The 93,490-nt window shown below is 48.0% G+C and carries 72 protein-coding genes and 1 pseudogene (1 of these 73 only partly in view); 37 read left to right on the forward strand and 36 right to left on the reverse strand.

The window, feature by feature from the left end; genetic code table 11:
- The 5 genes from NG792_RS04235 to NG792_RS04255 all read left to right on the forward strand — a co-directional run.
- Nucleotides 1–1,516, forward strand: the 3' portion of a protein-coding gene (locus NG792_RS04235; RefSeq protein ID WP_261234653.1) for a proline--tRNA ligase. The gene continues 302 nt to the left of window position 1, outside the view; only the last 1,516 of its 1,818 coding nucleotides appear in the window; its start codon lies beyond the left edge, outside the window; its stop codon occupies nt 1,514–1,516.
- A gap of 253 nt (nt 1,517–1,769) precedes the next feature.
- Nucleotides 1,770–2,561 carry an LmeA family phospholipid-binding protein gene (locus tag NG792_RS04240; protein WP_261234654.1) on the forward strand — a complete coding sequence of 264 codons (792 nt, stop codon included), beginning with the start codon at nt 1,770–1,772 and terminating at the stop codon, nt 2,559–2,561.
- A 200-nt stretch (nt 2,562–2,761) separates the two neighbouring features.
- Nucleotides 2,762–5,086 carry a HEAT repeat domain-containing protein gene (locus NG792_RS04245; RefSeq protein WP_261234655.1) on the forward strand — a complete coding sequence of 775 codons (2,325 nt, stop codon included), beginning with the start codon at nt 2,762–2,764 and terminating at the stop codon, nt 5,084–5,086.
- Nucleotides 5,087–5,382: 296 nt separating this feature from the next.
- A complete protein-coding gene (locus NG792_RS04250; RefSeq protein ID WP_261234656.1) occupies nt 5,383–6,213 on the forward strand; it encodes an LmeA family phospholipid-binding protein in 831 nt (276 codons plus the stop codon).
- A 280-nt stretch (nt 6,214–6,493) separates the two neighbouring features.
- Entirely contained in the window at nt 6,494–7,147 is a 654-nt protein-coding gene (locus NG792_RS04255; protein WP_261199484.1) for a GerMN domain-containing protein, read from the forward strand.
- Between the two features lie 161 nt (nt 7,148–7,308).
- Here NG792_RS04255 and NG792_RS04260 read toward each other — a convergent pair whose 3' ends face one another.
- The 4 genes from NG792_RS04260 to efp form a co-directional block, all read right to left on the reverse strand.
- On the reverse strand, nt 7,309–7,662 hold the full coding sequence (locus NG792_RS04260; protein ID WP_261199522.1) for an ArsR/SmtB family transcription factor: 354 nt from the start codon (nt 7,660–7,662) through the stop codon (nt 7,309–7,311).
- A 150-nt stretch (nt 7,663–7,812) separates the two neighbouring features.
- Nucleotides 7,813–8,373 carry an acetyl-CoA carboxylase biotin carboxyl carrier protein gene (accB, locus tag NG792_RS04265; RefSeq protein ID WP_261199485.1) on the reverse strand — a complete coding sequence of 187 codons (561 nt, stop codon included), beginning with the start codon at nt 8,371–8,373 and terminating at the stop codon, nt 7,813–7,815.
- Nucleotides 8,358–8,531, reverse strand: a complete 174-nt coding sequence (locus tag NG792_RS04270; RefSeq protein WP_261199486.1) for a hypothetical protein — start codon at nt 8,529–8,531, stop codon at nt 8,358–8,360. The genes accB and NG792_RS04270 overlap by 16 nt, the downstream gene beginning before the upstream one ends.
- A gap of 40 nt (nt 8,532–8,571) precedes the next feature.
- Nucleotides 8,572–9,132 carry an elongation factor P gene (efp, locus tag NG792_RS04275; RefSeq protein WP_261199487.1) on the reverse strand — a complete coding sequence of 187 codons (561 nt, stop codon included), beginning with the start codon at nt 9,130–9,132 and terminating at the stop codon, nt 8,572–8,574.
- Nucleotides 9,133–9,326: 194 nt separating this feature from the next.
- On the opposite strand from efp, the gene NG792_RS04280 reads away from it, so the two are divergent.
- A complete protein-coding gene (locus NG792_RS04280) occupies nt 9,327–10,472 on the forward strand; it encodes a peptidylprolyl isomerase (RefSeq protein WP_261199488.1) in 1,146 nt (381 codons plus the stop codon).
- Between the two features lie 103 nt (nt 10,473–10,575).
- Entirely contained in the window at nt 10,576–11,595 is a 1,020-nt protein-coding gene (gene thiL, locus NG792_RS04285) for a thiamine-phosphate kinase (protein WP_261234657.1), read from the forward strand.
- 74 nt (nt 11,596–11,669) lie between these two features.
- On the opposite strand, the gene NG792_RS04290 is transcribed toward thiL, so the two are convergent.
- On the reverse strand, nt 11,670–12,680 hold the full coding sequence (locus tag NG792_RS04290; RefSeq protein ID WP_261199490.1) for a type I glyceraldehyde-3-phosphate dehydrogenase: 1,011 nt from the start codon (nt 12,678–12,680) through the stop codon (nt 11,670–11,672).
- Between the two features lie 87 nt (nt 12,681–12,767).
- Complete coding sequence (nadD, locus tag NG792_RS04295) at nt 12,768–13,577, reverse strand: nicotinate (nicotinamide) nucleotide adenylyltransferase (RefSeq protein ID WP_261234658.1); 810 nt, start codon at nt 13,575–13,577, stop codon at nt 12,768–12,770.
- Nucleotides 13,578–14,079: 502 nt separating this feature from the next.
- Here nadD and murC point away from each other — a divergent pair.
- From murC to NG792_RS04315, 4 genes are all read left to right on the forward strand, one after another.
- The gene (gene murC, locus NG792_RS04300) at nt 14,080–15,636 is read left to right on the forward strand and encodes a UDP-N-acetylmuramate--L-alanine ligase (protein ID WP_261199492.1); all 1,557 of its coding nucleotides are present in this window, start codon (nt 14,080–14,082) and stop codon (nt 15,634–15,636) included.
- 106 nt (nt 15,637–15,742) lie between these two features.
- Complete coding sequence (gene murB, locus NG792_RS04305) at nt 15,743–16,759, forward strand: UDP-N-acetylmuramate dehydrogenase (protein ID WP_261234659.1); 1,017 nt, start codon at nt 15,743–15,745, stop codon at nt 16,757–16,759.
- 467 nt (nt 16,760–17,226) lie between these two features.
- Nucleotides 17,227–17,577 (forward strand): YbaB/EbfC family nucleoid-associated protein, encoded by a 351-nt coding sequence (locus NG792_RS04310; RefSeq protein ID WP_261199494.1) that lies wholly within the window; start codon nt 17,227–17,229, stop codon nt 17,575–17,577.
- Between the two features lie 225 nt (nt 17,578–17,802).
- Entirely contained in the window at nt 17,803–18,294 is a 492-nt protein-coding gene (locus NG792_RS04315) for a low molecular weight protein-tyrosine-phosphatase (protein ID WP_261199495.1), read from the forward strand.
- Between the two features lie 118 nt (nt 18,295–18,412).
- On the opposite strand, the gene modB is transcribed toward NG792_RS04315, so the two are convergent.
- On the reverse strand, nt 18,413–19,063 hold the full coding sequence (modB, locus tag NG792_RS04320; RefSeq protein ID WP_261199496.1) for a molybdate ABC transporter permease subunit: 651 nt from the start codon (nt 19,061–19,063) through the stop codon (nt 18,413–18,415).
- Nucleotides 19,060–19,872, reverse strand: a complete 813-nt coding sequence (modA, locus tag NG792_RS04325; RefSeq protein ID WP_261234660.1) for a molybdate ABC transporter substrate-binding protein — start codon at nt 19,870–19,872, stop codon at nt 19,060–19,062. The genes modB and modA overlap by 4 nt, the downstream gene beginning before the upstream one ends.
- A 211-nt stretch (nt 19,873–20,083) precedes the next feature.
- Between modA and NG792_RS04330 the strand changes: the two genes are divergently transcribed.
- Together NG792_RS04330 and fghA are read left to right on the forward strand one after the other, a co-directional pair.
- Nucleotides 20,084–21,199 (forward strand): S-(hydroxymethyl)glutathione dehydrogenase/class III alcohol dehydrogenase, encoded by a 1,116-nt coding sequence (locus tag NG792_RS04330; protein WP_261234661.1) that lies wholly within the window; start codon nt 20,084–20,086, stop codon nt 21,197–21,199.
- Complete coding sequence (gene fghA / locus NG792_RS04335; RefSeq protein ID WP_261234662.1) at nt 21,196–22,044, forward strand: S-formylglutathione hydrolase; 849 nt, start codon at nt 21,196–21,198, stop codon at nt 22,042–22,044. The genes NG792_RS04330 and fghA overlap by 4 nt, the downstream gene beginning before the upstream one ends.
- 491 nt (nt 22,045–22,535) lie before the next feature.
- Here fghA and NG792_RS04340 read toward each other — a convergent pair whose 3' ends face one another.
- From NG792_RS04340 to glpX, 7 genes are all read right to left on the reverse strand, one after another.
- Nucleotides 22,536–23,282: a response regulator transcription factor gene (locus NG792_RS04340; RefSeq protein WP_261199500.1), complete on the reverse strand. Its 747-nt coding sequence runs from the start codon at nt 23,280–23,282 to the stop codon at nt 22,536–22,538.
- A gap of 93 nt (nt 23,283–23,375) precedes the next feature.
- Entirely contained in the window at nt 23,376–24,962 is a 1,587-nt protein-coding gene (locus NG792_RS04345) for a glucose-6-phosphate isomerase (protein WP_261234663.1), read from the reverse strand.
- A 149-nt stretch (nt 24,963–25,111) separates the two neighbouring features.
- Nucleotides 25,112–25,378, reverse strand: coding sequence for a cytotoxic translational repressor of toxin-antitoxin stability system (locus NG792_RS04350; RefSeq protein WP_261199502.1), 267 nt, complete (start codon nt 25,376–25,378; stop codon nt 25,112–25,114).
- 60 nt (nt 25,379–25,438) lie between these two features.
- A complete protein-coding gene (locus NG792_RS04355; protein ID WP_261199503.1) occupies nt 25,439–25,657 on the reverse strand; it encodes a hypothetical protein in 219 nt (72 codons plus the stop codon).
- 79 nt (nt 25,658–25,736) lie between these two features.
- Entirely contained in the window at nt 25,737–28,766 is a 3,030-nt protein-coding gene (locus NG792_RS04360; RefSeq protein ID WP_261234664.1) for a UPF0182 family protein, read from the reverse strand.
- Nucleotides 28,767–29,372: 606 nt separating this feature from the next.
- Nucleotides 29,373–30,671, reverse strand: coding sequence for a glutamyl-tRNA reductase (locus NG792_RS04365; protein WP_261234665.1), 1,299 nt, complete (start codon nt 30,669–30,671; stop codon nt 29,373–29,375).
- A 396-nt stretch (nt 30,672–31,067) separates the two neighbouring features.
- Nucleotides 31,068–32,105, reverse strand: a complete 1,038-nt coding sequence (glpX, locus tag NG792_RS04370; RefSeq protein WP_261199506.1) for a class II fructose-bisphosphatase — start codon at nt 32,103–32,105, stop codon at nt 31,068–31,070.
- 419 nt (nt 32,106–32,524) lie between these two features.
- On the opposite strand from glpX, the gene NG792_RS04375 reads away from it, so the two are divergent.
- From NG792_RS04375 to NG792_RS04400, 6 genes are all read left to right on the forward strand, one after another.
- Nucleotides 32,525–35,731, forward strand: a complete 3,207-nt coding sequence (locus NG792_RS04375; protein ID WP_261199507.1) for a DUF7948 domain-containing protein — start codon at nt 32,525–32,527, stop codon at nt 35,729–35,731.
- A 248-nt stretch (nt 35,732–35,979) separates the two neighbouring features.
- Nucleotides 35,980–36,261 carry an ATP-dependent Clp protease adapter ClpS gene (clpS, locus tag NG792_RS04380; RefSeq protein ID WP_015146967.1) on the forward strand — a complete coding sequence of 94 codons (282 nt, stop codon included), beginning with the start codon at nt 35,980–35,982 and terminating at the stop codon, nt 36,259–36,261.
- Nucleotides 36,262–36,276: 15 nt separating this feature from the next.
- Nucleotides 36,277–37,119: a CPBP family intramembrane glutamic endopeptidase gene (locus NG792_RS04385; RefSeq protein ID WP_261234666.1), complete on the forward strand. Its 843-nt coding sequence runs from the start codon at nt 36,277–36,279 to the stop codon at nt 37,117–37,119.
- A 67-nt stretch (nt 37,120–37,186) separates the two neighbouring features.
- A complete protein-coding gene (locus NG792_RS04390) occupies nt 37,187–37,510 on the forward strand; it encodes an S-layer protein (protein WP_261234698.1) in 324 nt (107 codons plus the stop codon).
- 79 nt (nt 37,511–37,589) lie between these two features.
- A complete protein-coding gene (locus NG792_RS04395; RefSeq protein ID WP_261234667.1) occupies nt 37,590–38,762 on the forward strand; it encodes a metallophosphoesterase family protein in 1,173 nt (390 codons plus the stop codon).
- 169 nt (nt 38,763–38,931) lie between these two features.
- Nucleotides 38,932–41,985, forward strand: coding sequence for an AAA family ATPase (locus NG792_RS04400; RefSeq protein WP_261234668.1), 3,054 nt, complete (start codon nt 38,932–38,934; stop codon nt 41,983–41,985).
- 286 nt (nt 41,986–42,271) lie between these two features.
- Here NG792_RS04400 and NG792_RS04405 read toward each other — a convergent pair whose 3' ends face one another.
- Together NG792_RS04405 and NG792_RS04410 are read right to left on the reverse strand one after the other, a co-directional pair.
- Entirely contained in the window at nt 42,272–42,700 is a 429-nt protein-coding gene (locus NG792_RS04405; protein ID WP_261234669.1) for an acyl-CoA thioesterase, read from the reverse strand.
- A 71-nt stretch (nt 42,701–42,771) separates the two neighbouring features.
- Nucleotides 42,772–43,860 (reverse strand): acyl-CoA dehydrogenase family protein, encoded by a 1,089-nt coding sequence (locus NG792_RS04410; RefSeq protein ID WP_261234670.1) that lies wholly within the window; start codon nt 43,858–43,860, stop codon nt 42,772–42,774.
- A 136-nt stretch (nt 43,861–43,996) separates the two neighbouring features.
- Between NG792_RS04410 and NG792_RS04415 the strand changes: the two genes are divergently transcribed.
- From NG792_RS04415 to NG792_RS04425, 3 genes are all read left to right on the forward strand, one after another.
- Nucleotides 43,997–44,371 carry a hypothetical protein gene (locus NG792_RS04415; protein WP_261234671.1) on the forward strand — a complete coding sequence of 125 codons (375 nt, stop codon included), beginning with the start codon at nt 43,997–43,999 and terminating at the stop codon, nt 44,369–44,371.
- A gap of 134 nt (nt 44,372–44,505) precedes the next feature.
- Nucleotides 44,506–44,913, forward strand: coding sequence for an MAPEG family protein (locus tag NG792_RS04420; RefSeq protein WP_261199515.1), 408 nt, complete (start codon nt 44,506–44,508; stop codon nt 44,911–44,913).
- Nucleotides 44,914–45,063: 150 nt separating this feature from the next.
- Nucleotides 45,064–45,987 (forward strand): GUN4 domain-containing protein, encoded by a 924-nt coding sequence (locus tag NG792_RS04425; protein ID WP_261199516.1) that lies wholly within the window; start codon nt 45,064–45,066, stop codon nt 45,985–45,987.
- A gap of 201 nt (nt 45,988–46,188) precedes the next feature.
- Here the strand turns inward: NG792_RS04425 and NG792_RS04430 are convergent, their stop codons facing one another.
- Entirely contained in the window at nt 46,189–47,034 is an 846-nt protein-coding gene (locus NG792_RS04430; RefSeq protein ID WP_261199517.1) for a prohibitin family protein, read from the reverse strand.
- A gap of 194 nt (nt 47,035–47,228) precedes the next feature.
- On the opposite strand from NG792_RS04430, the gene NG792_RS04435 reads away from it, so the two are divergent.
- Together NG792_RS04435 and NG792_RS04440 are read left to right on the forward strand one after the other, a co-directional pair.
- A complete protein-coding gene (locus tag NG792_RS04435; protein WP_261234672.1) occupies nt 47,229–49,550 on the forward strand; it encodes a fused MFS/spermidine synthase in 2,322 nt (773 codons plus the stop codon).
- Between the two features lie 248 nt (nt 49,551–49,798).
- On the forward strand, nt 49,799–50,566 hold the full coding sequence (locus tag NG792_RS04440) for a DUF5131 family protein (protein ID WP_261234673.1): 768 nt from the start codon (nt 49,799–49,801) through the stop codon (nt 50,564–50,566).
- A 7-nt stretch (nt 50,567–50,573) separates the two neighbouring features.
- Here NG792_RS04440 and NG792_RS04445 read toward each other — a convergent pair whose 3' ends face one another.
- The 3 genes from NG792_RS04445 to NG792_RS04455 all read right to left on the reverse strand — a co-directional run bounded on the left by NG792_RS04445 (nt 50,574) and on the right by NG792_RS04455 (nt 56,309).
- Nucleotides 50,574–51,707, reverse strand: a complete 1,134-nt coding sequence (locus tag NG792_RS04445) for a three-Cys-motif partner protein TcmP (RefSeq protein ID WP_261234674.1) — start codon at nt 51,705–51,707, stop codon at nt 50,574–50,576.
- A gap of 128 nt (nt 51,708–51,835) precedes the next feature.
- Entirely contained in the window at nt 51,836–55,492 is a 3,657-nt protein-coding gene (locus NG792_RS04450; protein WP_261234675.1) for a hydantoinase B/oxoprolinase family protein, read from the reverse strand.
- A gap of 76 nt (nt 55,493–55,568) precedes the next feature.
- Entirely contained in the window at nt 55,569–56,309 is a 741-nt protein-coding gene (locus NG792_RS04455; RefSeq protein WP_261201580.1) for a glycerophosphodiester phosphodiesterase, read from the reverse strand.
- Nucleotides 56,310–56,366: 57 nt separating this feature from the next.
- Between NG792_RS04455 and NG792_RS04460 the strand changes: the two genes are divergently transcribed.
- Nucleotides 56,367–57,833 (forward strand): RecQ family ATP-dependent DNA helicase, encoded by a 1,467-nt coding sequence (locus tag NG792_RS04460; RefSeq protein WP_261234676.1) that lies wholly within the window; start codon nt 56,367–56,369, stop codon nt 57,831–57,833.
- Nucleotides 57,834–58,036: 203 nt separating this feature from the next.
- Here the strand turns inward: NG792_RS04460 and NG792_RS04465 are convergent, their stop codons facing one another.
- The 3 genes from NG792_RS04465 to NG792_RS04475 all read right to left on the reverse strand — a co-directional run bounded on the left by NG792_RS04465 (nt 58,037) and on the right by NG792_RS04475 (nt 59,961).
- The gene (locus NG792_RS04465) at nt 58,037–58,744 is read right to left on the reverse strand and encodes a DUF1269 domain-containing protein (protein ID WP_261201578.1); all 708 of its coding nucleotides are present in this window, start codon (nt 58,742–58,744) and stop codon (nt 58,037–58,039) included.
- Between the two features lie 109 nt (nt 58,745–58,853).
- Nucleotides 58,854–59,432 (reverse strand): hypothetical protein, encoded by a 579-nt coding sequence (locus NG792_RS04470; protein WP_261234677.1) that lies wholly within the window; start codon nt 59,430–59,432, stop codon nt 58,854–58,856.
- Between the two features lie 238 nt (nt 59,433–59,670).
- The gene (locus NG792_RS04475) at nt 59,671–59,961 is read right to left on the reverse strand and encodes a hypothetical protein (protein WP_261234678.1); all 291 of its coding nucleotides are present in this window, start codon (nt 59,959–59,961) and stop codon (nt 59,671–59,673) included.
- 244 nt (nt 59,962–60,205) lie between these two features.
- Here NG792_RS04475 and NG792_RS04480 point away from each other — a divergent pair, with 244 nt between their 5' ends.
- From NG792_RS04480 to NG792_RS04490, 3 genes are all read left to right on the forward strand, one after another.
- Nucleotides 60,206–61,798 (forward strand): hypothetical protein, encoded by a 1,593-nt coding sequence (locus tag NG792_RS04480; protein WP_261234679.1) that lies wholly within the window; start codon nt 60,206–60,208, stop codon nt 61,796–61,798.
- 215 nt (nt 61,799–62,013) lie between these two features.
- On the forward strand, nt 62,014–62,787 hold the full coding sequence (locus NG792_RS04485) for an SH3 domain-containing protein (protein ID WP_261234680.1): 774 nt from the start codon (nt 62,014–62,016) through the stop codon (nt 62,785–62,787).
- Nucleotides 62,788–62,955: 168 nt separating this feature from the next.
- Nucleotides 62,956–63,801, forward strand: a complete 846-nt coding sequence (locus NG792_RS04490; RefSeq protein ID WP_261201573.1) for a M48 family metallopeptidase — start codon at nt 62,956–62,958, stop codon at nt 63,799–63,801.
- A 66-nt stretch (nt 63,802–63,867) separates the two neighbouring features.
- Here NG792_RS04490 and NG792_RS04495 read toward each other — a convergent pair whose 3' ends face one another.
- On the reverse strand, nt 63,868–65,703 hold the full coding sequence (locus tag NG792_RS04495; protein ID WP_261201572.1) for an ABC transporter ATP-binding protein: 1,836 nt from the start codon (nt 65,701–65,703) through the stop codon (nt 63,868–63,870).
- Nucleotides 65,704–65,734: 31 nt separating this feature from the next.
- On the reverse strand, nt 65,735–69,433 hold the full coding sequence (locus tag NG792_RS04500) for a two-partner secretion domain-containing protein (RefSeq protein ID WP_261234681.1): 3,699 nt from the start codon (nt 69,431–69,433) through the stop codon (nt 65,735–65,737).
- Between the two features lie 176 nt (nt 69,434–69,609).
- On the opposite strand from NG792_RS04500, the gene NG792_RS04505 reads away from it, so the two are divergent.
- The 5 genes from NG792_RS04505 (at nt 69,610) to patX (ending at nt 72,893) form a co-directional block, all read left to right on the forward strand.
- The gene (locus NG792_RS04505) at nt 69,610–70,272 is read left to right on the forward strand and encodes an alpha/beta hydrolase (RefSeq protein ID WP_261234682.1); all 663 of its coding nucleotides are present in this window, start codon (nt 69,610–69,612) and stop codon (nt 70,270–70,272) included.
- Between the two features lie 98 nt (nt 70,273–70,370).
- Nucleotides 70,371–70,583, forward strand: a complete 213-nt coding sequence (gene isiD / locus NG792_RS04510; RefSeq protein ID WP_261201569.1) for a protein IsiD — start codon at nt 70,371–70,373, stop codon at nt 70,581–70,583.
- 22 nt (nt 70,584–70,605) lie between these two features.
- Nucleotides 70,606–71,880, forward strand: a complete 1,275-nt coding sequence (coaBC, locus tag NG792_RS04515) for a bifunctional phosphopantothenoylcysteine decarboxylase/phosphopantothenate--cysteine ligase CoaBC (RefSeq protein ID WP_261234683.1) — start codon at nt 70,606–70,608, stop codon at nt 71,878–71,880.
- Between the two features lie 71 nt (nt 71,881–71,951).
- Nucleotides 71,952–72,257, forward strand: coding sequence for a small RNA NsiR4-regulated ssr1528 family protein (locus tag NG792_RS04520; RefSeq protein WP_261234684.1), 306 nt, complete (start codon nt 71,952–71,954; stop codon nt 72,255–72,257).
- A gap of 456 nt (nt 72,258–72,713) precedes the next feature.
- Nucleotides 72,714–72,893: a heterocyst-inhibiting protein PatX gene (patX, locus tag NG792_RS29130; protein WP_435387560.1), complete on the forward strand. Its 180-nt coding sequence runs from the start codon at nt 72,714–72,716 to the stop codon at nt 72,891–72,893.
- Here patX and NG792_RS04525 read toward each other — a convergent pair.
- Together NG792_RS04525 and NG792_RS04530 are read right to left on the reverse strand one after the other, a co-directional pair.
- Entirely contained in the window at nt 72,820–73,119 is a 300-nt protein-coding gene (locus NG792_RS04525) for a hypothetical protein (RefSeq protein ID WP_261201566.1), read from the reverse strand. The genes patX and NG792_RS04525 overlap by 74 nt on opposite strands.
- The gene (locus NG792_RS04530; RefSeq protein ID WP_261201565.1) at nt 73,119–73,925 is read right to left on the reverse strand and encodes a pentapeptide repeat-containing protein; all 807 of its coding nucleotides are present in this window, start codon (nt 73,923–73,925) and stop codon (nt 73,119–73,121) included. The genes NG792_RS04525 and NG792_RS04530 overlap by 1 nt, the downstream gene beginning before the upstream one ends.
- A 2,272-nt stretch (nt 73,926–76,197) precedes the next feature.
- On the opposite strand from NG792_RS04530, the gene argZ reads away from it, so the two are divergent.
- Nucleotides 76,198–78,303: a bifunctional arginine dihydrolase/ornithine cyclodeaminase gene (gene argZ, locus NG792_RS04535; protein ID WP_261234685.1), complete on the forward strand. Its 2,106-nt coding sequence runs from the start codon at nt 76,198–76,200 to the stop codon at nt 78,301–78,303.
- 136 nt (nt 78,304–78,439) lie between these two features.
- Here argZ and NG792_RS04540 read toward each other — a convergent pair whose 3' ends face one another.
- Entirely contained in the window at nt 78,440–78,607 is a 168-nt protein-coding gene (locus NG792_RS04540; RefSeq protein ID WP_261234686.1) for a hypothetical protein, read from the reverse strand.
- Nucleotides 78,608–79,149: 542 nt separating this feature from the next.
- On the opposite strand from NG792_RS04540, the gene NG792_RS04545 reads away from it, so the two are divergent.
- Nucleotides 79,150–79,518 carry a DUF4258 domain-containing protein gene (locus tag NG792_RS04545; RefSeq protein WP_261201562.1) on the forward strand — a complete coding sequence of 123 codons (369 nt, stop codon included), beginning with the start codon at nt 79,150–79,152 and terminating at the stop codon, nt 79,516–79,518.
- An 87-nt stretch (nt 79,519–79,605) separates the two neighbouring features.
- Here the strand turns inward: NG792_RS04545 and NG792_RS04550 are convergent, their stop codons facing one another.
- Nucleotides 79,606–80,256 carry an HAD-IB family phosphatase gene (locus NG792_RS04550; protein ID WP_261234687.1) on the reverse strand — a complete coding sequence of 217 codons (651 nt, stop codon included), beginning with the start codon at nt 80,254–80,256 and terminating at the stop codon, nt 79,606–79,608.
- 232 nt (nt 80,257–80,488) lie between these two features.
- On the opposite strand from NG792_RS04550, the gene NG792_RS04555 reads away from it, so the two are divergent.
- Entirely contained in the window at nt 80,489–85,063 is a 4,575-nt protein-coding gene (locus NG792_RS04555) for a PAS domain S-box protein (RefSeq protein WP_261234688.1), read from the forward strand.
- Between the two features lie 273 nt (nt 85,064–85,336).
- Nucleotides 85,337–87,955 (forward strand): putative Ig domain-containing protein, encoded by a 2,619-nt coding sequence (locus NG792_RS04560; RefSeq protein WP_261234689.1) that lies wholly within the window; start codon nt 85,337–85,339, stop codon nt 87,953–87,955.
- A gap of 202 nt (nt 87,956–88,157) precedes the next feature.
- On the opposite strand, the gene NG792_RS04565 is transcribed toward NG792_RS04560, so the two are convergent.
- From NG792_RS04565 to NG792_RS04595, 6 genes and pseudogenes are all read right to left on the reverse strand, one after another.
- Nucleotides 88,158–89,651 (reverse strand): bifunctional metallophosphatase/5'-nucleotidase, encoded by a 1,494-nt coding sequence (locus NG792_RS04565; RefSeq protein WP_261234690.1) that lies wholly within the window; start codon nt 89,649–89,651, stop codon nt 88,158–88,160.
- Nucleotides 89,652–89,801: 150 nt separating this feature from the next.
- Nucleotides 89,802–90,374: a Uma2 family endonuclease gene (locus NG792_RS04570; RefSeq protein ID WP_261234691.1), complete on the reverse strand. Its 573-nt coding sequence runs from the start codon at nt 90,372–90,374 to the stop codon at nt 89,802–89,804.
- 51 nt (nt 90,375–90,425) lie between these two features.
- Nucleotides 90,426–90,998 carry a Uma2 family endonuclease gene (locus NG792_RS04575; RefSeq protein WP_261234692.1) on the reverse strand — a complete coding sequence of 191 codons (573 nt, stop codon included), beginning with the start codon at nt 90,996–90,998 and terminating at the stop codon, nt 90,426–90,428.
- Between the two features lie 76 nt (nt 90,999–91,074).
- Nucleotides 91,075–91,302, reverse strand: a complete 228-nt coding sequence (gene ssb / locus NG792_RS04580; RefSeq protein WP_435387562.1) for a single-stranded DNA-binding protein — start codon at nt 91,300–91,302, stop codon at nt 91,075–91,077.
- Between the two features lie 613 nt (nt 91,303–91,915).
- A pseudogene (locus tag NG792_RS29135) lies at nt 91,916–92,101 on the reverse strand (reverse transcriptase N-terminal domain-containing protein); the annotation flags it as partial.
- Nucleotides 92,102–92,884: 783 nt separating this feature from the next.
- Nucleotides 92,885–93,490 (reverse strand): group II intron maturase-specific domain-containing protein (locus NG792_RS04595; protein WP_261234693.1); only part of this gene is annotated, 606 nt, incomplete at its 5' end.

Consider the following 93,490-nt stretch of genomic DNA (forward strand, 5'->3'; position numbering starts at 1 on the left):
TCGCCAGGAACGAGAAATGGGACTAGGACCGACTCACGAAGAAGTCATCACCGCGATCGCCCGGGAAACAATTCGGTCTTATCGTCAACTTCCCCTCCATTTGTATCAAATTCAAAACAAATTTCGCGATGAAATTCGCCCCCGCTTTGGATTAATGCGCGGACGAGAATTCATTATGAAAGATGGCTATTCCTTCCATGCGGACGAAGCCAGTTTACAGAAAACTTATGCCGATATGGACTGGGCTTATAGCAATATGTTTCGCCGTTGTGGCTTAGAATTTCGCGCCGTTCAAGCCGATTCCGGGGCCATTGGTGGGGCAGCATCCCAGGAATTTATGATCTTGGCAGAAGCGGGAGAGGATGAAGTTCTTTATACCGAAGATGGCAAATATGCGGCCAACGTGGAAAAAGCCACCTCCTTACCTCCCGATGCCCAACCCAGTGCTTTTAGCCTCTATGAAAAACGAGAAACTCCCAATACCAACACCATTGATACACTCTGTCGATTTCTCAAATGTTCCCCCACGGAAGTGGTCAAAAATATCATTTATCGGGTTGTCTATGACAATGGTAAAATGGTCTTGGTCTTGGTGAGTATTCGCGGTGATTTAGAAGTTAATGAAGTGAAACTCTATAATGAGTTAGCAAAACTAGCACCTAATTATGGGGGGAATGCCATCATTGCCCTGGATATTCCCTCGGAACAGGTACAACAACAATTAACCCTCACACCTTTACCATTAGGATATATTGGTCCAGATTTAGCGGATAATTATATCACCAAATCCGAACATTTGCACCGGGAATTTGTCCGATTTGCCGATCGCACTGTAGTTGAGTTAAAGAATTTTGTGACCGGGGCCAATGAAACCGGGTATCATGTGGTCGGTGCGAATTGGGGGGAACAGTTTCCTTTAAGCGATCGCATCGTCGATTTACGCAAATCCCAAGCAGGCGATCGGGCGGTTCATGACCCCAGTCAAGTCCTAAAAAGTGCACGAGGCATCGAAGTCGGTCACATCTTCCAACTCGGGACTAAATATTCCCAAGCTTTGGGCGCAACCTATACCAATGAACAAGGGGAAAGTGTCCCGTTAGTGATGGGATGCTATGGCGTAGGAGTCTCTCGATTAGCCCAGGCAGCGGTAGAGCAATCTTATGATAAAGATGGCATCATTTGGCCGGTGGCGATCGCTCCCTATCATGCCATTATTTGCATTCCCAATATTTCCGATACTGAACAGGTAGAAGTCGCAGAAAAACTCTACACCGAACTCACTTTAGCCGGAGTCGAAACCCTATTAGATGACCGAGAAGAACGGGCTGGAGTCAAATTTAAAGATGCAGATTTGGTGGGAATTCCCTATCGAATTGTTACGGGTCGCTCCCTGAAATCTGGTAAAGTAGAAGTAGTCGAACGGGCTACTAAAACCTCCCATGAAATTGCCATCTCTGACGTTGCCGTCACCCTAAAACAATGGATTGATGAGGCTTTATCTTCATCGGTTAGGTAACATCAGGAATGCGGAGTTTAAAAAGGTACGTTACTTACCCTAGTAAACAGCTTAAAAGCCGTTTCTGAGATTAGCTAACCAACCCTACTGCCCTGTCCAAATAGGGAGAATCCACCCCAGGAGTGGGAGCATCTTGCTCCCTACCCCTTTGGACGAAGCAAGATGCTCCCACTCCTGAATTTTCTGGATATCATGATTCATACACCCTATCAAAACCCCAATCACCGATGCTCTCTTCTCTCATCAAACCCGAATGGAATTTTTCACCCTTCTGCTAACCAGTCTGTTTACTTTAGTCTCTCCTGCGGGGATTGCCTTAGATACTTTGGCTGAACAGAATATTCGCGATCGCCTCTTAGCAGCGGAAGAACTCGAAGTCCGCATGGATAACACCCCCAGCTATCAATTACTCGCCGGAAAAGTCGATCGCCTGCGAATTGCGGGCCGGGGATTGTCCTTAATCCCGGGGTTAAGACTGGATATTTTAGAAATAGAAACCGACGCCATTGATATCAATCCTAGAGAGTTAGGACGGGGTTCCGGGAATAGCCCAGTCCGGGGATTACAAAAACCGTTACAGGCGGCAGTTCGGATTGCTGTAACCGAGGCTGATATCAATACCGCCTTGCAGTCCCCTGAACTTTATAATCAAATGCAAACTCTAGCCTTGAGCTTATTTAATTCTCCCTTAATTCAACAAATTGCTGCCCGTTATACCCTGGTTAATCGGCAAGTCACTTTTTTACCTAATAACCGAGTTCGGTTCCAATCTCAAGTTCAAGAACGGGGATATAATGACTTCCTAACCTTAACCGTAGAAACAGGCATCAATGTAATCGAAGGTCAACAATTACAACTCCTTTCCCCCTCCGTCTGGGTGAACGATCGCCCAGCACCCCGACGATTAGTCACCGGACTCTTAGATTTAACCCGCCGGTTTAATTTACAGCGGCTAGAAAATCGCGGAGTGCGATCGCAAGTCTTGCACTTTAACCTCACCCCATCCGGTGCAGAAATTGCCCTATTCTTGGCAGTCAACCCTTAGACTAGAGAGAATCACCCCCTACCGACGTCCCCTTTCTCAATTTCCTAGAGCCTCCTCCGGTTTGTGTGACAATAGCACCCCGGTGTGAGTTACCGCCCTAGCTGAGGAATCCTATGGGTGTGGCTCCACAGACAAGGGGCAAATATTCGGATAGACTGAGCTAGAGGATTATTGAAAATACTATGGATGTGGGGAACAGTATGAACGCCGAAGGGTTTGCTTTTAAGCGGATTGTGGAAGAAACTGAAAAATGGGGACAAGATACCGTAACCCTACCGGAAAATCTACCTCGTTCTGAGGCTGGGGAAAAAGCCCTGAGCGAATTTTTGCACGTAATGCAGCTTGAGCTAGAGGATGCTCGCTTGGAGGAGTCGCAGGTGCAGGAGTACCGGGAACCCCTGGCGCAATTTGTCTCGCAACCGTTGGTCCAGGAAACCCTACTCGGAGTTTTTGACAAAGACTGCAAAACTATCTCTACAGATACTTTAGCAGAAACCTGGACTCAGCTCAATTTAACTCCCCTCCCAGACGGGTTTAATTGGGAAGCAGTAGCGCGAATTTATTTCAAACAAATTAAAGCCTTTGTTCACGCCAGAGAATTGGTCGATCGCCTCCTGAACTCCCAAGGAGAAGATGCACTCACCTTGGATGACATCAAACAGGATGTATTTCTGCAACATCTGTTTGATGAACCTTGGCATGAAGTGATGCGGCAAATCGTGAGGATGATTGCACCGGAATTGGCGGGAGAGTTACTCAATTCTCTCATAGAAAACCAAGTCGAACCCTCTAACTTTACTCACTTATTTGTAGCGGCAGAATGTCTGGCGGTTTTGCCCGATCGCACCGCCTTGACGGGAATCGCCAATCAACTGCGCGATCGCCTCCAATCCTTAACCCAACATCCGGAAGTTGATGAACTCATCCTCACCCGCCTGCGCGCCATTTCCACCCTGGCGCGAGTCTGGAAAACCGACCCGGATACCCTCCCCTGGTTGCAATCCCTGGTAGAATCCCCCGTTGCCGAAACCATCCGCATGAGTGCCGTGGATGAAATCGCCCTCTGCTGGAAAGAACGCCCAGAGATTCTCTCTTGGCTCAAAACCTTAGCACAATCCTCCGTTGCTGAAATTACCCGGGTGAGTGCAGTGCGATCGCTGGCAACTCACTACCACCAGGACCCGGAGATTCTTCCCCTAATCAAAACCTTAGCCCAAAGCGATCGCTATTGGCTGGTTCGGGAGGCGGCATTGGAAGAATTAGCCCAAGGATGGCACGATGATCCCCAAACCTTTTCCCTGATTGCAGCGATCGCCCAATCCGACTCCGAGGCAGATGTGAGAGAGGCTGCCGTAGAAGAACTCGCCAAAGGTTGGAGTCAAGATAAAGAGACTTCTGCCTTGATTGGAACCTTAGCCGAGTCTGATCCAGATTGGCACGTCAGAATTGCTGCCATGCAACAGTTTGCTATCTCCTGGTATGACAATCCAGCTACCTTGGTTTGGTTACGAACTCGCGCCTTGTCTGATCCCGATTGGCACGTCAGAATTGCCGCCATGCAGCAGATTGCTACCGGCTGGTTTGAGGACCCGGAAACCGTCGCTTGGTTACGCGATCGCATCGTTTCTGATGATGCATGGCAAGTGCGCATCGCTGCCTTACAACTCGCTGCTGCTTGGTTTGAAGACCCGAAAACCTTACCGATTTTGAAAACAATTGCCACCTCGGACCGCGATCGCCGGGTCCGGGAAGCAGCAGTGCACGAGTTTACTCGCACTTGGAAGGATGACCCGGAACTGTTACCCATTCTCAAATCCCGGGTGACTCAAGACGAACATTGGCAGGTGCGTGTCGCTGCCTTACAGCAACTGGCTACGGGATGGTATGACGACCCGGACACCCTACCCATTCTCAAGGTTCAGGCGATCAATGATGCATCATCAGATGTGAGAATGACCACCTTGCGAGAACTGGCTTCCGGTTGGTTTGATGACCCAGAAACCTTGCCCCTTTTAAAGAGTCGGGCCACATCGGATCCAGGCTGGGATGTGAGAATTGTCGCCCTGCGAGAATTGGCAACGGGTTGGAAAGAACACTCGGAAACATGGACCATTGTCAAAAGCCGCGCTCAAGCGGATGAGAATTGGGCCGTGCGTCTTGCCGGGGCGATCGAGTTGGTGACCCACTGGCCCCAAAATCCGGAAACTTTCGAGATTGTCAAAACCCGGGCTTGTACCGATGAGGATTCGTTTGTGAGACTCTCGGCCCTGCAACAGTTGGTCAAAGGGGGATGGGATGAGGCGGCGGTATTTGCCTTTTTGTGCGATCGCGCCATCAATGATCCCTTTGTGCCATTACAAGATGGGGCACTCAATCCGCGAATCACGGCCCTGGAGGCCATCGTCCAGTATTATGGGGATCACCCAGAAACCCTCCCCTTACTCCGCGATCGCGCCCAATCTGACCCCGATGAAAAAGTGCGGGCCTTTGCTCAAGCCTTCTTATCCACTCCGGGCAAAAACTAGACCCGGTATTTCTGGTTTACCCCTTGACAAAACTCCTCTTTTACCCATTAGGCTCACCCTGATCGGTCCCAGCCTCGTCAGGGGGGACTCACCAGACTGCTCCCACCCCCACCTAGAAACCCGGTTTAAAACAGAAGTTCTGAGCCTCCTGTGTCATAACACCCACAACCTAAACACTGTAAGCAGGCCAGATTTGCCCCGGGGCAATTGGGACCAATTGGAGAAACCTGGAAACTGCCTTTTATCCTCCTTACAGCTTGCCCCCGCGACTTAGCCTAATTCATTAAAAAGAAATTATGGAATTATTTACCCTGGTTTTAACCGGAATTCTCACCTTAGTATCCCCCGTGGGGGTGACATTCGATAATATCGCTGAGAGAGATATCCGCGAGGCCCTCCATAATGCCGAACAGTTGGAAGTCCGCCTGGATAATGCCCCAAACTACGCCCTACTGAGGGGAAATATCCAACGCTTACGCTTTGCGGGGCGGGGATTGTACGTCACGCCGGACCTCCGTATCGATACCGTGGAAATGGAAAGCGACCCGATCGCGGTGGATATTAACCGTCTCAACCAAGAAGACCGCACCTCGATCCCGCGCTTTCTGCGGGAACCCTTACAAGGGGCGATGCGCGTAGTTATCACCGAAGCGGACCTCAACCGCGCCTTGCGATCGCCCGCTGCGGCTGATCCCCTCCGGGAACTCGGCATCGGGCTCACCCGGACCAATGAACCCGAGGCCCAAACCGACTCCCAACGCTTTCAAATTGTCAACCCCGAGGTGGAATTCTTAGCCAATAATCGCGTGCGCTTCCAGTTAGAAATTGAGGATCGCCGGGATAATGAATCCGCGCAAATCGTTGTAGAGACAGGGTTAACCTCAATTAACGGGGCAAGAATTCAGGCAGTCAACCCGACCATCTGGATTAATAATGAAGAGGCCCCCCCTCAGTTGCTGACGATTTTTTCCCGAATCCTCGATCGCGCCCTAGATCTCAGAAAATATGAAGAGCGGGGATTATTTGCCCGGGTTTTAAAATTTGACCTGGGTCCCGATCGCCTAGAAGTTGCCGCATTTATTCGCATCGATCAGCCCGATGCCTTGTCGGGATTGACTCCAGAGTAAGTTTTCGGGAACGTTAGCCGCTTCCCTTGTAGTTTCTTGCCAAGGTCTACCGGCATCTTGAATTAAAGATGTAGCTATTTGTTCTTAAGGCATTGGCGATCGTCAATTAACCCCATGAGCGGATCACAACTGGGAAGAATTCACGGATTACAACAGGGGATCCTCCGTACTGAATACGAAGGGAACCCTTAGAGGACTGAAACATCCGCTCAGTTCAAAACCACCAAATCCGCATTTCTTATTACTGAATATTGTTTAACTGTTGAGGAGAACTTTTGATATGCAAAATGAACAAACTCGCCGCATTCCCCTAGGTGTTATTGCCACCCTCTCCGCTGTCGTTGTCGCCGCCGGAGGTGGAACCGCTTGGTGGGCGGTGAATTCTCAAAAGGACCTCACCCTCAATGGCATGAATCCCGTTCCCACCCAACCCCAGGACCCTGGGGTAAACATCGAGGTGACCCAGGACCCGACGGTAACGCCTCCAACGGCGCTCAATCCCGTGGAGCAATCGGTACAAATTTATTTGGTTCAAGATACCGGGACCCAATTTGAACTCGCCTCTGTCCCCGTGTCCGTCCAGGCAACGGAACAACCCGAAGCCGTGTTAAAAGCTGCCTTCGATCGCTTAGTCACCCAACCACCCAATAGCGGTGGCTTTAGCGCCATTCCTCCGGGCACCCAAGTGCTGAATGTCGAGGTCAAGCAGAATGGCATCTATGTCAACCTCTCCCCCGAGTTTACCTCCGGGGGTGGCAGTAGCTCAATGACCGCAAGATTAGGGCAGGTGGTTTATACCGCGACCACCTTGGATCCGAATGCCTCAGTCTGGATTTCCGTAGGCGGTGAACCCTTGGAAGTATTGGGGGGTGAAGGGTTAGAGATTCCTGTGCCGATTACCCGCACTATTTTTGAGTCCGAGTTTCCCCTGTAATTTATTGCCGTTGCTCAAAGCATTGACCCCCCAAGTCGCCCCGATTCACAGGAGCTTGGGGGGTCAATTTGTATTTGATAAAAGGCAGAAAAAACCAGGTTTCATGGGGATTCCGGTTTTTAAAAGTAAAAACCCCTACCCTGAAGAATGGGGGTTTTGGCTCACCGTTTTCCATGCAAGCTCAAGGCTCTAAATTGACGAGCTTGTTGTTCAATCCGCTCTGCAAGGCGATCGCACACCAGGTTACACAGCTCAAAAATTAGTGGATCTTCAACGCGATAATAAGCCGAAGTCCCTTCCGTGCGACGACTGAGGATTCCTGCTTGCAACATAACTTTCAGATGTTTAGAAACATTGGCCTGACTCGTTGAAGTCGCATCAACTAACTCTTGCACGCATTTTTCGCCATCTTTGAGTAAGTTTAAAAGCTTCAAGCGCATGGGCTCACTCAAAATACTGAAGTATTCCCCCACTTGTTGCAATACCTCGTGGGGTAAGGGTTGCGCTCGGTTCATGGCTAAGGGTCCTAAAGAATTACCCATTTTTCTATTTTCCCATTGTAACAGTAAACAGATTTATGACAATTAAGTAATTAAAAGGGTGTGACTGTTGAGCCGACTGCCTTGGGTTCAAGACAATCGACTCACCCCAACCGACCAAAAACATTACTCGGGGCTAATCCGCATCAAAGGTTGACCGTATTCTACCGGAGTGCCATTTTCGACCAAAATTTCCACCACTTGACCGGAAACCTCGGCCTCTATTTCATTCATCAACTTCATCGCCTCAATGATGCAGACGGTTTGGCCGAGTTTGATGCGATCGCCGATCGCCACAAAAGGCGGTTCATCAGGAGAGGGAGATCGATAGAACGTCCCCACCATTGGGGAAATGACCTCCAAAAACTTGCGATCGTTCGTCACCGGAGCCGGAGCAGTGGCACCGGGACCCCCCGGAGCATTCCCCCCCGGAGGCGCAGGGGTCCCCGACGAGGGAGAGGGTGTCGGAATAGTCGGTTCAATCGGGGGGCGCGAAGGCGCGATCGCCCCAGTTCCTTCAGCCATCGGAGTCAACCCCGGGTCAACCGGGATCCCCACCCGTTCGGCAATCAACCTGTCCTTGCGTAGGGTCAGCTCAAAATCGCCACTTTTTAAAATCAGCTCAGAAATATCCGTTCCATTGAAAGCCCCAAGCAGTTCACTCAGTTGGCTTAAATCCAGTTGCACAGTTTCTTTGACCCCGTAAAATCAACGTTTTCTTCTCTAGTTTTTCCCCATCCAGCCGAACGGAGGGCGATCGCCTCGGTTTCCCCGGGATAGACCAACCGCGATCGCCCTCCGGAGCAACCCAGGAGAGCGCCTAAATACCGCTCTCCTGAGCGCAAAGACCCAGGAAGACTGACCGCTAGTCGGTGAAGCGAAACTTTATGATTCTCGGCCCAGATAGGAATCGTTGCGGGTATCGATTTTAATCCGTTCACCGATCGTAATGAACAACGGAACCATCACTTCAGCCCCAGTTTCCACCGTTGCGGGTTTAGTTCCACCCGTTGCCGTATCCCCTTTGATACCCGGATCGGTTTGGGTCACTTGCAAAACTACCGAGTTTGGCAGTTCAACTTCCAGCACTTGTTCGCCCCAACGGACGACGTTCACTTCCATCCCTTCTTTAAGGTACTTGACGCGATCGCCAATCTGCGCCTCAGTTAAACGGGCCTCATCATAGGTTCCCATATCCATAAACACTAACTGTTCACCTTCTCTATAGGTGTACTGCATCGTGTTTTTTTCTAACGTCGCTTGTGGCACCGTCTCTCCCGCACGAAACGTGCGCTCGATCACACTGCCATTCTGAGCATTTTTCAATTTCGTGCGAACAAAGGCCGAGCCTTTACCGGGTTTGACATGGAGGAATTCAACCACCCGCCACACAACCCCATCTAATTCAATTGTGACGCCGGTGCGAAAATCGTTACTGGAGATCATGAATCTTTATTCGTGGAGAAGAATTGGGATTTTATTTTACCGCGAATTCTCCCCTTCAATGGTATTGGATCAAATTGCCACTTTCCGATCCCGTCCCATCCTAACCAAGAATTCCCAAGGGATGCCCCGGTGCAACTTCCCTCCGTATGGGAAGATTGATCCATGCCGATTAAAAAGGATTCAGAGATATATTGATGCTGGCTTCAACTAAAAAAATTACAAATTTATGGCAACGCGGCCTCAAAGCCGCTTTCATGGTCCTGCTGATGACCAGTCTCTCCCTCGGATTGAGCGCCGCTTGGTGGGATGGCGGCGAGAGTTCCACGCCGAATCGTACCAGTGTACTGCCCCAAGGGAATGCCATCACCGATGGTAAAGCCCTGTTACGATATGCCTTACCCATTGAAAATCGCGCCATCCGCGAGGCCCAGAGCAGTTTAGAAGACATTTCCCAACAACTACGCGGGAAACGCTGGAGTCCCATCACCAGCGATATCACCAAAGCTGCGGGGATTTTTACCAATCGCGAGGCGGATATCTTGAAGGATATTCCCGAATCTCAACAAGCGAATGGTAATGCTATCCTCGCCCAACTGAAAGAGGGAATTGACACCCTGCGATCGTCCGTGGAGGCTCAGGATAAACCCGCCACTCAGGAGGGACGCGATCGCCTCCTGGATTTACTCGGCCAACTCGAAGAAATGATGGTCGCTAAATTCCCTTATGAAGTCCCCACCGAATACAGCCATCTGCCTCAACTTCTGGGTCGCGCCACTGTAGCTGTCGAAACCAACAAAGGCAATCTCACCGTGGTCCTCGATGGATATAGCGCCCCGGTAACCTCCGGTAACTTCGTCGATCTCGTTCAGCGTGGATTTTACAATGGCCTAGAATTTATTCGTTCCGAAGATTTCTATGTCCTCCAAACTGGGGATCCCGTAGGACCCGACCAAGGCTTTATTGACCCTGATACCGGAGAATATCGCAATATTCCCCTAGAAATCCTCGTCCGTGGGGATACTCAGCCGACTTATGGAATTACCTTGGAAGAGGCTGGACGCTTTCGAGAACAGCCGGTACTCCCCTTTTCCTCCTTTGGCACAGTGGCGATGGCGCGCCCAGAAGATGACCCCGATGGTGCTTCTTCTCAGTTTTTCTTCTTCCTATTTGAACCCGAATTAACCCCGGCTGGGCTCAATTTGCTCGATGGTCGGTATTCCGTCTTTGGCTATGTGGTTGAAGGAAAGGAAATTTTAGAAAAGCTCAAACAGGGGGATCAGATTCTTTCGATGAAAGTGGTCCAAGGGAGCGAAAATTTCGTTCCCGCCCAAACGAGCTAAGGGTTTAAGGTTGAGAGGAACTGCGGGTTTGCAGCAGTTTCAAAGCACAAGTCTAGTGGAAACATCCACTAGACTTTACTATTTTTTGGAGGTTAAAAGGCGGGTGAAGAAGGAGCCAAAAAATTTCCTTTCGGTTCGAGAGTTGGGGGAACAAGGACTGTTAAAACGATTGCAGCGATTTTGTCCACCGGAGTGGGTGGGGGATGATGCAGCAGCGATCGCCATGACACCGGAACCGAATCGCTCATTGGTGGTGACCACTGATATGTTAGTGGATGGGGTGCATTTTAGCGATCGCACTACCTCGGCTGAAGATGTGGGATGGAGGGCGGCAGCGGCGAATTTATCGGATTTAGCCGCAATGGGTGCAGCCCCGTTAGCCATCACGGTCAGTTTAGGATTACAGGGGGATACCCCCGTGTCTTGGGTGGAGGGGGTTTATACCGGGATGGTGAGTTGTCTGGACCGTTATCAGACGGCGATCGCCGGTGGGGATGTTTGTAAAGCGCCAGTGAATGTCATTTCAATTACGGCGATCGGTTGGGTGCCCACGGACCGCACAATTCGCCGACAGAATGGAAAACCGGGGGATGCGATCGTGGTGACAGGGGTGCATGGAGCTTCCCGTGCGGGATTAGAATTATTGCTGCATCCGGAAATAGGAAAGGGTTGGTCAGAAGAGGAGACTCAGGAATTAATTACTGCCCATCAGCGTCCGAACCCGCGCCTGGATGTGTTACCGATTCTGTGGGAGGTGATGGGGGAGGGGGGAGAGATTGCGGGAATGGATAGTTCCGATGGGTTAGCCGATGCGATCGTGCAAATTGCCCGAGCAAGTGGGGTGGGGGCGACCCTAGACCGCCCTTTGATTCCCCTGCCACCGAGTTTGAGCCAAAGGGTCGGGGAAGAACGGGCCCTGGAGTGGGCCTTGTACGGGGGAGAAGATTTTGAACTCGTGCTGTGTCTGGCTCCGGAGGTTGCGCGTCAGTTCGTAGAACGACTGGGAAATAGAGCCGCGATCGTCGGGACCCTAACAAAAAGCACCAGGGTTTGTCTAACTGACTCCACTGGTGCTTATGCTGACGAAGTGATCACCCAAAGTTTGAGTTTTCAGCATTTTTAAGCGGAAGGTGATGAGTTTTGAAAGGTGAACAAATCAGTCCTGTTTCAAAACTCATTGCCCGCTTAGTTTGATGCTTACCATTTTTGAGCGACGAGTTCGGCTAAATCAACCACACGCTGAGAGTAACCCCACTCATTATCGTACCAGCCGATGATTTTCACCATGTTTCCATCCATGACCATCGTCAAGCTGGCATCGACAATAGAAGATGCATCATGACCTTTATAGTCAGAGGAAACTAAAGGTTCGTCACTGTATTCCAAAATGCCTTTCATCGAACCTTTAGCGGCTGCTTCTAAGGCTTCATTGACTTGTTCGGCAAAGGTATTTTTCTCAACTTGAGCCACAAAATCTACGACCGACACGTTCGGTGTGGGCACACGCATCGCGATCCCGTTCAACTTACCGGACATCTCTGGAATGACTAAAGCCACGGCTTTAGCTGCACCAGTGGAAGTCGGGACGATATTGAGTGCAGCAGCACGAGCACGACGCACATCCCGGTGACTGGCATCAAGCAACCGTTGGTCGCCGGTGTAGCTGTGGGTTGTGGTCATCATGCCTTTGATGATGCCAAAGTTGTCGTTGATGACCTTAACGATGGGAGCCAAACAGTTCGTTGTACAACTGGCATTACTGATGATGTCGTACTCGTTGGGGTCGTACTTATCATGGTTAACTCCCATGACAAAAGTGCCAACTTTGCTGCCTTTTCCAGGAGCAGTAATCAACACCTTTTTTGCACCTGCTTGAATATGCTTTGAGGCACCTTCTTCGGTTACGAAGACCCCGGTGGATTCAATAACCAAATCAACTCCCCAAGCAGCCCAGGGCAAGTTTAAGGGATTGCGATCGGAGACACATTTAATGGTCTTGCCGTTGACGGTAATGGAGTTTTCATCGGCACTAATGTCAGCATTCAACGTTCCCAACATGGAATCATATTTGAGTAGATGGGCGTTGGTGCTTGGGTCGGAGGTATCGTTTACACCGACCAGTTCGAGTTGGCTGTTGGATCTGGTTAACCAGCAGCGCAGGAAGTTGCGTCCGATACGTCCAAAACCGTTAATCGCTACTCTAATCACTGCGTCTTGCCCCTTTCTTTAATCTAAAACTGCCTAACGTAATGAACCCAATCATATCGCAACGGGTGTAAATTTCGATCAGTTTTTTTAAAGACTGGGGATCGAGCTAGAGTGCGGTGGTAGCGGGTGCTGTGGGTTCTGATAAAGGTGGTGAGTTTGGATATAAATTTGGACGGGTTCGGGAACCCAGGTGCGGATTTTGGGCCAGTCGCACCAATGATGACGCAGTAAGGTTGAAGCCATCGGCAGGGTTTGGGATTGTAAGATTTGCCAGCGTAGGTGAATCTGTCGGGTCTTGAAGGCGATCGCGACTTGTTGGCAAATCTCCTCAGTTTTGATCAGGGCGGTATGGTCTAGGGGATGCGAGGGATTTGTACCTAGAGTGGAGTTTAATTTAGGTCGTCCTTTCTGAAGGTTTAGGGGGGAGATTTCCATTAATAATGGAGTTTCTTCGGGGTAATTGACTGGGGGTGAGGATGGCGATCGCGGTGCAACCAACCACTCACAAGCCTCAACCAGTTCAGAAGCGCGATACCATTTGGGCAGGGTAGAAAAGGCGTCGGCCCCGATAATCCAATACCACTGGCTATTAGGGTAGCGCTGTTGGAGGCTTTGCCAGGTGACGATCGCATACCCGGCTTCGGGGTCCTCTGGGGAGGCGGGACCGAGGCAAAAGGCTGGTTCTGGGGCGATCGCCAAGCTCACCATTTCCTGGCGATGCTCAAACTCTACCCGGGATTGCTGACGGGGATCGCGCTTGTGGCGATCGGTAACCCATATAATCTGGTTTAATCCCGCCTGCTCTAAGGCGGCATAAGCGATTCCCAAATGCCCACAATGAATCGGGTCAAAGGTTCCGCCCAAAATCGCTCTTTTTTTGATCCGCTGAGGCTGCATTCTTTCGCGTAAACTTTGTTTGAGAGTGGCTATTCAAACAGAGCAGTCATTTTCAATTGGATTGGAGGGTCCGACACTCACCCATCATCGCAATCATAACCCGCCCTGATTTCCCGAAAGTGCTTTTTACGGGTATTTTTTCCGGAAATAGCCTAGCCACCGATGGAGGCACTTGTGCGATAGTAAGACTGCTTTCCCCTTTGTTCTGCTACGTTTCAGGAGCGTACTTTGACCTAACTTAGGTGAGATTAGCAACTCACTTGATGGGGTCACGAGTTATTTTCCGTTTTTCTTGACCATCGGTTATGGTAAACACACCCAAAACGTTTAACCCTAGAAAAATCTCGGGAAAAGACGAAGGATGGGGTGTATTCGACACTAGAATCGAAAAATGCTTCTTCAGGGAGAGCGCTCAATTTCTGTTATGACTGTATCGTACAAAAACAATTCTTGATATGATATCGCGTGTTATTGGCGTGGTGTGGTGTGTAAGGAGCTTACAATGCACAATTCTATCGATCTAAGTGGCAAACCCTTTCATTTCATCGGAATCGGTGGAATCGGAATGTCAGCGCTTGCCTACATTTTAGCGAAGCGGCAGGTCCCGGTATTTGGCTCCGATATTCGGTCGAGCCATATCACTCAGCGCTTACAAGAAAATGGAGCGCAAATTTTTTGGCGTCAAGATGCCAGCAACCTGGATTTTTACCGACAAAAGAGCGCCGCCACCGAAGAAGGGGCAGTGTTGAGTTCAGCAAATGGGGAGGGGTCCGGCGGTTTACCGGCGATCGCACCGAAACCAGTAAGATTAGCCGCCAACGGAAGCCCCGCCCCAGTTGAGTTGCCGCAAGTGATTTGCTCAACGGCGATCGATGGAGCCAATAGCGAATATCAAGCCGCCTTAGACCTCGGCTGTCCCATCTTTCACCGCTCCGACCTACTGGCTGCTTTAATATCCGAATATCAAAGCATTGCCGTAGCCGGAACCCACGGGAAGACCACAACGAGCTCAATGATGGCTTATGTGTTATTAAAGGCCGGTTTGGACCCCACGATTGTTGTCGGGGGAGAAGTCAAAGCCTGGGAAGGGAACGCTCGTCTGGGAGAAGGACCCTATCTAGTGGCAGAAGCGGACGAATCCGATGGGTCCCTCGCCAAACTCTCGGCAAAAATTGGCGTCGTGACCAACATTGAACTAGACCATCCGGACCACTACCAGAGCTTGGATCAAGTCATCGAGATTTTTGAAACCTTTAAAGAGCGCTGCACCCATTTAGTCGGATGCATTGACTGCGAAACCGTGCGCGATCGCCTTCAACCGGGCATCTCCTACAGCCTCAACCTCGATTCCGGTGCCGACTACACCGTAGACTGTATCGCTTATAGATCCGACGGCACCACAGCCCGGGTTTGGGAGCGAGGTCAAATCCTCGGTCAACTGTCCATTTCCCTACTGGGCGCACACAATCTGAGTAACGCTCTAGCGGTTGTTGCAGTTGGACGCTTGGTCGGTTTAGACTTCGCCACCATTGCCCGGGAAATTGCTACATTTGAGGGGGCTTGCCGCCGGTTTGAGACCCGAGGCAAATATAATGACATCCACTTTGTAGATGACTACGCCCATCACCCGAGTGAAATTCGCGCCACCCTCCATGCAGCCAGTCTGCAAACCCAAGGATTGCGTTCTCGTGCCAGTCGCGTTGTCGCCGTATTTCAACCCCATCGGTACAGCCGAACTCGGGCCTTTTTAGCCGAGTTTGCGGAATCATTTAGCGATGCTGATTTAGTGCTGGTAACCGACATTTACAGTGCCGGGGAAGCCAATGAATTTGACCTGAGCGGACAACAAGTCGCCGACGAGATCGCCGCTCATCATCCTCGGGTGCATTACAGTCCTTCTATGTCTGAAGTGAGTGAGTTTCTCGGCGAAGCCTTACTCCCTGGAGACCTCGCCATATTTCTGGGGGCTGGTAATTTGAATCAGATCATTCCGGAAGTCATGGCATTTCATCAACAGGTCGAGCAAACGGCTCTGGCAGAAGCACGCCATCGAGCCTGAGCGCCAGTAAGTTTCTAGGGAACCCTGGGCGATCGCTCCTCGAAATACCCTGGATGATTTACGTTCAAAAACAGTGGTCTATAGGGATTTAAGCACCTGGATTATCATGACTCTTTCCTCCGATACTGTACGCATCCTCAGCCCCTCCGTGGTCAAGCAACCGGCCAAGAATCCACATCTGACTCCCGTAAACGGCGATCGCGATCGATCCCAGTCTATTTATTTAGCAGGAACCGCTTGTCAGATTAAGTCCAATGTTTCCTTATCAACATTTACCTCCTTCCGAGTTGGGGGTCCTGCTGAATGGTACGTTGCGCCTAAACAGATAGAAGAGGTCCAAGCCTGTTTAGAATGGGCCAGGGCGGAAGGATTACCCGTCACCTTCTTGGGTGCGGGTTCTAATCTTTTAGTTAGCGATCGCGGCATTCCTGGTTTGGCGATTTCTACACGCCATCTGCGCTATAGCCGCTTTAATCCCGAAACAGGTCAAGTGACCGTTGCCGCAGGTCAGTCCCTGCCTCGTTTAGCTTGGCAAGCGGCTCAATTGGGATGGGAAGGACTAGAGTGGGCTGTCGGAATTCCCGGGACCGTCGGGGGAGCCGTCGTGATGAATGCTGGTGCTCATGGGAGTTGTGCCGCAGAGATTTTAGTGAATACTCAGGTAGTGTCCCACCGGGGAACAATTTCTGTCCTGACTCCGGAAGAGTTGGGGTATAGCTATCGCACCTCGGTCCTCCAAGGGGGCGATCGCCTGGTCACAGAGGCCACTTTTCAACTCAAACCAGGGGCAGACCCGGCGCGGGTCCAAGCGACTACCTCCGAACAACTCGAACATCGCAAATCCACCCAACCCTACCACCTGCCCAGTTGTGGCAGTGTGTTCCGCAATCCTGACGGCTCACGAGGGGCGGGATGGTTAATTGAGCAAACTGGATTGAAAGGCTACCAAATCGGCAGCGCTCAGGTGGCTGAACGTCACGCTAACTTTATTGTGAATTGTGGCGGCGCGAAAGCCAGTGATATTTTCCAGCTTATTCGGTATGTTCAAGCGCAAGTTGAGCAGAACTGGGCCGTGCTTTTAGAACCAGAAGTTCGCACGATCGGCGAGTTTCAAGGTTTGTAACCTCCCGGATTGAGAGGCGATCGCCCCCCATCTGTTCCCCGGAAAACTCGGTGATCCCCCGGGATGGGTCAATGGCATAGTGCAATTATGGCGTGGTAGTATTGCTAAGGGTAATGCCCGCGAGGGTCTGATTCTGAGCGCGACCTACTCCAGACCTTCCGTCGGATCAGGTCAAGCGGTAGGAGACAACGGTTAACCCGATTGACTTCTAAGCTCTCCCTTCCCTTTGAGATGGCTTGAGAGAATATCCGTTAGAGCGCCAGAGCTTCAGACCTTGACAGTACGGTGAGGCACACCGGAACTGGCTCTTACATTAAGGGCAAAACGCTTGGAGAAAGCGGTACTTGTCTCCTAAAATAGTCTCCTATTTTAGGGTCAGTCCTCTTGAGGAACCAAGAATCCACAGCAGCGATCGCGCCGCTCAATCATGCCAACATCGATTTGAACCCATACAGAGTTAACCCGTTATGGCAGGAAAAGGACAGGGAGGATTTGGCTTCGGTCTCGGCAAAATGAAAGAGCTGACTGAAGCCTTCAAAAAAGCTCAACAAGTACAAGAAGGTGCTAAAAGGCTTCAAGAAGAATTAGATGAACTCGAAGTCATCGGCGAAGCCGGTGGTGGTTTGGTTAAAGTGGTTTTAAGCGGCAACCAAGAACCCCGTCGGGTCGAAATTTCCCCCGATGCTCTCGGCGAAGGAGCGGAAGTGGTTTCCGAACTGGTTGCCGTTGCGATGACAGATGCATATAATAAATCCACCGCAACCATGCGCGAACGGATGGAAGAATTAACAGGTGGGCTAAATCTGCCCGGTCTGTAACTGCTATAGCTTAGGCAGTCGTCTTTGTATCGAGTCTAATCCATATCAACTACTTTTCATCAAGATCTAGCTGGCTTTCTGCTGTGTCAAGTAAGCCAGCTAATTTTATTTTAGGCTTTGATTTCGGTCTGTCTGAGCGTGATCCAGTTTAAAATCTCGGTAAGATAGAAGGCGATCGCCTGTTCCATCTATTATCCTCAGTCTCTAACTGCGAATAACTCACCCATGCCCTATAAACTCTTATTTGTCTGCCTCGGGAATATCTGCCGCTCACCCGCTGCCGAAAATATTATGAACCACCAAATCGCAGGCAGAAATCTCCAGGATCAAATTATCTGTGACTCTGCTGGGACTTCAGCTTATCATGTGGGGAGTGCCCCCGATCGCCGCATGGTAGCCGCAGCCAAACAACAGGGACTCTCCTTTATTGGCGAAGCGCGCCGCTTTCATCCCGCAGACTTTCAGAACTTTGACCTGATTTTAGCAATGGATCGGGAAAACTACGCCGATATCATCTCCCTTGATCCCCAAGGTCAGTATCGCCAAAAAGTCCGCATGATGTGTGATTTCTGTCGCCATCGTTCCGAGAAAGAAGTGCCCGACCCCTATTATGGCGGTCCCGATGGATTTAACAATGTTATCAATCTGCTCACTGATGCCTGTGAAGGACTTCTGGATTATGTCGTTGAGCAGCAGAATGTTAAGGTGAGTTCCTAAGCCGTCCAGAACGTGGATTCGGACAGCCTATCATAAACCGGAAACCCAGTAGTAGGTTTGCCCGGTTTTTTTGTAAAGACCCTAATTTAATCAGATTAGCGGGACGGTGCATCTGGTTTCATTGATTTTCCTGAGCATTTTCCAACAGTCTCACCCCCCACAACAAGGTAAAGGCGATGACAGTCATCATTAGCACCATTTGGTTGGCACGTTGATAATTCTGCATTTGGACCGCATCATAAATAGCCAGGGGTAACGTTTGGGTCCGCCCGGGAATACTGCCTGCTACCATCAGAGTTGCCCCGAATTCACCTAATCCTCGGGCGATACTTAAACCAAAACCTGCCAATACTCCACGATAGGCTAAGGGTAAACTAATCAGCCATAAAACTTCCAGTTCCGATGCGCCTAAAGTGCGGGCGGCGTCTTCCAGTTCAGGATTGACAGTGGCGATCGCCACCCTGGTGGATTCCACCATTAATGGAAGTGCTACTACCGTCGAGGCGATCGCCGCAGCTTGCCAAGTAAATAATAACTGAATTCCCAAAACTTCCTGAATCGGACTGCCTCGCCCTAATATCAGCAATAGTCCATAACCCACCACACTCGGAGGCAGGACTAAGGGTAAATTTAACACGGTCGAAACCAGCAGTTGTCCCGGGAAACGGGTTCTTGCCAAAAAAATGCCTAGCCCTAACCCTAAAGTTAAGATGGCTAGGCTGGCAACTCCTATCACTTGTAATGACAAAAATAAGGGCTGCCAAATCATTTTACCGGCTCTTCTCCCGGCAGAATAAAGCCATGTTTGTGCATCAAAGGTCTACTTTTATAGCTATTAATAAACCTAGCAAATTGCTGGGCATTATCTGGATTATGTGCAGTCTTGGGGACAACTAACATTTTCTCAATCGGTTGATGTAAATTATCAGGGATTAAGCTCCATTGACCTGGACGATTCAGGCTGAGCGACAAGGCAACGATCGCCACATCTACATTGCCTGATTCTGCATATTGCTGAGTTTGTCTAATGTTTTCCCCTAATACTAACTTTGGCTGAAGTTCTTCCCAAATTCCTATAGATTCCAAGGCTTGTTTGGCCGCAATTCCGTAGGGGGCGTGGTCTGGATTGGCAATGGCAACTCGTTCAATTTCTGCCCGGGTTAAATCCTGAAGTTCTTTGATCTGAAGGGAGCTATCTTCCCGATGCCACAGCGTAATTCGTCCCACCCCGTATAATGCCTTTGTTTCAGAAAAAACTAGCTGCTTTTTGTCTAAATCTTCAATAGATTTTGTATCGGCTGCCACAAATAAATCAACAGGCGCACCTCGCTCAATTTGCTGTGCAAGTTGCCCTGTAGAACCCAAGTTAATGATCACCTTATTTCCCGTTTCCTGTTCCCACAGCTTGGCGATCGGGGGTAAGACTTGATTCAAACTTGCCGCTGCCGAAACGGTTAGGGTCACAGAGGCAGAGGATGAGCTAGGCGGCTGGGTCCCCGGAGATCTCCCACAAGCTACCAGCAGCAGGAGTAGGGCATACACCACATACCTGAGAGGTTTTCGCCCATGTTGTCCCATAGTTGTTGCGTTTGACCTGATTTTGCATCCTGCTATTATACTGGCATTCTGCTAAAATACTTGCACAATCAGGGGTCTGGGACGACTTGACCCTTCCTTGCCTAGCTGCAATCTCCACCCTGGTAAATGCGATGCCCCCCTATAGGGCAGATTCTCCGCTAAAATCAACAGGACTGCTTCTTCTCACAAAAAAACAAAAACAAGGTAATTTATGGACATACAAGCCGCCGTTGCTTGGCAAGCCGGTGGACCTCTAAGTTTAGAAACCGTACAACTTGAGGGTCCCAAAGCCGGAGAAGTTATGGTGGAAATCAAAGCGACCGGCGTTTGTCATACCGATGCCTATACTCTATCTGGAGCAGACCCAGAGGGACTGTTTCCGGCTATCCTGGGTCATGAAGGGGCTGGAGTTGTGGTGGAAGTCGGCGATGAAGTCAAAAGTCTGAAAGTAGGCGATCGCGTCATTCCCCTCTATACCCCGGAATGTCGTCAATGCAAATACTGTCTCAGCAATAAAACCAACCTCTGTCAAGCCATCCGAGCCACCCAAGGCAAAGGAGTCATGCCTGATGGCACCAGTCGCTTCTCCCTCAACGGCGAAAAAATCCATCACTACATGGGAACCTCCACCTTTGCTAACTTCACCGTTCTGCCAGAAATCGCCGTCGCCAAAATCCGGGATGATGCCCCCTTCGAGAAAGTCTGTCTGATTGGTTGTGGAGTCACAACCGGCATCGGCGCAGTCATCAACACCGCCAAAGTCGAACCGGGGTCAAATGTCGTCGTTTTTGGATTAGGCGGAATTGGACTGAACGTGATTCAAGCAGCGCGTTTAGTGGGAGCCAACCAAATTATCGGCATTGACCTCAATCCGGCCAAACGGCCCCTCGCTGAAAAATTTGGCATGACTCATTTTATCAATCCCAACGATGTAGAAGACGTTGTTGCAGCCATCATCGACCTCACCGATGGCGGTGCCGACTATAGCTTTGAATGTATCGGCAACGTCAACGTGATGCGTCAGGCCCTCGAATGCTGTCATAAAGGCTGGGGCGAATCTGTAATCATTGGCGTCGCAGGGGCGGGCCAAGAAATTAGGACCCGTCCCTTCCAACTCGTCACCGGACGGGTTTGGCGAGGAACCGCCTTTGGTGGAGCCAAAGGTCGCCGGGATGTACCTAAAATCGTCGATTGGTACATGGATGGTAAAATCGACATCGATAGTCTGGTCTCCCATATCATCCCCGTCAATCGTATCAACGAGGCTTTTGACCTGATGCATACCGGGGAAGCCATTCGCACCGTTGTCACCTTCCCCGAATCATGACCCTTACCCTAAATCAGCAGAGTCGTTCCTTTGGTGGAACTACCCAGTTTTATCAGCATTCCTCCCAATGCTGCAACGCTCCAATGCGGTTCTCAGTTTATATTCCGCCCCAAGCAGCCCAGCAGCCGGTTCCCATTCTGTATTGGCTATCGGGGTTAACTTGTACGGAAGAGAACTTTATTACTAAGGCTGGGGCGCAACGTCTAGCCGCCCAATATGGCTTGCTGTTAGTCGCCCCGGATACCAGCCCCCGCAATCTGGGACTTCCGGGAGAACAGGACCGCTGGGATTTTGGGAGTGGGGCCAGCTTCTATGTCGATGCGACGGAATTTCCCTGGGCTAAACATTATCAGATGTACCGCTATGTCACAGAGGAACTTCCCCTCCTGATTGAGGAGAATTTTCCAGTGGATCCGACTCGGCAGAGTATTTTCGGTCATTCGATGGGGGGACATGGGGCGCTGATCTGTGCCTTACGCCATCCCTCCCGTTATCAGTCGGTCTCCGCCTTCGCCCCCATTACCGCCCCCATGTCTTGTCCTTGGGGGGAAACGGCATTTCGGGGCTATTTGGGGGAAAATCGTCAAACTTGGTCTGCCTATGATGCAAGTGAGTTAGTGAAGACTTCGGCTTGGCGGCGTCCGATTTTGGTTGACCAAGGGGACGCAGATTCGTTTTTGGCCCAAGGTCAGTTATTACCGGAACGGTTTGAGACAGCTTGTCAGCAGGCTGGGATTGACCTTCGGTTACGGATGCAGCCCGGGTACGATCATAGTTACTACTTTATTGCCAGTTTCATCGATGACCATCTCCGCCATCATGGGGAGGCGTTAGGTTGTGTTTAGGGTAGTTATAAATATGTAATAGACCTCTTGCAAAAATCCGGATTGATCCCCCCAAATCTCCCTTCTTAACGCCACTCGGCTTAAGATAATTTTGCAAGAGGTCTAATGATGCGGCAAGATTACTGATAGAAACTTAGTGCTAAAGACTTAGGCGCGTCTGCGGCTTCGGTGAAGGGTAGCCTGCCTCAGCGCCAGAGTGAACGTTTTAATAATACCTTAAGACAGGGAATTTATAGAGGGGTTAGAAAAACTTTATAATTTTCTAAAAAATTAGACATTCATATTCGGGCTTTATTGTATTTTATTCAGGATTATAACCAATCCTTAACTATTTAGGACTACGCCGAAGTTTTGTCTGACATTCAAGAGGGACGATTTCCACCCCAGGAAGCGATTGCCCTGGGGGATTTTGTTTGTTTTTGTATTGACTGAATTTTATCTTTATACCCCCAAGCTGATGTGTCTGAAATTAAGTTAGAACAAAGAACCCTTTAAACTAAGTGATGCTCGATCGCAAACCGCAAAAGTCCAGCGCGATTACTGGTTTCGGTTTTTCGCAACAGCGCGCTCACATATTTTTCCACCGTGCGCGGACTCAAGTGGAGGCGATCGCCAATTTGAGCATTAGAAAGACCTTCCGCCAGTAAATCTAAAACATCTCGTTCTCGGGGCGTTAAAGGAATCGTAAACGCTGACTCTTGTGCCGTTAATGCCGTTGCTTTATCTGCCGGGGATACAGGCTTATTCCCCTCCCTTGGAGGGGTGGCCCGAAGGGACGGGGTGGTCTCAACGGGCGATTTGAGGTTGGCTTCTCCAGCGGGAGAGAGGGAGTCATCAGAATTAAATCGCCACTGGGACTGGATAAGCTGCGATCGCTCCAACAGATTGCGAATGACAGCACCGAGTTCATCCAAATCAAACGGCTTCGGTAAATACAAATCGCAGCCGAGTTTATACCCTAAAATCCGTTCCGGGGTACTGGTACGTGCGGTTAAAAAAATCACAGGTAACAACCGTAAAGCCGGTTTTTTGCGGACGCGCTTCACCAGTTCATACCCATCCATCTCGGGCATGATGATATCCGTTACCAGTAAATGAGGTTGAAATTCATCTACTTTTAATAGACCCTCTTGACCATTCTGAGCGGCGATCGCAGAGTAACCGCACTGCTCCAAATAATGGCAGATAGACAGACGAATAGCGGGATCGTCATCAACAATCAGAATCGTCAAGGGCATGGGGTCTAAAGGGGGAACAGAACAAGTATAGACGCCACCGAGTAGCGTCTATACTTCTAGCGTAGGTCAAATCCAGAGTCAGGCCAACTCGATTTAACGAGCCGAGACACTTAAGCTGGCAGGTTGGGCCAAATTACCCGATAGAGTCACTTGCCGTCCATTGGCATGGAGATGGCGCAGGATTTTATAAATCATTTCAATGCGATCGCTCGCATCCGCTTTCTGGGCCAACTCCTCTAGGGATAACGGTTTCCCTTCCGCTGCAATCACCTCCATAATTCGGGTTTGAAGGTCGAGAATCTCAGAAGCTGCCTTTTTACCCGCTTCCACACCCGGTTGGTGATAGGCATTGACGTTAATCAACGAGGCATATAAACCCACCGCGCGATCGTACAGCGCAATCAAAGCCCCAACGGTGCGGGGATTAACCTGGGGAATCGTCACCGAAATGGAATCGCGCTGATTGTCATAAATCGCCTCCCGAGTTCCATACAAAAACCCTAACAAATAATCTCCCGTGGTGATTCCCGGGCCTACATCTGGGGAATGGCCCTGCCGGTCTTCTAAAACCTCAATAAACGTTAGGAAGAAATTCGGCACCCCCTCGCGCAGTTGTTGAACGTAAGCGTGCTGATCCGTAGACCCCTTATTTCCGTAAACCGCAATCCCCTGATAAACCGTATTCCCGGCTAAATCTTTCTCCTTACCCAGGGATTCCATGACCAACTGTTGCAGATAGCGGCTAAACAGCAACAGGCTGTCTTTGTAAGGCAGCACCACCATATCTTTTTCCCCCCGTCCATTGCCTGCAAAGTACCAGGAGAGGGCCAGCAATGCAGCGGGATTGCCCTTGAGGTCCGGTTGGCGAGTGGCTTCATCCATTTCTTTGGCCCCAGCCAGCATCCCTTGAATATCAATCCCCTGCAAAGCAGCCGGAACTAACCCCACCCCAGAGAGTTCCGAGGTGCGTCCTCCAACCCAGTCATGCATGGGGAAAGTATCAATCCAGCCTTCCTGATGGGCTTGTTTTTCCAGGGCGCTATCATGGCCGGTAATGGCAACAGCATGACGGGGAAAGTTAAGATTCATGCTCTCAAAGGCTTTTTGCACCTCAATCATGCCGTTGCGGGTATCTGGGGTCGTACCGGATTTAGAGATCACCAGGACCAGAGTGGTGGGCAGATGGTCTTTGATGTGATTTAACAAGGCATCGATCCCTGCGGGGTCGGTGTTGTCAATGAAGTGAATCCCCAGGGGTGCAGATTCGGGGGCCAGGGCTGTGGAGACAAATTGCGGACCGAGGGCCGATCCCCCAATGCCGATGGAGAGAATGTCTGTAAATTTGGAAGCGTTGGGAGGGTGGACTGTCCCGTTATGAACTTTTTGGGCAAAGTCCTCGATATGGCTGAGGTTTTCGAGGATTTCTTGTTTGAGTTCGGGGGTGGGTGCAATGTCAGGATTTCGTAACCAATAGTGACCGACCATCCGGCCTTCATCGGGATTGGCGACTGCCCCGGCTTCTAGGGCCTTCATCTCCTCGAAGGCTTGAGCAAACTTCGGTTTCATCGATTCGACAAAGGTCTCATCGAATCTCATTCGACTGATATCCAGGTACAGTCCTAGCCCTTCATGATAATAGAGCCAGTCCTGATATCGTTTCCAGAGTGAGCGAGCATCCATAACAACTCTCTACTTATCTTTGTTTCACCACACACAAGTGTACCGATATCAGTGGAAGCAGACTCAGGATGCGGATACAATTAGAGCCTTTCAGTGGTTAACCTGAACTAGGATATACCGCCACTCCCTGGATGACTTCCCTGGAAAGCTTAGGGTTCGTTCAAGTCTGGCAGAGGGAGAATCCGTAAAAACTTGACAAAATGACCAATAACTTGTATAGCCACCAAATAGTTATCCAGCCTAAACCGATAAAAAATAGGATGAGACCCGAGTTGGTGTAACTCCGGCAACTCGTGAATGCGTTCAATCTGCATAAATTTGAAAAAGACAAAATCGTACACCCGCTCGAAACTAGCTCGGTCTAACTGCCGAAGATCGAGAAGGAAAGACCGACTATAACGTGCTTCAAGAATCACAGGCCCAATCTATTCCCCCTGAATCTAAATGTTCACTTAAAGATAGGTCGCTCATCACCATCATAGCGATCGCAAATATCGTAAGGCTTCCTCACGAGTGAAGCTATCCCCAGGCTTCAGGCTGCGGTTCGCTTGCTGAATGAAGCGAAGCACATACAGATCATAATAAAGACTTTCTACCACAGCACCGACCTGTTGCAAATCATCATCTGGAAGCAACTCTACCTCTTCATAGAGTTGCACGAGCAAACTTCTAACTCTTTTTTTGAGCAGTTTCATGAATCCCTCCAAGGTTTGAGTCAGCGATTTTTGTCAGTGTAGCGGACTGGGCTAAATTTCCCACAAACCCTTAATCCCCTTAATTCACCGCAGGTAACGTCATGTCTTCCACCGGACGAATAATGGGGTCCGTGGGTTGTTCTTCTCCCTGGAAAACAGCCTTGAGGGCGAGTTCCAGGGTTTCTGCCATAACGATGCGGTTCTCATAGGCGACAATCACCCGGGCTAAAATAGGCAAACTATTTTCTTCTGCCTCAATATAAAGCGGTTCGACATACAGCAGCGATCGCTCAATGGGAATCACCAACAAATTCCCCTGAAGGGCCTGAGACCCCTGGCGGTTCCACAGGGAAATCTGTTGAGAAATCACCGGATCTTGGTTAATTCTGGCTTCAATTTGCTCGGGACCATAAACCAACTGTTGTTTCGGGAACTGGTACAGCAGTAAATTCCCATAATTAATGCCATCTGCTCGCCCCCCCATCCAGCCTATTAAATTGTTGCGACTCATGGGCGTAAACAGGTTCAACAAAATAAATTCTTCTGAGACTTCCGTGGGCAATTTCATAATCAAATAATAAGGCTCAACCACTTGCTGCTTGCTGCCATAAATCTCATTCGGCACCCGCCATTGGTCTTCCCGGTTATAAAAGACTTTCGGATCGGTCATGTGGTACGTCAGTAGTCGTTCTGATTGCACCTCAAAAAAGTCCTGGGGATAGCGAATATGGCTGCGGAGGGCCACGGGCATGGCATCTAAGGGTTGGAGCAAATTGGGGAAAATCTCTTGCCAACTCTGAACCAGGGGGTCCGAGGGGTCAGCTATGTACAATTTGACCTTGCCATTATAGGCATCTACCACGACCTTAACCGAGTTGCGGATGTAGTTAAATTCCTGAGAAGTCGGTTCAGAATAAGGATAGCGATCGCTGATAGTATAGGCGTCAATAATCCAGTAGAGATAATTATCACTTTCTGGAAACTGTTGTTCCGCAGGCGTGATTCCCGACTCATATAAGCGCGTATTAGCCACTACCAGATAGGGATCACTATCAAACTCCAAAAACGGGGCGATCGCCCGAATCCGGTCCTTAATATTGCGCCGAAATAAAACTTTCGTCTCGGGGGTAAAATTGTCCGTGAACAACATCTGCCAGTTGTTCAGGTATTTGGCAAAGATTAACCGCCGCCACCAAGAGCCAATCCCCACCCCCCCGGCCCCTTCATAACTATTATAAACATTCTCATCCCCCTGGGGATAATCTAACTCCGGCACCTTACTTGGTGCCATCACTGCGGTATCAGTGAGTTCCCCATAGTAAATCCGGGGATGTCCGATGGGAATGCTGGTGCGAATCAGCTCATTTGCTATCCCTAATGTGCCATCGTTGGCCGTTTCCTGCACCGTTTGGCGTTCCATGCCAATATCGCGAACGAAGTAGTCCGGCAATCCCCCGGGACCCACCGTATTCACGGGACTCAAGGTAAACCCATAACCGTGGGTATAAACTAAGTGTTTGTTAACCCAGGTTTGAGCTTCTGTAGGAACGCCGCTATAGTCCAGTTCCCGGGCTGAGATCAGGACCTGTTGCCGTTCGGTGACAGATTTCTGCGATTCTGGGTCGGTTTTTCGCAGGGTGTAACGATCGATATCTGCATCCGGAAATTTGTAATAGAGCCGAATTTGTTGGAGTTGGCGATTAGTTTGCAGCAGAGGGCGCGTATCCCAGAGGCGGATATTATTAATGGTGAGGTCATTGGCGAGGAGATCCTCAAAGGTTAGGGCATTTTCAGGGTTGAAAAGTTGGACATCAATGCGATCGAGGCCGAACCCCTGGCGGGTGAAGGCGATACTGCGCTCGATGTAAGGACGCTCCCGTTCGATTTCGTTGGGTTGGACGATCAAGCGTTGCACAGCGAAAGGCAGCAGGGCTCCGGCGATCGCCACCAGTGCCACATAGAGTCCCAAGGACTGTTTGAGCCGTTTAAAGTGATGTGGTTCTAGTTTACGAAAGGTCAGATAGAGCAAGAAAATGGCCAGTGCCCCGGATAAGAGGGCTAAGCCCCCATAGCTCCAGACCTCTACATTGGCCTGGGTATAGCCTGCACCATAAATCACAGCATTGCTGGTATAGAGCAATTCATAGCGTAATAGTGCATACCGCAAGGCGATCGCCCCCATCAGTGCCGCACCCAATCCATAAAGGTGACGCAATTGCCCCTCGGAAAAGCCGGGAAACTTCCCTTCGCTGATACTATTTCCCGAGACTAAATAGAGGATGGTGACTGCGGCGAAGAGGAAAAAAAGCACTCCCATTAGCCAAAATTGTAGGAGTTCCCAAATGGGCAAGTTAAAGATATAAAAGCTTATATCCCGATTAAAAACAGGTTCGGTAATATTAAAGGCGATCGGGTGGAAAAACAGCAGCACTTTTGCCCACTGACCCGAGAAGACTAGACCGAAGAAAAGGCTTAAGACAGCGGCGATCGCATAGAGTAAGCGAGGTTCCACAACGATCGCCAAGGTAAACAGCAACAACAGGGCAATTTGCCACCAGTCTGTGGTCATTTGCTGTAAGATTTCCTGGCTGGATTGGAGTCCAAATCCCAGGGGCACTGAGGGTGAGTTCAAGAGTAACCAGGAACCGGGATGCCAATAATCCACCACAACCTGAGCGTAGTAAACCAAAAGAGTGGAGATTCCCAGGGATAGGAGGATGACGAGGGCCAGCAGGGATTCTAAGTTGAGGGCAGTATAGGAATTGGGACTCGGGAGGTTAGGTTGGGCAAAGGGATGGCTAATATTCCGTTTCCAGCGATCGCGCCCTCCCAGGGGTTCCGTCAGTCCCCGACTGAGGATATCTAATTTGCCGTATTTAAGATGGTTCGCCAGAAATAGATTCCCAAAAGTTAAACCTCCAGTGATTCCCAGTCCTAACACCAGCAATACTAAGCGGGTAAGTAGGCGGACCCAAAAGACTCGTTCGTAGTCCAGTTCCTCAAACCACAGACTTTCGGCACTCAAAAAAGTAAAGAGTTCTATCCCCATCCATACGCCTAATCCGGCTACGATCCATTGAAAGGCGCGTTTTCCTAACCCTTTAAGCATGAATTTTAGAGTTTAGAGTTTAGATATAGCTGTCATTGTAGAATTATCAGTCAGGGAATGGCGATCGCTCCTCTTCCTCATACCCTTAATTTGCATAATTTTTAAACTCCTAGTATCCTCCCTCTGCCCTGATCTGCACTCTTAAATCCCCCCTTGGAAAGGGGGGTTGGGGGGAACTCCCCAATTCGATTTTATTTTGGGGAGTTCCCTTAGAGGTTTAAGCGCCTAATTTAGTATAAAACCCCAACAGGACTGAGGCCATCTTTAAAGTTAAACCCTAAGCATCCAAGGGAATCGCCTCTCCATTTAGGTTTCGATGTTCTTAGATTTTATAGATGGCGTCAGTCTTGCTCCGAATAATTCTAACAAAATCCCTATGCAAATTAAATGAATTAGCCGACTCTGACCGAGAAAACGACTGCTCATGCTCCTGATACGCCCCTAACCGGGCAGGGCAAATGAGAAGAAACCCGTGCCCTAACCTAGAGCATCGCTACAGAATAAGATTCCAGGGACAAGAAACCGGGGTTTTGTCCCTTCCTTTGGTGCAGAGCAAGCAGAAATTTGGGCCAAAACCCCGGTTTCTTCCCTTAACTGGACTCCCGACTAACTGTACTGTTCGCCCGATCGCGTTTCTGTCTCCAAGTTAAACAGCAAGCGGAGGGTTTCCATCGCTTGACGGCGAGCCTCAATATCTTGCTGTGCCCGCAGTTGAACCATTGGATCATGCAGGATTTTATTAACAATTCCTCGGGTGAGTGCCTCAATCACTTCTTGATGTTTTTCGGCAAATTCCGACCCTAAACGAGACAGCGCTTTTTCCAATTCCTGCTCGCGAATCGTTTCAATTTTATCGCGTAAACAGCTAATCGTGGGTACAGTTTCCAAACTGCGCCACCAGACGTCAAATGCTTCAACTTCTTCTTCCAGTAATCCCTCAGCTTCCATTGCCATTTGCCGACGGCTTTCTTGGTTTTGAGCGACAACTGCTTTCAAGTCATCCACATTAAACGAATGGACATTCGTGAGCGTATTGACATCAGAATCCACATTACGCGGCACTGAAATATCAATTAGCATGATCGAGCTATTGGGTTTTAAAATCGGTTCTAGTTTAGACCGATTTAAGATAGGTTCAGTAGAAGAGGTACTCGTAAAAACAATATCTGTTTCAGAAATTACGCTCATCATATCTGATATCAAATGCAGCTTTAATTCTGCATCCGGGAAGTGCCCAGCCAGTTCTTCCGCGCGACGTAACGTGCGATTGAGAATGGTGATTTGGGTAGCACCTTTTGAGAGTAAATGTTGAACCAAGAGTTTCGACATTTTACCAGCGCCCAGAATCGCAATGCGGTAGGGAGCGAGGTTTTGGACTTTAATTTGAGCGAGTTCCACCGCTGCGGAACTGATAGAAACCGCGCCGGTGCCGATGCTGGTTTCGGTGCGAACCCGTTTGCCTGCGGTAATGGCTTGTTTGAGGAGACGATTGAGAATGCGTCCGACCCCATTATGTTGCTGACCGAGTTTGTGAGTATTTTTAACTTGGGCTAAAATTTGGCCTTCTCCGAGGACCAAGCTATCCAAACCGGCTGCAACCCGCATCAGATGCATGACGGCATCTTCTTGTAACAAGATAAACAGATGTTGTCGTAACTTCTGAACGTTTAATTGGCCGCGTTCCGAGAGAAATTGGATAGCTTCACGAACGCCGGAGTCGGTTTCACCCGTTACGATATAAATTTCTAAACGGTTACAAGTGCTGAGAATTGCGACTTCTCGAATATTAGGATAGCTACATAAATGAGCGATCGCCTCTTTAATTTGGGTTTCGGGAATACTCAGCTTTTCTCTAATTTCTACGGGTGCTGTCTTATGGCTAAGACCTACGACTGCAATATTCATGATTTCTCCCTGGATTTTTTAGTCGTTTACGCCCTCTTGATTTTTGACAAGCGTAGCGATGAAATTCTATTTCTGGCGAACTGAATTAATCGGGTTGTCTTTATTTTTATCCTAACTGAAACCCGGGGGGGTCAGCGCAATCCGAGCGGATTGAGCAGGGGGAAGAAGCAGGGTACAGGAGGAAAAAACCTCCGGCATCGCTGCACTGAGGGCGGGTTGGGGAAGGAGAGGGAGGGAGCGGACTTTAGAGGGGTCCGCACCACCGGCAGAAGGGGTCACCCTGGCGATCGCCGGGGAAAGACTATGCTGAGCAAACAGCAGGATTCTAACCCCTGGAACGGCAGAGTTGTGAGGTCATCCTGCTTTCGTTCCTTCCTTAACCGCGCTGCGTCTGGATTAGCGCAATTGTAGGCTCTTCGGAGCGTCGAACATATGAATAGTATCGACAAAGCGAGCGGTACTCGACTGGCTAGAAATAACCAGACTGTGAGTCCGAGCGCCACCTTTGAAGAAGCGAACCCCTTGCATTAACGTTCCGGGAGTAATACCGGATGCAGCAAACAGCACCGTTTCGCCAGAGGCTAATTCTTCAGCGTTGTAAACGCGATCGGGGTCAGTGATACCCATTTCTTGCAAACGAGCGATGTTGCTTTCTTTGCTTTCGCCGATCAGTCCAGTTTTGACCACTTCGGGGTCATAAATTAGCTGACCTTGGAAGTGACCGCCTAAACAGCGCATTGCAGCAGCAGAAATCACCCCTTCAGGAGCCGCACCGATTCCCATCAGCGCGTGGATGTTGGTTCCGGAGAACGCGCAAGAAATGGCGGCAGAGACATCTCCATCGCTGATCAGACGAACTCTGGCTCCGGCGTTGCGGATTTCTTCGATTAAGCCTTTGTGACGGGGACGATCCATCACCACCACGACCAATTCCTCAATGGAGCGACTCATGCAGTCCGAGAGGATTTTCAGGTTTTCCGTGGCCGATTTATTGATGTCCACATGATTTTTGGCACAGGCGGGTGCGGCGAGCTTCTTCATGTAGAAGTCCGGTGCTCGGAACAAACCACCTTTTTCGGCAATGGCGAGAACCGCCATCGAACCGTTTTGTCCGTAAGCGACCAAGTTGGTGCCTTCACAGGGGTCAACGGCGATATCAATTTCAATCAGTTGTTCGGGGTCGCAGAATTGTTTGGCATTCTCCTGGGTGCAGATGCCAACTTCTTCCCCGATGTACAACATGGGAGCTTCATCGCGCTCGCCTTCGCCGATCACGATGCGGCCTCGCATATGAATGCGGTTCATGCGTTCGCGCATCGCTTCTACCGCCACATGGTCAGCGGTATTTTTGTCGCCTTTACCCATCCAACGAGCCGAAGCGATCGCGGCTTGTTCGACGACTTCAATAATCTCTAAACCGATTACACTATCCACGGAATTTTCCTCCCAACTGCCTATCAGCAGCCTTTTCTCTGGCTACAACCGTCTAAAAGTCTATCAGAGGACGGATACCCATAGCGATCGCGTTTAACTCAGTTTTTGTTAAGTTTTGCTGCTAGGGCTGGGATTGTTATTGGTTATTGGTCATTTGTTATTGGTCATTTGTCATTGGTCATTGGTTATTGGTTATACGGCCAAGGACGAAGGACCAAGGACCGATGACCAACGACAAGCGGGTAATCTGGAAGAGGGAGGGTGAAGAAATGCCTGGACTCCCCCGAGGAACGGGAAAATCCGTGGGTCTAAGGAAATGATCGGCTATGATCACACCCAGCACGATGGATAGCCAGCAGGCAGAACGCCTTACCCTTGCCGAATCGTGATGCTTTGGTCTGATTTAAAATACTTTTACGATGCAAAACAAGATGGATGTCGAGGGGTTGGAAATCGAATGGCGATCGCCACTAGAACCGTCTAGTCTGGTAAATGCCTCTGGGCTGTGGCCTCTCTCCACTGAAGCGGCAGGCACCGGATTCGATGCTGAGTTTTATTTGAATGCTTATCCCGATGTGGCTCAGGCGGTAGGGACTGGCGAGTTTGAGAGTGGGTGGCAACATTGGCTGCTCTATGGTCAGCCAGAAGGACGGTTGCCGGTAAGCGGAGCTATGCCGCAGGCAATCGCCCCAGGGGAATCAGTTTCACCGGAAGATCCTCCCGGGGACCCCTTGATTGGAGAACAGGTCCCCAACTTAAGCCAGTTACCGTTAAGTTTTATTCCCAATGCGGGGCAATTTGACCCCACGGTGAATTTTTCCGTCCGAGGGGCTTCTCATGCAATTTTCTTTACCCCAGATGAGGTGGTGTTCACCGCAGCAGCACAACCGGACCCAGAATCTGATGAGGTGCAATCTTCCGTGGTGCGCCTAGAGTTTGTCGGGGCGAATGGCAATCCGGTGATAGAAGGAATAGAACCCCTGCCCGGATTGGCGAATTTCTTATCCGGGTCCGATGGGTCCACTTGGTCGGGGAATGTTCCCACTTACCAAGGAATTGCCTATCGGGACCTTTATGACGGGATTGATTTAGTCTATCGCGGCACCGAAGGGGCGCTGAAACGGGAATTTGTGGTAGACCCGGGAGCGGATCCGGGGCAAATTCGGTTGGACTATAGCGGAATTGAGGCAGTCGCCCTGCGGGAGGGGGCGCTGGTGCTGCAAACGGCCTTGGGTGAGTTAATCGAGGGCGCACCAATTATTTATCAGGATATTGAAGGCAGTCGCGTGGCGGTGGCGGGTGAGTATGAATTACTTGGGGATGGCCAAGTTGGATTTGAGTTAGGCGCTTATGACCCCAACTATGCCTTAATTATTGACCCAACCCTGCAATATTCCAGCTATTTGGGCGGGACCCTGCAAGACCAAGGGGATGCGATCGCCTTGGATGCCCAAGGAAATATCTATATCGCCGGAAGAACCATTTCCACAGACTTTCCCACAAGGATTCCCTTACAATCGACGATTAGTAATCCCGAGTCCTTCAAATTTGATGCTTTTATTACCAAGATTGCTCCCGATGGGGCCAGCGCCTTCTACTCAACTTATTTAGGAGGTCGGGACAACGATCGCGCCTTAGATGTGGCCATTGATAGTCGCGGCAGCGCCTTTGTGGTAGGACAAACCAGTTCAGATAATTTCCCCGTCACCGTGGGAGCAGCCCAGACGGCATTTAATGGGGAAACAGATGGATTTATTGTCAAGCTGACGGCTAATGGAGGATTTATCGAAACCGGGACCTATTTTGGAGGCGCGGGATCGGATTCGGTGAATAGTATTACCCTCGATAATGAGGGGAATTTTTATGTGACTGGCCAAACCTTTTCCGAAAATTTTCCGATGCAGGGTGCGGTGCAAAATACCATTGGTGCGAATGGGTCTGATGTGTTGGTGGCGAAGTTTAACCCCCTCGGAGGGCTGCTTTATTCCACGTTCCTGGGTGGATTCGGGAATGATGTGGGACAGGCGATCGCGGTGGATGGGAACCAGAATATCTATGTCACGGGACAAGCGAGCTCGGATAACTTTCCCCTGGTGTCGGAGTTGCAGCGGCGGTATCGAGGGGGTGGGGATGCGTTTGTTACGAAAATTAGTAGTGATGGCAGTCAGTTAATTTACTCCACCTATTTAGGGGGACGAGATAGTGATATTGGGAATGCGATCGCCGTGGATGCGGCAGGTCACGTTTATATTGCCGGAAGCACCGGAGTCCCCCGAGATGGTCAACCTGGGGCGGTGATTCCCGTGGGCGATTTCCCCAAGGTTAATCCCCTTCAAGCGCAGTTAAATGGCTTATCCGAGGCTTTTGTGACCAAGTTGGCACCGGATGGAAAAAGTTTGATTTATTCCACCTTCCTCGGTGGCAGTGGGTTTGAGGAGGGGAATGATATGGCGATCGATAATCGCGGAAATGTCTATTTGACCGGAGAAACCACCTCCTCTGATTTACCCCAGGTTGCGCCGATTCAGCCCGGATTTGGGGGGAATGGGGATGCGTTTGTGGGGAAAATTCTCGCCGATGGGAGGACGATTGATTACTTGACCTATCTCGGCGGGAATGGGTTTGAGTCGGGGAATGCGATCGCGGTGAATCCGGTGGGAACGGCGTTTGTAACGGGTCAAAGTGCGTCGGCGAATTTCGCCACAGTCAATCCGTTGCCGAATGCGGCAGGGGGAGTCCAAGGGGATGCCTTTGTGGTGGCGATCGCCCAACCCATCAACCCCACGCAACCGATTGTTGTCCCTGTAGGAGCACCGGCCCCGGATCCGGGTTCTTTACCGGGTCCTGGGGGTGCCGAACCCTTCCCCCCTGCGCCAGCACCCACGGAACCCCCTGCGCCACCGCCACCGCCACCGCGTTTTGAAAACTTCATTCAGTCGGTGACGGAACGAGGTCTCAATCCGCTGACGCTGTATTTTAATGAGGCGGCCTATTTAGCTCAAAATCCTGGAGTAGCTGAAGCTGTCGCTGCCGGGAATTTGCCCAGTGGGTTAGAACATTATTTGCGGTTTGGCCGAGATGAGGGCCGTCCAGCAGCAACCCAGTTTTTCAATGAAGGGGAGTATTTGGCCCAGAACCCTGATGTTGCTCTTGCTGTAGGGACGGGTCAGATTGGGAGTGGATTTGAACATTTCGTGCAGACGGGATTTTTTGAAGGGCGCGATCGCAATGCCAAGCTGTTTTTAGAAAGTTTCTACCTCCGCCAAAATCCCGATGTTGCCGAAGCGGTGGCCGCAGGGATTTTTAATAGTGGTTACAGTCACTATCTGCAATCCGGTCAATTTGAGCGGCGCAACCCCAATCCGGCGTTTGATGAAACGTTTTATCTGACTCAAAATCCTGACGTTGCGGCGATCGTTGCTGCCGGGGGTTTCGTGAGTGGATTCCAGCATTTCCTCGAACAGGGCGAAATCCAGGGTCGTTCACCTAGCCCCCTATTCAGCGAGTCGGCTTATTTGTTCCGGAATATAGATGTGGCCCGGGCCCTGAGTCGCGGGGCCTTCAGCAGTGCGTTTGAGCATTTTGTCCTGTTCGGTTTACAGGAAGGACGGGTAGCGACTCCGTGATCAGGTGATATCTGTCTCCCCATTCCCTCCGAGGGAAGGGGGGAATGGGGGTTAGGTCTTTCCGGCGAATTCCCTGTGCCTGGGGGCGGGTGAGGTAGGGTTTTTTCCCAATCTGATGAGGGAAACGGTGCGGTTTTCCCTCCTTGTCTTCACTGCCGATGGGTTAGTACGTTATTCTGAATAGGAATGCTTCAAAATCCTAGAATTGACTGCCAAAATTTACGATCGCTGAATTAAAGGAGAGCGCCGTGTCAGTAGAAACCATTGAAAAGACTTCAACGGTTCGGAAAATAGCACCGCGTTATCGAGTTTTACTACATAATGATGACTTTAACTCGATGGAACACGTGGTGCAAACGTTAATGCAGACCGTGCCGAGTTTGACTCAGCCTCAAGCGGTTAGCATTATGATGGAAGCCCACAGCAATGGAATTGCTTTGGTGATTACCTGCGCCCTGGAACACGCGGAGTTTTACTGCGAAACTCTCAAAAATCATGGGTTGACCAGTACCATCGAACCGGACGAATAGGGAAAAGGGAATCGCGTGAAATTGAACTGGATCCGCTTCGGTGACTATCCGGCCCCAGGCAGGTTAGCTATTTTTGTGGCAATGCTTTTGGGGGTTTGGGTTCCAGTCGCGGTGCCGATTTACTGGCTTGTCCCGGACTCCAACTGGGTGAGCATTTTATCAATGGCAGTTTTATATGGAGAGTTTATTCTCTTGGTGCGATTTTGGGGGTCAAGGGTCTACGGAGAACCCCAGATTCTCAAACACTATGGGTTACAGTTCTCTGGGCACAACGGTCAAGACCTCTTGGGAGGTCTTGGCCTAGGTTTGTTGAGTCTGTTCGGATTACTGGTAGTGGAGGGTCTGTTGGGGTGGTTGGGATGGCAACTGCCGGACCCTACTGGATTGCCGAAGGTCCTTTTAGAAGGACTGGCGATCGCCCTGGGGGTCGGATTTGCTGAAGAGTTGCTCTTTCGCGGTTGGTTGTTCGATGAGTTACAGCGCGATTACCGTCCCGCCGTGGCGATCGCTATGAATGCGATCATTTTTGCCCTCTTACATTTTATTAAGCCCCTTGAGGCGATGATTCGGAATTTACCCGCGTTCCCGGGTTTGCTGTTGCTGGGGTTAACCTTGCTGGCGGCGAAAAAAGTGGGTGAAGGTCGCTTGGGTTTACCGATTGGCTTTCATGGGGGTTTAGTTTGCGGCTATTATATTATTAATACAGGTCAATTAGTTGAATATTCGGGGGCGGTCCCGCAGTGGATAACGGGGATGGACCAAAATCCGATCGCGGGGATTTCTGGGATTTTTTTATTAAGTGCGATCGCGTTTGGAATGAATCGGGCTGCTCAGTTTAAACTCCCAGGTGAAAAGTAAATAGGCGGGTTTTGAATCCAGCAGATTTGGCCTTGAATTTAAAATAATTAAAGGGGAAGGGAAAGTGATGCAACCAATCCGAATTGTAACAACTGCATTCCTGGCGATCGCCACCTTAGCCGTTCCTGGGCGATCGCAACAAGCACCACTCCCCTCGGTTTCCCGAGAGGAAATTGTGCAAGCTTGTGTGCAAGACCGGGTAGAAGTTTTACCCCCCCTGTTTAGTGATGTTCCCCCGGATCATTGGGCCTTTTTATCGGTACAAAAGATTTCTTATTGTGGTCCCTTTCGCTCTGCAACCCCTCCGGATTTAATCGAACGGTTGATTCAAGAAGATGGCTTATTACCGAATCCCATGACCTTGCCGGAGAGTCCAGAACCGACCCTTTAACCTGCCATTTTGAAGGGTAAAATGCAAACCTAAATGGTATGATAGGAAATGTGATTGCACTGATTTGGGACTCCTCTCCATGCGACTCATTCACACGGCAGATTGGCATCTGGGACGACGTTTAAAAGGGATAGACCGGACAAGGGAAATTGCTGGAGTGTTACAGCAAATTTTGGCTTATGCGATTGAATGGGAGGTGGATGCGGTCCTGATTGCAGGGGATATTTTTGATGTTCCCAATCCCCCCGCTTATGCGGAACGGGTGGCGTATGAGTTTTTTTGTGGGTTACAAGCAGCAGGAATTCCCGCTGTGGCGATCGCGGGAAATCATGACTCGGCGACGCGCATTGATGGACTCGCTACCTTGCTGTCTTTGGCGGGAATTCGGGCATTAGGAAAACCCCGCAGAGGCGATGACGGTGGGGTGATTACTTTAGAGACAAAAAGCGGTAAATTGTGCGTCGGTGCGATGCCTTTTGCTTCAGAACGGCGAATGCTAGATGCTCACGCTCTTTGGACTCAAGATGAAGTGGTGCAACGCCAAAGTTATCGGGAAATTGTGGCGGATTTGTTTGCGGATTTGACCCAAGGATTTCGAGGCGATCGCGTGAATGTACTCATGGGTCATTTAGCAATGGATGGGGCGCGTTTGGCTCATTCGGAAGTTGCCTATTACACCCGCGATACTTATGCCTTGGGTGAGCAAATTTTGCCCCCCGAAGCACAATATATTGCCCTGGGACATATTCATATCCATCAACAAATTAAAGCCAGTTGTCCCACCTATTATTCGGGCTCTTTGATTCAAATTGATTTTGGCGAAGCGGAACAAGAGAAAGGATTTTGTTTAATTACCGTAGAACCGGGAAGCCCAGCGGAAGTAAAATTTATTCCCGTTGCCTGTCAGAAGCCGTTAAAGGTGATTTGGTGTCAGGGGGATACCTTGGATGATACCTTGGAATCCTATCAATATTATCCGGGATTTCTTAAGGTGATGGTCAAATTAGATAGCCCTCAGTTAGGACTCGCCGATCGCGTCCGCCAAATTTGTCCCCAAACGTTACAAATTCAACCGATTTATCCCGAGGCAATGGTTAATTCTGGGGAACGAATTCGCGACGGCAATTCATTTGATCCGATAGAGGAATTTCGCCATTATTACCGAGAACGGTTGGAAACCATGCCGGACCCCTTAGTAGTTCAAGAATTCCAGAATTTATATCATAAATTGAAAGAAAAAAATCCGGGGTAAATTGGCAAAAGCCCGCACCCTAAAGGGTCTGGCTCTATGGACGAAGCCCGCCTGCGCGGGCTGAAGAAGGAACCCGCAGCGTCAAGCCTGGGGCTACACAATTCACCCTAACCCGCTCATTAAAACCTCTCCAACTTGTCCAAATTTACGATAAAATCATCCCATTTTTATGCGACCTCTTGAACTGTCTTTAGAAGGATTTACCAGTTTTCGCCGAGAACAAACTCTGGATTTTTCTGAACTGGATTTATTTGCCATTACTGGGGCAACTGGGGCGGGAAAATCTTCCTTGCTGGATGCGATGACTTATGCCCTTTATGGGATAACATCCCGCACTTCCCAAGCGGGTGAATTAGTCAGTCAAGGGGCAAATACTTTAAAGGTGCAATTGCGATTTTCCGTTAGTTTAGGAGAATACCGAATTACCCGAACTTGGCGATATCGTCCCAGTACCCCAGTGACGCAAGTTTTATTAGAGCGATCGCAGGGGGATGGCAGTTGGGAAACCCTGGAAACGAAGGAACGGGAAAGCAAAAAGGCAATTACGGAAATTCTGGGCATGGATTTCGATACCTTTACCCGGGTGATTTTGTTACCCCAAGGGCAATTTGATGAGTTTTTAAAAGGAAATACGGGCAAGCGTCGGGAAATTTTACGGCAATTGGCGGGGTTTGAAATTTTTGAGCGGATGCGGAAGGAAACCAATGATTTAGCCCGATTGTTAAAGCAGGAATTGGCAACAATTGAGCGACAAATTGCAGATTTGGATGTTCCAGATGCGATCGCCATTCAAGGACAGCGATCGCTATTAGCCACTTTAGAAACCGAGATTCCGGTCCTGAATCAAAGTGTCTTAACCGCCCAAACTTTGTTAGAGGCGGAAGAACGGCTATTTCAGCAGTTAGAACGTCTCACGAAGTTTCAGCGCCAATTTGCCGAACTCAACCAGGAACAGCCTACAATTACCGCCCTGAGTGAACGATTGGCCCGTTCCCAAGTGGCCGATCGCCTGCAAGGAGATTGGGCATTAGTTCAGGAGGCTCGCACTCAAGATAAATTAGCTGCCAGTCAGGCTCAAAAAGCCGCCCTGAATTTAACCGCAGCGGAAGCTCAATTACAGGCACAACGGGAAAAACTGGCAGAAGTGAGGGCAGAAGCTGCCGCCCTGGCACCGCAAATTGCTGCCCGGGAGGAAGCCTTAGCCCAAGCGAAAGCCTACGAGGAACAGCGGCAACAGTTGGAACAGGAGGTGGCGATCACCGCTACCCAATCCCAGCAAAAACAGCAACAGCAACAAGCGGCAAAGCAGGAGTTCGCCCAAGCAGAAGCGCAAGTTAAGGCGGCAACGGTACAGGTTTCTCTCACAACGGATGCCCTCCAACACCACAAGCCGGGAGGGGACCGTTTAGAACGCCTCACAAGGGTAGCCCCGTTATTGGTGGAATGGACTCTGGGGGAAAAGCAACGGAAGCAGCAAGCACAAGCCCTGGATCAAGTGAGTCGGGACCGGGCAAATGGCGATCGCACCTATCAAGCCGCCCTAACACGGTTACAACAGGCACAAGGGGCGATCGGGCAAATCACCCAGGAGATTGCTGCGGGGGAAAGGGCCAACGCAGAAGCCACGAAATCCAACCATGCAGCCGCTTTACGCTTGTCCCTGGAAGGGGGAGAAACCTGCCCGGTTTGTGGCGGTATCCATCCTGATTCTGAGGCAGAATTACCCCCCTTACCGGCGATCGCCTGGGTGGATCTCACTGCCTTACAAACCCAGGCAGCAACGGCGACACAAGCCTTGCAGACTGCCCAACTAAATGCCACCAAAGCCGAAGCTGCCCTAGAAAATCTCACGCAGAAACACCGAGAAATTCAGGAACAATTCGCCGCCCTCACTCAGCAGCAACAGGGGTTAAAACAGCAGATTGCCGATGTCTTACAAGGGAGTGAGAGTGAGGACCTGGATGCAGTCGCCCTGCAACAGGAACGAGAAGCCCTCCAAAAGAGCGATCGGGCATACCGAGAAGCCGCCGCCGCCTATCAACAAGCCATCACCCGCCTGGAAACCGCCCAGCAAGCCCGTGAGTTTAGCAGTCGCACCTATCAAGCGGCCCTCACCGATGCCCACGTTGCTACAGAGGAACTCACGCGACGGCAACATAACCTCCAAGAAGTGAGGGAGAAACTGGCAGCGATGACGGAGGGATTATCCTATCAAGTTCTCGCCCAAACCCTAGCCGAACAAAAACAAACCCTCAGCAGTCGCATTTCCGCTGCGGAAACTGCCCATCAAACAGCCGAAAATCGGGTCATCCAAGCCCGAGAAACTGCCCATCAAACCCAGGTTAGTGCCGATGCTGCCCAAGTCAAACAACAGCAGTGTCAGACTCGGTGGCAGACGCAATTACAAGGGACGAATTTAACCGAAGCTACCTTTCTCACTGCCCTTGCCTCCCCGGAGGAACAGGCGAAATGGCAACAGGCAATCACCCACCATCGAGAAAGCAGCATCGAGTTATCTACTCGCATCGCGGACTTACAAGCAGAAATAGGCGATCGCACCACTGATGCCCACCAGTTGCAACAGCGACAACAAGCGAAACAAACTGCCGAACAACAGTTAAAAACAGCCCAAGATAAACGAGTGGAATTATCCACATGGATACAATCTGCTGAACAGAAACAAGCGCAATCGGAAAAACTCCTAATTGAACAAGAAACCGTCAGCAAAAACTACGATATTTATCATGTTTTAGCCCAAAATCTCAAAACCAACGAATTTCAATCCTATATCTTAGAACATTTAGAATCAGAATTAGTTGCCCGAGCTACCTTACTGTTAAAAGAACTCACCGAATCCCGCTACGCCTTGCAAATGCAAGAAGGAGAATATTGGGTCGAAGATAATTGGAATGGGGGCGAACTGCGGCGAGTCCGAACCCTCTCCGGAGGAGAAACCTTTGCTACTTCCCTCTCAATGGCGATCGCGCTTTCGGAAAAACTTTCAATGGGGGCAGAATTAGGCAGTTTATTCCTCGATGAAGGATTCGGAACCTTAGATTCAGAAACCCTAGAAAGTGTCACTCAAATCCTGGAATCCCTCCGCCAACAAAACCGCACTATCGGCGTAATCACTCATGTCAAATCATTAGGAGAACGACTCCCCACCCAAGTGAAAGTCTTTAAGTCTCCCCAAGGATCTCGCCTTGAGGTGGAGGTTTTGTAATTCAAAGAGAGGACAAACCCGGAAACGGCGGGAGTCGTTACTAAAAACCCAGAAAAACTCAGGGTTACTTGTTGGGCGTCACGACTTCAGTCATTATTTTTCCACTGACTACGGGACGCTTTTTTTATTGAATAAATCCGTAAAATGAAATGGAACGAAAACGACTTCTCCCAAATTATAGGTCCTCATAAACCTCATTTTCAGGATTATCCAAAACTTTAGCAAAAGCCTCATCAGACAATCGGTTAATCGCCCTAACCTCCACATTTCGCCCAGAAAAAATTACTCACATTTTATCCCCATTTGATTCAATTACAGCTTGTTGATATTGCTCATAAGCGGCGACAAATTCCTTGGGAATGGCTTTGGGTCGCATCGTCACCGCATCCACCCAAACCCACAGCACTTCAGCGGTTACGACTAAATCGGTTTCGCCTTTTTTGCGAATTTCATAATGACGAGTGACCCGAGTCCCGCGTAACTTTTCTAACCAAGTAGTAATCGCTAAAATATCCCCGGCTACCGCTGGGCGTAAATAATCAATTGTGACTCGCCGCATGATAAAATAGCCGCCCAATTCTCGATAGCGATTTAGGGAAAACCCCAAATGTTCCGAATGTTGAATTCCCACATCTTCTAAATAATGTTGGTAGCTGGCATTATTGACATGACCCAAAGCATCCATTTCATAATGCCGCACGCGAATATCAGTCACAAATTTTTCCATGATTAAGCCCATTGAATTGAGTGAATTTATCTTGATTGTAAACAAATTTGCTCCGTCATTCACGGCGATCTCATCAATTGTGCCAAAGTTGCTTCCATCACCGCTGAAGTTTGCCCGGAGACACCAAAAACTAGGGCCTCTCGATACACCCGTCCCGCTTGAGATTCCCCCAAATTGGACGCGCCACTAGAAACCGTAATCGCACCTTGCGCCGTTTTATAGGCTAAATCAATCGCTTGAACTCGCAAAAGTAACGCCTGGGAATACCAAGTATCGAGTTCCTCCCGGGATTGGTGGAACAGTAGCTGCTGAATGTTTTGGCGACAGATGATGACTTGGCGATCAAGGGCATTAAACGCAGCAGCTATCCCGGGGAGTGGTTTTTTCTGGGCGATCGCAGCAATAATATCTAATCCGGCGCGGGCGCATCCTAAGAGGAGACAAGTATTATTTAGAACCGTTTTGCGATCGCTTTCATGAATCCATCCCGCCGGTTGCATAAACAACAGCTTTTCCTCGGGCAAAAACCACTGTTCCAGAATGCCACTAACGGTTTGAGTCGATTGCATTGCCGCCAAGGACATGGGCGCATTCCAGGTAATTTGCCCCCCGCTTTTTTGGCAATTTACTAAGGGAATTATCCCATAAACTGCCCTATGATCGGGTAATTCTGCCCCCAATACTACCTCATGAAAAATTCCAAAGCCGGTTACCCAAGGCACAGTCCCAGAAAGCAGAAATCCTCCTGGAATGGGTAAGGCTTTCACTAAAGGATTTCCCTGGCGTCGCAAATGAGAAACCCCAATTCCTAACAACCGCTTTCCTGTCGCTAAATGAGGGAGATATTCGGCTTTCAATGCCTGATTATGACTGCGACTAATGGCGCTTCCGGCACTTTGATGCTGGGTTTGTAAAAACCCTAACGCACCGGAGTAACGGGCGATCGCCTCCTGAATTTCCCAAGCAGTTTGCGGATCCACTGTTCCCCAAGGTTCGGGCAGTTTTAACCCCAATAAATGACGACTGCCTAATCCTTTTAAGGCAGTTTTCAAGGCATCTGGATCCTGGTCCAGGATGGCCGCATTCGGTGCTACAACGTCTTGCAAATAAGACTCTGCCACCGCTAAAAGGGTTGGCTGGGAATTCATGTGCTTAGTTTTTAAAACCTGATTCCGTCTGTTAATTTTCTAAATGATACGATGCCCTCTTCTTTATATTCCAGTCCAGCAGTTTTTTAGTCAAAACGATAAAATAGAAAGAGATAATCTTTTAGGAAATTATATCATGCTGAACCCTATTCATCGAATTGTTATCATTTTTGGGTTGACTTTATTGCTGGTATTCGGTGCGTCATCCGCACAAGGCTCAGTTGCGGATGCCAGTCGGATTTCTCGCTTAGAATCGGAAATTTTTAGCCTGCGATCGCAAATCAATCGGTTAGAATCCGACGTCGCTAGATTGGGGAGGCAACCCGATGCTTCTCCAAGCATCTCCCGCCCCCAACTCGAAGAGATTCCCCCATCCACGCCCAGGCAACCGGATGACCCCTCCCTCGCCGAACAATTTGATAACCTCGCTATCTTGGCGATCGAACTCAAAGAACGCATCGCAACTGTAGAAGAGAGACTCTTAGAAATCGAGGTTCGGATTACCCCTTAACTGAGGATGGAAGGGGACTTGTGCCATTGAGCATAAAATTGTTTACAGCAGCGCTTTACCCCTGTCCCCCAATTATGTCATAATTTAAAGAGAGATAAAATTACTTTATTTTTTCAGAAAATTGAGGTTACCCTATGCTATCGCCTTGGCCCAGTTTAGTCACCATTTCGGCCTTAATTGTTTACTTTGTTGTCACGATTAATGTCGGTCGTGCCAGAGCTAAATACAAAATAATACCTCCCGCCATGTCAGGAAATCCCGATTTTGAAAGAGTGGTACGGGTCCATGAAAATACCTTAGAACAACTCATTTCGTTCTTGCCTGCTTTATGGATTTTTTCCGCTTTTGTGAGTCCGGTTTGGGCAGCGGCGATCGGGGGAGTTTGGGTTGTGGGACGAATTATTTACGCCTGGGGATATTACCAAGCGGCTGAAAAACGAGGAATCGGCTTTGCAATTAGTTCATTAACCAACATGATCCTGATCATCGGTTCCTTAGTGGGAATTATTTTGAACGTGACTCAATCGGGCCTTTTCAGCTAATTTGAGTTTAACTATCTCTCCAATACAGTGAGGGTAAAATCGGGAAAATTCTTCCTTAAATTTACCCTCACTGAAGCCTTCAAACTTGTTTAAAATTATCTTTTTATCGCTTTTTTTGAATAGAAAATCTGGCTGCTGTTTTGAGAACCTATGATAAATCACTGTCCCGTTTGCGATACGGAATATTTAGAGGGAGAATATGAACGCTGTTCTAGCTGTGGATGGGATTTGACCCCAGTTCCCGGTAGTGCCTCCAGCAAACTCAGAAAAGCGTTTTTAGCCAAACAACAAATTCAGATAGACTGGGCGAGAAGAATGTGGGTGCGCCAGCAAATGCCAGGGGAATTCACTCCTCATCCGGCAGGAAAATTTAATGATTCTGAGAGATTCTCTCAGTTAGAAAATCAGGTTGATGAACGGTTTAATCAAGTCACAATTCAGTTACAAGAAGCCCGAGGAGAACGAGCCTATCTCCAATCTCAAATCGAATGGATTTCTGCTTATTTACAGGGGTTGAATTTCCAGCAAATTGAAACCGTGTTAAGTCAGGTTTCTGAGTGGATACAGGGGAGTGCAATCTTGCCAACTCAGGGAGAGACTGCGGAACCTTTCTATCCTAGTTCTGAGGTGGGAATTGATTACAGTCGGTTAATGAATTTACTCTCCAAAGGCAAATGGAGAAAAGCTGATGAAGAAACTTGGGCGATCACCCTAAAAGCAACGGTTCGAGAAGAGGAAGGCTGGTTAAGCATAGAAGACTTAGAAAGGTTTCCCAAAACCGATTTAGTGACCCTAAATTGGTTGTGGGAATACTATAGTCATGGTCAGTTTGGATTGAGGGTACAACAGGAAATTTGGGAAAGGGTCCAAGGGGATTATACTGCATTTTGCGATCGCGTCCGATGGCGGGTACAGGACAACTGGATTTACTATGACGAACTCGACTTTTCCTTAGAAGCGGTAGCGGGTCATCTCCCGGCGATCGCATGGCGGAAACGTTCTTGTTATGGCGTCGGAAAATCCACCGCCCAAGAAGCCTTAATTACCTTATTTCATTCTCTACAAAATATTTGAAACCACCCCTTAATTCCCCCTCTGGGTGAGGGGGAAAATAAGTTAGGGTATTCCAAGAAATAAATCGTCCAACTTTGATGCGATCGCACCTAACAAGATTCGTTTAGCCCGCGCAGGCGGGCTTCGTCTGTATAGCCCCACCCTTGAGGGTGCGGGTTGTTTGGATATTTTATTTTTTGGAGTTACCTTACTGAGTCAGGATTAAGAATCCCCTTCAACATTTCCTAAATTAAACAAAAAAGGAACCCGGGGCGCATCCTTTCCTAATACTAAAACCTTGGGCATTTGCGCGCCTCCTTCTCGCCAAGCTTGAATCGCTTCTTTCTGTAGCACTAACTCACCCCCTTGGACTTTTAATGTTTCGGCTAACAGTCGTTGTGCTTCTGCTCGCCCTTGAGCGCGATTAATATCAGCTTGGGCTTCTTGTTCCGCTTCCCGAGCAATATAAACCGCTCTTTGCGCCCGTTGTTCCGCAATTTGTTTCTCTTCAACCGCCTTAGCAAAGTCAGTTGAAAAATTCAAATCAATCACACTGGTATCGATGACAATGACCCCATATTTTTCTAATCGACTGCTCAAAGCATTATCAAAATCTTCCTTCAAAGCACTCCGTTGAGTAATCGATTCTTCAGCGGTTTTTTTAGCACCTGCTATTTTAAACGATTCCTGAGTTTGAGGAGCAATAATTTTTGCCACAATATTCTCCAAAGACCCTTGAGTTCGCCGAATTGTCACCACTTGAGTCGGATCTAAGCGAAAGTTGATCGCAAATCGTCCCGTTAAATCCTGTAAATCTCGGGTGGCACTTTTGGCAGGGACTTCAAACTTTTGCACCGTCACATCATACACATCCACTTTTGAAATTAAGGGCGGTTTGAGGTGAATTCCTTCAAGTAAAGCGCCATCGCGAGATTTACCCAGGATACTCAGCACCCCTGCCTCCCCAGGGTTGATAATCACAAAAGAACTTGATCCAAACAAAAGTATTAAGGCTAAGACAATTCCAATGACGATCGCTTGGATATTTTGGGTGTACTGATTTTTCAAATCCTTATCTCCTGTGATGGCATAATCAGACTACATCTTATAGATTAGCAGAGTATCCTAGGAGTGGGAAACTTATGGAGGAGGGATTTTTGCTTTCAAGGGTATTGTCAACTCCAGCGGGGTGGCGAGTACCCAAAATTTTAGAAATTATTTACACTAGATGGATAGCTTGTTGCACTTGAGGAGTCACGCCCTTGTTAATCCTGTTTTCCCTTACCCTGTTTATGAGTGCCTTCCTGCTATTTAGTGTGCAGTTGATGGTAGCAAAAATGATTTTACCTCTCCTCGGGGGGTCTCCAGCCGTTTGGAATACCTGTCAATTCTTTTTTCAAGGTGCTTTATTATGTGGCTATGCTTATGCCCATTTAAGTACCCGTTATTTGGGTACTCGCCGTCAAGCGATCGCCCATAGTCTCCTCCTCTTTTTACCTCTGGTGAGTTTACCCATTGCTCTTTCTAAAACTGGATTGAGTCTAGAAAATACGAATCCAATCCCTTGGTTATTAGGACTTTTAATTTCCTCGGTAGCATTACCTTTTTTTGTAGTTTCTACCAGTGCGCCGCTGATTCAAAAATGGTTTGCTGAAACGGATCATCCCAGTAGCAAAGAACCCTATTTTCTCTATAGTGCCAGCAACTTTGGCAGTTTATTGGGATTAATCAGTTACCCCATTTTAATTGAACCCTATTTATCATTATCCGAACAAAGTACGCTTTGGGCAGTAGCTTATATTATTTTAATCCTATTTACCCTAGGATGTGCTATTTGTTTGTGGAAATTTTCACCACAAGTAAAATCAAAAAATTACCATTTTTCTGTCTCAAAACAGCCTGTAATATCAGATAAAAATCCCACCTGGCAACAACAAGCTCAGTGGACTTTACTCTCTTTTATTCCCTCTAGCTTACTGCTAGGCGTCACCACCTATCTAACAACGGATTTAGCAGCAATTCCCCTCCTTTGGGCGATTCCCCTTATCCTTTATTTACTCTCTTTTATTTTAACCTTTGCTCGCAATCCCCGGCTTCCTCATCAGATATTAATGACATTAGTTCCCTTATTTTCTAGTACGCTCATTATTTTATTTTTAGCCAAAGTAATGCGCCCCGTGGCTTTACTGGTGCCGTTACATTTAGTCGGATTTTTTGCGATCGCCTGTGTCTTTCATGGAGAATTATCCCGTCGTCGCCCTTCCGTTGCCCATCTCACTGAATTTTACCTCTGGATTTCCCTAGGTGGGGTTTTCGGGGGCTTGTTTAATGCGATCGCTGCTCCAATTTTATTCCCCTCGGTACTAGAATATCCCTTAATTTTACTCTTGGCTTTGTTAACCTTGAACAACCCCAGAGAAGCGATTTCCCCTCAAAAAGACCCCCCCTTACTGCAAACTCCCCAGGGCGATTTAGACACCTGGTTCAGCCAACTCCGCAAAGACCAGCAAAGCCGTAAAGCGCAAAAATTAGGCATACAATTCAACTTAAAAACCACCCAAATTATCAGCCTTAGTTTATTATTTGGAGCCTTGCTAGTTGGATTCACTGCCCGAAATATTAGCCAAGGTTGGTTTGGTAATTTATTTGCGATCGCCCTCTTAATTGCCCTCTACATTACCTTTTCCCTACCTCGCCCTAGTCTAGCCATCGGATTAACCTTAATCTTACTTTTAGGGCAATTTTCCCTAGGGAATATGAGTGGAGTTCTCCAAACGGAAAGGAACTTTTTTGGGGTCAATCGGATTGTGTACGATCGCCGAGGACCCTATCATAGTTTAGTTCATGGAACTACCTTACATGGTAGACAAAGCCTTGACCCTCAACGCAGTCAGGAACCCTTAACCTATTTTCATCCCACGGGTCCGATAGGTCAAGCTTTTGAACAGTTAAATTCCAGCGATCGGCTTCAAAATGTTGCCGTATTAGGATTAGGAATTGGCACCCTAGCCGCCTACGCGCAACCTAACCAAACCTGGACCTTTTATGAAATTGACCCCATCGTCGAAAAAATCGCCCGAGACACCCGATACTTTACCTTTTTAGCACAAGCTAAAGCCCCCTTTTCTGTAATTTTAGGGGATGCCCGATTGCGATTAGAGCAAACTCCGAATAACACTTATGATTTGCTCGTCATGGATGCCTTTAGTTCAGACTCCATTCCCGTGCATTTAGTCACCCAAGAAGCCTTAAAACTCTACTTGACAAAACTCCGAGAGCGGGGTATTATAGCAATTAATATTTCCAATCGCTACATCAATTTAGAACCCGTCTTAGGAACCCTAGCCCAAACCCTAGGATTAGCTACCCTACAACAGTTAGACCGAGACCTTTCCCCGGAAGAAAAAGCCCTCGGAAAAACCCCCTCTCAATGGGTCTTACTCGCCCGAAAACCAGAGGATTTTGGCAACTTAAGCGCCGATGCTCGTTGGCAACCGATTCCAAATACCGAAAAAGCCCCCTTATGGACTGATGATTTTTCTGATTTAGTGGGAGTATTGCGATTGTTTGATATGCAACGATGAAAGGTCATCTCTCCGAATTTCTGACAACCAATGAATCCATTATCCCTTTAATTCCAGAACGCACCGCAGCGATTATAAAGTCGTTTAAGCAATTTTTCTCAAGGGTTATTCTGATGATTCAGATTCTTGCAATAGATAAAATAATGTAAAATTGCTTGATTTTTCCGTCAATTCAAGCTAAAATAAGAATTAACAGACTAAAGAGGTCCTCCAAATTTAATTGCTGTTTTAGGAAAAAATAAAATTTTATGTCAAGTATTCATACGGGTATAGAGTGGACTGATAGAACCTGGAATCCTACCACGGGTTGTACAAAAGTGAGTCCGGGTTGCACCCATTGCTATGCGGAAGCCCTTACAAAACGGTTTCATACCAATTTCCCCAATGGATTTGACTTAACGCTCCATCCAGAACGGATAGAAGAACCCAAGCGGTGGCGAAAACCGAGTCGAATTTTCGTCAATTCAATGAGTGACTTATTCCATGAAGACGTTCCTCTCTATTTTCTTAAAGATGTCTTCGAGGTGATGAAAGAAACCCCGTGGCATATTTATCAAATCTTGACTAAACGTCATGAACGTTTGCTACAGCTTGCACCCCAATTAAAATGGCCTGAAAATGTTTGGATGGGTGTTTCCGTTGAAAATCAAAACTATGTTCAGCGAGTTGACTATTTGCGCCAAGTCCCGGCAACCGTGAGATTTCTCTCCTGTGAACCGCTTTTAGGGCCTTTGGATCTTGACCTGAGAGAGATTCATTGGGTAATTGTCGGCGGTGAATCCGGACCCAAACACCGTCCTTTAAAACTAGAATGGGCCCAAAGTATCCGCCAACAATGCCAGGAATCTGGAGTAGCTTTTTTCTTTAAGCAAGTAGGGGGCAGAACCCCTAAAGCAAACGGTAGATTACTTGATGAACAAATCTGGGATGAAATGCCATACTCTTGGCATAAGCACCAGCAGAAGTGGGGGAGGAATTCGGTCAAATTTCCCTTAGCTCCAGGAGTGGGGAAATAAGCTAAGTTTACTGGGCATTTTTGGAGAGAAATGTCACTTTTACTTCATCGGAAAAGGTAATTTCTCCTTTTAATTTTCGGCGTTTGTTAGCCGGTGGATTAGCTAAAATTTTTCCAGCCTGCTCTAATTTTTTCAGCGCTTCTTTGTAATTGACCTTGATATAGCGCCTGTCCACGTGATGTTGCTCGTAAACCTGTTTCATTGTCATTGTTTTCCCAGCAAATTCATTGATTAACATATCTGTCAACTCGTCTAAGGGTCTTGACAGTTCAAAGAGTAAAGGCTGAAACTGTGTTGCTACATTATACTCGAACAATGGCACTCCTTGTTCTTTGCTAGAGCTTTGTTTGGCCATAATTTCTTTCATAATTTCGTATCCCCGAACGTGCTTGGATACAAAAATTAAATGATGGCTCGTTCGGCTTCCTGTTGCATCTTTAAAACCAAAGGGTAAAACATAATCACCTCCGATTTCTTTCAAGGCTTTTGAGATATCTTCCAGAATTATCAATTCTCGTTCATAGGAACGCTTGGATTCCAGTTTTTCTCGCAGTAAGTCTGCTCGCTCTTTACCAAACAGCGAATTCATATGTTCTTGTACTGCGGGGTTACTTAATCCCATGTTAATTCGATTGTAATTAAAGAAAAATATACAGTCACAGCCCCAATTCTTAATTACCGAACCAATGAGTTTAAGGGACAACCCTTTATAGCCCCAAGGGTCTATAAAAAAAAGGGCGGGCACTGATTGAAGGAGTTTCAATTCTGCGATAATGTTTTCCCCAACTTCCATGTTTAGAATTCGAGGAGGGTGATATAATTTTGTTATATCTGGTAAGGCGTTAATCGCTTTTTGAAGCGATTGGGTATTATCTGAATCTAAATCGTTAAAGAGTGTAACTAGCTTTTGGCACATATCATCATCGCAAAGCGCCTGTTCCAAAATCTTTAAAGGGGTGGACTTAGCTCCATCTTTGTAACGCCCTGGCCCCGAAAATAAATCCACATAAGCAATGTTCATTTTACTTTTTTTAGCCCAAGGGATAATTACCTTTGCCCAAGCCCAAAAGTATTTTGAAACAATTTCAGCTTTGACTAGAGATTGTTCAGTAAACTCATTAAAAAAAGAACTATTGCTCATAAGACTATCTTCCAAAATTTTACCGATTGCGACAATTGTCTAGTTGATATGGGGGGAGGCCATTCTGGAATGGCCTCCCCCTTTTGGAATGATTAGCGTAGTAATTTCCCACTCTAATCTAAATTGACCTAATCAGAAGTTAGAGCCCCATAACCTCCGCCTCCCGGGGTTTGAATGGTAAAGATATCTCCGGGATTCATTTGAACCGCGCTGGTGCTTCCTAATTCTTCAATTGTACCATCGCTGCGTTCAACTAAATTATGCCCGATCGCACCGTCGCCGCCTTGATTTAATCCCGCCGGGGGAATGCGTCGGTGATTGGATAAAATTGCTGCCGTCATCGGTTCCAAAAATCGCAGGCGGCGAATCACTCCATTTCCCCCGGTATATTGCCCTGTTCCGCCGCTATTTTCGCGAATGGAAAAGCTTTCTAACCGGACGGGAAATCGCCATTCTAAAACTTCCGGATCCGTGAGGCGGGAATTGGTCATGTGGGTTTGAATGGCATCGGTTCCGTGGAAGTTGGGACCGGCACCAGAACCGCCACAAATGGTCTCATAATATTGATGGCGATCGCTGCCAAAGGTGAAGTTATTCATGCTGCCTTGGGATGCTGCCATCACTCCAAGAGCGAGGTACAAAGCATCAACGATCGCCTGAGAGGTTTCCACATTTCCTGCTACCACTGCTGCTGGATAGCAGGGGTTTAATAAGCTGCCTTTTGGAATAATAATATTCAGCGGTTTGAGACATCCAGCATTCAGCGGAATGTTATCATTAACTAAAGTGCGAAATACATACAAAACAGCCGCTTTACAGACTGCTGCTGGAGCATTAAAATTGCTGTGGAGTTGGTCCGATGTGCCGGTAAAATCAATGGTGGCACTGCGGTTATTTTTATCAATGCTAATTTTGACGTGAATTTCTCCCCCCTCATCCATTTGGTAGGTAAATTCGCCATTTTTGAGTACAGCAATTGCCCGTCGGACGGATTCTTCGGCATTATCCTGAACATATCCCATATAGGATTCTACCGTTTTCAAACCATAGTGTTCGACCATTTTTTGGAGTTCTTGCACCCCACGCTCGTTGGCGGCAATTTGCGCTTGTAAATCGGCAATGTTTTGGTCAGGATTTCGCGCGGGATATTCGGCCCTGGTGAGAATCTCTAATAACTGGGATTCTTGGAATTTTCCAGCTTTGATGATTTGGACATTATCCAATAATACTCCTTCTTCGACCACGGTTTTGCTATGGGGTGGCATTGAACCCGGGGTAATACCGCCAATATCCGCATGATGTCCTCGGGAGGCAACGTAAAATAAAATGTCCTTTTCGGCCTTATCAAACACTGGGGTAATCACTGTAATATCGGGTAAGTGCGTGCCGCCATTATACGGATTATTGGACACATAAACATCCCCGGATTTAACCGTTTTCCCTTGAGCCTTCATTAAAGCTTCTACGCTTTCACTCATTGAGCCTAAATGCACGGGAATATGAGGAGCATTTGCCACCAGTTGACCGGCGCGATCAAAGATGGCGCAGGAGAAATCTAGGCGTTCTTTGATATTGACAGAAGAGGCGGTATTTTGTAAGGTAATCCCCATTTGTTCGGCAATAGCGCGGAACAAATTGTTAAAGATTTCTAAGAGGACCGGATCCGGGTTAGTTGCGGCGATCGCCTGGGTTTCTATCCGAGGCATTTCGGCGCTGGATACCCGGTTTAAGACTAAGTAATTCCGCTCCGTAATTTGCACTTGCCAACCGGCGGAAATGGCATTTGTGCCAGTTTGTTCTATGATTAAAGCCGGTCCATTAAGGGTATCTCCCGGTTGCAATTGTTGGCGCTCAAAAACGGGAGTTTCCTGCCAGGAACCTCCATCGTACATGGGGACGGTGGCAATCGGTGAGGGAACTGCCTCTGATCGCCGGGGAACGGTAGGTTCCTCCGGGGGTATCATCTGCTGCACTACTTCGACAGAAACCGTTTCTACAATTAAGGATTTATCCTCTTTAATAAATCCATACCGTTGACGGTGTTCGGCTTCAAATGCCGCTTTGAGGATGGCGGTATTGTCCGCAAAATCGACAATTAAGCTGGAGTCTGTGCCTTCGTATTTCAGATGCAGTTTAGCCACGGAAACGAGTCCCCCAGTTCCCTCAATGTTCTGGCTTAATTCGGCTTTTCCGTCGGCTTCCAGTTGGGATAATTGAGTTTGCAACTGGGTCAATAATTCAGCCGTTAAAGAAGCTTCTACGGCCCGTTGGCGGATGGTGCGAATATCTGCTAATCCCATACCATAAGCGGATAAAACGCCAGCAAAGGGATGGATAAAGACCCGTTTCATGCCCAAGGTATCGGCAATTTGGCAGGCGTGTTGACCTCCGGCCCCACCAAAGCAACAGAGGGTATATTCAGAGACATCATATCCCCGTTGTAGGGAAATTTTTTTTATGGCATTTGCCATATTTTCTACGGCGATCGCCAGGAATCCCGCAGCGACTTGTTCCGGAAGTCGGTCATCTCCTGTGGCTTGTTTAATCTGGTGGGCCATTTCGTTAAATTTGTCCCGAACAATGTCTGAATCTAAAGGTAAATCTCCATTAATTCCAAACACTTTTGGAAAAAATTGCGGTTGAATTTTCCCTAACATCACATTACAATCAGTGACAGTTAATGGTCCTCCTTTGCGATAGGAAGCAGGGCCAGGATTTGCCGCAGCCGACTCGGGACCGACGCGATAACGTGACCCATCAAAAAATAGGATTGACCCGCCACCAGCAGCAACAGTATGAATAGACATCATCGGAGTTCTTAATCGCACTCCGGCAATTTCTGTTTCAAATTCTCGTTCATATTCGCCGTTATAATGGGCAACATCGGTGGACGTGCCACCCATATCAAAGCTGATAATTTTCTCAAATCCAGCCTTTTTGCTGGTTTCTACGGCCCCAACAATTCCACCAGCAGGACCGGATAAGATGCTATCTTTGCCTTGAAATTGTCGTGCATCGGTTAACCCGCCATTGGATTGCATGAACATCAGGCGATTATCTAAGGCGTCAGGATTAGCGGAGATTTCTCCAGAAACGCGATCGACATAGCGACGCAAAATTGGGGAAAGATAGGCATCTACAACGGTGGTATCTCCCCGACTCACAAGCTTCATTAAAGGACTGACTTGGTGAGAAACCGAGACTTGAGTAAATCCAATATTTTGGGCGAGTTTAGCAATTTGTTGTTCATGGTGAGGATAACGATATCCATGCATCAAAACAATTGCACAACTTCTAATTTGGCTATCATACGCCGCTTGTAATTCCTGGATTAAAGGTGCTTCGTTAACGGGTTGTAATTCTTCTCCCTGAGCGCTGTAGCGTTCTTCTACTTCAATGGTTTTTTCATAGAGCATTTCGGGTAACAAAATTTCCCGGGCGAAGATATCGGGGCGGTTTTGATAGCCGATTCTGAGGGCATCTTTAAATCCTTTGGTTATCACTAAAACCGTGCGATCGCCTTTGCGTTCTAATAAGGCATTGGTGGCAACTGTTGTCCCCATTTTAATCGCCGCAATTTGGTCAATGGGTATGGGTTCATCCCCAGATATTCCCATGAGTTCTCGTATCCCTTGGACCGGCGCATCTTTGTATCGTTCTGGATTTTCGGATAGCACTTTATGCACCACCAATTGCCCATCAGGACGCTTCGCGACTACATCGGTAAAAGTACCCCCGCGATCAATCCAAAATTCCCAGCGATTATCTGAATTAATTAAAGTCATACTAATTTTGTTGAAACTTGGAATGCTTTGACTATTTTAAATCATGCCAAGTAAAATCCGCAAGGGTCGCCAAACCCTATTGAATTTTTAGTTCCAACATTTCTGGCACTAAGCAGTTGGTCGCTATTCTCACAATTCCTAATTCAAGCAATCTTTCTAGGTCTTTTGGCTGATCTACGGTCCAAGCGACGATATCGACTCCTTGTTCTCGACAGAGGTTAATTAAGGCCGGATTTTTAATTAACAGTTTATACTTGCTCATCATGACGGTATTTCCCCCTTGGGCAGCTTTGGTTAATTGTCTGCGGAATGCAGCCCGATTGGCGACCAGATAGGCAAATGAGAAATCCTCACTGCGTTCGCGAACCCGGTCAATAAAAGATCCATTGAAAGAGGCAATGACGCATCGATTTTTAAATTGGTGTTTTATCAGCATTTCAATTAATTCATCTATTTTTTTATCGGTCCAGTAAGAATGAGTTTTAACTTCTATATACAAAAATTTTTTAATATCTTGCAAGGCCATCAAGGCTTCTTCTAAAGTCGGAATTGGTTCTCCCTTAAATCGCCAATCAAACCAAGAACCCGCTTCTCGATTCTTAATTTGGTCTAGGGTTTTCTTCCTAACTTTTCCCCGAATTCCCGTGGTCCGGGTTAAGGTGGAATCATGAATCACCATCGGCACTCCATCGGCACTTAACTGCACATCAAACTCGATGGAGTCCGCCTGATGTTCGATCGCCGCCAAAAATGCCGCCAGAGTGTTTTCTGGGGCGATACTGGAGTATCCTCGATGGGCGATAATTTCTAGCTGCATGATCTCAATCCGGTAAAATAAATAACTGTCCTATTTGTAACATAACCTTTTTTGCAAATGGAAGACCATAACAGTGCATCCTGGAGTCAGGTCCGGGATGCGTTCCGGGAAATCTGGGGATACGATGATTTTAGAAGTCCCCAAGGAGAAATCGTGCAGACTCTGTTGCAGGGGAAAGATGCGCTGATTGTCTTACCCACGGGTGGGGGAAAGTCCATTTGCTTTCAACTCCCGGCGTTACTGCAAAGCGGATTAACTCTGGTGGTGTCGCCGTTGGTGGCATTGATGGAAAATCAGGTGCAAGAACTACGCGATCGCCACTTAAATGCGGCACTTCTACATGGGGAAGTTCCCACCAAACAGCGCAAAGCAACCCTAAACGCCCTAGAAAACAATCAATTACGGTTATTATATCTCTCCCCGGAAACGTTGCTAAGTCCCCCGGTTTGGCAGCGTTTATTGGACCCGAAATTAGCAATTAATGGGATAATTTTAGATGAGGCACACTGTTTAGTTCAATGGGGAGATACATTTCGCCCCGCCTATCGTCGTTTGGGTGCGGTTCGTCCTGCCCTTTTGAAATCCAAACCAGCAGGTTCTAAACTGGCGATCGCAGCGTTTACCGCCACCGCTGATCCTATCGCCCAGAAAACGATTCAATCCGTTTTAAAATTACACAAACCCAGCCAATTTTTACTCAGTCCTTATCGGTCTAATCTCTCCTTGCAAATTCAAATTGCTTGGACTCCACGCGGGCGTCGGCAACGGATGTTACAGTTTATCCAGTCTCAGGATTTTCAGTCTGGTTTAGTCTATGTTAGAACTCGTCAGGATGCGGAAGAATTGGCAACTTGGTTAGGGCAACAAGGATGCAAAACTAGCCCTTATCATGCCGGTTTGAGTGGGGAGGAACGCCGAAATATTGAAAGCAATTGGATTGGCGATTCCCTGCAATTTGTGGTTTGTACTTGTGCCTTTGGTATGGGGGTGAATAAACCCAATGTGCGTTGGGTTTTACATTATCAAACTCCGGCTTTATTATCAGAATATATTCAAGAAATGGGCCGCGCTGGCCGAGATGGTAAACCGGCGATGGCACTTTCTTTAATTAGTGAATGTACGGGATGGTTAGACCCTCAAGATGAACATCAGCGACAATTTGTGGCAACGCAACAACAAACACTCTATCGCCGCGCTCAAAATTTGGTGAAAAAGTTACCCAATCAGGGAAATATTAATCAAGTAATTGAACAGTATCCTGATGGGGCGATCGCCCTATCTTTACTGCATAGTATGGGGCAGTTACAATGGCAGGACCCGTTTCATTACCGGATTACTCGTTCCGGTTCTTCTTCCGGTTTATCCGGCGCTCATCCGACTCAACAGATGAAGCAATTTCTGTTAACTCGGGAATGCCGGTGGCAGTTTTTATTACAAGCATTTGGCTTTGGACAAGAGGCATTAGGGATGCGATGTGGTCATTGTGATAACTGTTTGGGTAAGCGCTTTTTAGGTTTTATTTAATTATAATTTGGAGAAAGTTTCAGGCCGCCAAACCGCTGATTTTCACGGCCAGTTGTTTTATCTCTTAGCCCGCGCAGGCGGGCTTTGTCCGTATAGTCCCACCCTTTAGGGTGCGGATTTCTATAGCACAAAAACCCCCAAAAATCTCGGATCAGAGGGCAACCCACCCCGAGGTTTTTGGGAAGTTTTTGCATAGGAAGGTATTAGGGAATTCTGGGATTTGGAAAAGAATTTGGACCTGTTAAAGAGGGGTGATTGGGAAGATTAACTGGAGGAGTTGCAGGCATTGCAGCAGGATTGACGAGGGGTTCGCCAGGAAGACGATAAATTCCCCATTCTTGGATGCCTCTTCCGGTTAGAATTTCTTCGGCCCGTTCTATTTCATAAACTGAACCTTCAACGATTAGTAAATAGTGGCCTTGGGAGAGGCGATTGTTATAGATTGTGGCTCGTTCGTCGGGGATACCTAAACCGGCTAATGCTCCAACTAAACCGCCTGTAGCAGCCCCGAGTGCACCCCCGGCTAGGGTATTCAGCAGGATGGTTGCCACCGTCCCTCCGGCGAGTACAGGGCCAATTCCGGGAAGGGATAAGGCGGCTAGGGCTTGCAACAAGCCGATAAAGCCTCCCACGGTTCCCCCGGCTACGGCACCCGTCGCAGCCCCGTCCCCGGCTAGGGTTCCGGTGGCCTCGGTGGTATGCACAGGGGGTGCGGGGCTGGCGGCATCTCCCATTGTGAGGTGAGAATTCATATTTGCCTCTCCTATATTCCGAGAACGGGGGAGGTCCGGGGCAATAAGTGAGAGGTTGTTGAGGGGAAAGCCTGCTTGTCGAAGTTGGTAAAAAGCGGCTTCCGCATCTTCATAACGATCGAAGACGCCTACGGCACGTCTAAGTTCATCTACAATCATGATTGACCTCCATTGGATGTTTTGATGTTAAATATGGGTCAGTTTGCCGATCGCCACGCCGGATCTCCGACGGATTTTGATCGCACAACTGACCCCACGGAAAGGGAAGTTAGTCAGACAGGAGAGTGCTTCCCCGGGACGATCGCTCGTGGATTTCCCACTCTTGGATACCGCGAGCGTTTAAAATGCGACTGGCGAGGGCAATTTCGCGATCGCTGCCGGTGAGAATCAGCAGATAATCCCCCTTAACTACCCGTTCCCAATAGCGGTGAGCGCGATCGGTGGACATCCCATAAGCCATCAAACGACCCACGATACCCCCAGTCGCCGCACCGATCGCCCCTCCCGCTACCAGAACCGTCCCTAAAGTTGCCACTTCGACCCCAGCCAGGAGGATAGGTCCAATCCCCGAAAGTGCTAAGATGCTGAGGCTAACCAGCAACCCCAGAACCATCCCCAAACTTCCCCCGGTTAGAGCCCCGGCAAGTCCGGTTGCTTGCACTGGATTATCAAGGGTTGTTATTTCCTTTGGATTGGGGGTGAGCGTCCGAATCTGATTCCGTTTTCGGGCGATCGCTGAAATGTTTTTCATCGGAAAGCCTGCGGATTTTAGGTCGCACAGAGCGACTGCGGCTTTTTCCATACTGGGGAATAATCCAACCGCTCGTTTCTGTGGATTGAATACCATGCTTCCTCTCTTTACAATTTATTAAAATTGACGGGATTTTCCGGGAATTGCAGTAAAATAAAACTGGTAAAAACTGTTTTATATCCTTCCTAGGATAGCCCAAATCTCTAAGAAAATCCCTCAGTCTTGAGAATGACCTTTTGCTCTATCCCTAGAAAGATAAAAGCTGCATCGCCTTCTCGACTAATGCAGCCTGATCCAATGGGTAAATCTCCCAATTTATGTGGATTTTTTTAATTTAGCGGTTGGTTTCTTCCACCGACTGCGGGGGTTGAGTTAGGCCCCAACGATTCAATAAATTAACCACGCCGATCGCCGCTACAACCCCAATACTCAGGCCAATAACGATTAAAATTATATAGAGTCGTTTAAAGGCTTCTTGTGTCGCCGAAGTGCCAGAAGTGGGGACATTTTTCCGGCTGTAGGGATTCCCAACTTCTGGATTACCAATGTCAACTCCATCGGCGGTAGGCGGGGGCAGTTCATGAGAGTTTAAAGGTGGAGGGGATGGATCGCTGGGTCGATTCATGATGTAATATTTATCAGCGTTTTTCTTAATATAGCAGAATCACTAGATTCCCGGCTTGACGGGAAATGCTAGACTCTGTTCACGGGATGCCTAGAGTGAATAGAGGGAGATTCATAACTCTCTCGGGGAAGGGCGTCAATTAATCAAATCCTGGAAAATTAAACTTTGAACCCATCCGCTCAACTGCACCCCACCTGGTTTAAAATGAGGGGGATTCTCCTGCATTGATTGACCCCCGGTGACCATGAGTAGAGATTTATTTGCCCAAACTGCGATCGCCCAAATTCCCAAAATCCTCACCCTGTGCGATCGTAACCCCCACAGTCCCACCTATGGCTGTTTTGATCGCAATTTTTGGCATTATAAAATTATTGATTTTCCCAGTGGAATGGCCCAAGAATTTGTTTGGCCCCTGGCTTTAGCCTACCAAACTAACTTACCAGATAACCCATTTTATCAGCAAACCGCTCTCCGAGATTGGGTAGAAGCGGGAATCCTTTATGCCGCTCATGCCGCTCATTCTGATGGCTCTTGTGATGATTATTTTCCCTACGAACGAGCCAGTGGTGCTGCTGCTTTTTCCCTGTTGGCTTGTTTAGAAAGTTACACCCTCCTCAATTTCAATAATTTTGAAATCCTGAAATTTTTTGAACATCGGGCTACTTGGTTAGCCAACCATCATGAAAGTGGTCAGCTTAGCAACCATCAAGCGTTAATTGCCTTATGTTTAGAACTGATTTCTCGTTTGTTAGAAACCAACCGCTGGGACCGGGCTAAAACTGAACGATTAGAACGGGTTTTATCCTGGCAAAGTTCCGAAGGGTGGTTCCAGGAATATGAAGGGTGTGACCCCGGTTATCATACCCTAACCATTGCTTGTTTAGCCCGATTTCATGAACTCTCTCCTGACCCGCGCCTCAAAGAATCATTAATTAAAGCTGTAAAACTCGCGACTCAATTTATCCATCCTGATGGGTCTTATGGAGGAGAATATGCGAGTCGCAATACTTATAATTTTTTCCCGCATGGGTTTGAATGGGTGGGGAAATGGATGCCCGAAGCCTTAGCCATTAACGATTTATTTTTAAAAGGAATCGCCGCAGGTTTAGTTCCTTGTTATGCCGATGACCATATTATCGGGCATCATACTTGGAGTTATTTATTAGCATGGCGAGACTTTGTAGAAAATCGCCTGGGTTTGCCTCCGCGTCCTTTGGGACAAGTTTGGTTAAAAGAGGCACAGTTATTAATAGACCGCCGAGACAAAACGGAGCTTTATTTAGCTTTAAATAAAGGAGGTGTTTTTAAACTTTTTAGGGATGGTAAGCTGGTGGCCTCTGATACTCAGTTTTCTCTTCAAGTTTCCCAAGGAAACCGGATAAAAAATGCGGTGGGACATTTAATTGACCGCTATGATTATCAAGTAGAATCCGATGAAATTTTGATTCAAGGCCAATTGGGTTGGGCCAAGCAAAAACAAATGAACCCCGTGAATTTGTTGATTTTGCGAGTAGTCATGCTCACCGTAGGCCGATTTTTCCCGGATTTAATTCGGAAATTGTTACAAAAAATGCTGATTACTGGAAAGGAAAAAGCCCCGTTTAAATTTATCCGGCGCTTGCAGTGGCAAGATGGAAAATGGCAGATTATGGATGAATTAATGGCCGAGTCTTGGGGGAATGTTCAAGCGGTGGGAATGGGGGGAGACCAAACCTCAATTTATGTGGTGATGAGTCGCACCTTTCAGGCGGGTCAATTGCAACCCTGGCGAGATTTGAGCGATCGCCTCCCCACCCTGACTCATCAAGAACCCCTCAAAGTTGAACGCCAGTTCTAGTTTCTGGTCCGTTGCTTCCATCTTATGCCAAATCCGGGTATAAAAACTCATTTTTATTTCTTAGCCCGCGCAGGCGGGCTTTGTCCGTATAGCCCCACCCTTTAGGGTGCGGGTTAAAGCAGTCTTATGCCAATTCTTAGACTGTCACAGTCTCCGTAAAACTCCGCTGCAAATTGTCGCCATACTAGAGGGAACAAACACAAACAAAACCTTTTATGAGAGTTACATTTTTCGGTGGATTTTCCCTCGGCTTGGTCGTCATCTTACTGTTGGCCTTTGGAATTCTAAATTGGTTAAATGTGCCTGCGGGTAATTTTTTAGATTGGGTAATTGGCGGGGCCAGTTTTTTATGGTTAGTGGTGATTGTGACAGTCCCTTGGAATATCTATTTTCAAGCCAAGGAAGTGGTCGCCGATGCCGAACAATCCGAAGAAAAAAATATTCCCATTGAAGCCAAGCAGTTGGGATATGTGCAGCGGATTGCGAAGCGATCGCTGTGGATTGCCATCGCCCTGCATATCATTTCTACCCTGGTTTTATATGGGTTAGCCGCTACGGGAATTAGTGCGGTGGGATATATTAGTTCGGTGGCGGCATTGCTGTTAACTGGGTTACGTCCGGTGATTCGGGCTTATGAATATATTGCAATGCGGTTAAGCATGATTAGCCGAGAGTTTAAGTATCCCCGAGAAGATGTCTTAGAACTGCGCGATCGCGTTTTAATTTTAGAGGAGAAAATTAAAGATATCTCCGATAGCTTAGATGAAAATAAAGAGGATTCCTGGGTTGCTAATAAAAACCGACAAAGTGCGGCATTGCGCCAAGATTTAAGCCAAGTAGCTGCCTCCTTAGAAAGCTTACGCGCAAGCAATCAGGCGGAACATAATGCCCTGAAGAAAGAGGCACAGAATGCGATCGCTCAATTAACCACCGATGGACAATTCCTCGATCATGTTCGAGAAATCATTCGCTTTTTCAAAACCGCTTAACTGCAATAATACCGCAGTTCTTTCAACCCCCCGAGTCAACTCGGGGTTTTTCTGCTGCGAAAAATCTATCTAAAGATATGTTCAACTCCCTTTACAATTCACCTTCCGATAGAGTGACAGCGGCAAATATATCTGTTATTTTCCAAATAATCGAGTTTGGAAACAGCAGTGACACGACAACTATTTCGGCTATTAATTGGATTTGTGATTGGGCTAGTGGGAGTCTTGAGTTACTGCACAACGCAAGTGGAAAACCCCATTACTGGAGAACAGCAACGCATCCGATTATCTCCCACCGAAGAGGTGCAACTCGGATTGCAAACCCGAGGACAACTGGCAGAACAATTTGGGGGCTTATACCCCGATGCAGCAGTTCAGGAGGCAGTTCAGCGCGTGGGTCAGCGAATTGTCCAACAATCCGTTGTATCTCAATCAGAATATCCCTTTGAATTTCATGTGCTTGAGGATTCCCAAACGGTGAATGCATTTGCACTCCCCGGGGGCCAAATTTTTATTACCAATGGGTTAATGCAACGCCTGAATTCCCAAGCGCAACTTGCGGGAATTTTAGGTCATGAAATTGGTCACGTGGTGGCGCGACATGGTGCAGAACATTTAGCCAAACGAGAACTCGGTTCTACCCTAGTTACGGCAGTGGGAATTGCCACCACCGACGACCAAGGAGGAGGGCAACAAACCGCCGCGATCGCCCGAGTTGCTAATGAAATGATTGCTTTGCGATATGGACGTGAGGCGGAACTAGAAAGCGATCGCCTCGGGGTGCAGTTCATGGCACAAGCGGGTTATGACCCCAGAGCAATGATTCAAGTAATGGAAATCCTCGGTTCCGCCCAATCCGGTTCCCGTTCCCCAGAATTTGTGAGTACACACCCCAATCCCGAAAACCGAATTCAACGTTTAGAAGAGGCGATCGCAGAAGACTTTCCCAATGGAATTCCGCCTCAATTAGAAAGTGTACTTCCCCACTTAACTCCCGTGGCGCTTTGGCCCTAGAGTTGGGCTTTCTGGATGGCAAAGTGCTAAAATAATCCCTATTTAGTTCCTTCTCTATTCTCTGAATTACTGATATCCAGCCGCTTGGAGAGTAAACAATTTGGCATAGCGTCCTTCTGCTTGCATTAACTCCTCATGAGTGCCCTTTTCTATTAGTTCCCCGGCTTCTAAAACAATAATGGTATCGGCCATACGAACGGTGGAAAATCGATGAGAAATCAATAATACCATGCGGTCTTGTGCCAAGCGGCGAAACCGTTCAAAGATTTCAAATTCCGCTTCCGCATCCATTGCCGAGGTGGGTTCGTCTAGGACTAAAATATCCGCTTTGATTCGCATAAAAGCCCGGGAAAGGCCGATTTTTTGCCATTGTCCTCCGGAAAGTTCAGTTCCCGATTTAAACCAGCGTCCCAGTTGGGTATAAAATCCCTGGGGGAGAGTGGCGATGAAGGGTTCCGCCATGCCTTTTTCGGCGGCAGTTTTCCAGCGTGTTTCATCTTCTAAGCTGTCAACATCGCCCACCCCAATATTCTCGCCGACGAGGAATTGGTAGCGCACAAAATCTTGGAAAATGACGCCGATGCGTTGTCGTAAGTGGTTAATATCCCATTGGCGTAAGTCTAATCCGTCGAGAAAAATTTGACCGGAGGAGGGTTCGTAGAGGCGGGTGAGGAGTTTGATTAGGGTGGTTTTTCCGGACCCATTTTTGCCGACTAAGGCGAGTTTTTCTCCAGGTTTTAAATGAAAAGTGATATCGCTTAAGGCAGGTTGGGTGGCGTCGGGATAGGTAAAGGAAACGTTTTGGAATCGGACGCCATCTTGAGGAATGGGTCCTCGGTTGGCACTCCCTTCTGCCTGGGGTATCTCTTGTTCTAAAAATTCATACAAGTTGGACAAATAGAGGTTATCTTCATACATTCCCCCGATCGCACTCAGGGTCGCGGAAAAGCTGGATTGTCCCTGGCGAAATACCATTAAATACATGGTCATATCTCCTAGGGTGATGCTTCCGGAGATGGCAGCGATCGCAATCCAGGCGTAGGTTCCATAAAATGCCAAGCTACTGAGTAACCCCAGTACATATCCCCAAAATCCTCGCCGGAGGGTCAAATTTCGGTCTTCCTGATACAAGCGATGAAAGATATTCCGATACCGATTCAGAAAAACGGGTCCAAGTTGATACAGTTGTACCTCTTTGGCGTAATCTTCCCGCGCAATCAGGGTTTCTAGGTAAATTTGTTCGCGGGTTTCTGGCGATCGCCTTTTAAAAACCCGAAAAGCAGCACCGGCAAACTTTGTTTCCGCTAAAAACGGCGGAATTGCGGCGATCGCCAGTACCACAACCACCCATCCCGAAAACTGCAACAACAATCCACTATATGCCACCAATCCCAAACTCTCTTGCACTAACCCAAAGGTGCGATTCACAAAACTCAGGGGACGACTCGATGCCTCTCGTCTGGCGCGAGTCATTTTGTCATACACCTCAGAATCTTCAAAATGAGACAGGGAAAGGGTCAGCGCTTTTTCTAAAATCAGTTCATTAACAGTTTGTCCCAGGAGGACACGCAACAAGGATTGACAGACACTCAACCCGCGCTGACAAAGGGTCAACATCATCACGGCGATCGCCTCGAATCCCACATACATGAGTGCCGTTTGGGGTCCCGTTCCCGATTCAGCGGCGACGACGACACTATCGATAATTAACTTCCCCAAATAGGCAATTCCTGCGGGTAATACCCCCGCCATTCCCGTGAGAAAAGCTACAATTGCGGTTAAAATTGGGCTAGTTTTCCAGACTAATTGCACCGCTCTTTTGCTATACTTAAAAGCGGATAAACTAGAGCGGAAACTTGGCCTAATCTGACTGAATACATTCTCGCGATCGCGCCTTCTCATCGTTTATCTCAATGCCTCTTTTTCATATTTTTCAGGGGTTACACTGGGGGGTCACAATTCCTAACGGTTGCCGCATTTCTTGGAGTGGCACTTCTGCCAGTAACTTTATTTTACCTTGATTATCCCGAGACCAACCCTGCGCTTCTACCAATTCCCCGGAAATCTCCCCCGGATTGCTTCCCATTGGAGTAATCTGGCGCGGGAATCCCTCCCCTGAGTTTCCCCGGGTTGCGGGGTCAGAATGACCTAAATCAATCAAGGTAGACTCAGGGGCGATCGCATCATTCGGACTCGGTGGTAAACCCCCTCTGCCTGTTACCACAACGCTATTTTCCTGGGTATTCTTGGCCGAACAATTCTGCATCACAACATTTGTCAGATCCACCAAATTTGCTGGTAAATCTACTAACCCAGATGTGGGATCAACTTCCGGTGTATTCACTTCGACAATCCCATCAAATTGCGGACCCTGAGCAGAAGTTGCCGTAATATCACTGGTGTTAGCACTGCCAATTCGGCGCGCCTGTGCGCCAAAAATTCCTTGGGTATTAATAATTACTTGACCCCCGGAGGATTGTTCAGAATTGGCGGTGATATTACTATTATTAATTGCTACAATATTATCCGCAGTAAGGATAATATTTCCGCCGGTTCCTGTCCCCGTGGCATTGGTGGTAATTTGGCTATTATTTTGTAAAATCAGGTCCGGCGATCGCAGGGTAATATTGCCCCGGTCGCCGCTGGCAGTCTCCGAGGATAACAACGCGCGATCGCTCAAAGTTACCCGTTCCCCTGCTGTTAAAGTGATACTCCCTGCTGCACCTTCCCTCGTCGCACTGGTGAGAATTTGGCTATCGTTGCTGAGGTCAATTTGATTCGCATTCACCGCAATCTCGCCACTAGGAAACGCCGTGGTTGAACGCGCACTCAAAATCGCCCCATCGGACACCTGTAATCGGTCCGTGGCGATCGTTAACCCACCCCCAGACCCCTGCGCTGCCTCCTCCGTACTACTAAACACCCCGGAAGTAAAACTCCCATTGGGACTTTTGCCACTCACGGTCATTCCCTGAGTGACATTCAGGCGAATCTCACCAGAATCTCCCGTTCCTCGGGTGAGGGCCTGAATCCCTGCACCCCCTGTCACCGTCAGATTATCGGCATTAATCTGGATATCTCCCGCATTGCCGACTGCATCCTCCTCCACGGTACTCGCTAACCCGCTAAAATCTCCCAATGTATTCACCCCTGTAAGAACCGCATTGGAAACTTGAATCTGGATGTCTCCAGAATTCCCTTCCCCGCGCGTCAGGGTTTGGATTTGCGCACCTTGGCTCACTTCTAGGGTCCGGGATTGGAGATTAATACTTCCTGCATTTCCCAGCGCATCAGTTTCTACGGTAGTAAAAATCCCGGTCGTCGCCCCTTTTCCCGCCTCACCTACAACCGAGGTAGGCGGAGGAGTTGGGACAGGGTTTCGAGGAGGAGTTGCTGGGGTTGAGGTTGGGGGTATCGTTGGTATCCCTGGATCAATGACTTCGGTTGGCGCATCTTCAACCAGACTCAGTGGCGTCACCGGGGGAAAGGATAAAATGGGTTCAGAAGCGTTAGGATTGCGCTGAGTGTCATTTCCCCGGATGGAAATACTCTGCGCCATTTGGATTTGAATATTGCCTGCATTTCCCTCTTGACCATCAAAGGTACTGCCGACAATTTGTGCACCGTCACTCATCAAGAGCGATCGCCCGATGATCTGAATTCCCCCGCTATTTCCCTCAGCAATCGTAGGAAGGATGCCGGTGAAGGGATCACGGGATATGGGTCCAACACTGCTAAAAATTACGGTATTTGCGCCAGTCAGGGCCACATCTTCTCGCACTTGGATCGCCACCGGACCAGCATTTCCCAGTCCCAAGGTCGCGGCAACCAATTGAGCCCCCTCACTCAGAAAGAGCGATCGCGCCTGTATATCAATTCCCCCAGTATTTCCCTCATAGACTCCAGAGGTAACCGTACTCAAAATTCCCGTCCCCACTCCCTGCAAGGTAACGGCATCATCGGCGCTAATTTTTACAGGACCAACATTTCCAAATCCCGAAGCAAGGGCCTGGATTTGTGCGCCACCGCTCATAGACAGGGCTCCGGTATTCATCTCAATCCCATCGGTGTTCCCGTTGCCTGCACTATTATTAAAAATACTGGTATTACTTCCGGTCAGCTCGGCCAACTCTCTCACTTGAAGGACAATTTTACCAGCATTGCCCGTTCCCTGGGTTCGGGAAATCACTTGAGCACCCTCACTCAGAAAGAGCGATCGCCCTTCAATCTCAATCCCCTCACTATTACCAATTCCACTCTGAGCCACCGTATTAAAAATTGCCGTACCTGCGCCGGAAAGACTCACTCCCTCCGTTGTGCGAATCGAAACCCCTCCTGCATTTCCCTGATTTTGGGTAATCGACTGGACTTGAGCGCCATTATTTAAAGCCACCGTTTCCGCTTGAATCTCGATTCCTCCGCTGTTTCCCAATCCTCTGCGTTCAGCGAGTCCGTCCCCCAATTTTACCAGGCTAAAAATGCCCGTCTCTGTCCCCGTTAGAGTTAATCCCTCAGCCACCTGAATCACAACCTGACCCGCATTTCCTCCGCCATTTTGCACCACGGCACTCACTTGCGACCCCTCACTCACCCAGAGAGATTGTCCCCTCACGGTCACATTCCCGCCATTTCCCGTGGCATTAAACCCGACTTGGTTGCCGATCGCACTTTGTTGAGTGAGGGTAATCGCACCTGTCGCATCCAAGGTAATCTCTCCCCCTTGGGCCGTGGGTCCCCCTAAACTGGTCTGAATCCCGGCGATGATTCGACTTCCTCCAGACATTTGGATGTTACGTCCCTGGAGGGAAATATCCCCTCCATCATTGCTAATCACCGACAGCACACTGTTATTGCTCAGAAAAATATCACCCCTCGGATTTGGGGTATCCCCGATGGGAGTCTGGTGCAACGTCACTCCCGCATTCTCCCACTGCAAGGCAGTCGTTCCATTTGAACCCACAGCATTTAACGCCACCAGACCCCCGGGTGCGCGCAACTGTCCCGAGGCGATCGTCACCTCGGACCCTGCCAATGCCAACGTCTGACCCGGTTGCAGGATCAAGTTTGCCCCCTGCACCTCTATTCCCCTGGGGTTGCTACCATATTGCAGTCCTACGGGCACTGTCACCGACAACAGAGGTGTCTGAACCTCCCCCCCGACAGCAGTAAACTCACTCCCATCGGCAAAAGTAAACCCGTTCGCCGTACTTGCTACAAACGAACCCCCTAGATTCAAACTGGCATTTGGCCCAAAAATGATGCCATTGGGATTGAGTAAAAACAGATTGGCGATGCCATTGGCTTGAATTAATCCATCAATCGTTGAACCGCCACCCCCCGTAATTCGGGTGAAAATATTTTGAATTTCTAGGGGATTATTAAACAAAGCAGTCCCACCCGTCGGGAGATTAAACTGCTCAAAACTATGAAATAAATTACCCCCTGATGTAGTACCTCCATCAATGGTCAAAGTCGCTCCAGTGGGGGTAACGATGGAATTAATCGGCAGGGTAGCATCAGGAATGATTTGGGCGTAACTGGGACCCGTGGTAGCAATCCCCCCGAGACAAAACAGGACGACTGCGAATTGGCGGATTCCCGGATTACCAGAGTGGGAGTCAGGTGTTTGCATAAACCCGGATATAAATTATTTCAACAGGAATACCGAGCCTTGTTTAATTGATTATTCCTGAGAATGGTTAATTCCGCAATTGGCGGGATTTGGTCCGAACTCATCAATCCGGTGAGGTATTGTGGATGCAACCGACAGCCTGGGGGATATTAAGATAGAGGGTGCAAAATATTCAGATGGAAGGAACAGACCCCTTGTCTTTAGAAGCGATCGCCATTCCACCGACTAGCGCCCAACCCCCCCGAGGTATTATTGTCATGCTCCACGGATGGGGTGCTAATAGTCAAGATTTAGCTCCCTTAGCCTCCTTGCTCAATTTCCCCGACTTCCTGTTTCTGTTTGCGGATGCGCCTTTTCCCCACCCCCAGGTTCGGGAGGGCAGAATGTGGTATGACCTGAACAGTCCAAATTATCAGAAGTTACCCGAAAGTCAGGAAATATTGACGATGTGGCTGCGATCGCTCGAAGGCAGTACCGGCGTTCCCTTGGAACGAACGGTGTTAAGCGGGTTTTCCCAAGGCGGTGCGATGGCGTTAGATGTGGGACTGCGGTTACCCTTAGCCGGTTTAGTGTCCATGAGTGGTTATTTACATTGTGAACCCCAACCGATGGGCGATCGCCTACCCCCCACCTTAATCATGCATGGCACCGAGGACCCGGTGGTTCCCCTGAGTGCTGCTCATCAGGCGCGGGAAGTCTTCCAAGCCTTGGGGGTGGCGGTGCAATATCGGGAATGGAGAATGGGTCATTCCATTTTGCCGGAACAAATGGAGGTGATGCAACAGTTTATTGAGGAAATTTTTCCGGCCTCAGAAGCGACTAATATTAATAAGCCTTAAGATTTAGGTCGCAACCCGATCAATTAGAGTACAATCTACTCTTGTAGCGGACTTGCTTTGCTAGATCCAAGTGCTCATACATAATGGAGGGGCGAACGATGGGAGCGACAACCATTTCCACTCGGGATATAACTTCGATGACGGAGGCTGATATCGAGAAACTCGCTATCCGTCTTGAACTAGATGATTATGCCGATCCGTTTGAGGGCTTGAATGATTGGCATCTGCTACGTGCGATCGCCTTTCGTCGTCCAGAACTCGTTGAACCTTACATCTATTTGTTGGACTTGCAACCTTACGATGAAGGGTAACCGCTTAGGGTCAGTCTGAACCATGAGTGAGGACGTTAACCAGACAGGCATCCAGGGGGGCAACCTCCTCGTGCCTTCTTCATTTGAAAATAGACGGATTCTGCTGGGCATCACGGGCGGAATTGCCGCCTATAAAGTTTGTGATGCCATCTCAACCCTGGCGAAAGCGGGGGCGCAGGTCCGGGCGATTCTGACTCGCGGTGCCCAGGAATTTATTACCCCCTTGACGGTGACCACCCTGTGTCGTCATCCTGCCTATACCGATGCCAACTTCTGGCAACCCGTCCATTCCCGACCGTTACATATTGAACTCGGGGAATGGGCAGAAGTTTTGCTAATTGCCCCTCTGACGGCGAATACCTTGGCGAAGTTGGCAACGGGAATGGCGGATAATCTGCTCACCAATACGGTTCTGGCTTCCACTTGTCCGATTTTACTGGCCCCGGCGATGAATACGGAAATGTGGAATCAGTCAGTGACCCAACGCAATTGGGAACAGGTGGTTCAGGGGTCGCGATTTCACGGGATTGAACCGGGTTCGGGACTGCTGGCTTGCGATCGCGTCGGGACAGGCAGGATGGCGGAACCGGAGCTAATTTTAGCCCATTTAGAATCAGTCTTACATACCCAGGGGAAGCCGGATTTAGCCGGTAAGCGGGTGTTAATTGGTGCGGGAAGTACCCGCGAGCATTTTGATCCAGTCCGGTTTATCGGCAATCCCGCCACGGGCAAAATGGGCATTGCTTTAGCACGCTGTGCGCTCCATCGTGGGGCTGAAGTGACGTTTGTGGGAGGGTCAATGTCCCCCGGGTTTCACGAGTTGATACCCGGTGCGCGGATCAGGGCGGTGACTCACGCCGCACAGATGCAGCAGGCGATGCTGGAATTTTTTCCCCAGGCGGATATTACGGTAATGGCGGCAGCGGTGGCGGATGTTAGGCCGGTGCAGTTTCATTCGCACAAGTTACCGAAGCAGGCGCTGCCGGAGAGTTTGCCGTTGGAATCGGTGCCGGATATTATCGCACAATTGGGGGAATGCAAGCAATCCCATCAGTGGTTAATAGGGTTTGCCGCGCAAACGGGGGATATTGTGACTCCAGCAATTGAAAAGTTGCGCCGGAAGAAATTAGATGCGATCGTCGCCAATCCGATTGATCGTCCAAATGCGGGGTTTGGGAGTGATAGTAATCAGGCGGTGGTGATTGATGCCACAGGACGACAACAGGCGATCGCACCCTGTAGTAAGTTGAAATTGGCCCATCACGTGTTTGATTTTATCCAGTCTCTTTCCCGGTAAGTCTTTGGGTAGATGGGGAGGGGACGGAACTTGGTAGAATGCTGGGGTAATCTTTGACTTCAAGAGTGTTTATGACGACCGAAAACAAGCCAGTTGCGGAGAGTACCACCGGCGCGGATGCCATCGATGTGGCGATCGCCCAAGGAATTGATTTTGATGGTTCTCCCATTCCCGAGGCTAAACTTAACCTTTACAATCAGGTGATGGGACTAGAGGCGGGACGGCAGCGCAGTGGCGTTTCCAATACCATGCGATCACGGATTGTGCGGATTGGGGCGAAACATATCCCTCAAGATGAACTCAACCAGATGCTGACCCAGGCTGACTTTGCGCCTTTAAAAGAGAAAGAAATCGCCTTTTACTATGGTGGGAAATAGCCCAAAAATTTAGGATTGAGAATCCCGGCGATCGGGATATTTTTAGGGGGCGCACTCAGCGCTCCTTAATTTTTTTTATAAGCCTATTTCTATTTTAACATTTTTTCACTGAGATGGCAACCCGGGCTTGATGTGGGGGTTTGTCAGGCAGTATTTTTTTTGAGTCGCGGATTTTTTTAAATCTTGCCTGCTACAACAATACAGATAACCTTCAGGAGAAATTCCCCGCCCACCTAATGAGCCAGCTCTATCCTACAAGGGTTGCAGCGGGATTCAAGGTATTTTCTCCCTTTCTGGGGTGGAAGATTATGGCTGTAAATTTAGGAAATTTTTCTCTCATTATATAAAAAGAATTGGGGTAAAAGGAGGGGAATAATTATTTTTATTGACTATTTAAACTGATAAAAAGTCGAGATTTCGTAAGGAGTAATAGAAGCTCTGAAACGGATCTTGGATATGCGTAGCTACTTTTCGATTATTTTCTGTAGCCTGTTCTTATTGGGTTTGGCGGCAAACTTCTCTGGGCGTGAATCTCACAGTTTAGAGCTGTCGCGTTCCGAGTTCAACACACAGGTCTTATCAGCCAGACTAGAATCGGGGCAAGAAATAACCCCCCATCGTGGGAGTGGACGGTAAGGTTAACCCGCGATCGCATGGAGTAGATGACACCATGAAAAACTGTATCTGCCCGAATTGAACCGACCGATAGGTCATACAGATGAGGAAGGACATCCATTGTGAACCCGAGGGAAAGCGATCGCTCAACAAGAGGGAAATCTCCAGTCACCTCTTCGAGGAACGAGACCTTTGATAACAGTCTAGCCCAGTAACAATACTGGGCTAGACTGCTGCCTACCTTCATTAAGACGGCAACCCCGGACGAGGAAGGCCGAGATGATTGGATGACGAGTGCAAGGAATTGGTTTGGAGGACGCTGACGTAAGACATATTGGGATGATTCTGAGGTGCAGGAGGGCGATCGGGCGGGCGCATTCCTACCAAATTGTCCTGGTACAGCCCGATCGCACCATCGAGCTTCGCCTGAGCCAAATTAGCGCCAGTCAAATCCGCACCCGTGAGATTCGCACCATTGAGATTAGCATTTAATAAGTTAGCGTTTCTCAAATTCACCCCGGAGAGGTTGGCATCACTCAGATCCGCTTCCACTAACCGGGCATTACTCAAGTCGGCATTGGATAAATTTGCGTTGCGGATTTGAGCATGACCGAGATTAGCACCGGAGAGGTTAATCCCATTCATCTGAGTGCTATTAAGATTTGCACCGATTAAATTCGCCCCTTCGAGAGAAGCCCCACTAAGATTAGCCTCTTCAAGGTTGGTATTGACTAAATTAGCAAATACTAAATCGGCACCGCCCAGTTGGGCATGATTCAGCTTGGCATCGAGGAAGTTGACGCCTTTAGCATCAACCCCACTCAGGTCGCTATTAATCAGGTCAGCGGCCACGAAATTTGCAAAACTGAGTTCGGCTCCACTTAAGTTGGCATTACTCAGATTAGTGCCGTTGAGGTTGGCAAACATCAATTTGGCACCGCTCAAGTCAGCACCACTGAGATTGAGCCTGGTTAAGTGGGCATCTCGGAGGTCCCCACCTTGACATTGTTTCGTTGCCAACAAGCGTTTGATGTGGGCGTTATTTGCAGACATATTTCTTCCTGTTGATGGTAATCCCTAAAACTCTTGAATACTGACGTTAGGGCCGATAATATTTCGTGAAAATGAAAAGGGAATAAATCCCGAGGCTAAAACCCCAAAAACCACTGTTACTTACACCAAAATTTTGTGGGTTTCAGGAAAATCGATCTGGGTTAAATTTCAACCCATTTAGGGCCGGATACCATTGCTCTTGGGTTATTCCAGGCGATTAAAAAATTGGAGCCTCCCTTGAAAAAAAACAAGTTTTCTGGCGCTCAAAAAAATTGATGTTCCTCCTCAAATTTTCCTTTTCAAAGGAAAAAAATCCCTGATTCAGTGTTTGCTTTGGAGCTGGAGCAGGCACAAGACTCCGTAATTTTATGGAGGGTAAATGGGCAAGAATAGCGCTCTTAAACCTCCACCCACTTCGGCGACTGCCAGCGGGTCGAGGCTTCATCGGGGTATTTTTTGGTAAAGAAAGAGCAATGGGAAAAGATTGGGTTGAGCCCAGTTGTCCGGGTTGAGGGGGCGGAAAACGCAGAAAAATCCCCCTAGCCCAAAGACTAGGAGGAAACCAGGGTGCAACTAAGAGATCTATTCGGCTCCATTGCACCTGGATCCGGAATAGAGACCGGGTAAAAACTCCCAGGTCCCCTAGCTGCACAGGTCTGTAAAAACCCACACCCTGTTCTATAAGTGTTCCGCAGGAAAGGGGGGGGCTATACGGAATTAGCCTGCCGACTCCGGCTACCCACCCGGTGGGGTATCGGTTTTTGAACAGGCGATCGCCGATCGCCCGTAAGGATGCCAACAGCGTCGAGATCACGGATAGATCAATCGCTCCATCGGTGATCTGGCCGATCGCGTTCAGATTTTGCACAATAAACGGAATCATCAGCATTGGCTTGATAAATTCTGGCCCAACTCTCAACCTATTTGTGCAAATGCAACCCCGAGGCAATCGCGCCCACATCTATATCGATGCGTTCGGGAACTTGCCTTGATATTTTTCTATCTCTGTCTTGGGTACTCAAACTCAAGACTGGTCATGGTGCTGGGAATGAGTCTCTCCACACTCAATTCCTGATGGAGATTTAGGACCCGCCTGAAAAATCCTACTCCGAATCAAACTTGTGCGAAGATTCCTCAAAAATTTCTCTCTCCAGAGAGATGAAGATTAAAACAAAGAGATTGTTGCCCTCTGATGAGAGCTAAATCCTCTCGATTGTTTGTAGATGCGTCAATGTCTTCCCTGTGCCATCCGCGCAGGAGGGTTACCCAGTCCGTAACCTGCGGGTGTAGATGTAGGCACTCATCGCGATCAAGATCGCAATAGCTCGATGATTTTACTGATGAGAATGCACGCTAAAGACACAAGATACTCCAATCCCGAGGTGCTGTCAAGGGGGGTCCATCTGGGAAATCTCCAACGGGATTGCGATCGCCTCCCTCAAAAACTGGGCAAAAATTATCCTGTCAATGGCGGATTCTTAACCCAGGGAAAGATCGGCTGTTTCTATTTTTAACCCTTTCCCGGATGCTTACAGTCCGGGGGGGAAATAACGAATTGGATGCACCCTGATTGAGAGTCCCCCTGGCCCAAAGCTAGGGGATTTTTTTTCGCCTCCGTGCCGTCCAATCCCGGGTGAGATTTTTCGGTGTAAAAGTCTGAGAATAAAGGAGTTATCAAGGGCGATCGCTGTTTTTTTAGGAGAATAGTAAATCGAGTTTTCCGGCGATCGCCTTCGCTTCAGGCGACTACTTCCCTCCCTCAAAAAAACTTGCACTATTTTCCGGATAAACTCCTCTGAACTAGAATTTAATAATATAGATGCACCCTGATTGACGAACCCTCTAGCTTCGGCTAGGGGGATTTTTTTTTCTTCACTCAATCCGCCATTCACAGGCGATTTCTTCGGTGGCTGTCGCTGCCGAGACGGAAGGTGCGATCGCCCTTGATCCTATTCCCTCCAGCCCTCAATTGCACCCGGGTTTCGCCGTTCTCCCTTCCCAGAACAACCCTTTCATAAAAGGCTTGACGCAACCCGCTTCTCAATTTCTAGTAGAGAATCTATCTTCCAGGTAAAAGGGACTACTTTTTTTACCTCAAAAACTTATTACTATCTTGTGATAAGATAAAGAATTGGCTGTTATGACATAGCTCAGACCAATTCGTTCTGAAAAAACCTCCTTTTTATGTAAAAAAGGAGGAGTTTTGTCTTGCTGCTACAGAAATCACTGAATCCCAAATCTGTAACATTACTTACCGAATATAGCGCAAATTATGAATTCTGAGACTCGTATCCTGATGTGTCCCCCCAACCACTATGACGTGGATTATGTGATTAATCCCTGGATGGAGGGCAACATCCACAAATCTTCTCGCGATCGCGCCACGGAGCAGTGGCACAAACTTTTCCATATCATCAAAGAACACGCCCTTGTCGAACTCGTCGATCCCCAACCCGGTTGGCCCGATATGGTTTTTACCGCCAATGCCGGATTAGTTCTGGGCAAAAAAGTTGTCCTGAGTCGCTTTTTCCACAAAGAACGCCAAGGGGAAGAACCCTATTTCAAACAGTGGTTTGAAGCCCAAGGGTACACCGTCTACGAACTCCCGAAAGATTTACCCTTTGAAGGGGCCGGAGATGCACTGCTCGATCGCGAAGGACGGTGGCTATGGGCAGGATACGGTTTCCGTTCTGAACTCGATTCCCACTCCTATATTGCCAAGTGGTTAGATATCCAAGTCATCTCCCTTCAATTAGCCGATGAACGGTTCTATCACCTGGATACCTGCTTCTGTCCCCTCAATCGCGGTTACTTACTGTATTATCCCCCAGCTTTTGACTTCTACTCCAATCGCATCATCGAAATGCGCGTCCCCCCAGAAAAGCGGATTGCCATTGGAGAAGCAGACGCTGTAAATTTTGCCTGCAATGCGGTCAATGTTGAAGACAAAGTAATCATGAACAAGGTCAGCGATGACCTGAAACAACGCCTCAAAGATGCCGGTTTTGAGGTGTTTGAAACCACCCTGAGCGAATTCCTCAAAGCAGGGGGTGCAGCGAAATGTCTGACCCTGCGAACCACCGAACCGGTGAAGGAGGATGTCCATGCTAACGAACCCGTGGAAAGTCGGACGATTCGCTTAGAAGGACATCTGCTGGATACGGGATTAATCAACCGGGCCCTAGATACCATCGTTGAAGGTGGCGGCAGTTTCCAAGTCTTGAATTTTAATTTGGGAGAGCAACGGCAGAGCACCTCAACGGCGGAGGTGAAAGTCTCAGCGCCTTCTCATGGCGTGATGGAAGAGATTTTAGCTCAGTTGATTGACTTGGGTGCTGTAGATTTGCCGCAAGATGAGCGGGATGCCAAACTCGAACCTGTCCAACAAAAAGGGGTGGCTCCGGATGATTTCTATGTAACAACAATCTATCCCACGGAAGTGCGGATCAAGGGGGAATGGGTTCGGGTACTCAATCATCGCATGGATGGCGCGATCGCCGTGGTGCAAACCCCCCAAGGGCCAGTGGCTCGATGCAAGCTCCTGCGCGATTTGGAACTAGGTGAGTCGGTGGTGGTGGATGTGGCTGGAATCCGCACGGTTCGGAAGATGGGAGCGCGGGAACAACGCAACAACCAAGAATTCAGCTTTATGTCTTCCGGGGTCTCCAGCGAGCGCCGGGTGGAATTGGTGGTGGAACAAGTCGCCTGGGAATTGCGGCAAATTCGCGATCGCGGCGGTAAGGTGGTGGTGACTGCCGGACCTGTGGTGATTCATACCGGCGGCGGCGAACATCTGAGCCGGTTAATTCGGGAAGGGTATATCCAGGGGTTGCTCGGTGGCAATGCGATCGCCGTTCACGATATGGAACAATCGTTCATGGGAACCTCCCTCGGGGTGGACATGAAGCGGGGTGTCGCGGTCCGGGGTGGACATCGGCATCACCTGAAAACCATTAACACCATTCGCCGCTATGGCAGTATTGCGAAAGCGGTGGAACAAGGTGCGCTCCAAAGTGGTATATTTTACGAATGTGTGAAGCACAATGTACCCTTTGCTCTGGCGGGTTCAATCCGCGATGACGGACCGTTGCCTGATACTCAAATGGATTTAATTAAGGCCCAGGAAGAGTATGCGAAGCTACTGGAAGGGGCGGAGATGATTTTGATGTTATCAACTATGTTGCACTCGATTGGGGTCGGTAATATGACGCCTTCTGGGGTGAAAATGGTCTGTGTGGATATTAATCCGGCAGTGGTCACTAAACTCAGCGATCGCGGTTCCGTTGAATCAACGGGGGTGGTTACCGATGTGGGCCTATTCCTGAGCTTGTTAACCAAGCATTTAGACCTGTTGACCTCTCCCTATCATGCCGCCTAACTGCTGAAATCCGGGGGACGAGTGCGGTTGCACGTTCCCGTCTCTAATCTTTGATTTCCGTAGCCTCCCCTTAGTTTAAGGGGAGGTTCATTTTTGGAGGGAACAGGCTGAGGTCCCAGAGTCTTGGGGACTCTCCTCAGTTCCTGGTCCCAGGTTTGGGAAGAATGGGATGCTCCCGCAAGAGGGCGATCGACCAGTTCTGGAAACGGCATAATCTGAGGCGATCGCCTTCTTTTCCTTGACCCCCAAAGGCTTTGTCGTCACAACCGGGGGTTGGAATCCCCGGTTTGCAACCTCTTAACATCCCCTTGCGTCTATGACGATTAACAAACCGTCCCTAGTAACAGAGGGAGTCACGGCAGGGGTGCTTATGATAAAAAGCATAACCAACAAGGGAAATTGCTCAGGGTCCGTTTACTCTGGAGAACACTTTGTCAATTTAAAGACAGTTACCCTCTCCGGTTTTATCGTAAATAGATCTCAGGTTTTTTAAGAATTGCAACGAATTTTGACTCAATTTACGATTGGGTTGGAAGTCAAGGGCATTCTTGGGATAGGGATGATTCTAGGAAAAAGTTGCTGGTGAACCTTTCCTAAATCTAAAAATTGGCATCTACCCCCTTGCGATCGTCGCTTGTTTCACCAGAATTTTGGGAACGGGTTAAGGTCTCCTTGACCTGATCACGGGTTAAAAAGGGCCCGAATCCAAATCCAGTTTTCCCTCAATTGTTCTGATTGAACCGGGGAACTCCCGTTCAATCCTCGTTACACTCATTTTTTTATGTGCATGAAACTGAATTTATTTTTCGACAGGTCTGAAGTAAATTATTCCCAGGAGTGGTATCAATGGACGCGAACAGAAAGCTTACCGCTATGATTGAAGGCGATTCCAATATCGAAGCGATCGGTTTATTGGGTGCGGTACATCGCCGAAAAGACCTCAATCATTTAGAACGCAGACAGCAGCAACGTGCTATCAGTAATGCCATGATTACCGTGGCTTTAATCTACGGCAAAAAGACATTCAGCCGAGGCGCGTTGGTTTATACCCTGAACGATCGCAGCTTGGAAAGAACCCCTTATGCAAAGTTCATTGACGTTCTCCGGGGTCTGCGAGTTGTCTGTCTAATCGGTCCTCCGGACCCTAAAATTCTCACCGCTTACTGGCACGAAGAAACCAAACGTAGAGCAAGTAAATCTCGTTGTTACAATTGAACAATACTGGTAAAAATAAAGCGTGACTCTTGTGCTATTTCCTCACATGAGTCACGCTTTATGATTGGTACGCCCTTGAGATGTCATTTAGACCGAATTCCACCGGCGATCGAGAGTATCTCGTAGGTCAAAAAAATCATGCCACTCCAAATAGGGTTTTTGGCGATCGGCGAGATAGGTAGCAAGGCGATCGCGCGCAAACACCACCCCCGCTTGCATTCCCAAATTCAAATCAGTCACCGAATCCCCGATCGCCACGGTTTCCCCTGCGCAATACCGCCTCATCACCTCCACCTTATTTACCAATTCCGTCCCCGCTTCAAACTCGGAATGCACCCGCAGATACTCGGCACCCAGATCCACTTCTACCGCATGAATCGCCAAAATCCGCTGTTTCAAGGGACCTAACACCGTCTCCACCATACCCCGCAACCCCCCAGAAACAATGGCGATCGGCACCCCCTGGTGTTCCAAAAAATCCAAAAACTCCACAAACCCCGATCGCATCGGTTCCCCCTCCATAAACGCCAAAATCTCTGGATATTGGACCGTAGGAATCGATTCCAGGGTTTGTCGCACCCCATCTCGCAGGGTTAAACGCAACCCATAGATTTCCGGCAGCAGTTCTCTCGCCAGGGTCGGTGTGAACTCCTGCATCATCTTCACGAAAGTATCTTCCGTGGTAATGGTCCCATCAAAATCACACAAGACAAGCCGTTCAAAGGAATCGGGTTTCACAGTTTTTTTGCTCAGGATTGAGTAGAAGCTATAGAAAACCCCAGATTTCACAGCCCAGGCCGTGAGAGGTGTAAGGCTAAGAATATTCAGCAGAGATCTCCCTTGTCAAGAGGATCTGTCTCTTCTGAGTTCTGAGTCTTCTCCGAAGGTGGGTATAATTTGAACAGCCATACGCTTTTAGTCGTGGGATTTTCAACGTTCGGCCTTGATCATCATTTACCATTTTGATGCCATGATCTTACCCCGTCAAATTGAGTTTCACCCGCCCACTCAGTCCGATCGCCAGGAAGTAGATTCAGGGTCCATTCCCCCCTTTCTCCTTCAAGACAATCAGCCCTTCCAAGCGCTCTTTGCTGCCGCCGTAGATGCTATGATGATCATTGATGACCGGGGCTACTACCTTGATCTTAACCGGGCGGCTTGTTCCTTATTAGGGTTACTGCCGCAAAACCTGCGCGGATGTACCCTCAGAGATTTTACCGCCCCGGGCTTTGATTTCGACCAATCTTGGCAAACCTGGTTAGCACAAGGTGAAATGTGCGGTAAAGTTCGCCTCATCCGCCCGGATCGGGAAGTGCGAGAGGTCGAATATGTTGCTAAGGCGAATTTTTGGCGTGATTATCATTTGTTAATTTTCGGAGATGTTACCGACCTCAACCGCGCACCCGACCCAGTTCCACACCTCATCCCCAATCCGCCGATCTCCCCTTCTACCCCGGAGTCTCACCTAACACCACTGCAACAAAGTGAAGAAGAGTATCGCTTTCAACAGCTTACCCGTCATCTTCCGGGAGTGATCTATCAGTTTCGCCTCCTTCCCGATGGTCAGTCTTATTTCCCTTACGCCAGTGACGGGTTGAGAGCCATTTATGGCGTCGCGCCGGAAGCTGTGCGGGAGGATTCGGCCCTAGTTTTTAAATCCGTTCATCACGAGGACCTGCCACGAGTGACCCAGACGATTCTGGAGTCCGGAAAACAGCTTACCCCCTGGCATTGTGAGTATCGAATTTGTCATCCGGATGGGCGTTTAATCTGGGTTCTCGCCCACTCAACCCCCCAGGCAGAACCCGATGGTGGTATCACGTGGTATGGCTATGTGCGGGATATTACAGACCAAAAAGCGCGGGAAAAAGCCCTGCAAATCAGCGAAAGTAAGTTTCGCAACCTGATTGACAATCTCAATGATATGGTATTTATTATTGAGCCGGATGGGACTTTTAGTTATGTCAGTCCGACGTTTGAATCTATCATGGGATATCGATCTTTCGATTTATTACATCGTTCTTTTGCAGAGCTTGTTTATTCGGAAGACCTGGCGTTTTGTATAGATGCGTTTGAGCGATCGCTCCAAAAGCAAAAAGTCCGGGGACTTGAATACCGCGTCTTACATAAAAATGGACACTATTACTGGCATTCCACGAATGTATCAGCATTGCTTGATGATCAGGGACAAGTGATTGCCGCTTTAGGAATTGCCCGCTATATTCACGATCAGAAACAGGCCGAAATTGCTGTGAGGGAAAGTCATATTCGGTTACAATTGGCGCTGGATACGACCGGGACCGGGACATGGGACTGGAATATGCAGACCAATGATATGGTTTTTTCTAACAATCAGTGGAAGAAATTTCTGGGCTATGATGCCGATGAAATGGTGGATCAGCAGGAGCTTACCTGGGGAAATCGCGTCCATCCAGAGGATAAAGCTCAGATGTATCAGGAGTTAGAAAAACATATCCAAAGTGAAACAGAAATTTATGAAAATGAACATCGGATTCGCTGTAAAGATGGTTCGTATAAATGGAATTTAGTAATTGGGAAAATCGTGGAGTGGGATGAGGAAAACAACCCAGTGCGGTTTATCGGGCTTCATAGTGATGTGACCGATCGCAAAGCCAATGAACTAGCACTGGTTGAACTCACTGAACAACTGCAAAAAGCCCAACAAGTCGCCCATCTCGGCAACTGGTCGATTGATGCCACCACCCAGAAGCTCACTTGGTCGGAGGAAGTTTTTCGCACATTTGGCATGAATCCAGACCAGCCAGAACCAAGCTGGACTGAGCATTTGGAACAAATTCATCCTGATGACCGCGCCTTCTTGCAAGGGCGGGTCATGGAAGCGCAGGAAGGGATTCCTCAAAACTTTGATATTCGCATCCTCCGTCCTGATGGAGAAGTGCGATATATCAATGTCCGGGCTGAACTGGAGTTTCGGAAGAATCAAGTGGTGCGAATGTTTGGGACGACAATGGATATTACCGAACGTGCCAGGACGGAAAATGAACTAGACCAGTCCCGAGAGTTGTTAAGAACGATTCTGGATGCCTTGCCACAGTCTGTGGTTTGGAAAGATCGTCACAGTGTGGTATTAGGCTGTAATCAAGCTTTTGTGAATGCGTTTAGGGGAAGCAGTCCCGAGGAGTTTGTGGGTAAAACCGATGATGATTTTTGTCTGAGTCCAGAAGAAGCAATCCATTACAAAAATTGCGATCGCGAGGTGATGATGAGCGATCGCCCGCTACTCAAGTTAATCGAAACCGTGCAGAACCCTGATGGCAGTAGAAATTGGGTGGAAACGACAAAGATTCCCCTGCACGATCGCACGGGTCTGGTGATGGGGATTGTGGCTATCTTCGAGGATATCACCGATCGTATCCAAGCTGAATCCGCCTTGCGTACCAGTGAGGAAAAGCTGCGATCGCTCTTTGAACTCTGTCCCTTGGGGATTATTTTGAATGATTTGCAGGGCCAATTTATTGAAGCGAATGCCGCTGCCTCTAATATCACAGGCTATACTCTAGCCGAATTAAATCAGTTAAGTTACTGGGATTTAACCCCTGAAGAGTATAATGAAGCAGAGGCGATCCAATTAAACTTACTCCACACTACAGGACGATATGGTCCTTATCAGAAAGAGTATATCCATAGGCAAGGACATCGGGTTCCGGTAGAACTGATTGGATTAAGGATTGATGGGTCCGATGGGGAACAATATATTTGGTCAGTTCTAGCTGACATTACGGAAAGAAAAGCCGCCGAAAAAGCCTTACAAGACAGTGAAGCTCAGACTCGCGCCCTTCTTGAAGCCATTCCGGATATGATGTTGCGCTACAACCGGGATAAAGTCTTTGTCGATTATAAATGTTCGTCACAAATGCCTCCGTTACTACCCCCAGAGCAATTTTTAGGCAAAAATTTATATGAAATTTTGCCCGACTTTCTCGCACAACCTACGGGACAGTTGATTGAAGAAACTTTAAGGACTCAACAGATGCAGTTATTTGAATACGAGCTGATGATACCGGATGGAATGCATAACTACGAAGCTCGTTTTTCAGTGTGTGGGGAGGATGTGCTTTCAATCATTCGGGATATTACCGATCGCAAACAAGCCGAAATGCGACTCCAAGCTTTGCTCAAGCGCACCCAACTGTTAAATCACATCAGCACCGAAATTCGCAATTCTCTCAACCTTGATACAATTTTGCAGAACGCTGTGAATGCCATTTTCGCCGAAATAGAAGTAGATATTTGTACTTTTGTCTGGTATCACGCGGACCGGGAGCCTCACACCATAGAAGTAGTCAAAGAGCAGAAAAATGAGCAGTTGACCAGTTGGATCGGTTCTTATCCTTTGGACAAAGACACTCAATTCATTGAGCAGATTGTCCATGAAAAAATCTATCGCTTAGATCACATCGCAAATTCCCCCGAGGGTTCTTTAAAAACCTTTTGTGAAGCAGCAGGGATTGGGACTTATTTAATTTTACCGATCCATACTCCGGGAAGGCAAATGGGTGGCTTGGAAATGGGCAGAATCGCCAGCGATCGTCCTTGGGAGGATGATGAACTAGAACTGTTGCATAGCATTGGAACTCAGGTGGCGATCGCCATTTATCAAGCCCAACTTTACCAGGATTCTCAAGCCAAAAGCCAAGAACTCCAACAAGCCTATCGCGAACTTCAAGATACCCAAGTCCAGTTAATTCAAGCCGAAAAAATGTCCAGTCTCGGTCAGTTAGTGGCTGGGGTTGCCCATGAAATTAATAACCCGGTAAGCTTTATTTATGGTAACTTAGCTCACGCCTCGGACTACACCGATAATTTGTTGGAATTGATTCAGCTTTACCAAACCTCCTATCCCAATCCCCCCGAGGAGATTACGGAATTCATAGAAGAGATAGAACTGGATTTTCTAATCAGTGATCTTCCTAAAATTATCCAGTCTATGAAAAATGGAGCGTCCCGAATTCGTGATATTGTCCAGTCTCTGCGGACATTTTCCCGGTTAGACGAAGCAGAGGTTAAAGCAGTAGATATCCATGAAAATCTTGACAGTACCTTAATGATTTTACATAATCGCTTAAAGGGTCATGGGAGAGTTCCAGAAATTCAGGTCATTAAGCACTATGGCAACTTACCCTGGGTGGAATGTTATAGCAGTCTGCTCAATCAAGTGTTTATGAATCTGTTAATGAATGCGATCGAGGCGATCGAAGAACAGCGAAACCGTTTGCCGTCCGAGTCGGCATCAGATTATGTAGGTTGTATTACTTTGACAACCCAACTGGTACGCGAAAATCGGGTCTCGATTGTCATTCAAGACAATGGAATTGGCATGACACCTTGGGTGCAGGAAAGGCTATTTAATCCCTTCTTTACCACGAAGGCGATCGGTAAAGGGACGGGGATGGGATTGTCAACCAGCTATCAAATTGTCACGGAAAATCATCAAGGAACCCTGCGCTTTTCTTCTAGGGAAAACCTCGGGACAGAATTTGCGATCGAGTTACCCTTAAAATAACCCCAGCAGAACCCTTGAAATTCCCTCCTCCCATTATTTGATAACCCTCTAAATCATTCTGTACCGGACCCTAAAGAGGCCGTTATTTCTGTCAATTTTAGGTTGTCAAGTTATAAAAGCTTGACACCGGGGATACTTCCATGATAAATTTATTATCTAATAAACCTCCCCTATCATTGAGGGTTCACTTTCAAAATTTGCATCTATCGGGACAGTCAAACTTAGTGCGCCTATTTTGGGGTATTTATATCTTAGTTAGCTCATCCAAAAACCTTGTTACTATCAGGACAACTCGGAGGAATTGTCATGGCGATCGCCTTTCAGGGTGCTTACTTTCAAAATTTCGATTCTCTCGCCGCCAATGGGACGACTCATGCCTGGACCAATCATTTTACTTTACCAGGATGGTACTTATTTCGTCAACCGCTACCGGGAACCGCAATCTCGTTTTATGACGTTAATAATGGTTCAAATCCTAGAGGTAGTTTTTATAGTTATGGATTAACCAATCAGTCCGATCGCGCTTTAGGAGGACTGGGTTCAGGTGGTGATTATTTTAGCAGGCCAGCCTCCGAAAAAATTGCCGGATGGATAGCTTTTGCCGCTACAAATACCACAGGTTTACCCATCAATAGTATAACGTTGAATTTTGATGGGGAACAATGGCGAAGTGGGGCAAATACAACGCGGCAAACCAGGAGATTAGAGTATGGATTAGGAGCAACATTTGAAACAGTTACCAATTGGACTACCCCGGGTGAAAATTTTGATTTTACTTCCCCAATTGCGAGGGAAACACTGGATGAAGTCGATGGAAACACAGAGGGTTTACGGGCAAATCTGGGGGGGACAATACCTGATTTAACGTGGGGCAATAATCAAACGCTTTGGATTCGGTGGGTAACCCTCAACGAGTCGGGACATGACCACGGATTGGCTATTGATAATTTTAGCTTAGTTTGGTATAGTGCCATTATCAGCCAGTCTGAGGGTCTCACGAATGTCACAGAAGGGAGTGCAACGGATACCTATACGGTAGTTTTATCAAACCCACCCACGGCAGACGTAACAATTACTATTAATCCAGATAATCAAACAACAACCGGGGTTAATTCTCTGATATTCACTCCAGAGAATTGGAATCAGCCTCAAACCGTGCAAATTGTGGCTGTTGATGATAATATGGTAGAAGGAAACCATATCGGAACGATTACTCACACAGCGACATCTACCGATCCGAATTATAATGGAATTAGCATCAATTCAGTCACCGCCAATATCACCGATAACGATCGCGCGAATAATTCTCCGGTAATTGTCAATGCGATCGCTGATTTAACCGCCACCGTATCCACTCTATTTAACTTTACCATTCCGGCAGATACCTTCACCGAACCCGATAGCAATCCCCTCACTTATTCGGCGACTTTAGAAGATGGCAGCGATTTACCACAGTGGTTAATTTTTGATTCCACAACTCGCACCTTTAACGGAACCCCCTTCGCGAATCATGTCGGCAATATCAATATTAAAGTCACCGCATTCGATGGAAGTCTCTTCGTTAGTGATATTTTTACTTTATCAGTCAGCGCAGTAACCCCCAATCCAGAAATTGAAGGAGAAAATGCCGCAGAATCGGAACTTAATCCTCCTGAATTGGAAGCTAACAATCCTCAAGCGCCAGCTAACAATCCTCACTTAAACGAAAATACTCCTGCAGCGCCAACTAACAATCCTGAAGCGCCAGCTAACAATCCTGAATTGAACGACAATCCTCTTGAATTGGAAGCTAACAACCCTGATCCGCCAGCTAACAATTCTGCCTCGGAAGCTACCAATCCTGAAGCGCCAGCTAACAATCCTGAATTGAACGAGGAGAATACTCCTGACTCGGAAGCTAACAATCCTGAAGCGCCAGCTAACAATCCTGAATTGAACGAGGAGAATACTCCCGACTCGGAAGCTAACAATCCTGAAGCGAACGAGAATACGCCTCAATCGCAAGATAATAGCCTAGTGGTAACTGACATCGAAACCCTTCAATTTGGGCTATTTGGACCCACCGGACCTTCTTACTTCAAAGAATTTCTTGCCAACAGGGGAGGGAGTTCCCCAATTGAGGTTAATTTATCCAATATTTTCCAGTGGATTTCTACCTTGGAGGAATTATCGACTCCTTCTCTCTCCTCCTCAGATCTAAGTCAATTAGACTTCCAGGGGAAAGAAAATACTCCCTATAATATATTAATAGGGACTCCGGAATCCGACTTTATTCAAGCTAGTTCAGGAGATAATTTTATCCAAGGATTAGGCGGTAATGACTCGCTATTGGGCGGAGAGGAAAATTATATTTTTCCGGGGAATCCCGGGGATAATTTTATCCACACAGGGGCCGAAAATAACTGGATTCATGGCGTAGAAGGAGGCGATACCCTCGTCGGAGGGGATGGGGTAGATATCCTCTATGGCAATGAAGGGAATGATTTAATGTATGCCGGTGGGGGGAATAATTTTCTCTATGGTAATCAACAGAATGATACCCTGATTGGTAAGGATGGAGATGATGTTCTCTATGCTGGCAAAGATGATGATTTGTTGATAGGCGGTGCAGGAGATGATTGGTTATTTGGGGACTTGGGTAACGATGTCCTCATGGGAGGCGCGGGAAAAGACCGATTTATCATTGGTCAAAATACCGGAATTGATTTAATTGTTGACTTTACCGATGGAGAGGATTTAATTGGGTTAGCCCCGGGATTAACTGGGGAAAATCTCACCCTGACTCAAGGGAATAGTAGCACGTTAATTTACGCAGGAAATGACTTGGTTGCTATTCTCAATCCTGTAAAGGTTTCTGATATGAATCAGCCGGATTTCTTTGCAGTTGGATAAACAGTCTAATCCTATTTTTCCAGGAGGGACAGGGCATTGCCTTGTCCCTTTTATTATTGGTCCTAATTCCGGGATTGGGGTAATCAAAAGAGAGGATGATTAAAAAAGCATCGCACCCCCTCATTCCGAATTAATTGGCTAAAATAGAACCCCAACTTTATCAAATACCCAAATTATGGTAAATTACAATTGCCTGCAAAATTTACCTGATAGAGAATTTTTTCCATTGGTCAATCACAATCAACCGGATATCTCTAAGTTCTTCCCCACAGTGGATATCCCGGTGTTCACAGGTTAAAAAATCTAAGCCTTGTTCTCTGCCTTCCACTAAAAATTGAGGGAGTACAACGGTGTAAATCTGATTGGGGTCTAAGGGGCGATCGGCAATCATCCAATGGTTATGAATATCCCGCCTGACATTCGCCGTTTGCAAATAACCGCCAGTCCCTTTATTCTCTGTTCCTTGGTTCAAAACTTGTTCTAGCAGACTTCCTTTCATATCAACTGCTATCACAATACCCGGAAAGGGCAAAAGTCTGAGGACATCATATTGAGTAATCGGACCGGGTTCAATCACGTCATCAATCCGAATTGCGCCACTATTCAAAATTGCTAAGTCAGCCGTCTCTACTTCATTCAACAGAAATTGAGTGAGTAAGGTTGTCAAGTTAGTTGGTTGATGCCGAATGTGACTATCTAACCCCTCCAGGGATTCGGTGAGGGTGGCAATCACTTGGTCGGGATTAAATCCATTGTCTCGAAAGGCTTGATATCCTTTTTCTAGCCATTCCTTGATAATTTGTCGGACGGTTAAATCTTCAGGGATGGCTTGAGTAATGGGGACTAACTCGGAAACAATATTGAGCTGTTGCGTGGTCGTATCATAGATTAAACGGTGGACATATACGGTTCGAGCATTGGCATCGGACTTAAAAATCGGAGTGAGATTAGGACCTCGCCAAACCTGGATATTTTCATGTTCATGACCTCCGATAATTAAGTCAATTTCTGGGATAGCTTCGGCTAATTGTTTATCCTGTTCTAGGGAAAGATGGGTGAGGGCTACCAGAATATCCACTTGGCCTTGCAGTTGCTGAACTTGAGTTTTGGCGGATTGGATGGGGTCTGTATATGTTACATAATTTCTCCGGTTTAAATCCAGGGTTAAGCCGATTAATCCCACTCTAACCACTGCACCTTTTTCACCTTGTATTTCCAAGATGATAGACCGAGGGACTTGCTCAAATTGTTCTCCAGATTCAGTGGAAACGTTAGTGGAAACCCACTGGAAATTAGCCTCTTGCAAGCGAGCATAAAATTGTTCTTTTCTGAGGTCAAATTCGTGATTGCCAAAGGTGGCATAGTCTAATCCAAGGGTATTCATCACTGCGACCATTTGTTGACCGGCGATCGCCTGTCCTTCGATTTGAGCATTTCCCAGTCCAGAAGGACTCAATAAATCTCCCGCCAACAAGGTAAAAGTATGGGTATTTTCCCGTAGTAATTGTTGTTTCAATGTCGCCACTCGCGCCAATCCCCCTCGCGCATTTTTATTCTGGGGTGGGGTGATTTCATTGATGTCATTGAGATGAAGTAAGTTCAGATTAACAATTTCCGCGCAAACCGGAGTGGTAAGCAGGATGCTCAATGCGGATAAAACGATACTGCAAGTTGTCCAAATCTGTAGGCGTTTCATGAGTCACCTCGTGATCCTCAAGACCAGAAAGATGAAATTTGAGGGGTTTTAAAAGGCTTGAATCGGGTAGTACAGGAAATAGTAGATTTTTTATTTTTATAATAAATACCCTGTCCTAGCCGATGTTTTTAAATTATGCGTTAACCTGGGTTAGTTTTCGCTGAAGACCACCTCTTCATAAATCAAGTCTAGGGGAACCCGAAACTCCTCGCTTGCCAGTTCTATTTCATCCCCTTCTCGATAGGTCGAGAGTTCCCATAACCCTTTTTCATTCAAGCGGAAACACTCGACAATCTTTTGGTCTGAACTGACTAGCAAATACTCGCGTAAGCTGGAAATCCGCCGATAGTTTTGAAATTTTTGGCCTCGGTCAAATCCCTCGGTTCCTGGAGAGAGAACCTCGGCAATTAAACAAGGGAAATTAATCACATTTTTTGCAAGTTTATCTTGTTCATTGCAAGTGACCATGACATCGGGATAGTAAAAAGGTCCAGATTCATTAACCCCTAGCTTGGAATCTGCCATTAACACTTTGCACCCTTTTCCTCGGAGGTGATTTTTTAGTGCGGTGGTTAAATTAACAGCTATTTCATTATGAGCAATCGTTCTTCCAGTCATGGCCACCGCTTCGCCATTCATATATTCATGTTTGAGGGGTTGTTGTTCCTCCCATTCTAAGTATTCTTCTGGACTCATATAATTTCGGTCTGGATTAGCAATCATGATATCCTCCTGGGTTTTGATGTTTTATTTTAACTTTTTATGACTTCTAGTTTACCAAATTGGCTGTAAGGTTAGAATAAAATCTGGTAAGACTTCTTCCCCGGATAGGGTTGAAGGAGATTGCAAAACTTCAACTGGGCGATTTTGACGATAAATCTCGACAGTTTTAGTTTCGGGGTCAATTAACCATCCTAACCGCAATCCGTTGGTGAGGTATTCCCGCATTTTGGAACGGGTGGTTTCTATATCATCGGTTTCCGAGATTAATTCGACGGCGAAATCGGGACATAGGGGTAAAATTTTCTTGCGTTGTTCTGGGGTTAATGCGTCCCATCGTTCTAGTTTGAGCCAACTGACATCGGGCGATCGCACTGCACCATTAGGCAACCGAAACCCCGTGGAAGAATCAAAGGCTTTCCCCCGACGCTTTTGACGGTTCCACTCCCACAACTGGCCGCTTAATTCAAAATTGCGATCGCCCGTTTCTCCTCCCGTTGGTGGCATAATGATTAACTCTCCAGTTGCCGTTAATTCTAGCTGTAATTCTTGATTAATTTGCGCTAAGTCTGCAAACTGTTCTACGGTCATTTTTAGCGCCGGTGGCAGATTTAAGGTGACTCCCATCCTTCCTCCTTAATTTTTATTGAGTTGCTCAGCAAGGACAAGGTTCTACCCTGTCCTTGCCTGTGATTTTTAGGCTTTAGAATTCATCGGGATAACCCCCTCCCATACTCGAATGTCCTCCACCCTGCTCGTTATCTTGTTTAGATCCAAGTAATTCGAGGCTGTCAACAGAAATGATGGGTTTAGAACGTTGAGCGCCGGTGGAACGATCGTTCCAATATTCAAACTTTAAACTTCCGGTGACCCCGATTAAACTTCCTTTGCGGACATATTGAGCCGCAACTTCTGCTTTTTTACCCCAGATTTGTTACAGTCGATTAGCCAGTCGCCTCGCTAACCTCTGATTCAAAACCGTACATGAGAGTTTCCCCTCATACGGCTCCTCAGTGATTTGGCTTAATGAGATAAAAAGCCTCTTTTCTGGGTCATTTTCCGGTTAATGAATGTACTTAACCGGGTTGTTTTCCCACTTGGACTCTACCATTTAGCTGCTGCCAGTAGAGATGATACGCTCTGTGATAACTCCCGGTCCTGCGGCGTCCCCAATGCATGACTATTTGGTGCAAATCATGATGGATTCTCTTAATGAGTTCGCCATTGCATTGATGCCGGTTCTGGTTGCTCCAGTCTTGAATCGTCTTGTTGATTTTGGGGATTAAATCTTCCAGTTTGGCGGTTTGATTTACCTTAAATAGAAGAGAGAGGCTTTGGGTACAAGTTTGAATTGGTTTGGCCGAATTCAAGAAGCAGTTGCCCTTTTTCACTCCCGAAGCATTATCTATCCCTTTCCGGTTATTTCCCCCATGCTTTTTATGATTAAAAAAGCTGGTTCTAGGCTGGGCATAATTAGATTTAGCTTCGGAAATCTTCGGTACTAATTTAGTCGGGCCTTGCTGCTTTTCTGCTGGAATTCTCTCCCGAATCGCCAGACATTTTGCGGACCAAGAGCGTGCCAGGGTTTTTTGCAGCTTGCGAAGGGCTTTTGTATCTCCACGTTGAGCGGCTCTGAAAATTCTTTTTTGCAACTTAAACACGACTCGTTCTAGCTGGCGCCAGTTGAGTTGGTTCCATTCCACCCGAGTCATTTGACTGGTTTTAGACATTTACATTGCAATTGATGAATTTATCTCCAAATCACCGTGAGACTATCAGCATATCCATAACCATTACAGTTAGGCTTTGGCTTCGGTCCCAATCCTCGTCTGATGACATTATCCGGTTAGCACCTACTTAAAATATCGACCGATTTTAAGAAATGTCATCGACTCCCCGTTCCGAATGTTCATTGTTTTGAGGCGTTAGGGTGGTACTATCCGCCGAGGGTGTGGGGGATGCAAATTGCTCCATTTAGATGAGCAATTCCAATCTGTCAGACTTTTGTTAAAGATGACAGTTTAACCCTAAGTCATTTTGACGCCAGCGTATCAACCTCTTTCGCTGGGACTGGTTAACGACGGTTACATACCTTTGCATTCAGCTACCCATAACCTCTTGCTAGAAGGGATTTTCGGTAAGGGTCCGAATGACCTCCGTTTCCTCCTTTGCTGCCACCGTTGAATGTGCTAGTTTCAAGGGTGAGGAGGACGCTTTCACTCTTGCATCCGAGAGGGTTGGACTTGAGGGGTTGAAGGATGTTATTTTCTCTTCAACGGGATGTTAATGTCTCTCACCAACATGAACATTCAGTTATCAAAGGTTTGGGAATTTTTCCCATTTCCTTGTAGTTAATCCCCCTTATTTTTGTAAAATAAGGTTTCTAACTAACGGGTCACACCTAAATTAAACCAGTCGGGGGCATCACTCTTGCGCGTGAACCGCTTAACCGCTAGGGTTAAGGTACAAATGACATCGCCAGACTATTAGAGTCGATAGAAATGTCACCATCTCTACCTCTCCTCCAGAACCGAACATGAGACTTTCACCTCATTCGGCTCCTCAGTGATTTGGCTTGTTACAGTACCTCGGTTAGAATGTATAACGTCGTGGCAATGCCTGTGGACCAATATAAGATTGTTAGTTTTGTTATTGCTTCTATCCTTATCAAGATGGTGCACTTCTAACAAGTCTTCACTGGTGAAGCTCAAACCACATTCACTACATCTCCCTTGTTGTTTTCTCAGGAGTTTGGCTGCTACATTTCTGAGCATCGGATGTTGGCTTAATCTTTGTCCCCAGTAGATTAGGTCTCCGTCGTATGGAGTTCTCGTCTTTTTGACTTTTACATGGCGCTTGATTTTTGTGCCAGCATATTTTTCTAAGACGTATTTATTGTCCTGGGTAATGAATTTCCAGCCTAATCCTCTGTTGACTCCCCAGTAGTTAGAGACGACATCAGTATTATTCTGATTCCGCGCCCTTCTTCTTTTAGCCCATCCGAACAATTTTTGGAAAAGTAGACTGTCCATTTTATCGAAGGTTGATGCACTGGCTACTGTTGAGTAATATGCTGCCCATCCCCGGATGACGGGATTCAAGGCATTTATTAGCTGCTC

Origin of the sequence: Laspinema olomoucense D3b (assembly GCF_025370785.1) — a bacterium.
GTDB lineage: Bacteria > Cyanobacteriota > Cyanobacteriia > Cyanobacteriales > Laspinemataceae > Laspinema > Laspinema olomoucense.

Coding starts and splice junctions, on each gene's coding strand:
- NG792_RS04500 (WP_261234681.1), bottom strand. CDS start 69,433: ATGCAAACACCTGACTCCCACTCTGGTAATCCGGGAATCCGCCAATTC.
- NG792_RS04420 (WP_261199515.1), top strand. CDS start 44,506: ATGCTATCGCCTTGGCCCAGTTTAGTCACCATTTCGGCCTTAATTGTT.
- NG792_RS04360 (WP_261234664.1), bottom strand. CDS start 28,766: ATGCTTAAAGGGTTAGGAAAACGCGCCTTTCAATGGATCGTAGCCGGA.
- NG792_RS04495 (WP_261201572.1), bottom strand. CDS start 65,703: ATGAGAAGGCGCGATCGCGAGAATGTATTCAGTCAGATTAGGCCAAGT.
- NG792_RS04260 (WP_261199522.1), bottom strand. CDS start 7,662: ATGAACCGAGCGCAACCCTTACCCCACGAGGTATTGCAACAAGTGGGG.
- NG792_RS04255 (WP_261199484.1), top strand. CDS start 6,494: ATGCAAAATGAACAAACTCGCCGCATTCCCCTAGGTGTTATTGCCACC.
- NG792_RS04480 (WP_261234679.1), top strand. CDS start 60,206: ATGAGTAGAGATTTATTTGCCCAAACTGCGATCGCCCAAATTCCCAAA.
- NG792_RS04310 (WP_261199494.1), top strand. CDS start 17,227: ATGGCAGGAAAAGGACAGGGAGGATTTGGCTTCGGTCTCGGCAAAATG.
- NG792_RS04520 (WP_261234684.1), top strand. CDS start 71,952: ATGACGACCGAAAACAAGCCAGTTGCGGAGAGTACCACCGGCGCGGAT.
- NG792_RS04460 (WP_261234676.1), top strand. CDS start 56,367: ATGGAAGACCATAACAGTGCATCCTGGAGTCAGGTCCGGGATGCGTTC.
- NG792_RS04575 (WP_261234692.1), bottom strand. CDS start 90,998: ATGGGAGTCACCTTAAATCTGCCACCGGCGCTAAAAATGACCGTAGAA.
- efp (WP_261199487.1), bottom strand. CDS start 9,132: ATGATCTCCAGTAACGATTTTCGCACCGGCGTCACAATTGAATTAGAT.
- NG792_RS04375 (WP_261199507.1), top strand. CDS start 32,525: ATGCAAAACAAGATGGATGTCGAGGGGTTGGAAATCGAATGGCGATCG.
- NG792_RS04280 (WP_261199488.1), top strand. CDS start 9,327: ATGCTGGCTTCAACTAAAAAAATTACAAATTTATGGCAACGCGGCCTC.
- NG792_RS04245 (WP_261234655.1), top strand. CDS start 2,762: ATGAACGCCGAAGGGTTTGCTTTTAAGCGGATTGTGGAAGAAACTGAA.
- NG792_RS04340 (WP_261199500.1), bottom strand. CDS start 23,282: ATGCCCTTGACGATTCTGATTGTTGATGACGATCCCGCTATTCGTCTG.
- NG792_RS04530 (WP_261201565.1), bottom strand. CDS start 73,925: ATGTCTGCAAATAACGCCCACATCAAACGCTTGTTGGCAACGAAACAA.
- NG792_RS04525 (WP_261201566.1), bottom strand. CDS start 73,119: ATGAAGGTAGGCAGCAGTCTAGCCCAGTATTGTTACTGGGCTAGACTG.
- NG792_RS04540 (WP_261234686.1), bottom strand. CDS start 78,607: ATGTTAAGAGGTTGCAAACCGGGGATTCCAACCCCCGGTTGTGACGAC.
- isiD (WP_261201569.1), top strand. CDS start 70,371: ATGGGAGCGACAACCATTTCCACTCGGGATATAACTTCGATGACGGAG.
- NG792_RS04240 (WP_261234654.1), top strand. CDS start 1,770: ATGGAATTTTTCACCCTTCTGCTAACCAGTCTGTTTACTTTAGTCTCT.
- modB (WP_261199496.1), bottom strand. CDS start 19,063: ATGATTTGGCAGCCCTTATTTTTGTCATTACAAGTGATAGGAGTTGCC.
- NG792_RS04365 (WP_261234665.1), bottom strand. CDS start 30,671: ATGAATATTGCAGTCGTAGGTCTTAGCCATAAGACAGCACCCGTAGAA.
- NG792_RS04410 (WP_261234670.1), bottom strand. CDS start 43,860: ATGAATTCCCAGCCAACCCTTTTAGCGGTGGCAGAGTCTTATTTGCAA.
- murC (WP_261199492.1), top strand. CDS start 14,080: ATGCACAATTCTATCGATCTAAGTGGCAAACCCTTTCATTTCATCGGA.
- patX (WP_435387560.1), top strand. CDS start 72,714: ATGCGTAGCTACTTTTCGATTATTTTCTGTAGCCTGTTCTTATTGGGT.
- NG792_RS04505 (WP_261234682.1), top strand. CDS start 69,610: ATGGAAGGAACAGACCCCTTGTCTTTAGAAGCGATCGCCATTCCACCG.
- NG792_RS04425 (WP_261199516.1), top strand. CDS start 45,064: ATGATAAATCACTGTCCCGTTTGCGATACGGAATATTTAGAGGGAGAA.
- NG792_RS04470 (WP_261234677.1), bottom strand. CDS start 59,432: ATGGTATTCAATCCACAGAAACGAGCGGTTGGATTATTCCCCAGTATG.
- NG792_RS04400 (WP_261234668.1), top strand. CDS start 38,932: ATGCGACCTCTTGAACTGTCTTTAGAAGGATTTACCAGTTTTCGCCGA.
- NG792_RS04355 (WP_261199503.1), bottom strand. CDS start 25,657: ATGAAACTGCTCAAAAAAAGAGTTAGAAGTTTGCTCGTGCAACTCTAT.
- NG792_RS04395 (WP_261234667.1), top strand. CDS start 37,590: ATGCGACTCATTCACACGGCAGATTGGCATCTGGGACGACGTTTAAAA.
- NG792_RS04250 (WP_261234656.1), top strand. CDS start 5,383: ATGGAATTATTTACCCTGGTTTTAACCGGAATTCTCACCTTAGTATCC.
- coaBC (WP_261234683.1), top strand. CDS start 70,606: ATGAGTGAGGACGTTAACCAGACAGGCATCCAGGGGGGCAACCTCCTC.
- fghA (WP_261234662.1), top strand. CDS start 21,196: ATGACCCTTACCCTAAATCAGCAGAGTCGTTCCTTTGGTGGAACTACC.
- NG792_RS04440 (WP_261234673.1), top strand. CDS start 49,799: ATGTCAAGTATTCATACGGGTATAGAGTGGACTGATAGAACCTGGAAT.
- NG792_RS04455 (WP_261201580.1), bottom strand. CDS start 56,309: ATGCAGCTAGAAATTATCGCCCATCGAGGATACTCCAGTATCGCCCCA.
- NG792_RS04485 (WP_261234680.1), top strand. CDS start 62,014: ATGAGAGTTACATTTTTCGGTGGATTTTCCCTCGGCTTGGTCGTCATC.
- NG792_RS04465 (WP_261201578.1), bottom strand. CDS start 58,744: ATGATTGTAGATGAACTTAGACGTGCCGTAGGCGTCTTCGATCGTTAT.
- NG792_RS04570 (WP_261234691.1), bottom strand. CDS start 90,374: ATGATTGCTAATCCAGACCGAAATTATATGAGTCCAGAAGAATACTTA.
- NG792_RS04565 (WP_261234690.1), bottom strand. CDS start 89,651: ATGAAACGCCTACAGATTTGGACAACTTGCAGTATCGTTTTATCCGCA.
- modA (WP_261234660.1), bottom strand. CDS start 19,872: ATGGGACAACATGGGCGAAAACCTCTCAGGTATGTGGTGTATGCCCTA.
- NG792_RS04445 (WP_261234674.1), bottom strand. CDS start 51,707: ATGAGCAATAGTTCTTTTTTTAATGAGTTTACTGAACAATCTCTAGTC.
- NG792_RS04415 (WP_261234671.1), top strand. CDS start 43,997: ATGCTGAACCCTATTCATCGAATTGTTATCATTTTTGGGTTGACTTTA.
- nadD (WP_261234658.1), bottom strand. CDS start 13,577: ATGCAGCCTCAGCGGATCAAAAAAAGAGCGATTTTGGGCGGAACCTTT.
- murB (WP_261234659.1), top strand. CDS start 15,743: ATGACTCTTTCCTCCGATACTGTACGCATCCTCAGCCCCTCCGTGGTC.
- NG792_RS04555 (WP_261234688.1), top strand. CDS start 80,489: ATGATCTTACCCCGTCAAATTGAGTTTCACCCGCCCACTCAGTCCGAT.
- NG792_RS04345 (WP_261234663.1), bottom strand. CDS start 24,962: ATGGATGCTCGCTCACTCTGGAAACGATATCAGGACTGGCTCTATTAT.
- NG792_RS04450 (WP_261234675.1), bottom strand. CDS start 55,492: ATGACTTTAATTAATTCAGATAATCGCTGGGAATTTTGGATTGATCGC.
- NG792_RS04475 (WP_261234678.1), bottom strand. CDS start 59,961: ATGAATCGACCCAGCGATCCATCCCCTCCACCTTTAAACTCTCATGAA.
- NG792_RS04330 (WP_261234661.1), top strand. CDS start 20,084: ATGGACATACAAGCCGCCGTTGCTTGGCAAGCCGGTGGACCTCTAAGT.
- NG792_RS04390 (WP_261234698.1), top strand. CDS start 37,187: ATGCAACCAATCCGAATTGTAACAACTGCATTCCTGGCGATCGCCACC.
- NG792_RS04315 (WP_261199495.1), top strand. CDS start 17,803: ATGCCCTATAAACTCTTATTTGTCTGCCTCGGGAATATCTGCCGCTCA.
- argZ (WP_261234685.1), top strand. CDS start 76,198: ATGAATTCTGAGACTCGTATCCTGATGTGTCCCCCCAACCACTATGAC.
- NG792_RS04545 (WP_261201562.1), top strand. CDS start 79,150: ATGGACGCGAACAGAAAGCTTACCGCTATGATTGAAGGCGATTCCAAT.